This window comes from Conexibacter sp. CPCC 206217, from assembly GCF_030646165.1.
Classification (GTDB): Bacteria; Actinomycetota; Thermoleophilia; order Solirubrobacterales; family Solirubrobacteraceae; genus Conexibacter.
In genome coordinates, this window is the sequence record NZ_JAUTDO010000001.1 from 57672 (window position 1) to 169649 (window position 111978).

The 111978-nt window shown below is 71.9% G+C and carries 110 protein-coding genes (2 of these 110 running past the window's edge); 40 read left to right on the forward strand and 70 right to left on the reverse strand.

Annotated elements, in window-relative coordinates; genetic code table 11:
- The 10 genes from Q7L65_RS00250 to Q7L65_RS00295 all read right to left on the reverse strand — a co-directional run.
- A protein-coding gene (locus Q7L65_RS00250) for an ABC transporter substrate-binding protein (RefSeq protein ID WP_304718196.1) crosses the window boundary here: on the reverse strand, positions 1–645 show its 5' portion. The gene continues 432 nt to the left of window position 1, outside the view; only the first 645 of its 1077 coding nucleotides appear in the window; the start codon lies at positions 643–645; the stop codon falls past the left edge of the window.
- Positions 638–1462, reverse strand: coding sequence for a sulfurtransferase (locus tag Q7L65_RS00255; protein ID WP_304718197.1), 825 nt, complete (start codon positions 1460–1462; stop codon positions 638–640). The genes Q7L65_RS00250 and Q7L65_RS00255 overlap by 8 nt, the downstream gene beginning before the upstream one ends.
- The gene (locus Q7L65_RS00260) at positions 1459–2820 is read right to left on the reverse strand and encodes an NtaA/DmoA family FMN-dependent monooxygenase (RefSeq protein ID WP_304718198.1); all 1362 of its coding nucleotides are present in this window, start codon (positions 2818–2820) and stop codon (positions 1459–1461) included. Before Q7L65_RS00260 ends, Q7L65_RS00255 begins: the two co-directional genes overlap by 4 nt.
- Before the next feature lie 183 nt (positions 2821–3003).
- Complete coding sequence (locus Q7L65_RS00265; protein ID WP_304718199.1) at positions 3004–3651, reverse strand: GntR family transcriptional regulator; 648 nt, start codon at positions 3649–3651, stop codon at positions 3004–3006.
- Positions 3652–3726: 75 nt separating this feature from the next.
- Complete coding sequence (locus tag Q7L65_RS00270) at positions 3727–4776, reverse strand: Ldh family oxidoreductase (RefSeq protein WP_304718200.1); 1050 nt, start codon at positions 4774–4776, stop codon at positions 3727–3729.
- 100 nt (positions 4777–4876) lie between these two features.
- The gene (locus tag Q7L65_RS00275; protein WP_304718201.1) at positions 4877–5197 is read right to left on the reverse strand and encodes a YdhR family protein; all 321 of its coding nucleotides are present in this window, start codon (positions 5195–5197) and stop codon (positions 4877–4879) included.
- Between the two features lie 27 nt (positions 5198–5224).
- Positions 5225–7054 carry a copper resistance protein CopC gene (locus Q7L65_RS00280; RefSeq protein ID WP_304718202.1) on the reverse strand — a complete coding sequence of 610 codons (1830 nt, stop codon included), beginning with the start codon at positions 7052–7054 and terminating at the stop codon, positions 5225–5227.
- Complete coding sequence (locus tag Q7L65_RS00285; protein ID WP_370552497.1) at positions 7038–7823, reverse strand: ABC transporter ATP-binding protein; 786 nt, start codon at positions 7821–7823, stop codon at positions 7038–7040. Before Q7L65_RS00285 ends, Q7L65_RS00280 begins: the two co-directional genes overlap by 17 nt.
- A complete protein-coding gene (locus Q7L65_RS00290; protein WP_370552498.1) occupies positions 7796–8848 on the reverse strand; it encodes an ABC transporter permease in 1053 nt (350 codons plus the stop codon). Before Q7L65_RS00290 ends, Q7L65_RS00285 begins: the two co-directional genes overlap by 28 nt.
- A 4-nt stretch (positions 8849–8852) precedes the next feature.
- On the reverse strand, positions 8853–9947 hold the full coding sequence (locus Q7L65_RS00295; RefSeq protein WP_304718205.1) for an ABC transporter substrate-binding protein: 1095 nt from the start codon (positions 9945–9947) through the stop codon (positions 8853–8855).
- Positions 9948–10058: 111 nt separating this feature from the next.
- Between Q7L65_RS00295 and Q7L65_RS00300 the strand changes: the two genes are divergently transcribed.
- From Q7L65_RS00300 to Q7L65_RS00310, 3 genes are read left to right on the forward strand one after another with little or no spacing between them, the layout of a single operon-like run.
- Positions 10059–11336 (forward strand): hypothetical protein, encoded by a 1278-nt coding sequence (locus Q7L65_RS00300; protein ID WP_304718206.1) that lies wholly within the window; start codon positions 10059–10061, stop codon positions 11334–11336.
- Positions 11333–11872, forward strand: a complete 540-nt coding sequence (locus tag Q7L65_RS00305) for an OsmC family protein (RefSeq protein WP_304718207.1) — start codon at positions 11333–11335, stop codon at positions 11870–11872. Before Q7L65_RS00300 ends, Q7L65_RS00305 begins: the two co-directional genes overlap by 4 nt.
- Positions 11869–13035, forward strand: a complete 1167-nt coding sequence (locus Q7L65_RS00310) for an NAD(P)/FAD-dependent oxidoreductase (RefSeq protein ID WP_304718208.1) — start codon at positions 11869–11871, stop codon at positions 13033–13035. Before Q7L65_RS00305 ends, Q7L65_RS00310 begins: the two co-directional genes overlap by 4 nt.
- Here the strand turns inward: Q7L65_RS00310 and Q7L65_RS00315 are convergent.
- The 3 genes from Q7L65_RS00315 to Q7L65_RS00325 form a co-directional block, all read right to left on the reverse strand.
- Positions 12975–14357 (reverse strand): tetratricopeptide repeat protein, encoded by a 1383-nt coding sequence (locus Q7L65_RS00315; protein ID WP_304718209.1) that lies wholly within the window; start codon positions 14355–14357, stop codon positions 12975–12977. The two genes, Q7L65_RS00310 and Q7L65_RS00315, sit on opposite strands and share 61 nt — an antisense overlap.
- 65 nt (positions 14358–14422) lie before the next feature.
- Complete coding sequence (locus Q7L65_RS00320; protein WP_304718210.1) at positions 14423–15283, reverse strand: sulfite exporter TauE/SafE family protein; 861 nt, start codon at positions 15281–15283, stop codon at positions 14423–14425.
- Positions 15284–15292: 9 nt separating this feature from the next.
- Positions 15293–16318 carry an LLM class flavin-dependent oxidoreductase gene (locus Q7L65_RS00325; RefSeq protein ID WP_304718211.1) on the reverse strand — a complete coding sequence of 342 codons (1026 nt, stop codon included), beginning with the start codon at positions 16316–16318 and terminating at the stop codon, positions 15293–15295.
- A 70-nt stretch (positions 16319–16388) separates the two neighbouring features.
- Between Q7L65_RS00325 and Q7L65_RS00330 the strand changes: the two genes are divergently transcribed.
- Together Q7L65_RS00330 and Q7L65_RS00335 are read left to right on the forward strand one after the other, a co-directional pair.
- Complete coding sequence (locus Q7L65_RS00330) at positions 16389–17585, forward strand: LLM class flavin-dependent oxidoreductase (RefSeq protein WP_304718212.1); 1197 nt, start codon at positions 16389–16391, stop codon at positions 17583–17585.
- Positions 17582–18826, forward strand: a complete 1245-nt coding sequence (locus Q7L65_RS00335) for an LLM class flavin-dependent oxidoreductase (RefSeq protein ID WP_304718213.1) — start codon at positions 17582–17584, stop codon at positions 18824–18826. The genes Q7L65_RS00330 and Q7L65_RS00335 overlap by 4 nt, the downstream gene beginning before the upstream one ends.
- Positions 18827–19021: 195 nt before the next feature.
- Here the strand turns inward: Q7L65_RS00335 and Q7L65_RS00340 are convergent, their stop codons facing one another.
- The 16 genes from Q7L65_RS00340 to Q7L65_RS00415 all read right to left on the reverse strand — a co-directional run bounded on the left by Q7L65_RS00340 (position 19022) and on the right by Q7L65_RS00415 (position 38990).
- Complete coding sequence (locus Q7L65_RS00340) at positions 19022–19585, reverse strand: dihydrofolate reductase family protein (RefSeq protein ID WP_370552499.1); 564 nt, start codon at positions 19583–19585, stop codon at positions 19022–19024.
- Positions 19586–19797: 212 nt separating this feature from the next.
- Entirely contained in the window at positions 19798–20379 is a 582-nt protein-coding gene (locus Q7L65_RS00345; protein ID WP_304718215.1) for a dihydrofolate reductase family protein, read from the reverse strand.
- Between the two features lie 122 nt (positions 20380–20501).
- Positions 20502–25412 (reverse strand): LamG-like jellyroll fold domain-containing protein, encoded by a 4911-nt coding sequence (locus tag Q7L65_RS00350; protein WP_304719122.1) that lies wholly within the window; start codon positions 25410–25412, stop codon positions 20502–20504.
- A 307-nt stretch (positions 25413–25719) separates the two neighbouring features.
- Positions 25720–27207, reverse strand: coding sequence for an amidase (locus Q7L65_RS00355; protein ID WP_304718216.1), 1488 nt, complete (start codon positions 27205–27207; stop codon positions 25720–25722).
- 24 nt (positions 27208–27231) lie between these two features.
- A complete protein-coding gene (locus Q7L65_RS00360) occupies positions 27232–27816 on the reverse strand; it encodes an amino acid synthesis family protein (RefSeq protein ID WP_304718217.1) in 585 nt (194 codons plus the stop codon).
- A complete protein-coding gene (locus tag Q7L65_RS00365; protein ID WP_304718218.1) occupies positions 27813–28826 on the reverse strand; it encodes a ribokinase in 1014 nt (337 codons plus the stop codon). Before Q7L65_RS00365 ends, Q7L65_RS00360 begins: the two co-directional genes overlap by 4 nt.
- Positions 28819–29610, reverse strand: coding sequence for an ATP-binding cassette domain-containing protein (locus tag Q7L65_RS00370; protein WP_304718219.1), 792 nt, complete (start codon positions 29608–29610; stop codon positions 28819–28821). The genes Q7L65_RS00365 and Q7L65_RS00370 overlap by 8 nt, the downstream gene beginning before the upstream one ends.
- Complete coding sequence (locus Q7L65_RS00375) at positions 29607–30632, reverse strand: ABC transporter permease (protein WP_304718220.1); 1026 nt, start codon at positions 30630–30632, stop codon at positions 29607–29609. Before Q7L65_RS00375 ends, Q7L65_RS00370 begins: the two co-directional genes overlap by 4 nt.
- The gene (locus Q7L65_RS00380) at positions 30629–31717 is read right to left on the reverse strand and encodes a substrate-binding domain-containing protein (protein WP_304718221.1); all 1089 of its coding nucleotides are present in this window, start codon (positions 31715–31717) and stop codon (positions 30629–30631) included. Before Q7L65_RS00380 ends, Q7L65_RS00375 begins: the two co-directional genes overlap by 4 nt.
- A gap of 93 nt (positions 31718–31810) precedes the next feature.
- Positions 31811–33433, reverse strand: coding sequence for a hydantoinase B/oxoprolinase family protein (locus tag Q7L65_RS00385; RefSeq protein WP_304718222.1), 1623 nt, complete (start codon positions 33431–33433; stop codon positions 31811–31813).
- Positions 33430–35475 (reverse strand): hydantoinase/oxoprolinase family protein, encoded by a 2046-nt coding sequence (locus Q7L65_RS00390; RefSeq protein WP_304718223.1) that lies wholly within the window; start codon positions 35473–35475, stop codon positions 33430–33432. The genes Q7L65_RS00385 and Q7L65_RS00390 overlap by 4 nt, the downstream gene beginning before the upstream one ends.
- Positions 35475–36242 carry a glutamine amidotransferase gene (locus Q7L65_RS00395; RefSeq protein ID WP_304718224.1) on the reverse strand — a complete coding sequence of 256 codons (768 nt, stop codon included), beginning with the start codon at positions 36240–36242 and terminating at the stop codon, positions 35475–35477. Before Q7L65_RS00395 ends, Q7L65_RS00390 begins: the two co-directional genes overlap by 1 nt.
- A 28-nt stretch (positions 36243–36270) precedes the next feature.
- Positions 36271–37281 (reverse strand): LacI family DNA-binding transcriptional regulator, encoded by a 1011-nt coding sequence (locus Q7L65_RS00400; protein WP_304718225.1) that lies wholly within the window; start codon positions 37279–37281, stop codon positions 36271–36273.
- A 411-nt stretch (positions 37282–37692) separates the two neighbouring features.
- A complete protein-coding gene (locus Q7L65_RS00405; protein WP_304718226.1) occupies positions 37693–38025 on the reverse strand; it encodes an STAS domain-containing protein in 333 nt (110 codons plus the stop codon).
- Between the two features lie 29 nt (positions 38026–38054).
- On the reverse strand, positions 38055–38456 hold the full coding sequence (locus tag Q7L65_RS00410) for an alpha/beta fold hydrolase (RefSeq protein ID WP_304718227.1): 402 nt from the start codon (positions 38454–38456) through the stop codon (positions 38055–38057).
- A 108-nt stretch (positions 38457–38564) separates the two neighbouring features.
- Positions 38565–38990, reverse strand: a complete 426-nt coding sequence (locus Q7L65_RS00415; protein WP_304718228.1) for a Na-translocating system protein MpsC family protein — start codon at positions 38988–38990, stop codon at positions 38565–38567.
- A gap of 127 nt (positions 38991–39117) precedes the next feature.
- Here Q7L65_RS00415 and Q7L65_RS00420 point away from each other — a divergent pair, with 127 nt between their 5' ends.
- The 4 genes from Q7L65_RS00420 to Q7L65_RS00435 all read left to right on the forward strand — a co-directional run bounded on the left by Q7L65_RS00420 (position 39118) and on the right by Q7L65_RS00435 (position 41526).
- The gene (locus Q7L65_RS00420) at positions 39118–39495 is read left to right on the forward strand and encodes a Na-translocating system protein MpsC family protein (RefSeq protein WP_304718229.1); all 378 of its coding nucleotides are present in this window, start codon (positions 39118–39120) and stop codon (positions 39493–39495) included.
- A gap of 125 nt (positions 39496–39620) precedes the next feature.
- The gene (locus tag Q7L65_RS00425; RefSeq protein ID WP_304718230.1) at positions 39621–39965 is read left to right on the forward strand and encodes an STAS domain-containing protein; all 345 of its coding nucleotides are present in this window, start codon (positions 39621–39623) and stop codon (positions 39963–39965) included.
- Positions 39966–40151: 186 nt separating this feature from the next.
- Positions 40152–40967, forward strand: a complete 816-nt coding sequence (locus Q7L65_RS00430; RefSeq protein WP_304718231.1) for a SigB/SigF/SigG family RNA polymerase sigma factor — start codon at positions 40152–40154, stop codon at positions 40965–40967.
- On the forward strand, positions 40957–41526 hold the full coding sequence (locus Q7L65_RS00435) for a hypothetical protein (RefSeq protein WP_304718232.1): 570 nt from the start codon (positions 40957–40959) through the stop codon (positions 41524–41526). Before Q7L65_RS00430 ends, Q7L65_RS00435 begins: the two co-directional genes overlap by 11 nt.
- On the opposite strand, the gene Q7L65_RS00440 is transcribed toward Q7L65_RS00435, so the two are convergent.
- Together Q7L65_RS00440 and Q7L65_RS00445 are read right to left on the reverse strand one after the other, a co-directional pair.
- Entirely contained in the window at positions 41523–42140 is a 618-nt protein-coding gene (locus Q7L65_RS00440) for an arginase family protein (protein WP_304718233.1), read from the reverse strand. The two genes, Q7L65_RS00435 and Q7L65_RS00440, sit on opposite strands and share 4 nt — an antisense overlap.
- A 241-nt stretch (positions 42141–42381) precedes the next feature.
- A complete protein-coding gene (locus Q7L65_RS00445) occupies positions 42382–42894 on the reverse strand; it encodes a hypothetical protein (protein WP_304718234.1) in 513 nt (170 codons plus the stop codon).
- 110 nt (positions 42895–43004) lie between these two features.
- On the opposite strand from Q7L65_RS00445, the gene Q7L65_RS00450 reads away from it, so the two are divergent.
- Positions 43005–43982 (forward strand): FUSC family protein, encoded by a 978-nt coding sequence (locus tag Q7L65_RS00450; RefSeq protein WP_304718235.1) that lies wholly within the window; start codon positions 43005–43007, stop codon positions 43980–43982.
- A gap of 151 nt (positions 43983–44133) precedes the next feature.
- Here Q7L65_RS00450 and Q7L65_RS00455 read toward each other — a convergent pair whose 3' ends face one another.
- Entirely contained in the window at positions 44134–45732 is a 1599-nt protein-coding gene (locus Q7L65_RS00455; RefSeq protein ID WP_304718236.1) for an MFS transporter, read from the reverse strand.
- A 21-nt stretch (positions 45733–45753) separates the two neighbouring features.
- Positions 45754–45972 (reverse strand): amphi-Trp domain-containing protein, encoded by a 219-nt coding sequence (locus tag Q7L65_RS00460; RefSeq protein ID WP_304718237.1) that lies wholly within the window; start codon positions 45970–45972, stop codon positions 45754–45756.
- 215 nt (positions 45973–46187) lie between these two features.
- Between Q7L65_RS00460 and Q7L65_RS00465 the strand changes: the two genes are divergently transcribed.
- On the forward strand, positions 46188–46421 hold the full coding sequence (locus Q7L65_RS00465) for a hypothetical protein (protein WP_304718238.1): 234 nt from the start codon (positions 46188–46190) through the stop codon (positions 46419–46421).
- The gene (locus Q7L65_RS00470; RefSeq protein ID WP_304718239.1) at positions 46418–46573 is read left to right on the forward strand and encodes a hypothetical protein; all 156 of its coding nucleotides are present in this window, start codon (positions 46418–46420) and stop codon (positions 46571–46573) included. The genes Q7L65_RS00465 and Q7L65_RS00470 overlap by 4 nt, the downstream gene beginning before the upstream one ends.
- A 269-nt stretch (positions 46574–46842) precedes the next feature.
- Here the strand turns inward: Q7L65_RS00470 and Q7L65_RS00475 are convergent, their stop codons facing one another.
- Positions 46843–48927 carry an OmpA family protein gene (locus Q7L65_RS00475; protein ID WP_304718240.1) on the reverse strand — a complete coding sequence of 695 codons (2085 nt, stop codon included), beginning with the start codon at positions 48925–48927 and terminating at the stop codon, positions 46843–46845.
- 577 nt (positions 48928–49504) lie between these two features.
- On the opposite strand from Q7L65_RS00475, the gene Q7L65_RS00480 reads away from it, so the two are divergent.
- Together Q7L65_RS00480 and Q7L65_RS00485 are read left to right on the forward strand one after the other, a co-directional pair.
- Positions 49505–51997 carry a protease pro-enzyme activation domain-containing protein gene (locus Q7L65_RS00480; RefSeq protein WP_304718241.1) on the forward strand — a complete coding sequence of 831 codons (2493 nt, stop codon included), beginning with the start codon at positions 49505–49507 and terminating at the stop codon, positions 51995–51997.
- A gap of 216 nt (positions 51998–52213) precedes the next feature.
- Positions 52214–53524 carry a hypothetical protein gene (locus Q7L65_RS00485; RefSeq protein WP_304718242.1) on the forward strand — a complete coding sequence of 437 codons (1311 nt, stop codon included), beginning with the start codon at positions 52214–52216 and terminating at the stop codon, positions 53522–53524.
- A 95-nt stretch (positions 53525–53619) separates the two neighbouring features.
- On the opposite strand, the gene Q7L65_RS00490 is transcribed toward Q7L65_RS00485, so the two are convergent.
- Together Q7L65_RS00490 and Q7L65_RS00495 are read right to left on the reverse strand one after the other, a co-directional pair.
- The gene (locus tag Q7L65_RS00490; protein ID WP_304718243.1) at positions 53620–54237 is read right to left on the reverse strand and encodes a hypothetical protein; all 618 of its coding nucleotides are present in this window, start codon (positions 54235–54237) and stop codon (positions 53620–53622) included.
- A 67-nt stretch (positions 54238–54304) separates the two neighbouring features.
- The gene (locus Q7L65_RS00495; protein ID WP_304718244.1) at positions 54305–54742 is read right to left on the reverse strand and encodes a tautomerase family protein; all 438 of its coding nucleotides are present in this window, start codon (positions 54740–54742) and stop codon (positions 54305–54307) included.
- A gap of 153 nt (positions 54743–54895) precedes the next feature.
- Here Q7L65_RS00495 and Q7L65_RS00500 point away from each other — a divergent pair, with 153 nt between their 5' ends.
- The 4 genes from Q7L65_RS00500 to Q7L65_RS00515 all read left to right on the forward strand — a co-directional run bounded on the left by Q7L65_RS00500 (position 54896) and on the right by Q7L65_RS00515 (position 60172).
- Positions 54896–55852, forward strand: a complete 957-nt coding sequence (locus Q7L65_RS00500; protein WP_304718245.1) for an enoyl-CoA hydratase/isomerase family protein — start codon at positions 54896–54898, stop codon at positions 55850–55852.
- Positions 55849–56751: an alpha/beta hydrolase gene (locus tag Q7L65_RS00505; protein ID WP_304718246.1), complete on the forward strand. Its 903-nt coding sequence runs from the start codon at positions 55849–55851 to the stop codon at positions 56749–56751. The genes Q7L65_RS00500 and Q7L65_RS00505 overlap by 4 nt, the downstream gene beginning before the upstream one ends.
- 48 nt (positions 56752–56799) lie before the next feature.
- Positions 56800–57348: a TetR/AcrR family transcriptional regulator gene (locus tag Q7L65_RS00510; protein WP_304718247.1), complete on the forward strand. Its 549-nt coding sequence runs from the start codon at positions 56800–56802 to the stop codon at positions 57346–57348.
- A gap of 175 nt (positions 57349–57523) precedes the next feature.
- Positions 57524–60172 (forward strand): LuxR C-terminal-related transcriptional regulator, encoded by a 2649-nt coding sequence (locus Q7L65_RS00515; protein ID WP_304718248.1) that lies wholly within the window; start codon positions 57524–57526, stop codon positions 60170–60172.
- A 173-nt stretch (positions 60173–60345) separates the two neighbouring features.
- Here the strand turns inward: Q7L65_RS00515 and Q7L65_RS00520 are convergent, their stop codons facing one another.
- From Q7L65_RS00520 to Q7L65_RS00530, 3 genes are all read right to left on the reverse strand, one after another.
- Positions 60346–60864, reverse strand: coding sequence for a MarR family transcriptional regulator (locus tag Q7L65_RS00520; protein ID WP_304718249.1), 519 nt, complete (start codon positions 60862–60864; stop codon positions 60346–60348).
- 163 nt (positions 60865–61027) lie between these two features.
- The gene (locus tag Q7L65_RS00525; protein WP_304718250.1) at positions 61028–61273 is read right to left on the reverse strand and encodes a hypothetical protein; all 246 of its coding nucleotides are present in this window, start codon (positions 61271–61273) and stop codon (positions 61028–61030) included.
- Positions 61267–62658, reverse strand: a complete 1392-nt coding sequence (locus tag Q7L65_RS00530; RefSeq protein WP_304718251.1) for an FAD-dependent oxidoreductase — start codon at positions 62656–62658, stop codon at positions 61267–61269. Before Q7L65_RS00530 ends, Q7L65_RS00525 begins: the two co-directional genes overlap by 7 nt.
- Before the next feature lie 76 nt (positions 62659–62734).
- On the opposite strand from Q7L65_RS00530, the gene Q7L65_RS00535 reads away from it, so the two are divergent.
- The 8 genes from Q7L65_RS00535 to Q7L65_RS00570 all read left to right on the forward strand — a co-directional run bounded on the left by Q7L65_RS00535 (position 62735) and on the right by Q7L65_RS00570 (position 71268).
- Positions 62735–63835 carry a hypothetical protein gene (locus Q7L65_RS00535; RefSeq protein ID WP_304718252.1) on the forward strand — a complete coding sequence of 367 codons (1101 nt, stop codon included), beginning with the start codon at positions 62735–62737 and terminating at the stop codon, positions 63833–63835.
- Positions 63836–63840: 5 nt separating this feature from the next.
- Complete coding sequence (locus Q7L65_RS00540; RefSeq protein ID WP_304718253.1) at positions 63841–64404, forward strand: UGSC family (seleno)protein; 564 nt, start codon at positions 63841–63843, stop codon at positions 64402–64404.
- A 62-nt stretch (positions 64405–64466) separates the two neighbouring features.
- The gene (locus tag Q7L65_RS00545) at positions 64467–65033 is read left to right on the forward strand and encodes a hypothetical protein (protein WP_304718254.1); all 567 of its coding nucleotides are present in this window, start codon (positions 64467–64469) and stop codon (positions 65031–65033) included.
- Positions 65030–66085 (forward strand): hypothetical protein, encoded by a 1056-nt coding sequence (locus Q7L65_RS00550; protein WP_304718255.1) that lies wholly within the window; start codon positions 65030–65032, stop codon positions 66083–66085. The genes Q7L65_RS00545 and Q7L65_RS00550 overlap by 4 nt, the downstream gene beginning before the upstream one ends.
- Positions 66082–68190 carry an acetate--CoA ligase family protein gene (locus tag Q7L65_RS00555; RefSeq protein ID WP_304718256.1) on the forward strand — a complete coding sequence of 703 codons (2109 nt, stop codon included), beginning with the start codon at positions 66082–66084 and terminating at the stop codon, positions 68188–68190. Before Q7L65_RS00550 ends, Q7L65_RS00555 begins: the two co-directional genes overlap by 4 nt.
- Entirely contained in the window at positions 68187–69356 is a 1170-nt protein-coding gene (locus Q7L65_RS00560) for a hypothetical protein (protein WP_304718257.1), read from the forward strand. Before Q7L65_RS00555 ends, Q7L65_RS00560 begins: the two co-directional genes overlap by 4 nt.
- Positions 69353–69754, forward strand: a complete 402-nt coding sequence (locus Q7L65_RS00565) for a Zn-ribbon domain-containing OB-fold protein (RefSeq protein WP_304718258.1) — start codon at positions 69353–69355, stop codon at positions 69752–69754. Before Q7L65_RS00560 ends, Q7L65_RS00565 begins: the two co-directional genes overlap by 4 nt.
- A complete protein-coding gene (locus tag Q7L65_RS00570) occupies positions 69751–71268 on the forward strand; it encodes an AMP-binding protein (RefSeq protein ID WP_304718259.1) in 1518 nt (505 codons plus the stop codon). The genes Q7L65_RS00565 and Q7L65_RS00570 overlap by 4 nt, the downstream gene beginning before the upstream one ends.
- A 9-nt stretch (positions 71269–71277) precedes the next feature.
- Here Q7L65_RS00570 and Q7L65_RS00575 read toward each other — a convergent pair whose 3' ends face one another.
- Positions 71278–72069, reverse strand: coding sequence for an amidohydrolase family protein (locus Q7L65_RS00575; RefSeq protein ID WP_304718260.1), 792 nt, complete (start codon positions 72067–72069; stop codon positions 71278–71280).
- Positions 72070–72152: 83 nt separating this feature from the next.
- On the opposite strand from Q7L65_RS00575, the gene Q7L65_RS00580 reads away from it, so the two are divergent.
- On the forward strand, positions 72153–73787 hold the full coding sequence (locus Q7L65_RS00580) for an AMP-binding protein (protein WP_304718261.1): 1635 nt from the start codon (positions 72153–72155) through the stop codon (positions 73785–73787).
- On the forward strand, positions 73784–74521 hold the full coding sequence (locus Q7L65_RS00585) for an enoyl-CoA hydratase/isomerase family protein (protein ID WP_304718262.1): 738 nt from the start codon (positions 73784–73786) through the stop codon (positions 74519–74521). Before Q7L65_RS00580 ends, Q7L65_RS00585 begins: the two co-directional genes overlap by 4 nt.
- Here Q7L65_RS00585 and Q7L65_RS00590 read toward each other — a convergent pair.
- Entirely contained in the window at positions 74518–75570 is a 1053-nt protein-coding gene (locus Q7L65_RS00590; protein WP_304718263.1) for an alpha-hydroxy acid oxidase, read from the reverse strand. The two genes, Q7L65_RS00585 and Q7L65_RS00590, sit on opposite strands and share 4 nt — an antisense overlap.
- Before the next feature lie 59 nt (positions 75571–75629).
- Here Q7L65_RS00590 and Q7L65_RS00595 point away from each other — a divergent pair, with 59 nt between their 5' ends.
- The 3 genes from Q7L65_RS00595 to Q7L65_RS00605 all read left to right on the forward strand — a co-directional run bounded on the left by Q7L65_RS00595 (position 75630) and on the right by Q7L65_RS00605 (position 78387).
- Positions 75630–76928 (forward strand): acetyl-CoA C-acyltransferase, encoded by a 1299-nt coding sequence (locus Q7L65_RS00595; RefSeq protein WP_304718264.1) that lies wholly within the window; start codon positions 75630–75632, stop codon positions 76926–76928.
- A gap of 119 nt (positions 76929–77047) precedes the next feature.
- Positions 77048–77314, forward strand: a complete 267-nt coding sequence (locus Q7L65_RS00600; RefSeq protein ID WP_304718265.1) for a hypothetical protein — start codon at positions 77048–77050, stop codon at positions 77312–77314.
- Entirely contained in the window at positions 77314–78387 is a 1074-nt protein-coding gene (locus Q7L65_RS00605) for an ABC transporter substrate-binding protein (RefSeq protein ID WP_304718266.1), read from the forward strand. The genes Q7L65_RS00600 and Q7L65_RS00605 overlap by 1 nt, the downstream gene beginning before the upstream one ends.
- A gap of 138 nt (positions 78388–78525) precedes the next feature.
- Here Q7L65_RS00605 and Q7L65_RS00610 read toward each other — a convergent pair whose 3' ends face one another.
- From Q7L65_RS00610 to Q7L65_RS00645, 8 genes are read right to left on the reverse strand one after another with little or no spacing between them, the layout of a single operon-like run.
- The gene (locus tag Q7L65_RS00610; protein ID WP_304718267.1) at positions 78526–79554 is read right to left on the reverse strand and encodes a ketopantoate reductase family protein; all 1029 of its coding nucleotides are present in this window, start codon (positions 79552–79554) and stop codon (positions 78526–78528) included.
- A 29-nt stretch (positions 79555–79583) separates the two neighbouring features.
- A complete protein-coding gene (locus Q7L65_RS00615; protein WP_304718268.1) occupies positions 79584–80420 on the reverse strand; it encodes a CoA ester lyase in 837 nt (278 codons plus the stop codon).
- A 26-nt stretch (positions 80421–80446) separates the two neighbouring features.
- Positions 80447–81664 (reverse strand): CaiB/BaiF CoA-transferase family protein, encoded by a 1218-nt coding sequence (locus Q7L65_RS00620; protein WP_304718269.1) that lies wholly within the window; start codon positions 81662–81664, stop codon positions 80447–80449.
- Positions 81661–82044, reverse strand: coding sequence for a nitrite reductase (NAD(P)H) small subunit (locus Q7L65_RS00625; protein WP_304718270.1), 384 nt, complete (start codon positions 82042–82044; stop codon positions 81661–81663). The genes Q7L65_RS00620 and Q7L65_RS00625 overlap by 4 nt, the downstream gene beginning before the upstream one ends.
- The gene (locus tag Q7L65_RS00630) at positions 82041–83186 is read right to left on the reverse strand and encodes an amidohydrolase family protein (protein WP_304718271.1); all 1146 of its coding nucleotides are present in this window, start codon (positions 83184–83186) and stop codon (positions 82041–82043) included. The genes Q7L65_RS00625 and Q7L65_RS00630 overlap by 4 nt, the downstream gene beginning before the upstream one ends.
- The gene (locus tag Q7L65_RS00635) at positions 83186–84343 is read right to left on the reverse strand and encodes an amidohydrolase family protein (protein WP_304718272.1); all 1158 of its coding nucleotides are present in this window, start codon (positions 84341–84343) and stop codon (positions 83186–83188) included. Before Q7L65_RS00635 ends, Q7L65_RS00630 begins: the two co-directional genes overlap by 1 nt.
- Complete coding sequence (locus Q7L65_RS00640; RefSeq protein ID WP_304718273.1) at positions 84340–85164, reverse strand: ABC transporter ATP-binding protein; 825 nt, start codon at positions 85162–85164, stop codon at positions 84340–84342. The genes Q7L65_RS00635 and Q7L65_RS00640 overlap by 4 nt, the downstream gene beginning before the upstream one ends.
- Positions 85161–86060: an ABC transporter permease gene (locus Q7L65_RS00645; RefSeq protein ID WP_304718274.1), complete on the reverse strand. Its 900-nt coding sequence runs from the start codon at positions 86058–86060 to the stop codon at positions 85161–85163. The genes Q7L65_RS00640 and Q7L65_RS00645 overlap by 4 nt, the downstream gene beginning before the upstream one ends.
- Before the next feature lie 64 nt (positions 86061–86124).
- On the opposite strand from Q7L65_RS00645, the gene Q7L65_RS00650 reads away from it, so the two are divergent.
- Entirely contained in the window at positions 86125–87387 is a 1263-nt protein-coding gene (locus Q7L65_RS00650) for an MFS transporter (RefSeq protein WP_304718275.1), read from the forward strand.
- Here Q7L65_RS00650 and Q7L65_RS00655 read toward each other — a convergent pair.
- From Q7L65_RS00655 to Q7L65_RS00690, 9 genes are all read right to left on the reverse strand, one after another.
- Positions 87318–87734 (reverse strand): Rieske 2Fe-2S domain-containing protein, encoded by a 417-nt coding sequence (locus Q7L65_RS00655; protein ID WP_304718276.1) that lies wholly within the window; start codon positions 87732–87734, stop codon positions 87318–87320. The two genes, Q7L65_RS00650 and Q7L65_RS00655, sit on opposite strands and share 70 nt — an antisense overlap.
- The gene (locus Q7L65_RS00660) at positions 87731–88795 is read right to left on the reverse strand and encodes an amidohydrolase family protein (protein WP_304718277.1); all 1065 of its coding nucleotides are present in this window, start codon (positions 88793–88795) and stop codon (positions 87731–87733) included. The genes Q7L65_RS00655 and Q7L65_RS00660 overlap by 4 nt, the downstream gene beginning before the upstream one ends.
- A 142-nt stretch (positions 88796–88937) precedes the next feature.
- Positions 88938–89693: an SDR family NAD(P)-dependent oxidoreductase gene (locus Q7L65_RS00665; protein ID WP_304718278.1), complete on the reverse strand. Its 756-nt coding sequence runs from the start codon at positions 89691–89693 to the stop codon at positions 88938–88940.
- Between the two features lie 396 nt (positions 89694–90089).
- Positions 90090–90413: a hypothetical protein gene (locus tag Q7L65_RS00670; protein ID WP_304718279.1), complete on the reverse strand. Its 324-nt coding sequence runs from the start codon at positions 90411–90413 to the stop codon at positions 90090–90092.
- 222 nt (positions 90414–90635) lie between these two features.
- Positions 90636–91034 (reverse strand): type II toxin-antitoxin system VapC family toxin, encoded by a 399-nt coding sequence (locus Q7L65_RS00675; RefSeq protein ID WP_304718280.1) that lies wholly within the window; start codon positions 91032–91034, stop codon positions 90636–90638.
- Entirely contained in the window at positions 91031–91306 is a 276-nt protein-coding gene (locus Q7L65_RS00680) for a type II toxin-antitoxin system Phd/YefM family antitoxin (protein ID WP_304718281.1), read from the reverse strand. Before Q7L65_RS00680 ends, Q7L65_RS00675 begins: the two co-directional genes overlap by 4 nt.
- A gap of 113 nt (positions 91307–91419) precedes the next feature.
- A complete protein-coding gene (locus tag Q7L65_RS27630; protein WP_370552500.1) occupies positions 91420–91575 on the reverse strand; it encodes a helix-turn-helix domain-containing protein in 156 nt (51 codons plus the stop codon).
- A gap of 162 nt (positions 91576–91737) precedes the next feature.
- A complete protein-coding gene (locus Q7L65_RS00685; RefSeq protein WP_304718282.1) occupies positions 91738–92046 on the reverse strand; it encodes a hypothetical protein in 309 nt (102 codons plus the stop codon).
- Positions 92047–92278: 232 nt separating this feature from the next.
- Positions 92279–92482, reverse strand: a complete 204-nt coding sequence (locus Q7L65_RS00690; protein ID WP_304718283.1) for a hypothetical protein — start codon at positions 92480–92482, stop codon at positions 92279–92281.
- Between the two features lie 416 nt (positions 92483–92898).
- On the opposite strand from Q7L65_RS00690, the gene Q7L65_RS00695 reads away from it, so the two are divergent.
- The 3 genes from Q7L65_RS00695 to Q7L65_RS00705 all read left to right on the forward strand — a co-directional run bounded on the left by Q7L65_RS00695 (position 92899) and on the right by Q7L65_RS00705 (position 94347).
- The gene (locus Q7L65_RS00695) at positions 92899–93678 is read left to right on the forward strand and encodes a type IV toxin-antitoxin system AbiEi family antitoxin domain-containing protein (RefSeq protein WP_304718284.1); all 780 of its coding nucleotides are present in this window, start codon (positions 92899–92901) and stop codon (positions 93676–93678) included.
- A gap of 85 nt (positions 93679–93763) precedes the next feature.
- On the forward strand, positions 93764–93922 hold the full coding sequence (locus Q7L65_RS00700; RefSeq protein WP_304718285.1) for a hypothetical protein: 159 nt from the start codon (positions 93764–93766) through the stop codon (positions 93920–93922).
- The gene (locus Q7L65_RS00705; RefSeq protein ID WP_304718286.1) at positions 93919–94347 is read left to right on the forward strand and encodes a PIN domain-containing protein; all 429 of its coding nucleotides are present in this window, start codon (positions 93919–93921) and stop codon (positions 94345–94347) included. Before Q7L65_RS00700 ends, Q7L65_RS00705 begins: the two co-directional genes overlap by 4 nt.
- A 109-nt stretch (positions 94348–94456) precedes the next feature.
- On the opposite strand, the gene Q7L65_RS00710 is transcribed toward Q7L65_RS00705, so the two are convergent.
- Entirely contained in the window at positions 94457–95113 is a 657-nt protein-coding gene (locus Q7L65_RS00710; protein WP_304718287.1) for a DUF5677 domain-containing protein, read from the reverse strand.
- Positions 95035–95445, reverse strand: coding sequence for a hypothetical protein (locus Q7L65_RS00715; RefSeq protein ID WP_304718288.1), 411 nt, complete (start codon positions 95443–95445; stop codon positions 95035–95037). The genes Q7L65_RS00710 and Q7L65_RS00715 overlap by 79 nt, the downstream gene beginning before the upstream one ends.
- A gap of 523 nt (positions 95446–95968) precedes the next feature.
- Between Q7L65_RS00715 and Q7L65_RS00720 the strand changes: the two genes are divergently transcribed.
- Entirely contained in the window at positions 95969–96928 is a 960-nt protein-coding gene (locus Q7L65_RS00720) for a DUF4917 family protein (RefSeq protein ID WP_304718289.1), read from the forward strand.
- An 861-nt stretch (positions 96929–97789) separates the two neighbouring features.
- Here the strand turns inward: Q7L65_RS00720 and Q7L65_RS00725 are convergent.
- The gene (locus Q7L65_RS00725) at positions 97790–98191 is read right to left on the reverse strand and encodes a riboflavin kinase (RefSeq protein ID WP_304718290.1); all 402 of its coding nucleotides are present in this window, start codon (positions 98189–98191) and stop codon (positions 97790–97792) included.
- 119 nt (positions 98192–98310) lie between these two features.
- On the opposite strand from Q7L65_RS00725, the gene Q7L65_RS00730 reads away from it, so the two are divergent.
- On the forward strand, positions 98311–100320 hold the full coding sequence (locus tag Q7L65_RS00730) for a sigma-54-dependent Fis family transcriptional regulator (protein WP_304718291.1): 2010 nt from the start codon (positions 98311–98313) through the stop codon (positions 100318–100320).
- 29 nt (positions 100321–100349) lie between these two features.
- Here the strand turns inward: Q7L65_RS00730 and Q7L65_RS00735 are convergent, their stop codons facing one another.
- The 9 genes from Q7L65_RS00735 to Q7L65_RS00775 are packed head-to-tail and all read right to left on the reverse strand — an operon-like array spanning position 100350 to position 108741.
- Complete coding sequence (locus tag Q7L65_RS00735; RefSeq protein WP_304718292.1) at positions 100350–100700, reverse strand: Dabb family protein; 351 nt, start codon at positions 100698–100700, stop codon at positions 100350–100352.
- On the reverse strand, positions 100697–101572 hold the full coding sequence (locus tag Q7L65_RS00740; RefSeq protein WP_370552509.1) for a sugar phosphate isomerase/epimerase family protein: 876 nt from the start codon (positions 101570–101572) through the stop codon (positions 100697–100699). The genes Q7L65_RS00735 and Q7L65_RS00740 overlap by 4 nt, the downstream gene beginning before the upstream one ends.
- 2 nt (positions 101573–101574) lie before the next feature.
- Positions 101575–102687 (reverse strand): alcohol dehydrogenase catalytic domain-containing protein, encoded by a 1113-nt coding sequence (locus Q7L65_RS00745; protein WP_304718294.1) that lies wholly within the window; start codon positions 102685–102687, stop codon positions 101575–101577.
- 3 nt (positions 102688–102690) lie between these two features.
- Positions 102691–104055 carry an aldehyde dehydrogenase family protein gene (locus Q7L65_RS00750; protein ID WP_304718295.1) on the reverse strand — a complete coding sequence of 455 codons (1365 nt, stop codon included), beginning with the start codon at positions 104053–104055 and terminating at the stop codon, positions 102691–102693.
- Entirely contained in the window at positions 104052–105263 is a 1212-nt protein-coding gene (locus Q7L65_RS00755) for a glycoside hydrolase family 88 protein (protein WP_304718296.1), read from the reverse strand. The genes Q7L65_RS00750 and Q7L65_RS00755 overlap by 4 nt, the downstream gene beginning before the upstream one ends.
- Entirely contained in the window at positions 105260–106222 is a 963-nt protein-coding gene (locus Q7L65_RS00760; protein ID WP_304718297.1) for a fumarylacetoacetate hydrolase family protein, read from the reverse strand. The genes Q7L65_RS00755 and Q7L65_RS00760 overlap by 4 nt, the downstream gene beginning before the upstream one ends.
- Positions 106223–106232: 10 nt before the next feature.
- Positions 106233–107663 carry an aldehyde dehydrogenase family protein gene (locus tag Q7L65_RS00765; protein ID WP_304718298.1) on the reverse strand — a complete coding sequence of 477 codons (1431 nt, stop codon included), beginning with the start codon at positions 107661–107663 and terminating at the stop codon, positions 106233–106235.
- Positions 107660–108211 carry a thiamine pyrophosphate-dependent enzyme gene (locus Q7L65_RS00770; RefSeq protein ID WP_304718299.1) on the reverse strand — a complete coding sequence of 184 codons (552 nt, stop codon included), beginning with the start codon at positions 108209–108211 and terminating at the stop codon, positions 107660–107662. Before Q7L65_RS00770 ends, Q7L65_RS00765 begins: the two co-directional genes overlap by 4 nt.
- A 5-nt stretch (positions 108212–108216) precedes the next feature.
- Positions 108217–108741 (reverse strand): thiamine pyrophosphate-binding protein, encoded by a 525-nt coding sequence (locus Q7L65_RS00775; protein ID WP_304718300.1) that lies wholly within the window; start codon positions 108739–108741, stop codon positions 108217–108219.
- Between the two features lie 366 nt (positions 108742–109107).
- Here Q7L65_RS00775 and Q7L65_RS00780 point away from each other — a divergent pair, with 366 nt between their 5' ends.
- The 3 genes in view from Q7L65_RS00780 to Q7L65_RS00790 are tightly spaced (at most 37 nt apart) and all read left to right on the forward strand, a layout consistent with a single transcriptional unit that may run on beyond the window.
- On the forward strand, positions 109108–110076 hold the full coding sequence (locus tag Q7L65_RS00780; protein ID WP_304718301.1) for an SMP-30/gluconolactonase/LRE family protein: 969 nt from the start codon (positions 109108–109110) through the stop codon (positions 110074–110076).
- On the forward strand, positions 110073–110864 hold the full coding sequence (locus tag Q7L65_RS00785; RefSeq protein WP_304718302.1) for an NAD(P)-dependent oxidoreductase: 792 nt from the start codon (positions 110073–110075) through the stop codon (positions 110862–110864). The genes Q7L65_RS00780 and Q7L65_RS00785 overlap by 4 nt, the downstream gene beginning before the upstream one ends.
- Before the next feature lie 37 nt (positions 110865–110901).
- On the forward strand, positions 110902–111978 hold the 5' portion of the coding sequence (locus Q7L65_RS00790; protein WP_304718303.1) for a mandelate racemase/muconate lactonizing enzyme family protein. The gene runs 45 nt beyond the window's last position; 1077 of the gene's 1122 nt are visible here — the first part of the coding sequence; its start codon is at positions 110902–110904; its stop codon lies beyond the right edge, outside the window.

The window sequence follows — 111978 nt, forward strand, 5'->3', positions numbered from 1 at the left end:
CGCGGCCAGCGAGTTCGTCTTCAGCGCGCTGGACTGGTTGCCGTCCTGGACGGTGACGACTCTGACCGATCTCGGGTCGACGCCGTTCTGCTGCAGCCAGACGCCGATCGCGGCGCTCATCTGCGGCGTCGGGATCACGCCGATCGTCTTGCCCGACAGGTCGGCGACCGTTCTGACGCCGGAGTCCGGGCCGGCGATCAGGTGCATCGGGCTCGGCGATCTGCTGTCGGTGACGGTGCCGCCGAGCAGCACCTGGATGTTGTCGAAGCCGTTGCTCGTCGCCGCCGCCCACGCGAGCGTGTCGCCGAAGACGACGTCGACGGATCCCTTCGCGACGGCGGCCATCAGCGCCGGTCCCGCCGTCAGCGTCACCAGTTCGGCTCTGACGCCGTTTCTCTCGAACATGCCCTGCGCCTCGGCGACCTCCGGGCCGAGCAGCAGGCCGGGGAAGACACCGATCTTGACGGTCTGCGCGGAACTGGCGCCGGCGTCGGCCGTCGTGGTCGCGGAGCTGGCGCTGCTGCTGCCGCCGCTGTCGTCGCCGGACGAGTCGTCGGAGGAGCCGCAAGCGGCGAGCGCGAGTGTCGTGCCGAGGGCGAGGATCGCCACCAGCGCGCGAGCGGTCAGGGTTCGTCGGTCAGGCATCGTTGGCTCCGTCGTCGATCGGTCGGGACGGGTCGGTGATCCACTCGGACCACGACCCCGGGTACAGCGCGGCGTCGACGCCGATGTGGCGCAGCACCGCGATCTCGTGGGTCGCGACGACGCCGCCGCCGCAGTAGACGCCGAGCTCCTCGCCGTCGGTGGCGCCGACTGCGGCGAAGCGCTCGCGCAGTTGTCGGAGCGGCAGCAGCCGGCCGTCGCCGCCGACGTTGTCGACGGTCGAGACGACGCGGGCGCCGGGGATCCGGCCCTTGCCGCTGACGTCGTCAGCCGTGCGCGCGTCCAGCAATCGCGCCCGCGCGCCGAGCTGCGCGGCGCCGTCGGCGTCGATCTCGCGCACCAGCGGCGGGGCGGCAGCGAACGCGGCGGGTGCGGCGTGCTCGATCCCGCCGCGCGTCGGCAGGTCCGCGGCGACCCAGGCGGAGTAGTCGCCGTCGAGCAGCTCGACGTCGCGCAACCCGATCCACTTCAGCAGCCACCAGGCGCGCCCGGCCGACAGCCCGCGGCGGTCGTCATAGACGACGACGCGCGTGTCGTGGTCGATCCCCCAGCTGCCGACGGTCGCGGCGAACGTGTCGCGATCGGGCAAGGGACGACTGCCGGTGCCCGGACCCGTCGGGCTGGCCAAGTCGGTCGGCAGGTCGACATAGAGCGCTCCCGGGATATGGCCAGCCGCGTAGGCGGCCGGGCCGTCGTCGCGGCCGAGCACGAAGCGCACGTCGAGCACGCGCGGCGGCGTCTCGCTGGCGAGCGCCTCGGCGAGCGCCTCGATCGAGACGAACACGGCAGGCTCGCTCATGCCCGCTCCGGCACCGCGCTGTAGCGGCTCACCGGCCGCGGCAGGTCGAAGTGGTCGCGCAGGGTCGAGCCCTCGTACGCGGTGCGGTAGATGCCGCGCCGCTGCAGCTCGGGGACGACGAGGTCGACGAACCGCTCGATCGGCTCCGGCTCGTAGGGCGGGAAGATCATGAAGCCGTCGACCGCTCTCGCCTCCCACCACTCCTGGATGAAGTCGGCGATCTCGATCGGGCCGCCGGCGACGCTCGTGAAGAAGGCCTTGCGCAACCACACGTGGTACAGCTCGCGCAGCGGCACCGCACCGGGCCCGAAGTTCGCCCGCGACTCGGCGACGAAGCGCGCCGCCTCCGGGTCATCGAGCCGCTCCAGCTCCGGGATGCCGTTCGTGTCGGCGTCGAGGTCGTAGCCGGCGACGTCGACGCCGAGGAAGGCCGACAGCCGTCCGAGGTCGTAGTCGGTGTTCGTGAGCGCGTGGACCTCGCGGAAGATCGCGTGGCCCTCCGCCTTGTCGCGGCCGACGTAGGTGATCAGCCCCGGGATCACGTACTGGTCGTCGGGATCGCGACCGTGCTCGGCGAGGCGACCCTTGAGGTCGTCGTAGACCGCCCGCGCGCCTTCCAGTCCGAGGCACGTGTCGTTGGTGAACTTGATGTCGGAGAAGCGCGCGCCGAGCTGGGCGGAGCGCTCCGAGCGCCCGGCGTTGACGATCGGGATCTGCCCCTGCACGGGGCGCTCGACGTTCAGCGGCCCGAGCACCGAGAAGAAGTCGCCTCTGTGCTCGATGCGGTGGACCATGCGCTCGTCGACGAACTCGCCGGTCGCCTTGTTCGCTACGCGCGCGCCGTCCTCCCAGCTGTCCCACAGCTCGGTGACGGCGGCGGTGAAGTCCTCGGCCCAGTCGTAGCGGCGCGCGTTGTCCCACAGCGCACGGCGACCGAAGTTCGGCGCCGACTCGTCCGCCTCGCCGGTGACGACGTTCCAGCCGATCCGGCCCTGGCTGAGATGGTCGAGCGTGGCGAGCGCACGCGCCGTCGAGTAGGGCTCCGCGTAGGTGGTGTTGACGGTCACGACGATCCCCAGGTGGGTCGTCGCCGCGGCGATGAAGCCGGCGAGGCCGATCGCCTCGGGCCGCAGCACCTGGTTGGGGCGCGCGTACTGCCACTCGGGCAGCCCGATCAGCTGGTCGCCGATGAAGAAGAAGTCGAACAGCCCACGCTCCGCCGTCCGCGCGACGTCGCGCAGGAAGGTCGGGTTCGTGTTGCCGTCGTCGATCGCCCGCTCCAGCCGCCACCCAGCCGGGTGGAAGCCGGTGGGCCAGATGGTGAAGCCGAGATGGAGCTGACGCTTGCGGTCGGACACTGAGCCTCCAGGGCGGTTCGGATGCCAGTCGGTCATCGAACGTATACGCGTGGATTCGCTAAGCCAGCATACTAGATCGACTTAGTCGGGTTAGTGCTCCGCGAAGAGCTGGCGCGAACGACGCCGACGCATCGTCAGACGCCGACGCGCGCGAGCCGCGAGCGTGACCGGGCAGTCGGTGCGCTAGGCGTCCGGCGCGGCGTCCAGGAACGCCTGGATGCGCAGGTCGCGCCCGTGGCGCAGATGCTCGACCATCGCCAGCCGCGCCCCTTCGGCATCGCGCCGTCGGATCGCCTCGAGCACCTGCTCGTGCTCGACGGCCTCGCGGTCGGGATCGGCCTTGACGGTGTAGCCGGGCCGGTAGACGGCGAGCAGACCGTCGAGGCGGTCGAGCAACTCGTCGATCGTGCGATTGTGCGATGCGTCGCGCAATGCGGTGTGCCACGCCCGGTTGAGCCGCCCGGCCTCCGCGCCGTCGGTGGCCGCGCGGCGCTGTTCGAGCAGGTGCGTCAGCCGCGCGAGGTCGAATGCGGTGTGACGCTCAGCGGCCAGCGCGGCCGAGGTCGACTCCAGCGCGATCCGCGCGTCGTAGATCTCCAGGATCTCTTCAGGGCTGCGCCGGCGTACCGTGAAGCCGCGACTGGAACGCTCCAGCAGCCCATCCTGCGCGAGCCGGCCCAACGCCTCGCGAACGGGCGTGCGCGACACGCCGTAGCGCGCGCTCAAGACCGTTTCGAGCAGCACCGTCCCAGGCGGGAACTCCCCTTCGAGCAGCTCCTTGCGCAGCCGTTCGTACTGCAGTGACGTCACGTCGGCGACGACATCGCTCATCTCGCCGCTCGTGCTCGCATCGGCGCAGTGTACCTGTGCGGATACACGTGCGTGCAGCTTGTCGAGGGCCGCCCGTCAAGCGCCGCCGGCCGGCACGAGCGGATCGACGCCGAGCCGCCGCGCGAGCGCATCCAACTGCAGCGCCAGCTCGGCCGACAGGTCAACGCCGTCGGCACGTCGCTGTGCCGCGCTGCGGTCGCCCCGCTCGCCGGGCAGCAGCACCTCCGCCTCGGGGCCGTCGTGCAGCTTGATCCCGTCGGCGAACCGCTCGACGGCGTCGAGGAACGCCTCGCGCTCGACGAACAGCTGCGGCGACAACGCCAGCACGAGATGGCCGACGCCACCGGCACGCTGACCGTGCGTGCTCGCGTCAGCCCCGACGGGCGACCCGGTCAACGCGCCCGCCAACACGTCGAGCATCAACGCCAGGCCGAGGCCCTTGTGCCCGCCGACCGGCGCCAGCAACTGCGCTTCGAGCGCACGCCGCGCGTCGGTCGTCGGCTGACCGTCGGAGTCCAGCGCCCAGCCGAGCGGGATCTCGCGCCCCTCCGCCGCCGCGAGCCGGACCCGTCCGAAGGCCGTCTGGCTGAGCGCCATGTCGAGCACCAGCGGCGGCTGCGGCGCGCGGCGCGGCGCCGCGATCGCGAGCGGGTTGTTGCCGACCACCGGCACCCGCACGCCCGCCGGCGCCATCGCCGGCCCCGCGTTGGTGAGCACCATGCCGACGTTGCCGGCCGCCGCAATCCGCCGCGCATACGGCCCGCCCATCCCGAAGTGGTGGCTGTCGCGCACCCCGACGACTCCGACGCCGTGCTCGTCCGCCAGCGCTCCCGCGACGTCGCACGCGAGCGTCGTGGGAACGAAACCGTAGCCGCCGCCGGCATCCACCAGCGCGTGGGAGCCCGTGCGCGAGAGCACCCGCACCTCGGGGCTCCCCTCGACGTCACCAGCCGCGATCGAGTCGGCGTACTGGATCAGCCGTAACACACCGTGGCTGTCGACGCCGCGCAGGTTCGCCTCCACGAGCAGCCCTGCCGTCACCTCCGCATCCCCGTCCGGCATGCCCGCAGCACGCAGCACGCGGCAGGAGAAAGCGAGCAGCGCGGCAGCATCGATCGTCGGCATGCGCGGCAGGATAGGCGGACCGCCGGAGTCACCGACAGAAGCGCACGACGGTGTCGGCGACACAGACCGGCTGCCCGCCCGCCCTTTCGCGGCTGGCGCGTTACGCGCTGATCGAGACGTCGACCGGCCCGCTCGTGACGCGCGTCGGCTCCTCCTGGATGTCGAACGCGGTCGCGCGGTAGTCGCTGACCCCTTCTCTTCCGGCCAGCTGCTCGCCGAGCGCACGTCCCCACGCCTCGGCGTCGGGCCGCTCGCGGAAGAGGTAGACGCCGCCGCTGGTCTTCGTCTGCGGATCGCGGATCCAGATCTTCCAGACGACGTCTTCGCGATCGGCGAACGGCTGCGCGTCGGCCGCCGTGGCGCCGGTCGCGACGTCCTCCGGCACGTCCCATCTGAAGTTCACCTGCAGGATTGCTGCCATCGCACTGCTCCTTGTGGTTGGTGGTGGTCAAGGGGATGAGATCTCCAGTACCTGGCTGCGCTGGTAGGAGATGAAGCGATCGATCCGCAGCCGCACGCCGAGCCGCCAGCGGCCGCCGCGCGGGATCACGAGCGCGAGCCGGTAGCTGCCGTCACGGCGCATGCGCAGCGTGCGGCGGATCTCGCTCGCGTCGGCTGCGGCGGCCGCGCCCGCGCCGCCCGGTGGCCGCAGCGTCAGGTCGATCCGCTCCAGGTCGTCGAAGGCGCGTCCACGACGATCTGCGAGCGCGAACGCCAGCGTCGTGCGCCCGGCGCGCGCCGGCGTCAGCGCGCCCTCCAGCCGAGCGGCGTGGAAGTCGAGTGCGAGCGTGCCGGTCGCAGCCGCGCCGGCGGCGGTGTCCGGCGGCGGGTAGCCGGACAGCGCGGCCGTCGCGGCGAGGATCGCGGCGACCCCGGCCAGCTCGGCCGCGAGACGGCGGCGCGTCGAGCGCTCCGCACGACGCGCTCGCGCGCCCTCCTCGGCTTGGTGACCGGCAGCGACGCCGACGACGATCAGCAACAGACCCGCCTTCACGAGCAGCGCGCGACCGTAGGCGGTCTGCGTCAGGTCGGCCGGTGCGGAGAGGCGTTCGAGCGCCTGCAGCAGTCCGCTGACGGCAATCAGCGCGACCGCGCCGAGCGCCCAGGGCCCGAAGCGCCGCACGAGCGTCGCGGTCAGCTCGCGCCGCGCCGTCGGGCCGAGCGTCCGCACGGCGAACAGCGCGGCCGCCAGCGCCGCGACGCCGCCGGCCCAGACGCCCGCGCCGAGCACGTGGGCAGCCGCAAACGGCACCGCCTGGTCGGCGTCGCGCGCGGCCGCGTGACCCGTCAGCGCGGGAACGAGCGGCAGCAGCACGACCGCGATCGCCGCCGCCAGCACGAGCCCCGCGTCGGCGCGCGCCGGAACCGCGACCCCGGTCGCCCCCAGCTCCGCCAGCCGCAGATCCCCGCGCTCGGCCCGTGCCGGCGTCTGCGGCGCCGGCGTGACGCGCCGCGGCCGCCCGCTCGCCCACACGCCCGCGCCGAGCGCCGCCAGCAGTGCCGCGGCGCCGAGGCCGACCGCTCCGAAGCGCGTGCCGGCGACGGCGCCGAGGCCGCGGCCGGCGAATGCGTCGGCGAGGCCGCCGCCGCTCGCGACCGCGCCCTGCAGCGCGACGAGCGTGAGCGAACCGGCCGCGCCCGCCAGCGCGGCGCCGACGACGAGCCGCCGCAGCGCCCGGCCGCCCCGGCCGGCGGCGCGACGCCAGTCGTCGGATGGCCCGGCGAGGTCGGCCAGCGCCGGGCGCCAGACCATCAGCAGCGCGATCAGCGCGCCGAGCAGCACCACCAGGCCGCCGTCGCGCACGCCGCGCGCGACGTCCAGCTCGGTGCTCGTCCCGGGCGGCGGACCGACGCGCGCGATCAGCTCGTCGAGCCGTACCGGCGGCGGCGCGCCGACGTGGCCGACCGAGAGGCGGTAGCCGCCGGGGATCGTGTGACCATCGTCGACCGAGACGATCCGGTAGGCGACCGCGTAGGTGCCGTCGCGCAGCCCGCCGCGCAGCGCCACGCGGAGTCGCTTCGACGCGCCGGAGCGGGGCGCGACCGCCCCCACGTCCACGCGACGGCCGTCGGGCGCGACGACATGGACCGCCGCGAGCCCGGCGTCGACCGGCTCCGAGAACGTCAGCGTCAGTGCACGCGGCGCTGACGCGGCGACGCTCCCGGGTGCGGGCGTCGCCGCGACGAGCGACGTGTGCGCCGACGCCGCGGTCGGCGCCGCCCCCGCGAGGACGGTCACCGCCATGGCGAGCGCGAGCGCGCTACGCCGCCGCGCCATCCCGCGCCTCGGCCAGTCCGAGCAGGTCGAGCACCTTGTCGCGCAGCCGCTCGCGGCGCGGGTCGGCGTGGCGGCGCGGGCGCTCCAGGTCGACGCGCAGGTCGGCGAGGATCCGCGCGGGGCGGTCGCTCAGCACGATCACGCGGTCGGCCAGCAGCAGCGCCTCGTCGACGTCGTGCGTGACGAGCAGCGCAGTGAAGCTGCCGCCCTCCCACAGCCGCAGCAGCTCGCGCTGCAGCGACAGCCGCGTCAGCGCGTCGAGCTTGCCCAGCGGCTCGTCGAGCAGCAGCAGCGGCGGTCTGTTGACGAGTGCGCGAGCGAGCGCCACCCGTTGCGCCATCCCGCCCGAGAGCTGGTGCGGGAGCGCCTGCTCGAAACCCTGCAGCCCGACGAGCGCGAGCGCCTCGTCGATCCGACCGCGCTCCTGCTTCAGCCGCCCGCGCGCCTGCGGACCGACGGCGACGTTCGCCCACACCGATCGCCACGGGAACAGCGTCGGATCCTGGAACACGAGCGCGCGCGAGGGGTCCGGCCCGGACACGCCGACGCCGTCGACGCGGACCGCCCCATGCAGCGGCGCCTCCAACCCCGCGACCAGTCGCAGCAGCGTCGACTTGCCGCTGCCGGACGGTCCCAGCAGCGCGACCAGTTCGCCCGGCGCGACCTCCACCGAGATCTCGGACAGCACGGCCAGCGTCCCGTAGCCGTGGCCGACGCCGCTGATCTCCACCGCGACCGGTCTCACCAGCGCACCAGACCTCTCTGCCATGCAAGCACGCGGTCGCGCACGACGAACAGCAACGTCAGCAGCCCGGAGAACAGCACGACCATCAGCACGAGCGCGACGTACATCTTCGGGTAGGCCGACCAGTGCTGCTGCCACTGGACGTACCAGCCGAGCCCGTTTCTGGCGCCGAGCATCTCGGCGATCACGAGCGTCGGGAAGGTCATCCCGAGGCCCATGAACAGCCCGACGAAGATCGACGGCAGCGCCGCCGGAACGGCGACGCGCGTGACGAGGAAGCGCGATCTCGCGCCGAGCGTCAGCGCCACGTCGTAGTAGGCGCGGCTGACGCCGGAGACGCCGGAGAAGGTCAGCACCGTCACCGGGAACCAGGCGCTCAGCGCGATCAGCAGCAGGCTCGCGCTGCCCGACGACGGCAACAGCACGAACATGATCGGGATCAGCGCGACCGGCGGCAGCGGGCCGATCGTCCGCAGGATCGGGTGCAGCCAGTAGTTGACCCGCTGCGACCAGCCCATCGCCACGCCGACCAGCACACCCGTCAGCGCGCCGATCGCGTACCCCTCCAGCAGCAGCCGCAGCGACGACCAGAGGCTCTGCAGCAGCAGCACGTGGTCGGAGCGGAAGTCGGCCTGGATCCGCTGCGGCGACGCCCAGTACGGCGGCGTCAGCGTCCCCGTCTTCGCCGTCAGCAGCTCCCACGTCGTGAACAGCGCCGCCAGCACGACCAGCCACGGCACGGCGTGCGCCAGCCGCGCGCCGAGCGACCGCCGGCGCAGGCCGATCAGGCCGCCGGCGAGCGCCAGGCCGGCGAGCGCGAACGCGACCGCCGCGACGAGCCCTGTCCCCGTCACTCTCGCCTGCCCGAGACCCGACACCTGCTCGTCTGGCCAGATCAGCGTCAGCGCACCGGCCGCCGCCCACGCCGCGGCGGCGAGCAGCGCCGGCAGCGGCGTGGTGCGACGGGCGGGTGGGACGGCGGCGCCGGACGTGACGGCAGAGCCCGCGGCTCCCGCCCGCGCCGTCTCGTGGAGCGCGGTCACCGACATCGACCTAGGCCACCTGCGCCTTGATGTCGACGAACGCCGTTCTCGCCAGCTGGACGGGGTCGGTCGAGTCGTCGAGGTAGCCCGTCCCCTTGAAGTCCTTCGCGCCCTGTTCGAGCTGGTTGTAGAAGTCGTCGGTCCCGGGCGCCCAGACGTAGCTGCTGAGCAGCCCGGAGATGTCGTCTCTGGAGACCGGGACGTACTTGTTGTCGACCTCGATCTGCGCCGCGGCGGGAATGTTCTGGCCGACCCACTCCGCCCCGCGCTCCCACGCTCTGGTGATGCTGGCGGCGACCTCCGGGTACTCGTCGATCAGGTTCTTGTTGAGCGCGACGGTGCAGCAGAACTGTCTTCTGTGCTCGGCCGAGAGGTTGTTGCCGATCTCGACGCCCTTGCCCGCCTGCTGCACCGTCCACGCGAACGGATCGGAGCCGACGATCGCCGGCACCTCGCCCTTCTCGATCGCGGTGCCGAGCTGGTCGGGCGGATAGATCCGCCAGTCGATGTCCTTGCTCGGGTCGATCCCCGCCTTCGCGAGGTCGACGGAGAAGAAGGCCATCGCAGAGCCCCCGATCGCATCGGTGCCGACCGCCTTGCCCTTCAGCTGCGAGATGTCGGTGATGCCGCTGTCGTTGCCGGCCACGAAACGCAGGCAGCCGCGATGCAGGCCGGTCACGAGCCGGACGTTGAGGCCCTGTTCGATCGGCTTCAGCCACTCGAACAGAATCCCCGGTGCGCCATGGATCTTCGCGGTCGAGAGCGCGTCGTTGATCGTCGTGCCGCTGAACTTGACGAGCTTGACGTCGAGGCCCTCGTCTCTGAAGAAGCCCTCGTGATAGGCGGAGTAGAGCGGAGCTTCGCAGGCGGCGCCGCCCCAACCGAGCACGATCTGCTCGCCCAGGCCGCCATTGACACCCTTCTTCGCGGTGCTCTGGACACTGCCCGCCCCAGCAGTGGTTTCAGACCCGCCGTCGTCGCCACAGGCCGCCAGCACGCCGCCGCCGACGGCGAGCGCGCCGACGCCGATCGCGCCCCGCGCCAACAGTTGCCGGCGCGACAGCCGCTGCCGCTCCGGCACGCCGTCGTTGAGTCCCTCGTTCATCCCTTCGCCTCCAATTCGCGGGCCTGATTTAAAACTAGACATTACCGGTCGGGTTTGCCAGGATTGCAGCAACAGGCCCGTTCCGTCAAGTCAGCCCGGAGGTCGAACCGCATGGCAACCCAGACGACGTCGATCCCCGCCGAGGCGCTGCGCGCGCTGGAGGCGCAGCCGTTCCTGCAGACCCTGCTCGGGCGCCGCTCGCGCCGCTTCGCGAAGGGCGCCTCGCTGCCGAGCGGTCCGCTCGCGTACACCTCCTCCGCGGAGCCGCAGCCGCTGTCCCGGGCCGAAGAGCTGCTCGTGCTGCTGGCAACAGGCGGCGCGACCGGCTGGAACTACGGGATCGTCTACGACGACCGCCCGGCGATCGCCAACTACGGCGGCAGCGCCGTCGGGCGGCCGTCGATCTCCGGCGCCGGCTTCCAGGTCTCCGACCTCTTCTTCACCAACGACGACGGCCTCTTCTTCCTCTCCACCCGCGACAGCGCCTCGCTCGCGGCGCCGGGCGCGTCGATCGACGAGCTGCTGGAGGCCCACCGGCCGCTCGTTCGCAAGCTCTCCGACGAACGACTCCACATCCCCCGGCAGGCGCCGTGGCTGGAGCCGCACAACAACTTCGTCGTCAACAAGCCCGGCACGACGCTGATCCTGCCGGTCGCCGATCTCGCCCAGCACCTGCTCGCCGTGATCTGGTACTTCGTCCAGAACGGCTACGGCCTCTTCGACGACCTCTCCGGACAGCCGATCGCCGGGATCGAGCAGTACGCGGACCTGCTCGACCTCGACAGCCCGCGCCCGCTCAGCTTCGTCGAGAAGCACGCGCTCGCGCAGGTCTCCGTCGAGCTGGCGACCGGCGCCTACGCCGGCGCGCTGACGCTGAATGCGATCGGCCTCGGCGGCTGGTCGTTCGACGGCATCGACGTGTTCGGCCTGCTCGGCGCCAGCGGCCGTGACGACTATCCTGGCCTCGGCTTCCGCTACGACAGCGACCCGAGCTGGGCGACGCCGAATCCGACCGGGCTGGAAGGCGTCTTCGAGGGGTTCACCCCACCCCACGTCGTCGACCTCGAAGCGGCGACGCGGGCGCTCGTCGCGCGCAAGTTCGGCGCCGGCGGCCCGTTCAACCGCGACACCGCGGGTCCGTTTCGCGACAACGCCGCCGTCCGCGGCGGCGCCGTCCCCGCGAGCGAGCGCGCGATCGAGGCGACCGCGCTGATCGCCCAGCACATCTACGACGTGCACGGCCGCTTCCCGGCGACCGTCCCCGCCGTCTACGCGCGCAACTACCTGCAGGCGCACCACCTCGACCTCGGCTTCTACGACCAGCACTTCGGACCGGGCGCGTACCTCGACACGCACGCCAAGCACGACGCGCGCTGGCACGGCGCATGAGCAGCGGCCCCGGTCTCAACGGCGTCGACCTCGTCGGGTCGCGCGCGATCGCCGCGCGCTTCGCCGCCGCGCCGGACAGCGGGCGCGTGCCGTTCGGCGCGCGCGTGCACTGGCAGGGCGGCTATCGCACAGAGGTCCGGTTCGACGAACACGACGCGATCGCGGCCGACGAGCCGGTCGCGCTCGCCGGCGGCGGCAGCGGCCCGTCGCCGGAGGAGCTGCTGCTCGGCGCGATCGGCCACTGCATCGCGGTCGGGTGGGCCGGCAGTGCAGCGGCGCACGGGGTCGAGCTGACATCGCTGACCGTCGCCGCGCATGGACGTGTGAACCTGCCGGCGGCATACGGCGTCGCCGACGGCCACCCCGGCTTCGAGGCGATCGACGTCGAGGTCGCCGTCGAGGCGCCCGGCGCGCCGTCCGAGCTGCTCGACCGGATCCACGCGCGCGTCGTCGCGCAGGCGCCGATCCCGAACACCGTGGCCGCGCCGACGCCCGTGACGGTGCAGCGAACCGGCGGAATCGCCGCGATCCCTTGAGCGAGGCCTACGACACGATCGTCGTCGGCGCGCGTGCCGCCGGCAGCGCCCTCGCGATCAACCTCGCACGGTCCGGCCAGCGCGTCGCGGTCGTCGACCGCGCCTCGTTTCCCTCCGACACGCTCTCGACGCACGTCCTCTACCCCAACGCGCTCGCGGCGCTCGACCGCCTTGGCGCGCTCGACGAGATCCTCTGGCACGAGCCGCCGCCGCTGCACACCTCGTGGCACCACGAGAACGTCTCGTGGCGTGCCGCGCACACGCCGATCGCCGGGCGTGACTGGGCGCTGTGCGTGCGTCGCTTCACGCTCGACGCGATCCTCGTGCGCCGAGCCCGCGCGGCCGGCGCCACCGTCCACGAGAGATTCTTCGTCGAGCGGCTGCTCGGCGCCGGCACCGACACGGACCCGGTCCACGGGATCGCCGGCCGCTTCGACGGTGTTCAGGTCGAGCTACGCGCGCGCCAGGTCGTCGGCGCCGACGGCGCGCGCTCGACGGTCGCGAGGCTGCTCGGCGTCGGGCGCGAGGAGGTCGCCGCGAGCCCGACCGCGATGGCATACGCCTACTGGCGCGGCATCCCGCGCCGCGAGCTGCAGGAGTTCTACGTACAGCCGCCGTGGACTGCGATGCACTTCCCAGCCGACGACGGCTACCACGTGGTCGCCGTGCTCGGACCGCACGAGGGTTGGGACGGTCGACCGCGGGCGCAGACCTACCTCGCGCGCGTGCACGCCGTCCCGCAGTTGCGGCGCCGCCTCGAGCGCGCGCGGATGTCGAAGAAGGTGATCGCCGCGACCGCGCTCGACGGCTTCTGGCGGCGGCCGACCGGTCCCGGCTGGACGCTGGTGGGCGACGCGGGTCACTTCAAGCACCCGGCCGCCGTGCAAGGGATCGCCGACGCCCTCGCCGCGGCCGAGGCGCTCGCGCCGATGCTGCTGGCGGGCACGCAGCGCCGCGCCTTCGGCCCGTGGCGTGAGAGCGCCAACCGCGAGCTGTACGACTTCAGCCGCCGCGCCGCCCGAGCGCCGGAGCGCGACGAGACCGCCGCGCTGATGCGAGCGCTCGCGCGCGAACCCGCGCTCGCGCGCGACTTCGTCGACGTCTACTCGCGCACCCGGCGTCCGTCGGAGCTGTTGGACCGGCTCGCTGTCGCGGCGGCCTGATCGGCCTGGACGAGCTTCAGGCCGTTGTAGGGACTGCTGGGACGGACGAACAGGCGCTCGCTCGCGAGCGTCCGCGCGAGCGCCCCACGACCGGAGCGGATCGCCGCCTCCAGCAGCGTGCGCTGGACCGCGTCGCGCTGGGCGTGGCTGCCGCCGAACTCGTTGATGCGCCGGCGGATCGGCAGCAGCAGGTCGATCGTCCGCCCGTACTTGCCCTGGCCGAAGGCGAGCAGCGCCGCGCAGACCGGCAGACCGACGTCGGCGGTCATCGCGCGGTTGGTGACGGTCGGCGCGGTCGTCTCGACGTAGCGGCGGCGATCCGCGATCAGCCGCTCGGCGCGCGCGAAGTCACCGCAGCCGACGTACGCCATCACCGCGTGCATGTCGTTGAAGGCGTAGAAGGCCGGGTCGACCTTGCCGTCCCACGCCGCCGCCAGCTCACGCCAGCGCACAGTCTCGTCATGTCCTTCCAGATAGAGGCGCCACAGCAGCGCCGCCGCGTCGAGCAGCTGCATCGAGACCAGTTCGACGCCGGGATGGTGCAGCTCCGCGTCGTAGATCTCCAGCGCCCGCCCGACGTCGCCGGACTCCAGCGCGTAGAGGCAGTAGTGCCACCAGTTGTGCGCGGTGAAGAAGTTGCCCTCTGCCCACGCGCGCTCATGCGCATCCAGGTAGCGCACGCCGTCCGCGACGCGTCCCTGCATCTCATAGGTGTGCGCGACGGCGTGGATGCCCCAGACGTCGCGCTCGTCCAGCTCGACGGCCTGCAGCGCGGTCTCCTCAGAGCGGCCGTAGTCGCCGCTCTCCTCCAGCCCGAAGGCGAACATCCCGAGCACGGGCCCGAAGCGCGGGTCGTCTTCACGCCACGCCGACAGCGCACCGCCGATCCGGTCGCGCAGGATGGTCGCTTCGCCGGTGAAGAAGTCGATCTGATGGCCGACGGCGAGCGCGACGACGTCGCGTGGCTGGTCGCGCGTGAGCGCCAGCAGCTGCTCGCCGGCCCCGCGCATGTCGCCACGCAGCCACCGCTCGATCGCCGCGACGTGACCGCGCTCGCGGTCGCTCAGACGCCCCTGCGGCGCATCCTCCGACCACGTCGCCGCCGCGGCCGCCGCGTCTTGGGGCTCGGTCGTCAGCAGGTGCACGTAGGCATCCAGGATCCGGGCCATCGGGCAGGTCGGGTCACACTGCAGCGCCGCCGCGATCTCGTCCTCCAGGTCGCTGCTGAAGTGCAGCAGCGCGTCGGTCGCGCGCTCGACGTGCCGCAGCGCCTCGGGGCCACCGTTGTCACTCGCAGCGCTGTCCGCACGCGCGTGTCCCATGTCCGCCATTGTCTCAGATTGTCGATCGCTTTGGTCAAGTATCCGCGGGCCCGCGGAGCGGCCGCTCACGCAGGCGCGCGCGCGGGCGCGCCACGCACCGGCTGCACGAGCACGCTGGCGTCGGCGTGCCGATCCGAGGCGCGATCCTGCGTCGCTGTCTGCAGGTAGCGAGCGGCGACGAGGCAGGCGATCAGGCCGAGCAAGCGGCGCAGTGCGGTGTCGGGCAGGTGGCGTTGCAGGCGTGCGCCGAAATAACTGCCGGCGAAGCCGCCCGCGCCGAGGAACGCGCCGAGTGCCCAGTCCGGTCCGATCGCTCCGGTCCCGGTCTGCTGCAGCACGACGTAGGTCGCGATCCCGGCGATCGAGGTCAGGAAAGTCGCGGCCAACGTCGCCGGCGCGACCTCGTAGGCGGTGAAGCCGATCGCGAGCAGCAGCGGTGCCAGCAGCGACCCGCCACCGACGCCGTAGATCCCGCCGACCGTCCCGACCACCAACGATGCCGCCCACAGCGCCAGCCGTGTGCGAGGGGTCAGCTCGCGCCGCTGCGGCTGCATCCGCTGCGCCGCCAGCAGCAGCCACAACCCCAGCGGCAGCAGCACCCCCGCCGCGACGACCATGAACGCCCGCTCGCCAGCCAGCAACTCGACGCGGATCACCGCCCCGGCCACGACGCCCGGCAAGGCACCGGCCACCAGCAGTCGCAACAGCGGACTCACCAGGCGCGCCTCGCGCCAGAACCGCAGCAATCCTCCGGGCACCGCCGCGACGTTGAACAGCAAGTTCGTCGGCGTCACCGCCGGGCTCGCGACGCCGAGCACGCTCACCTGCACCGGCAGCAGCAGCACCGCGCCCGACACGCCAGCCGGCGTCGTCGCCAACGCCACGACGAACGCGCACACGGCACCGACCGGCCACTCCCAGGGCATCGCGCCACCCTAGACGAGCCGCGGACGCCTCAGCTCGAAGACCTCCGCCAGGCGCGTGAACGAGGCGCGCCGCTCGGCGGGATCGGAGGTGTTCGTGATCGCGATCAGCTCGTCGGCGCGCGCCGCGGCGGCCAGCCGCTCGATCCGCTCGCGCACGCGCTCAGGGCCGCCGACGACGTCCGCCTCGGGATGCAGGCCCGCGTGCGCCTCCCGCTCCGCCTCGCTCCAGTCGTGGGCGAGCGCCTGCTCGACCGGCAGCAGCCGCGACGGGCTGCCGGCGCGATGGCGCGCCATCGCCAGCCGCCAGGGCGCGTTCAGGGCCGCCGCGTGCTCGTCGTCCTCCCCCACCATCACCATCGCGGCGAGGATCGCATGCGGCCGGCGGCGCTGCGCGGAGGGCACGAACTCGGCGCGGTAGCGCAGCAGCGCCTCCACGGCGCGCTCCGGGTTGGTGTGCACCGCGAACCCGTAGCCGAGCCCCAGGCGCCCGGCGGTCGCCGCCGAGTCCGGGCTGGAGCCGAGCAGGAAGACGGGCGGCAGCGCGACGCCGTGGGGCGTCGCGCGGACCGACGCCAGCGGATCGTCCGCCGGCAGCGGCGCGACCTCCCCGAAGGCCAGCAGCTCGTCCAGCTGGCGGGCGAAGCCGCCGGCGTGCGCGTTGTCCTGCGGGCGCGCGAACGCGAGCACCGTCGCGTCGTCGGTCGCGCCTTCGGAGCGCCCGATGCCGAGGTCGATCCGCCCTGGATGCAGCGTCTCCAGCACGCGGAACTGCTCGGCGACGTGCAGCGGACGGTGGTTGGGCAGCAGCACGCCGCCGGAGCCGACGCGCAGATGCGCGGTCGCGGCCGCGAGCTGGCCGATCACGACCTCCGGCGCCGAGCTCTCAACCGCGCCGAGCGCATGGTGCTCGGCGACCCAGAAGCGCGTGAAGCCGAGTGCGTCGACATGCCGCGCAAGTGCGAACGCGCCGCCGATCGCTGCGCCAGGCGGGTCGCCGATACACGCCGGCGCCTGTTCGAGCACGGAGAGGAGCACGGCCTATTCCTAGCATGTCGAGCGGAATAGTCGACATCTGTCGAACTCTCCAGCTACCCTCGAACGACCGATGCCCTTCGCAACTGCCCCGCTCCACCTCGCGGTCGCGCTCGCCGACTCCGGTTGGCACCCTGCGGCGCGGCGTGAGCAGGCCGCCGATGCCGAGCAGCCGACGCGCGCCGGTTTCTGGCTGGCGCAGCTGCGCACCGCCGAGCGCGGGCTGCTCGACATCGTCACGTTCGAGGATCCGCTCGCGCCGCGGCCCGGCGGCGACCGTCTCGACCGCGTTCGGGTGCGGCTCGACCCGCTGCTGCTGGCGGCGCGGATGGCGCCGGCGACAGCGGGGATCGGGTTGCTCCCGACCGCGACGACGAGCTTCACGGAGCCGTTCCACGTCTCGACAGCCGTCGCCACGCTCGATGTCGTCTCCGGCGGACGTGCCGGCTGGCTCGCGCGGGTGTCGGCGCACGCCGACGAGGCGATCGAGGCCGGTCGGGGCGAGCTGTCGACCTGGTCGGAGCAGGAGCTGTTCGACGATGCCGCCGACCACGTCGAGGTGGTGCGGCGCCTGTGGGATTCGTGGGAGGACGGCGCCGAGATCCGCGACGTCGCGGGCGGCCGCTTCATCGACCGCGAGCGCATCCACCACATCGACTTCGTCCGCGGGCGCCTCAGCGTGCGCGGGCCCTCGATCACCCCACGGCCGCCGCAGGGTCAGCCGCCGATCGCCGCGCTGGCGCGCACGCCCGAGGCGCTGCGTTTCGCCGGTGCCGCCGCCGACGTCGTCCTCGCCGCGCCGCAGGATCCACAGCAGCTGCCCGCACTGCGCGCCGTGGTCGCCGACGCACAGGCGCAGGCGGGTCGGAGCGGCGCGACGCTGCACCTGTTCGTCGACCTCGCCGTCGTGCTCGACGCCGACGAGCGCCGAGCGCGGGAGCGACTCGCGCGCCTCGACGCGCGCGACGGCGCCACCTGGGCGCCCGGGGTGCCGCTCTTCGCCGGCACGCCCGCGCGCCTCGCCGACGAGCTGCTCGCGTGGCGCGCCGCCGGCGCGACGGGGGTGCGGCTGCTACCGGCGGCCTTGCCGCGGGACCTCGACGCGATCGCCGACGGCCTCGTGCCCGAGCTGCAGGCGCGCGAAGCGTTCCGCCGCATGTACGAAGCGACGACGCTGCGCGGCCTGCTCGGGCTGCCGCGCCCCGCCAACCGCTACTCCGCGCGTCTCTCCACCGCGTCCCAGGCAGCCGCGGGACCGCCGAGCCGATGAGCGGCGTCCGCCGGCAGATCCACCTCGCCGCGCACTTCCCGGGCGTCAACAACACGACGGTGTGGAGCGACCCGGCCTCCGGCAGCCACATCGAGTTCGACTCGTTCGTGCGACTCGCGCAGACCGCCGAGCGCGCGAAGTTCGACTTCTTCTTCCTCGCCGAGGGACTCAGCATGCGCGAGCACGCCGGTCGGCTGCACGACCTCGACGTCGCCGGGCGGCCGGAGAGCCTCACGCTGCTCGCCGCGCTCGCAGCCGTGACCGAGCGGATCGGCCTGATGGCGACGCTGACGACGACCTATCACGAGGCCTACGAGACGGCCCTGCAGCTGGCGACGCTCGACCACCTCTCCGACGGACGCGCGGGCTGGAACCTCGTCACCTCCTCCGACGCGCTGACCGGCGGCAACTTCCGCCGCGGCGCCTACCTCCCCTACGCCGACCGCTACGCCCGTGGCGGCGACGTCCTCGGCGCCGCGGACGCGATGTGGTCGTCGTGGCAGCCCCACTCGCCGCAGACCCGCCCCGTGATCCTGCAGGCCGGCGACTCGGACGCAGGACGCGAGTTCGCCGCCGCGCATGCCGACGGGATCTTCACGCGCCACGGCGAGCTGGCCGCGGGCCAGGCCTTCTTCGCCGACGTCAAGGGCCGTCTGGCTCGCTACGGCCGTGAGCCGGATGACCTGCTCGTGCTGCCGGGCGCGACCTTCGTGCTCGCCGACAGCGACGCCGAGGCGCAGGAGCTGGCCGCGATCGTGCGCCGCCAGCAGGTCAGCGGGCCGACCGCGATCGTCTTCCTCGAACAGCTGTGGAACCGCGACCTGTCCGCCTACGACCCCGACGGCCCGCTGCCGGACGTCGACCCGATCGAGGGAGAGAGCACGATCGCGCCCGGCAGCATCCAGGCACGCTCCTTCACCGGCCGCCGCCGGCAGGTCGCCGACGCGTGGCGCGAGCGCGCCGCCGCCGACGGGCTGTCGATCCGCGACCTGATGGTCGAGATGGCCAGCCGGCAGTCGTTCGTCGGCTCGCCGCAGACGGTCGCCGACGCGATCGACGCGCACGTCCAAGGCGACGCCTGCGAAGGCTTCATCCTGATCCCCCACGTCACCCCCGGCGGCCTCGACGCCTTCGCCGACCGCGTCGTGCCGCTGCTGCAGGAGCGCGGCAGCTTCCGCCGCGACTACGCCGGCACGACGCTGCGCGAGCACCTCGGCCTGCGCACCGGCGCGCCGGCGTAGACGGAACGCACGACCCTGCGTGCCGATCGCTTGGGCGAGCCCTCCGCCGTGTGGACGAGGACCACCTGATGGCGCGGGTCCTCCAGCGACACGGACGCGGGCGCGTCGATCTCCAGCGAGACGTTGGGATGGTCGCGCAGGTTGCGCCCGACGCCCTGCAGCGCCAGCACCTCGGGCCGGTCCGACGTCGGGCACTCAACGGTTGGTCTCGTACCGCGTCAGGAGCACGCCGTTGGGAAATGTCCGGGTCTCCACCAGGCTCAGCTTCACCCAGTCGTCCAGGGCCGTGAAGAACGGCGTGCCGCCGCCCACCAGGACCGGATGGGTGACGATCACGTACTCGTCGATCAGCCCGGCCCGCATGGCCGCCGCGGCAAGCGTGGCACCGCAGATGTCCATGGGGCCGCCATCCTCGGCCTTGAGCCGGGCGATCTCGGTGACCGCGTCGCCGGTGACCAGGCGGGCGTTCCAGTCGACCGCGCTGGTCGTCGAGGAGAACACCACCTTCGGCATTTCCTGCCAGCGGCGCGCGAACTCAATCTCCGCCGGTGTGGCGCCGGGCTGCTGGTCGGCGGTCGGCCAGTGGGAGCTCATCGTCTCCCACAGCTTGCGCCCATACAGCGCCAGGCCCGTCGCCCCCACCCGGTCAGACCACCACTGGAACAGCTCATCGCACGGCACGCTCCAGCCGAGGTCGTCCCCGGGCGCGGCGATGTAGCCGTCCAGGGTCAGGTTCATGGCAAAGGTCAGTCTCCGCATACGTCAGCCTCCCGTGAGTCGGTATCTGGCGTACAGACCAGCAGAGCGCGGAAGAATCATCGGTCACCGGCGCGACGTGCCATCGGGGAGGTTGTGGGGCGTCGCCTTCGACGGCTACGCCCTGATCGCACCGACCTCATCGGGGCGCCTCTGCATCGCCCGCGTCGGCGTCATCGTGTACGCCCGCTGAACCTGCGCCGTCATGGACGGACTCAGACATGCAGGGTGGGCCGGTAGACCAGCTCTTGGATGTCGCCGTCGAGCGTCCGGCTCTCGATCAGCTCGAGGTCGAAGTCGGCCGCGCCCTGCAAGATCCGTTCCGCTCCGGTCTGACCAGTGATCACAGGGAAGACCGTCACCTGGACACGATCGACCAGGCCGGCGGCCATCAGCGCCCGGTTCATCGACAGGCTGCCGTGCGAGCGCAGCGGCACCTCGGACTCCTCCTTGAGCCGGGCGACGACGTCGATCGCGTCACCGCTCACGACGGTCGCGTTCGGTCGGTCGAGGGGCTCTTCCACCGTCGTCGACACCACCGTTGCCGGCAGGCCCCACATCCGAGTGACCCACGGGTCGCGCACGTCGGACTCCTCGGTGCTCGAGGCCAGCATTCGCACGAACTGCCGATAGGTGTTGGCGCCGAAGACCATCCGCTGCTCCAACTCGTACAAGGCGAGGCGATGGTCGAGCAGCTCGGGGCCCTGCTTGCCCCAGTAGCCGCCCCAATCGCCACCGCTCTGGGAGCCGTAGCCGTCGAGACTGGCGAAGACGTCGAAGGTGTAGATAGCAGTCATCATGCTCTCCTCGAGCGCGGTTGACCGGGCATGTGAATAGACCGCAGACCACGGCGAAACTCATCGCCGCCCGGCCGTGACAGCACTCGCGTGAGCTGACCGCCGGGGAGCGTCAGCGCCGATCAGTGCCGGCGAGCCGACTTCATCGCCTTCTTCACCACGACGGTGATCGCCTTGCTGCGCGCCGCGGCGTGACGCGCATCGCCGTGGTAGCGCACCCGGATCACGTACCTGCCGGGATTCAGTCGCGGCAACCGCACGGTCACCAGACCGTTGCGGCCGACCCGGACCTTCTTGACGAGGACCCTCTTGCCGGACTCGACGCTGACCGTTCCGGTCGGCCGCGACGCGGTCGCGCCGGACACGCGGACCTTGAGCGTGGCGCGCGTGCCGACCGGGACGCTCTCGACCTTGCCCACCGTGATCCGTGACTTGGAGCGCTTCGCCGGCGCGATCCCCTCGCCGGTCGGCGCCATCGGCTGGGCGTCGGGCGTCGCCGGCGGGGTGCCGGGCGCCACCGGCGGGGATGCGCCGGGATCCGGGGTCATCTGGCCGGGATCGGGGGACGGCCGGGTCGGCTCATCGGACGGGGTCGGCTCATCGGGCGGGGTCGGCTCCGTCTCCTCGTCCGCGCGCACGATCACGGCGCGGGATGCGACGGAGCGGTTGCCGTTGGCGTCCTCGACCACGTACGCGATCGTGTAGACGCCGGGAACGGAGCTGTCGACGGTGCCGATCACCTGCGTCGTCGAACGCAGGTCGCCGTCGACGTCGTCGCGCACGTCGACCCCGTCGAGCGGGTCGAACGCGCCGCCGACCGGCAGCACCGTCGGCAGTGCCGGAACCGTGATCACCGGGGGGGTCAGGTCGGTGCCGGCCGGGGTTGCGAAGAAGACCCCGCCGAAGGCGCGCACGCCGGTGCCGGCGGCGTCTCTCTTCGTGTCGCGGCTGGTGAAGTACCAGGCGTACGCCTCGCCGTCGGTCAACCCCGGCCACTCGACGGAGGCCATGGCGCCGGAGGGGGCGACCTGCTCGCCGATCACGGTCTCGGAGGGCGCGATCAGGCCGACCAGGCTCGTCGAGAAGCTCGTTCTGCGCGTCTCGAGCTGGATCGGCAGCTTGAAATCGTCCTCGTGCCCGTTGAAGCGGCGGCCGGGGTCGTGCTCGGTGTTGCCGAAGTCGTCGAGCATCGGGGAGTAGGTGTCGACGCTCATCTCCGAGCGGGCGACGTCGAACTGCAGCAGGCGGAGGTAGCTCGAGCCCATCCGCAGCTTGACGTGGTCGCCGAGCACGTCTGCGAGGCCGACCTCGTTGGACTCGATGTTGTAGCCCTGGTAGTCGGCGAGCAACTCGACCACGTCGTGCCGCGGCGTGCCGGCGTTCTTGCGCACGTTGATGCTGACGCCGTGCTCGTGGCCGGAGAGGACGAGGAAGACGTTCCGGTGCGGCGACACGACTCTGTTGTAGACGCGGCTGCCGTCGTGGGAGAAGTTCCCTCTCCGTCCGTCGATCCGGGTGCTGGGCCCGTTGTAGGAGTGGGTCAGCACGATCGCGTTGCGATCCGCGTACTGGTCGAGCACGCCGCTCGCCCAGTCGGCCTCCTCCTGGGTGACGTCGTATCCGAGCATGACCGCCACGAAGTCGAGGCCGCCCGTCGTGAAGAGGACGTAGCTGTTGTCGTTCTCGCCCTCGCGCCACGGGTCGTAGCTGGCGTTCTCCTGCTTCCATGACGGCAGCTCGGAGAGCGCCTCGTAGCGATCGGGGCCGAAGAAGTCGTTGTAGACGCTGCCGGCGCCGTTGTCCTTGCCGGCTCTGTTGTCGTGGTTGCCGGGCAGGACGTTGTTGGGGACGCCGGCGTCGTCGAGCCGCTTCTGGGCCTCCGAGGCGAAGGTGAACTCCTTGCGGGCAAGGGTCTCGTTCGTCGCCCCGGCCGCCCAGTCGTTGATGATGTCGCCGGTGTTGAACGCGAACGCGATCTTGCGCTCTCTGGCGTTCTCCCCGATCCAGTCCGTCACGCTCGTGTAGGCGTTGCGCCACGCGTCCTGCACCGCCGCGTTCTCCGACTGCACGACGCCTCTCGGCACGAACTGCGGGTCCGAGAAGTGGGCGATCGAGAAGTCGTAGTCGTCGGGATCCTCGAAGGCGTCCCGCACCGGTGCGTTGAGGTCGTCCGCGAACGGGTCCTCCCCGACGACCAGGACCTGGATCGCCCCGCCGACGACCTCGTCGGCCGAGGCGGGCGCCGACAGCGTCACCGGCGCGTCGGAGGCGCCGCGGGTATCGGCCAGTCTCTCCCACGCGCCGCTCGCGTCGTTCCACGCGTACAGGGTGACGAGACGAGCCGGGTCGGCGTAGCCGGTCCAGACGATCTGGGTGCCGCTCACCCGCTCGGCATCGGCGGCGATCGCGAAGCGCTGGAACGGGAGCGCCGAGCCGGTCGCCGGGCTGGCGAGGGCGTTGTCCCGTCCGGGCCCGAACGCGCTCGACAGGTCCGAGCCCTCGGCGTAGTCGAACGACAGCGTCGCCGGGATCGCGTCGACCACGCCCTGCACGACGCCCTCACCGGGGGCGACGTCGGCCCCGGTGAAGGTCGTGAAGACCTGGTTGCCCGAGGGGTTGTCGGCCGAGGCGAGGAGCCTGGTGAGGCCGCGCGCCTGCTCCACCCTCCCGATGCCCAGCAGCGGGATGTTGCCAGTCGTGAATCTGACGTCTTGGCTGAAGGGGACGCCGAAGACGGTCTCGGTCTGGACGGTCAGCGTGTGCCGTCCGAACTGCATGCCGGGGCCGATGGCGGCGCCGGGCTCGACCGGCTCGCCGTCGAGCAGGAAGCGCGGCTGGCCCAGCAGCAGCTCGGGGTTCGAGAACACGGCACGCAGCTCCACCGAGGAGGTGACGTTCTCATCCGCCGCGGGCCGGGTGGAGAGGAGCGCCGGCTGCTCGTCCTTGCGCGAGTCTCTCATCGCGTCCGCGTAGAGGGCGCGGATCTGCCCGGCGTCGAGCGCGGAGCTGAAGATGCGTGCCAGCGACACACGGGAGTGGGCGTAGAACTGCACGCTGCCGTTCGAGCCGCTGTCGGCGCCGAGCCGGAAGACCCGTGCGTTGGCGGAGGGCGGCGCGATCGCACCGGTGGTGTCGGACTGGGAGACCAGCTCGCCGTCGACGTACAGCTGGACCTGCGTGCCGGTCCACACGCCGACGGCGTCATACCAGCGGTTGCGCTCGGCGGGAACGGTGGCCCGTGCGGCACCGCCGGCCGTGTTGAAGTTGAAGCTGAGGTCCGCGCCGCGGATGTTGATCGAGAAGCCGCCGCTCTCCACGTTCGAGCAGAGGTTCTGGTTGGTGTCTCCCAGCGGCAGGACGCCGTCGAAGCTCACGAGGCACTCGACCGTCATGCCGGCGGCGAGCCTGTCGTACTGGCCCTCCAGCGAGTAGCCGTAGGAGTCGGCGATCCCGTTGAAGTGCGCCACCGGACGTCCCAGCAGGGCGTCGGTGTCGATCGCCGGCGCGCCGCTGACCTGCGCCGGCACGTCGCGCGCGTGGTCGGCGGCCGTGCCGTCGGCGAAGTCGACGTCGAGCACGTCGGCCCTGGGGGCCTCCACCGCGACGGGCGCGTTCTTGCGCGCGTCGTCGTAGAGCGCCTTGGTCTGCTCGGCCGTGACGGGGAACGAGTAGACGCGGGCCAGCGTCACGCTGGCTCTGGCGTAGAACTGGGCGGTTCTGTTGGTGCCGCTGTCGGCGCCGAGCTGGAAGTAGCGCGAGTTCTCCTTGGGGGGAGAGAGGTCGCCGGTGGCCTCGGCTTCGCCGGCGAGCTGTCCGTCGACGTACAGCTGGATCTTCTCGCCGTCCCAGACGGCGACGACGTGATACCAGGTGTCCTTCTGGGCGGTGATCGCCGCACGGGCTGTGGCAGTCGTCGTGTTGAAGTTGAAGGTGAGCTGATCGCCACGGAGGTTGATCGCGAAGCCGCCGCTCTCGACGTTGGAGCAGACGTTGCGGTTGTCGCTGCCGCTCGGCAGATCGCCGTCGTAGCGGAAGTAACACTCGACCGTCAGACCTCTGGTCAGCGACGTGTAATCGAGCGGATATCCGTAGGAGTCTCTTCTACCATCGAAGCTGGCGTAGTTGCGGCCGAGACTCTCCTCAGAAAGGATCGCGGGGGCGCCGAACACAAGACTCGGCGCCGCGTTCGCGACGTGATCAACCGCCGTGCCGTCAGCGAAGTCGACATCCAGCACGTCGGCTCTGGGGGTTCCCACGTCGCCGGGATCGCCGGGATCGTCAGGGTCGCCGGGAGTGCCGGGGTCGTCAGGATCGGCGGGCGCGTTCTTGCGCGCGTCGTCGTAGAGCGCCTTGGTCTGCTCGGCCGTGACCGGGAACGAGTAGACGCGGGCCAGCGTCACGCTGGCTCTGGCGTACGACTGAGCGGTTCTGTTGGTGCCGCTGTCGGCGCCGAGCTGGAAGTAGCGCGAGTTCTCCTTGGGCGGGGCGAGCTCGCCGGCCGCGGTCTCGCCGGCGAGCTGTCCGTCGACGTACAGCTGGATCTTCTCGCCGTCCCAGACGGCGACGACGTGATACCAGGTGTCCTTCTGGGCGGTGATCGCCGCACGGGCTGTGGCAGTCGTCGTGTTGAAGTTGAAGGTGAGCTGATCGCCACGGAGGTTGATCGCGAAGCCGCCGCTCTCGACGTTGGAGCAGACGTTGCGGTTGTCGCTGCCGCTCGGCAGATCGCCGTCGTAGCGGAAGTAACACTCGACCGTCAGACCTCTGGTCAGCGACGTGTAATCGAGCGGATATCCGTAGGAGTCTCTTCTACCATCGAAGCTGGCGTAGTTGCGGCCGAGACTCTCCTCAGAAAGGATCGCGGGGGCGCCGAACACAAGACTCGGCGCCGCGTTCGCGACGTGATCAACCGCCGTGCCGTCAGCAAAGTCGACATCCAGCACGTCGGCCACCGGGAGCGGTACGTCCTCCGCGTGGGAGGGAGCGGCGCCGAAGGCGAGCAGGCCGACGAACAGGGTGCAGGCGAGCAGCATGCTGGCCAAGAGCCTGCGCAGCGAATGTCGATTCGAAGGGATCGAAGGGTTCACGAGGGTCTTTCATGCGGGAGTACGATCGGAGAGCGCGGACCGCGAGAGGTGAAATACGTACGCACAGCGCGGTTTCGCGGTGTGCAGTGACGCTATTACCGAATCCTCAGGGTGGGGTTGCCGCCGTGTGAACTGGGATCGGTGGCGGCCGGGACTTACGTGTCGACGCGTCCTGCTGAAATCAGTGAGCCGAACCGTGAGCTTCCCGTCGCTCGGCCACGCGGGCCGGACCGATCGCCATCTCGTGTGTGCGTCACCAGGTCGCAGGCTCCAGCGCGTGGTAGGGATGGGCGCGCTGATAGACGGCCGCGATCCGCAGCGCGAGCGAGTCGGTCAGAGGGCGGGTCGCGATCTGCATGCCGACCGGCAGCCCGGTGGCGGGCGAACGACCGGCGGGAACGGCCGCCACGGGCGTTCCCGCGACGCTCAGCGGTGAGCGCAGCGACGCACCGACGGCAGGCATCTCAGCGGCCTGCGGCGAGGGGCGCGGCGGCGGCTCGCAGGAGAGCGTCGGCAATGCGAGCGCGTCGAGGCGGTGTCGGTCGAACAGGACGCGATAGGCCGCGCGCAGCATGCGCGCCTCGCGCCGTGTCCGCCGCGTTTGCTGGGACCCGATCCGCAGGCCCGCCGCGCTCTCGAGCAGCGCGCGCGTGCTCGGCAGGTAGTCCTGCGCACGCGAGGGCCACCAGCGCCGGTGGTGTTCGAGCAGCTCGGCGAGCACGAGCAGCTCGCCGATCGGCCGTGGACCGGTGCCGCGTTGTGACGGCGGCGTGACGCTGACGAGACGCGCGCCGAGCGCGGCCAGCTCACCCGTGAAGCGCGTCCACACGACGCCGATCCCGGGTGCGACGGCTCCGAGCCAGGTGTCCGTCGGCAGCCCGATCCGGATCCCCGCAAGAGGGCGCCCGGACGCGCGCGGGCCTGGGCCGGCCCCGAGCGCGTCCAGCGGACGATCGCGCACGGCCGCGTCCGAGCAGGCGCGGAGCGGGTCGGCGGCGAGCGCCCATCCGTCGGCTGCGACCGCCGCGAAGAGCGTCGCGACGTCCTCGATCGAGCGCGCCATCGGCCCGACCTGGTCGAGTGCCCGCGCGAGCGGGAGCACGCCGCGGCGGCTGATCCGCGCGAACGACGGTCGCAGCGCCGAGACCCCGTTCATCGCGGCCGGATTGCGGACGCTGCCGCCGGTGTCGGTGCCCAGCGCTGCGCTCACCAGCCGCGCGGCGAGTGCGACGGCGCCGCCGCCGCTGGATCCACCGGCGGCGACCCGCGGATTCCACGGGTTCGCCGTCTGCGGAGTGATGCTGCCGACGGCGAGCTCATGCGTCTGCGTGTGCCCGACCAGGACGGCTCCCTGCCCGGCGAGCTGCGCCCAGACCGCGCTGTCGCGCCGGGCGACGTTGCCGCTCAGCACGCGACTGCTCCCGGTCAAGGGCAGACCACTTGCTGCGATCACGTCCTTCAGCGCGACCGGGATGCCGCACAGCGCGGGCGCATCGGCGCGCTCCCGCGCCAGCCGGCGATCGGCCACGGCGGCAGCTCGCATCGCAACCTCCTCGTGGATCGCCGTGAAGGCGTTGAGATGCGGGTCCTCGCGCCCGATCCGCGCGAGCGTCGCCGCGGTCAGCTCGGCGCTGGAGAGCGCACGCCCGTGCAGCAGCAGGGCCAGCTCGCGCAGGCCGGCCCGCGCCAGCTCGTCGGGCGGCTGGCGCGGCTGCACCGGCCGGGGCTCGCGATCCGGCATCCGGCGCGCGTCCGGCACCTGACGCTACGCGTGCTCGGGACCGCCGACCTCGGCGGCGAATGCCGCCAGCCGCGCATGCGGTCGCCCGCCGGTCGCCGCGGCGACGGCGATCAGCAGCTCGTCGGCGCGCGGCGCGTCACCGACACGCACCTCGAAGGTGCTGTGGTGCGAGCGAACGGTGTGGTCGTGGACGTGCTTGAGCGGGATGTCGACAGTCGCCCCCGCGGCGGCGCGCTTCTCGGTCGACGGCAGCAGCGAGGTCGCCCCGGCCGCGGCGCGGATCGGGTTGCCGAAGGTGAGGTTGTGCAGGATCGCGGAGACGTGCTCGACCTCGCCGTCGAGCCCGGCGATCCCCGCCTTGCCGAACGCTTCGGCGGGGTCACCGGCGAGCAGCTCGCGCAATCGCCCACCAAGCTGTTCGCCCAGCAGCGCGCAGTAGGCGTCGATCAGCGGCTCGAGCCGCTCGACGTAGACGCCGGCGTACGGGTTGGCGACGACGGCGATCGCCGCGACGACGCGCAACGGCGGTGTCACCGCGCGGCCTGCCTCGAAGCGGATCTCTTCGGTCGCGGTCGTCAACTTGCGGATCTGCGGCACGGGGGTCGTCATCGTCCTCCTCGCTGCTGCGGCGCGGCGACGCCGTCGCGCCCCAGCGCGGCGGCCCCGCCGTCGGGATGGGGCGCCGGGGCTCCGGCGTCGGGATGCGGCGCGACCTCCGTCGCACCGGGGAAACTCGGGCTGGCGCCGCGGCGCAGGGTCGAGCGCGCTGCGCACGCCGCCGCCCAGCGGACGGCCTCCAGCAGCTCGGCGCCGCGCGCGAGCGCATCCGCCAAAGCGCCGGCGAACGCGTCGCCTGCGCCGGTCGTGTCGAGCGGCTCGACGGCGACCGGCGCGACGTGCTCGATCGCGCCACGCCGCACGACGAGCGCGCCGTCGCCACCGAGCGTCACGACGACATCGGCGTCGAGCCCCAGCGCCGCGACCTGCGCGGCGACCTGCGCCCGTGTCGCCGCCGGCTGCGCGCCGGCCAGCGCGGCCAGCTCGACGCGGTTGGGCACGAGCACGTCGACGCCGGCCAGCAGCTCGCGCGGCAGCGGCGCGGCCGGCGCCGGGTTCAGCACGACGGTCCCGGCGGCCAGCTCGACCGCCCGCGCGACGGCGCCGAGGGGAATCTCCAGCTGCACCAGCGCGACGGCGGCCCCGCGCAGCAGCGGCGCGGCGTCGTCGACGTCGGCGGCGTCGAGCGCGCCGTTGGCGCCGGCCGCGACGACGATCTGGTTCTCGCCGCCGCGCGCCACGACGACGGTCGCGGCACCGGTCGGCAGCGGTGCGGTGGTGACGGCCGCGGTGTCGACCCGCTCGGCCGCCAGCTCGCCGAGCGCCGCGACGCCCGCGTCGTCGGCGCCGACGCGCGCGACGAGCGCGACCGGCCGCCCGAGCCGCGCCGCGGCGACCGCCTGGTTGGCGCCCTTGCCGCCGAGGTGCTGCTCGACGCTCTCGCTGAGGACCGTCTCTCCGGGCACCGGCAGATGGTCGACCGCGTACGAGGTGTCGCGGTTGACGCTGCCGACGACGACGACCGCGCCGGCGGCCGCGCCCGAGCCTGCCGCGTCAGCCACGGCTGATCGCCTCGCGCGCACGCCGGTACTCCTCCACGACGACCTCGTTGAGCTCCGCGACCGACGTCTCGTGCGCGCGTCTGTCGAGTGTGATGGAACCGTTCTGCAACAGTTTGACCTCGTCGCAGATCTCGAGCACCTGCGCGTAGTTGTGGGCGATCATCACGATCGCGACCTCGCGCCGGTCGCGGATGCGACGGATCAGGTCGAGGATCATCGCGCCCTCCTTCGCGCCCATCGCCGCCAGCGGCTCGTCGAGCAGCAGGATCCGCGACTCGGCGCCGACCGCGCGGGCCACCGCGATCGCCTGTCGCTGGCCGCCGGACAGCTGACCCGTGGGCGTATGGACGGAGGGGATCGAGACGCCGATCTCGTCGAGCCGCCGCTCGGCCTCGCGCGCCATGCGGCGGTCGTCCAGCCATGGCAGGGGGCGGCGCCGCAGCTCGCGGTTGAGGAAGAGGTTGCGATAGACCGGCAGCGAGTCGATCAGCGCAAGGTCCTGGTAGACGGTGTTGATGCCGAGCGACTGCGCGTGCACGACCGACTGCAGCGCGACCTGCTCGCCGTCGATCACGATCCTGCCGGCGTCCGGCTTGAGGAAGCCCGAGATGATCTTGACGAGCGTCGACTTGCCGGCTCCGTTGTCGCCGAGCAGCCCGACGACCTCCCCGCGACGAACGGACAGCGAGACGTCCCCGAGCGCGCGCACCGGGCCGTAGCGCTTGGCGATGTGCTCGACGCGCAGCGCGTCGACGACCCGTCCGTCGTGCTCCACGGCGCTCATCGGAACCCTCTCCGCAGCCGCCCGATCCCGACCGTCAGGATCATCGCGACGATGATCGCGACACCGACGATCAGGTCGAAGGCGAAGGCGTTGACGCCTGCGAGCGTGAAGCCGTCGCGCAGGACGCCGAGGAAGACCGCGCCGACGAACGACCCGATCACGGTGCCGGAGCCGCCGGTCAGCAGCGTGCCGCCGATCACGATCGCGGAGATCGCCTGGAAGGTCAGCGTCGGACCGCCCGCGAGCGGGTCGATCGAGGTCACGCGAACCGCCTCCAGAATGCCCGCGAAGCCGGCGAACGCCGAGGCGAGCATGAAGGCGCGGATCTTGACCCAGCGCACCTTGATGCCCGCCTCGGAGGCGCCGAGCATGTTGCCGCCGGTCGCGATCGTGTGGCTGCCGGCGCGCGTCTTCGTCAGCACGAGCTGCAGCACGACCATGAAGCCGACCGCCCACAGCAGCGCCGCGTAGGTGCCCCCGCCCATCACTCTCGCGAACGTCCCCTCGCCCGGCGTCGTCTTCGGCGTGCCGTCGGAGATGACGAGGTTGAGGCCGTTGAGCAGGAAGAAGGTGCCCAGCGTGACGATGAACGAGGAGATCCCGATCACGGTCGTGACGAGGCCGTTGAGCAGCCCGACGAGGCAGCAGGCGAGCACGCCCACGACGACGGCGAGCACGAGTGGCAGCCCGGCGTCGTGGGCGTAGTAGAAGATCAGCGGCGAGAACGCGAACGTCTGGCCGAGCGAGAGGTCCATCTCGCCGGAGACCATCAGCAGCGTGGCGCCGACGGCGATGATCGCGGTCGCGGCCACGAACGACGCGAGCGTGCCGAAGTTGCCGCTCGTGCCGAAGTCGACGGCGGTGTTGAGGAAGTAGACGCCCAGCAGGATCGTGACCGCGACGATCGGCATCTCCGGCCGGCGGCCGAGCAGCTCGACCGCCCTGCGCTTGAGCGTCGCGCCGCCCGCGGCACCGGTGGACCCGGTGCCGCGCTCGGCGGCGATCGGCGCGTTCGCGTTCATGACGGGGAGATCACCTTCTGCTGTCTGGTCGTCGCGAGGAAGCGCGACGGGTTGTCGATGTAGGCGGCGACGTCGGCTCTGGTCACCACCTTGTTGGCGAGGTTCATGTCGGCCGGGCCCGTCTGGCCGCCGGAGATCTTCGTCAGGAACAGCGAGACGATCGGATAGAAGCCCTGCAGGTACTGCTGCTCGTCGATCGTGAAGTCGAGCGAGCCGTCGGCGACGTACTTGAGCGTCTGTTCCAGCGCGTCGTAGCCGCCGCCGGTCATGCCGCTGCTGCGCAGGTCGTTCTTCTTGATCACCTGTCCGATCGCCTGCGTCGCGTAGGCGTCGAGGCCGTAGAGCCCCTTGACGCTCTTGTGGCCCTGCCAGTAGGCCTCCACGCGGGAGACCGACTCGTTGATCGTGAAGCCGCTGGCGGAGAGGGCGACGCCGATGCCGGCCTCTTCGAGCACCTCTCTCGTGCCTCTGATGCGCGGCGTGGCGTACTCGGCGCCGGGCTGCGCGGCGAACAGGACGACGTCGCCGGAGCCGCCGACGAGGTCGACGATCCGTCTGCCCATTTCGATGCCGGCTGCGTAGTTGTCGGAGCCGACGTAGGCGAGCCGGTCGCTGTCGGGCGCGTCGGAGCTGAACGCGATCACCGGGATGCCGGCCTTGATGGCCTTCTCGACGGCGCCGTCGAACGCTCTCGGGTCGACCATCGAGAGGGCGATGCCGTCGGCCTTGGCGGTGATCGCCGCGTTCATCGCGTTGAGCATCTCGCTGACGTCGCCGTTGGCCGAGCCGGTCCACTGATAGTCGGAATCGACCATCGCGGCGGCGTCTTGCACGCCGTACTGCGTCGCGGTGAAGAACGAGTTGGTGGTCGCGTGGCAGACGACGACGAATCTCCAGCGCGGCGTTCTGGGGAAGTTGCCGACGCCGCCGTTGCCGCCGGCGGCGGAGTCGGTGCTGGAGTCCGAGGTCTTGCCGCAGGCGGCGAGCAGCGCCATTGCGCTGCCGCCCACGCCGGCCGCGGCGGCGCCGCGCACGAGCTGTCGGCGGTTGAGCCGTCTGCTGTCGTCAGGTGTAGGCAGGGACATGCGATGAACCTCTCTCTGAAGCGATGTGCGCGTGACGGAGGCGACGCACGATGGTCGGACGGACAGTGCTCGCCGGCGCGCGGCCGGCGCGGGTCAGCTTGTGCGAGCCCCGGCACCTCCCCGCTCGAGTGCCCCATGGCCGCCGCCCCCTCCGGTCGCCAGCACGAGGCGATCGCCCGGAGCCAGCACGACGCGCGAGCGGCCGGCGATCCGCTCCTCCTGCTCGCCGTCGGCGCGGATCACCGTGACGTGCCCGGCACGTCCCGTCTCACCGCCCTCCAGCCCCCAGGCGCCGAAGCGCGGATCGGTCTGCTCCATGCCGCACTGGAAGACGATCGGCTGATCGCCGAGCACGCGGAAGACCGCTCGCATCCCCCGCCCGCCGGCGCGCGCGCCCGCCCCGCCGGTCCCGTCGAGCAGCGCGTACTGCTCGACGCGCAGCGGGTACTCCGTCTCGACCACCTCGGCGGGGATCAGCGCCGAGCTCGACAGGTGCGTGTCGACCGCGTCGAGCCCGTCGCGCTGCGGACCGGCGCCGGCGCCGCCGACGACGTTGAGCAGCAGGATCATCTCGTCGCCGGTCTTGCGGCCGGGCGCGGCGCAGGACATCCACGCCGAGCCGACGAAGCAGCCGGCGATCGTCTCCTGCGGGCGCAGCTGCGCGAGGCAGCGCACGAGCACGTCAGCCAGTCGCTGGGACGTGAGGTGGCGGTCGCTGACGGGCGCCGGCCGCGACGGGTTCACGAGCGAGCGCTCGGGCAGCCGGATCGAGATCGGCGCCAGACAGCCCTCGGTCGTTGGGACGCTGTCGTCGAGGATGGTGCGCACGGCGTAGAGGACGGCCGACTGCGTCGTCGCCAGCGGCACGTTGATGCCGGTCGGCTGCTGCGCGACGGTGCCGGCGAAGTCGACCTCGAGCGCTTCGCCCGCGATCGTCAGCGCGACCGCGATCCGCAGCGGCCCGCTGACGTGGACGCCGTCGCCGTCGAGGAAGCCCTCAGCCTCGTAGCGGCCGTCGGGCAACGCCGCGATCGCGCGGCGCGTGGCGCGCGCGGAGCGGTCGATCAGGCCGCTCATCGCGTGGACGACCGCGTCAGCGCCGTGACGTTCCAGCAGCGCGTCGAAGCGCCGCACCGCGGTGCGCGCGGCCGCGATCTGCGCCCGCAGGTCGCCGAGCCCCAGCGGCGCTTGGCGGATGTTGGAGGCGATCACCTCGTAGAGCGCCTCGTTGGGCACGCCGGCGGCCTCCAGCTTGAGGTGGGAGTAGACGACGCCCTCCTCGAAGACCGATTCGTTCGCGGCCGAGATCGAGCCCGGCACGCGCCCGCCCCAGTCGGCGTGGTGGGCGATGCTGCCGGCGAACCCGATCCGCCGCCCGGCGGCGAAGATCGGCATGAAGATGTGGATGTCGGGCACGTGCGTGCCGCCGTCGAACGGGTCGTTGGTGACGAACACGTCGTCCGGGTGGACGTCCTCCCCCCACTTCGCGACGATCCGCTTCAGCGCGTACCCCATCGAGCCGAGGTGCGACGGGATGTGGCCGGCCTGCGCGACGAGCGCGCCGCTGGCGTCGAACAGCGCGCAGGAGTAGTCGAGCAGGTCCTTGATGACGACGGTGTAGGAGCTTCGCAGCAGCGTCGCGCCCATCTCCTCCGCGATCCCCTCGAACGCGTGCCGGAAGACCTCCAGCGCCGGAACGTGGCGCACCGCGGTCATCGTCCGACCTCGATCGCGAGCGAGTGCGCCGCGTCGACGCGCGCGACTGCGCCCGGCGGCAGCACGGTCGTCGTCTCGCGCTCCTGCACGACAGCCGGCCCCTCGACGACGTCGCCGACCGCGAGCGTCGCGCGGTCGAGGACCGCGCACTCGACCCAGCCGTCGTGCGCGAAGTGCACCGCGCGCGTGCCGCCGGCACCGCCTGCGGCGGGCGCGCTGCGCCGCTGCAGGCGCGCCGGATCGACGCCGCGTTCGTGCCACGGGCTCGCCGCCACGAGCCGCAGCGTGACGACCTCGACGGGATCGTCGGGGCTCGCGTGGCCGTACGCGCGCTCGTGCTCGGCATGGAACCGCTGCACCAGCTGCGCGAGGTCGCGGCCGTCGGAGGCGACCGTCAGCGCGTCGCGCTGACCGACGTAGCGCAGCTCGACCAACCGGGTGAACGACGGCGCGCGCTGCTGTCCGTGCTGCTCGGCGTAGGCGCGCAGCGCCTCGCGCTCCAGCGCCGAGAAGCGCTCCGCCAAGCGCCGGTCGTCGAGCTCGGACGCGCGCTGCTCGACGACGGCCGGCCAGGTCTCGCTGAGCTCGGCGCAGACGAGCCCGAGCGCGGAGAAGGTCGACGGCGCGATCGGCACGAGCGCGCGACGCATCCCGGCGGCGCGTGCGAGGTCGCAGGCGTGCAGCGGCCCGCCACCGCCGAAGGCGACGAGCGAGAAGGCCGCCGGATCGTGGCCGGCGTTGACCGAGACGACGCGCAGGCCGCGCTCCATCACGGCGACTGCGACCTCAACGATCGCGACCGCGGCCGCTTCCAGCGGCAGGCCGAGCGGCTGCGCGATCCGCCGCTCGATCGCGGCGGCGGCGGCATCGCGGTCGAGCGCCATCTCGCCGCCGAGCAGTCCGTCCGGGGCGATCCGCCCGAGCACGAGCTGGGCGTCGGTGACGGTCGGCTCGGTGCCGCCGCGGCCGTAGCAGACCGGTCCCGGGAAGGCGCCCGCGCTGCGGGGGCCGACCTGCAGCACGCCCTCGGGGTCGACAGCCGCGATGCTGCCGCCGCCGGCGCCGACGGCGTTGATCGCCAGCGACGCGGCACGGATCGGCATGCGGTCGTGCCCGGACGTCGAGGAGGCGATCGCTGCGCGGCCGTTCGCGACGAGACAGAGGTCGGAGCTGGTGCCGCCCATGTCGAAGGTGATCAGGTCCGCGTGCGCTTCGCCGAGCAGCCGCTGCGCGGCGACGATCCCGCCGGCCGGCCCGGAGAGCACCATCCGGTGCGCGTTGCGCGGCACCGCGGCGGGCGCGATCAGCCCGCCGTTGGACTGCATCACGTACAGCCGCTGCGCTCCCGGCAGAGCCGTCAGCATCGCCTCGAAGCGCTCGACGTAGGTCGCCACGAGCGGGTTGAGGCTGGCGTTGAGCGCCGTCGTGTTGGCGCGCGCGTACTCGCGGATCTCTGGGTCGACCTCGCTGCTGAGCGAGACCCGCACCTGCGGGTGCGCGGCGCGGATCGCCTGCGCGAGGCGCCGCTCGTGGACGCCGTCGCGGTAGGCGAAGAGGAGGCAGATCGCGACCGCCTGCGGCTGCGTCTCGCCAACCCAGGCGACCGCGCGCGCGATCTCCTCCTCGGTGAGCTGCTCGACGACCTCGCCGTCGGCGTCGAGCCGCTCGCGCACCTCGTGCACGAGCTCGCGCGACACCAGCCGCTGCGCCTTCGGCGCAAGCAGGTCGTAGGCCTTGGGCCGCAGCATCGTGCCGATCTCGAGGATGTCGCCGAACCCCGCCGTCGCCAGCAGCGCGGTGCGCGGCAGGCGCTGCTCGATCAGCGCGTTGGTCGCGACCGTCGTGCCGTGCACCACGACCTCGACGGCGCCGACGTCGACGCCATGGCGAGCGGCGAGCGCGGCGAGTCCCTGCTCGGCGCCGTCGTGCAGCCGCTCCGCCACACTCGGCACCTTGTCGACCGACAGCACGCCGCTGTCGAGGTCCACGTGCACCACGTCGGTGAACGTCCCGCCGATGTCGATGCCGACGACGGCCGGCATCAGTCCTGCGCTCCTGCCAGCCAACCGATCGCCTGCGCCCAGAAGCGGTCGTAGCTGGCGTCGGTGACGAACGCCTGCGGTGCCCAGTGCGGTCCGCAGTCGGTCGCGTACGCGAGCGTGCGCCCGGAGCCGTGCGTGCCGACGACCAGGAACGGGTCCTCGCCGACGGTCGCCAGCACCGTGGCGCCGTCGCGCGCCGCGAAGCGGTTGTAGCCGAGGATCTCCGGCAGGGTCTGCGGCAGGCCCGCCGTGACCGCATGGCCGTCGTCGACGATCCGCGGCGTCAGCCCCTGCGGCGCCTCGACGCGGTCGTCGCCCTGCGGCAGCACCGCCGGCAGCACCTCGTGCAGCACGGTGTTGCGGAAGTTCGCCTTCCCGTCGATGCCCTGGAAGGAGAGGTAGCCGCCGACCATCCCGAGGCCGCCGCCGCCGGCGACGTAGTCGCGCAGCAGCTCGAGCTTGTTGGGCGCGCGCTCGCTGCGCTCGAACGTCGCGGGCCCGAGCAGCAGCGTGTTGGCGCCGACGTCGCTGAGCAGGATCGCGTCGATCCGCGCGAGTTCGTCGGGGTCGGTCGGGAAAGCGGTGGCGACGAGGTGGTTGGGCACGAACCGCAGCTCGTAGCCGGCCGCCTCGATCGCCGGGGCGAGCCAGCCGATGCCTTCCTCGTACGTCGTCGTCGTGAAGCTGTCGAAGCCCTTCTGGTGGACGCTGTGCGTCACCCAGGACTCGCCGACCACCATCACGGTCGGGCGTGCGGCGACGCTCATCGCGCGCCCCTCCGCGTCGGGATGCGGATCATGGAGCCTCCATCAGCGATTCGCGGGTCACCAGCGTCGTCGGCAGCTCGCTGACGGCGTCGGGCTGCTCGTCGCGCAGCAGTTGCAGCAGCAGGCGCCCGGCCGCGGCGCCGATCTCCTGCGCCGGCTGGCGGACGGTCGTCAGCGCAGGCACGAAGTGACGCGCAAGCGGGATGTCGTCGAAGCCGACGACGCTCACGTCGTGCGGGACCGAGATCCCGGCCGAGAAGCACCAGCGCAGGCAACCGATCGCCATCAGGTCGTTGGACACCAGCAGCGCGGTCGGCCGGCTCTCGCGCGGGCCCGACAACAGCGCCTCGGCCGCGGCGATGCCGCTCTCGACGCGGTAGTCGCCGGTGAAGCTCGGCACTCCGTCGGGGTCCACCCCAGCCCTGGCGAGACCCTCCCGATAGCCGGCCAGCCGCTGCTCCGCCGTCCACAGCGCAGTCGGTCCCGTGACGATCCCGACGCGGCGATGACCGAACGCGAGCGCCGCCTCGGCGGCCAAGCGCGCGCCGCGGCGGTTCTCGGCGCCGACGAAGGGGACGTTCAGTCCAGACGTGCGTTCGTCGACGACGACGACCGGAGCGGAGCGGGCGAGCTCGTTGAGCGCGCCGGTCGCGGTCGAGGTCCCGGCGATGTAGACGATGCCGTCGAGGCGCCGACTGCGTGCGAGTCGGACGAGGTCCTGCTCACGGCTGTCCTCATAGCGCGCGGTGTGGAGCAGGACGCTGAACCCGTCGTCGCCGACGGCAGCGTCGAGGCCGCCCGCGAGCACGGCGAAGAACGCGTTCTCGGTGTCCGGGATCACGAGCCCGATCGCCTGCGCGCGCTGCCGCGCGAGGTTGCGCGCGTTGTGGTCCGGCTCGTACCCGAGTGTCCGAACCGCTTCGAGCACTCGCCGCCGAACGTCGCCCGAGGTCGGAACGGATTGGTTCAGCACGGCACTGACCGTGCTCGGCGCCACACCAGCGCTCGCGGCCACGTCGCGGATCGTGACACGCCGCATCGCGACACCATCACCATCGTTCTCCGCAGCGCTTCGATCCGCAGTCGACCCAGATGTCACAGGCAAATCACTCCGTAGCAAGGTTCGGAATGCACATTCTCCGAACCGGTTCGGAGCAACCTAGCTCGCTCTGGCGCCGTTGGCAAACGCGGCAGGGAAGCTGGCACGTCCACGCTGGACGCGCGGGCCTTGCAACGGGCGCTCCGCTTCGGAGCCACCGGATCTCCGCCTGCCGGTCTCGGCACCCGCCGTACGGCTGCGCATCGTGCGCGGTTCGACCTGCATGGGCTCTGCGAGGGATTGCGACAGCGTCGAAACCGATCAGCTCGGCGGTCGTGCGCCCACCGCTTGGCGCCGTTGGTCAGCCCGTCGAACTCGTTCTTGCCTGAGGAGGTGACGTCTTCCTGCTCGTCAGATGGTGCCGACCGTCCGCTGCGGCGGTTCAGGGTCTGCTGACAGTTCGCGACGCAAGGCGTCGGTGAGCCCGAGCAGTACCAATCGGCCTCCTCGGCGCTGCGCTGCCGCTATTGCCTCCACGATGACGGCGGCGCATTCTTCACCAAGCCGATCCACGCCGCGGAGGTCAAGGCTGACCGTCGCGAACTCTCTGCCGAATCGCTCCAGCTCGCGACCAAGGCTCTCCGCGATCCCGAAATGCGGTGCGACCAGTGGGCGAAGCACCACCGGCGCGTCCGGCTGATCGAAGCCGAACGAGCAGTCCATCTTGCGCAGCGCCTGAGGCATGAGCCGACCGCTACCCGCTCTCTGGAGGGTCACGTTGCCACGAACTCGATCAGGACGCGGAAGAATCTCGTGACGAAGTCGTCGTAGACGGAGTCCTGGTCGGTCGTCAGAGAGGCGGTCATGGCGGCGGCCTGATTCTTGGTCAGCGGACCCTCGGGGTTGTCGCTGGCCTGCTCCATGTACGGCGGGACCGCCGCGGCGACGACGGCGCTGCGCACGCGCTCGGCGCCGTACTCGGTGAAGTAGCGGGCGACCTCGCCGGCGACGACGCGGTGGCCGGCCGCCTGCAGCGCCGGGATCCGGTCGTTCCACGATTCGCCCGTCAGCGGCCAGCCGTGAATCAGCACGACGGGGCGGCCGCCGTCACCGGTGTCGTCGACGTGCAGCTTGGTGTCCTTGAAGATGCCGTGATGGGCGGTGATCTCGGTCAACGTGGGCTCCGGACTCGGTTGCGGCTGAGCTACCCACACGACCCGAGCCCAACCAGCGGCCGCGCTCGTCGGCCTGCTGCCAAACGACGCCCGCGGAGGCGCGCCGCTCTACGGCATCGCTCTTTCGCGGTCGTCGCGGCTCTTCGCCGGGGAGAACACCGACTCCGTGTCGTGCTCGACTGGCGGCAGGATGAACACCTCGCACATGAGGTCGGGGTCCTGCTGGTTGCCGCTCATGAAACCGATCGGCTTACGGCCGGTGGCGTGTTCGATGACGGCCATGAAACGGTCGCGCATCAGATCCTGAAACGCCATCCGCTGCTCGATCACGGCCGCGCCGCGGCCGCCCTCCAGCAGCGTCTGCTCCACCCGCGAGAAACCGCCACGCAGGACGCAGACGACGAGATCGTCCTGATAGTACGACTTGACCTGCGTCGGGCCACGGCCGTAGTAGTCCTTCAACAGCGCGACAAGACCATCGGATATGGCCGTGAGCACGTCACCGTGCGCACGCTGAACATCGGAAGGGGTCATGTCTGAACCTCGGTCGAGATGCGGCGACCTTACCCGCCGCGCGCTATGGTCATTGGTGATTCGCTCGTTGGGTGTCTGCCCTCTGCCTCGCGCGCTCACTACTCGAGGTCAAGAGAGAAGGGTCCGCATGCCGGTCCCACCGGCACCACTGCACGGCGACGAACTGCTCGACGCCGTCACCCGCGAGATGGTCGCGCTGCACAAGCGCTACTACCACCGCGAACCCGTCACAGCAAGAACGACGCTGCTCGGCGACGACCTGATCGCATGCGTCTTCGGCGGCATCTACACCGACGTCGAGAAGACGTTGATCGAGCTGCAACGCACGACGACCGTGCAGGAGACGCGCAGCGACTTCCAGACCGCGATGCGCGACAGATTCATCGAACACGTCGAACGACTCTCCGGCCGCAACGTGCTCGCATTCATCTCCAACACCCACGTCGGACCCGACATCGAGATCGAACTGTTCATGCTCGGGTCAGCACAGCGGCCCCCAACCTGACGGCTGTCTTGGCGACGGGAGTAGAGTCAACGGCGAAGGGCATCGCCGCGCGGTCGGCACAACGGTCCGGCAGAGCGACGTGACTTTCGGAGCGTTCGCACGTCCACCGCGATCCCGAGAGCCCCATGCCTGACACGTCTCCCGCCACGCACCCGTCGCCGCTGTTCACCGTTGCCAGCGCGCCGGACGGCGCACGCTGGCGCCTCCGGCTCAGAGGAGAGTTCGACGTCGCCGGCCTCGAAGCCGCACAACGAGCGCTGCACGGGGCGCTCGGCGAGCGCTGCACCGGCCTCGTGGTCGATCTGTCAGACCTGACGTTCATGGACTCGACCGGCCTGCGCTTCGTGCTCTGCGCCCAACGACTCTGCTCCGCCGCGGATCGGCCGTTCGCGGTCAGGCAGGGCGGACCGGCGATCCGACGGCTGTTCGAGCTGACGCGCCTTGACACGGTCGTGCCGTTCGAGGATTGACGCGTCTTGCGGCGCGGGGCCGGACTGGTTCGTCCCCGCGGCGGGTACCCCTTGTGCTAAGCGGACGGGACGGCGCGAGCCAGCCCTCGCCGCCTCCTGAGTGCCAGGCAGGACGGATGCGCTCCCCAAACAGGGTCGGCGTCCAGCTCGCCCCGGACGACGTCACCGACGACTGGGGTTCTCGCCATGCCGAGCACGCTGCACCAACCGCGCCACGAACGCCGCGGCCGGACCGCTGAGCACCTGATCACCAGATACTGCCGCACCGGAGACCGGCTCTGCCGCGCGGACGCGATCGAGGCGTACATGCCGCTCGCCCGCCGGCTCGCGCGCCACTACTACCCAGGCCCGGAACCGTTCGACGACCTTCTCCAGGTCGCCTACATGGGGCTCGTGAAGGCTGTCGACCGGTTCGACCCGGACGCCGGTACGCGCTTCAGCTCGTTCGCGATCCCCACGATCACCGGCGAGCTGCGCCGCCACTTCCGCGACACGACATGGTCGCTGCACCTGCCGCGCGGCCTGCAGGAGGACGTCCTGAGAACCAGAGCAGCGACGACCGACCTGACCGAACGTCTCGCCCGCGCCCCGACCGTCTCCGAACTGAGCGCGGCGACCGGACTCAGCACAGAGCAGATCGCGGAAGCGCTGCAGGCGCAGAGCGCCAAACAGGCAGCTTCACTCGACCAACCCGTCGCAACCGACGGCGAGGACGGCGACGCCACCCTCGCTGACCTGCTCGGCGACGAAGACGACGGCTTCGACCTCGCCGAGCACCGCACGACGATCGCGCCGCTGCTGCGCGCGCTGCCGCGACGCGACCGCGAGATGCTCTACATGCGCTTCGCGCAGGACATGACCCAAAGCGAGATCGCCGCCCACCTCGACTGCTCGCAGATGCACATCTCACGCATGCTGCGCAGGACACTCGACCAGCTCGCCACGGCGCGGACCGCCCTGCCAACGATCACCTCCGACGCCGGGAGCGACCATGTCCGCTGAGACGACCCACACCGAAAAAGGCATCAGCCTCGCCCGAGGACCAGCGCTGATCCTCGGCACGATCCTCTTGGCGGCCGGTCTGTACCTCATCTACAAGCAGAACGACTTCACCAGACTGTCGAACTTTCCCGACGGCGACGCCAAGCCCGACGGCGACGTCTTCTTCGGCATCTTCGGCGCCAACGGCTGGACCGGCATGTTCACCGCCATCGCCGGCGGCCTGCTGCTGTTCGGCGCCGCACAGCACCTGCTCGCCAAGACCATGAGCCTGATCGTCGGAATCGCACTCGCCGCCTGCGCGATCATCGCCCTCATCAGCGGCAACGGCGTCCTCGGCCTCGCCGCCGCCAACCACGCCACCGAACTCGCATGGGCAGTCGCAGCAGCCATCCTCCTCTTCAACACCCTCATCCCACGCCGCAAGAAGACCATCGTGGACAGCACGACCGACCAGCGCGGTCGCGGCCTCAGCCGCCGTCAACCACGCGAGCCTCTCGCGTCCCCGACAGCGGACGATCCCCCAGGCGTCGCCGACGGCCCAACCCGCAATCCACGCTAGACGGCGGCCAGGCCCCCGCTGATCGCGGCGATCCGCTCGGCCGCAATCGCGGCGAGCAGGGCCTTCAGCTGCTGCGGCGGCAAACCGTTCGGCACGGCGTAGGCGGCGGGGACGAAGCCCGGTTCGAGCACGTCCCAGTCAACGTGGATCCACACCTCGGAGATGCCGATCATCGGGAGCAACGCCTCGGGCACGGCATCGACCGGCGAGACGATCCGGACACCGTGCTCTGCGAGCAGCCGGCCCTCGGCGTCGTCGATGTCCCGTGCGCCGACCAGGATCACCTGACGGGGGTCGAGGCCCGCGCCGTGCCCGCTGTCCCACAACCCGCATGCGGCGGCGAGCACCATGCCGCCGAGATAGCCCGAAGCGGTCGTGCCGGGCGTGTTGAAGTCGCCGTGCGCGTCGACCCACAGCAGCGTCGCTCCAGGTCGCGCGGTCGCGGCGACCGGCAGGGTCGCCAGGCTGGCCGCACACGTGTTGGCGACGATCAGCGGAGTGCGCTCCTCGCGGAGGCTCCCCGTCACCGCCGCGGCAAGTCGGTTCAGCGTGTCGTTCGCCGCCGACAGGCTCTCGCGCCAGTCGTCCTGCCTCGGTCCGCTCGGGTCACCCACGGTGACCGACGTGATCCCGAGCCGAGCCGCCAGCGCCGCGGACGTCAGCGCCGCCCCCCGCGATCGCGCCAGGGGTGCGATCCGCGACCCGTCTCCGCGAAACGATCAGATCGAAGCTCATGAGACATCCGCTCGCATCATCCGCGCGATTCGTAGACCGTCGCTCCTCGGCACGCCGCGTGGAGAACGTCCCGCTGGCGTCCGCCTCGCGTCGTGCGCGCGTCCTGACAGGGGTGTTGGTTCAGTCGCGGGTGTGGGCGATGCCGCTGAGCCAGGCGCGGGGGCGGTTGGGCGGCAGCAGCATGACGAGCAGCATCACGATCGCGACGACGCCGAAGTAGGTGAAGAGCGAGGCGGTGCCCTCGTTGTTGCCGGTCGAGGTCTGCCCGAACGAGAGGCACGCGAACGTGAACAGCCCCAGCGCGAGACCGGTCAGCAGAAGCGACTTGCGGCGATGCGGCAGGAACTCGCCCCGGACCAGGCTGACGAGCAGGATCACGAAGACGGCGAACTCGAGCACCGAGAGGATCGCCCACAGCGCGTCGACGCCTGGGAACGTCGCGACGAACGTGCCGTCGAACTGTCTCGCGATCCCGGGCGGCGCCTTGGCGTCACCGTCGAACAGCTTCTCCTTGCCGGAGTAGAAGAAGAGCACCCCGACGAGGAAGTACACCGAGACGACCGTCAGCCAGTACGCGACGTCGTCGAAGACGGTCCGTTCGCTCCCCGCCGTCGGTTGCGTGCCGCTCGTCATGACAATCTCCCCTCGCAAGACCGATGGATCCGCCACAAGACTCAGATCCCAAGTTCGCCGCGCCGGGGACCAGGCCTCCTCCGCGGCCAGACCCGGCGCGCAGCCGCGGCGTGACCTGGTCGTGGCCGGCGGCGCTGCTGGGCGGTGTTTGCGCGCTGCCCGCTGGCGTGATCGCGCTGAACGATCCGCAGCACGGGTTGGCGTTCGCGATCGGCGTGCTGCCGGCCGCGCTCGTCGGCGTGCTGCCGAGACGACGCGCGCGGGTCGCGCTGGTGGCGCTGGGCGCGATGATCGGCGCCGCGGTGCTGCTCGGCGGCGTGCTGGCGGGTGCTCCGGTGATCGCAGTGGCGGCACTCGTGGTACTGGGCGTGGCGGCGGCGTGGCTGGGGCGCCGCTCGCGACTGGGCCAGATCGCGATGACGCTGGCGCTGCCGATGGTGGCGATCGGCTTCAGCTTCGACGACGTCAGCGAGGCCGCCGGGCTGGCGGCGCTGATGGTCGCGGGCTCTGCGGTTGCCTGGCTGGTCTCGCTGCCGTGGCCGCAGCGACCGTTGCCCCCGGTATCGGCGCCGGGGGCGCCGGGTGGGGAACCGCGTCAAGCGATGCCGACGCTCGGCTACGGCGTCCGTCTCGGTGCTGCCGGTGCGACGGCCGCCGCGATCGGCTTCCTGCTCGACTTCGACCACGTCGGTTGGGCGTGCGCCGCGGCGCTGCTGGTGATGCGACCCGCGGCAGAGATGCAACGGCTGCGCAGCGTCGGCCGGATCCTCGCCGTCCTCGTCGGCGCGCTGCTCGCGATCGGCTTCGTGCGGCTTGACCCGGCCGACGGCTGGTACGCGCTCGCCGCGATCGCGGCCGTCGCGGGAGCGGCCGGCACGCATCGCAGCCGGTGGTACCTGACGCCGGCGTTCACGACGTTCATCGTCTTCCTGCTGCTGCTCTACGCCGAGCCCCAAGATGCCGGTGCACGTCTCGGCGAACGCGTCGGCGAGACGCTGCTCGGCGTCGGCCTCGCCTACCTCTTCGGTCTCGCGCTGCCCGCGCTCGCACTACGAACGCGACAGCGGAGACCCAGCCGCGAGCATTGACCTACGCGGACCGGGCGCTGCCCGCAGGAATGGGATCAACCGGTGACCCGTCGTTTGGCGTCTTCGAGTCTGCCGAGTTCGACGATCAAGACCTCACCTGGTGTCAGCCAGGCGAACAGCCGAGTGGTTCTGGCGACCCACCCCACGTCAGTCACGAGCGCGAAACGCCTCCGTCCACGGGTCTCGCACGGCTCGGGTCGGTGAGGCGGACCATGCGAAAGCCGTTGAACAGCCCGATCAGGCTGGCGAGCAGCGGGACGAGCAGTGCGACCTGGAGGGCGATCGGCCGTGCGTCGGTGTTGATGCGGAGGATCTCGGCGCGGATCGCTGGCGGCTCGTCGGCCAGTTGCGTCCGCAGCTGGGTGTTGCTCATCACCTCGGCGTCGTCCTCCAGCACCTGCGCGACCTGCTGCTTGGCGCCCTGAGGGAGGACCGTGCTGTCGTTCGTCATGTCGGTGAAGGCGATCGAGAGCGCCGCGAGCATGATCGCGCCGCCGAACGCGAGGCCGAAGGAGAGGCCGAAGGACCCCGCTGCGGAGTTGACACCGGCCGCTTCGCTCACGTGCTCCTCGTGGATCGGCCCCAGCGTGTAGTTGTTGAGCTGCGATACGACGAGGCCGAGGCCGCACCCGGCGAGCGCGAGTGGCGCGGCCAGCGCCCAGCCGGAGTCGGCGCGGGGCACGAGCACGACCACGACCGTGATCCCGATTGCCAGCAGCGCGAAGCCCACGCGCACGATCGCGCTCGGGCGCCGGTTGCCCGCCTTCTTGCCAGCGAGCAGTGCGATGGCGAACATGCTGAGCGACAACGGCGCCAGTGACAGCCCGGCCTGCATCGCGTCGTATTCGAGTACGAGCTGCAGGTAGATCGGCAGTGCGATCACCATGCCGCCGAGCGCGATCTGTTGCAGCAGTTCCTGCGAGACGCCGAGGCGGAAGCGGCGCGAGTGGAACAGGCCCGGGTCCAGCAATGCGGGCCTCCCCTGCCGCGTCCGCCGGCGCAGCCAGCCGATGAGCGCGGCCATCGCTACGACCCCGAGCAGGAGCAGCGCGGCGACCGACTCGCCGCCCTCCTGCCAGACGAGGATGCCGAGCACGAGCCCGCCCATCCCGAGCACGGAGAGCGCGGCGCCGACGAAGTCGGCCTCCCGCGGCCCGTCGTAGGGCACGTCGTGGACGAGTCTGATCCCGCTGAGGACGACGGCGATCACGACGACCTCCAGCAGGAAGCCGACGCGCCAGGAGAGGTAGGTCGTGATGAAGCCGCCGAGCAGCGGCCCGACCGCGGCGGCGACCGACGCCGCCGCGGCGACGAGCGCGTAGGCCTTCGTGCGCGCGGTGCCTGAGAAGTTGCCGTGCACGAGCGACTGCATCGCCGGCAGCAGGAGCGATGCGCCCAAGCCGCCGACGATCGCCCAGAAGACGATGACCGCGGTCAGTCCCTGGGCGAGCGTCATCGCGAGCGCTCCGACGGCGTAGGCGAGCAGGCCGACGACGAATGCGCGCTTGCGGCCGAACAGGTCGCCGAGCTTGCCGCCGATCAGGATGAACGCGGCCGAGACGAGCGCCTCCAACGCGATCGCTCCCTGTACGCCGCTGACCGTCGTGTCGAGGTCGTGCACGACGGCGGAGATCGAGACGTTCATCAACGACGTGTCGACGACGAGCACGAACATCGCCATCGCGAGCAGGATCGCGAGCCGCGGCGTGCCGACCGAGACATCTGAATCAGGTCTGGTGTCTGGCTCCACGAGCCGCTCCTGAGGCACGCGTCACCAGGTCAGCTCCATCTCCAGCTCACTCTCGTCGGTCTCCAGCTCCAATTCGATCTTGAGGCTGACCTCGTCGGAGACGTGCGCGCCGAAGCGCAGGCCGCCGCGCTCGAACTCGACGTCGTCGTGACCAGCGAGCATGTCGGCGAGTCTGTGCAGCCGCGCCGCGGCCTCCTCGCGTCCGACGCGCTCCATCTGCTCCACCGAGAAGATGTCCATCACGATTCCTCCGTTCGCGAAATAAGACATCGAACCGCGGCCCTGCCTCCGTGTCATCGCCCATATGGGATGAGCGACTGAAAGGTGGTGTGGACACGCTGCCGCGGTGACGCCCGCACCATTGCCGCGCCTGGTCACGACTGCGACAGTCGAGGACACCGCGATCAAGGAGCCGTGATGCGGCGACACGAGCCAACGATCATTATCTTGGTGTGATGAGCAACGGAGGGGCACCGAAACCTCAGTTCCATGTCCTTGGCTGCCGCGGCGCGCTCGAAGGCACGCCCGAGCACCACGCCTGGATCACACTCGCCGTGGCCGCAGACATCCTGCGCTCGCGCGTCTTGGAAGACATCAGCCAGGCCGATGTCGCCTCGCTCCCCTTGCACCAGACCGCCGAGTGGCCCGGCCGCAACGGCACGAGCTGGCTCGTTACGCGCGTCACGTGACCCAGTCCCACCGCCCAACCACAAGGAGGGACCTGCTGTTCGGCCTGATCTTCCTCATCCCGCTGTTCCTGCTCACCTCCGGCGCTGTCGTCGATCGCGTCCACGACGTCTTCCAAGGCACCCACGCGCAGCAACCTCTCCGAGCACCCTGAGCTGTGACTGAAGTCCGCGCGAAGCGGGCCCGCGCAGACGAATCCTCGATCAATCCTGCACCGAAGGCTCGACCTTCGGGACAGGCCCCGGGGCGGTAGGACGTCGCCGGAAAACCCCCGCGTTAGCAGGGGCTTTCATGAGGGGTGAGCGAGAGGACTCGAAGCCCCGACCGCCGCAAGCGTTCCGTTCATCGCGACGTCCGGCTCCTCGCCGCAGGAGAGTGAATCCGCACCCCTCCACGGGGTGCGGATTCACTCAGGTCGGGTCGCTACCGCCGCACTCGACGCTCGGTGACGATCCGGATCGTCACGCGGCGGTTCTTCGCGCGGCCGGCGAGCGTGTCGTTGGAGGCGATCGGGTTCGCCTCTCCGTGGCCGGCGACGCGCACCTGATCCGGGCGGTGCTTCAGCCCGCCGAGCAGCGCCGCGGCGACGTTGCGCGCGCGGCGCCGGGAGAGCAGCAGGTTGCCGGAGCGCGTGCCGCTCGCGTCGCTGTAGCCGTCGATCTGGACGAGCACCGCGCCGTTCGCCGCCGCACGCAGCTTGCGGACGATCGCCGAGTCGCGATCGGTCAGGTGCAGACAGCTCGCGCAGAACGTCAGCGGCGGCGAGACCGTCACGACGCGGCGCTTGGGCGCGAGGGCATGTCTTCTCGCGCTCGCTCTTCTGTGCTCCGGTCTTCTCGCGACCGGTCTTCTCTGCGCCGGCGGGGTCGCGACCGGCGGCGTGCCGGCCGGCAGCTGCTCGCCGCCGCTCGGCGGCGGGGTGGTCTGGTCGTCCCCGCCGGGCGGCGGCGTCTGCTCTCTTCTGCCGTCGCCGGTTCTGTCTCTATCGCCGTCGTCCGGCGGCGGGGCGTCTGAGGTCGTGAAGGTCGCGTCGTCGCCCTCGGTCGTACCGGCGTCGTTGGTCGCCACGAGTCGGAAGTGGTAAGTCGTCGACGGCTGCAGGCCGTCGATCTCGGCTCTGACCGGGACGGCGTCGGTGCCGGCGGCGACGGTCGCGTCGTCCGTTCTGCCGCCGTCGTAGGCGCCGGCGGCGGCACCCCACTCGAAGTGGTACGTCGTCTCCGCGCCGCCGGGACCGACCTCGCCGCTGAGCGTCGCGGAGGTCGTCGTCAGATCAGCCGCGGCGGCGTTCGCGAGCGACGGCGCGGTCGGGGCGATTCTGAGGTGGGCGACCTGCACGGCGTCGGGCGTCAGCCCGTTGGAGGCCGCGAAGGTGACGTCGAAGGTGCCGGCCTCTCTCGGCGTGCCGCTGAGCACACCGCCGGCGGAGAGCGTCAGCCCGTCGGGCAGGGTGCCGTCGGTGACGCTCCAGGTCGGCCCCGGGAGCTGCGCGGTCGTTCTCAACGTGAACGTGTACGCAGTGCCGAGTCTGCCGTCGGCCGGCGCGGCGCTCGTGATCTCCGGGACGCCCTGGCCGAACGCCAGGAAGCCCCAGCACGCGATCGTCCCGTCGAGCTCGACGCCGCAGCCGTAGCTCCAGCCGGAGCTGATCGACTGGAATCCGACGCCGGTGGGAAGCCCGCTGACCTGGTGTCTGTCGTCGTTGCCCCAGCAGTGCGGCGTGCCGTTCGGCTCGACCCCGCAGGTATGGTCCTTGCCGGCGGAGACCGATGCGAACTTGACGCCTGCGGGGACACCGCTCGCGCCCTGGCCGTGGTTGTCCAGGCCCCAGCATTCGACGGTGTCGTCGCGCGCGGTGTCGGAGGGCTCGTCGAGGATGCCGCAGACGGTGCTGTCGCCGGTGCTGATCGTCGAGAAGTGGTCGGTCGCCGGCGGCATGTCCGACAGGACGTCGCCAGGCAGGCCCCAGCACTGCGGGATCCCGTCGACCCCCAGCGCGCAGCTGTAGCTGTGGCTGGCGCCGACCTCGAGGAAGGGGCCGGTGTGAGTCTCGACCTGGCGTCCGCCCGGGACGTCCGGGCCGACGGCGCCGTTGTCGTTGTCGCCCCAGCAGACCACGTCGCGGTCGGTCGCCAGCGCGCACACGTGGCTGTTGCCGACCGAGATCTGGCTGAAGCTGCCGGTCGGAGCCAGCCCCTTCATTCTGTACATGTCGTCGGCGGCGAGCCAGCAGGCGACCGACTGGTCGGCGTCGATCCCGCAGGGAACGCTCATCACGCCGTAGCCGTCGACGGCGTCCGTCGGGAGCGTCCAGATGCTCGACGAAGCGTTCTGGCCGAAGCAGACGATCGTGCCGTCGGCTCGCTGCCCGCAGGTGTTGTACTCGCCGGCCTTGACGGTCAGGGAGTCGGCCTGGGCAGCCTGGGCGCAGGCGAGCGCGAGCAGTGCCGCCGCCGCGCACGCCGCCAGCAGGCGCAGCGGGGATCGACATGGTCGAGATGATGACAAGGGGGCCTCCTGGACGCGACCGAGAACAACGCTGATCCGGTGATCGGCGCACGGACGCTATCGCTTGAGTCAGCGAGAGCATCGCCGGCGACGGTGGCGAGGCTCAGCTCGCGAACGTCTGACCCTCCCTCGCGAGCGCGCGTCGGAGGCGACGCGGGCGTCACACATCATCATGGTTTGGGAGCAACGATGATGGCCATCCCGGGCTGTCTCTGACACAGCAGGCGCCCGGTCCGTCGACATGCTGCCCGATTTACGGCTCTCCACGCATGGCGCGCGATTGTGACGCTAATCAGCTACGTGGTGGACAGGACAGCCGATCATTAATGATCGAGCGTCAGCTGCAGCGTCTTGTCGTCGCATCGACGGTCGTGAAGTCAGTCCGCTGACCGTACCGGCCGATATCGGGAACCGCGCGTAAAGGTACGTGCGCAGCTGTCGATACTCCCGAAGTCAGGGGGGCTGTCCAGTAACCGATGGAGGCACCATCCGCTCTCCCCTGCTCATCGCAGCGATCGTCCTTGCGCTGCCGCTTGCCGCTCCCGTCGCCCAAGCTGCATCCGGTCCCCAGTCGGTCTTGACCGCCGCGGTCGGCCATGCCCCCTCGCCGGTCCCCGGGAGCAGACGCCTCGGATCGGCACCGAGCGACCAGGCGATCAGCCTCGACATCGTGCTCGCGCCGCGCGATCCCGACGCGCTTGCGGCATTCGTCCGCGACGTCTCCACCCCTGGCTCTCCGTCCTTCGGCGACTTCATCGCGCCGGGCGAGTTCGCGGGTCGGTTCGGGCCCGCGCCGTCGACGATCGACGCGGTCAGCGCCGCGCTGCGAGCCGCAGGCCTGAGTCCCGGCAGACCGTCCCGCAGCGGTCTGGTGATCCCGGTCACGACGACGGTCGCCGAGGCCGAGGCGGCGTTCCAGATCTCGATCGAGAGCTACCGCCTGCCCTCCGGCGAGGAGGCCGTGGCGAACGTCGGGCGCCCGCAGCTCGCGGCGTCGGTCGCCCCGGCGGTGGATGCGATCGTGGGACTCGACACCCGCGCGCGCGTACAGCCCGAAGGGCTGCGAAGGAGCGTCCGACCGCCTGGCGGGCCACGCGCCGCCGCGACCCCGAGCGCCGCTCCCGCGCTCACCCCGGCCCTCCTCGTCGGGTCCAGCGGCCCGCGGCCGTGCGCGCAGTTCGCCTCGCTGGCGCAGAGCAACGGCCTCTACACGATGGACCAGATCGCGTCGGCATACGACATGTCCGGCTTCTACGCCGCCGGCAACGGCGGTGCGGGCGCGTCGATCGCGCTCGCGGAGTTCGAGCCCTACCGCGCTTCTGACATCCAGGCGTTCCAGAGCTGCTACGGGACGAGCGCGACGGTCACCAATCAGAACGTCGGGAGAGGTCCCGGCACCGGCGCCGGCTCCGGCGAGGCGGCGCTCGACATCCAGGTGGCGATCGGGATCGCGCCAGAGGCGAGAATCCTCGTCTATCAGGGTCCCAACGACGGCAGCACAGACGTCTACGCGAGAATCGCCGACGACGACCTCGCGCAGGTCGTCAGCACGAGCTGGGGCGTCTGCGAGACCAGCGCCAACGCGAACATGGTCGCCGCGGAGGCGACGATCTTCCAGCAGATGGCGGCTCAAGGGCAGACGGTCGTCGCCGCCTCGGGCGATCAGGGCTCGAGCGACTGCTACTCGTCCAGAGCGACGAGCGCGACGCAGCTGGCCGTCGACGACCCGGCCAGCCAGCCGGCCGTCACGGGCGTCGGCGGCACCACGATGACGCAGCCGAGCGACCCGCCCGTCGAGCAGGTCTGGAACCGGTCGGCCACGCGCGAGGGCAGCGGAGGAGGCGGGATCTCGACACGCTGGACGATGCCTGCCTGGCAGACCGGGCCCGGCGTGATCGGCACCGGCTCGAGCGCGAGACCGTGCCAGGCGAGATCGGGCTACTGCCGGCAGGTGCCCGACGTCGCCGCCCTCGCCGACCCGCGCACCGGCTACGTGATCCGGTACAACGGCAACACGATCGGCATCGGCGGGACCTCCGCCGCTGCTCCCCTGTGGGGTGCCCTGACCGCGCTCGTGCTCCGCTCGCCCGGGTGCGTCACAAGCGGCCGGCTGGGGCTCCTGAGCCCCGCCCTGTACAGACTCGCCGCCGGCACGCTCATCGGACTCAACGACATCACGATCGGCGACAACGACTACCTCGGCACGCACGGCGGGCTGTACCCGGCCGGCGCCGGCTACGACATGGCGAGCGGACTGGGCACGCCGATCGGCGGCGCGCTGCAGGCCGGCCTCTGCGGCACGGCGACCGCACCGACGTTCACGAGCACGGCCGACGCGACGTTCACGGTCGCGAGCGCGGCGGCCGTCACCGTGACCGCCTCCGGCACGCCGGCTCCGCGCCTGCGTCTGCTCAGCGGCACGCTTGCGGCCGGTCTCGCGTTCAGCGACGAAGGCGGCGGCAGGGCGACGATCTCCGGCACTCCCGCCGCCGGCTCGGCGGGCAGATACACCGTGGTGATCGAAGCCGCCAACGGCGTCGCACCGGCGGCTTCGCAGACATCGGTCCTGACCGTGACCGACGCGGTGACGTCCGCACCCCCCGTCGACCCACCCCCGCCAGCGGCTGCGCCCGCCATCCCGACTCCCACCTCGGCGCTCCCACCGCCGGCGACCGCCCCGCCGACCATCACGCCGGCACGCGGCGGCGCGGCCGTCAGACTCGCGGCGATCGCAACGCGGACGCTGAGGGTTGAGCCCGGCGGGCGGATGACGGTCCGGCTCGCCTGTCCGAGGGGCACCGGCGGATGCACGATGGCGGCGACGCTGACCCCCGCGGGCGGCGGCAAAGGCACGCTGACGACGATCTCGACGCTCGCCCGCTCTCGCACGGTCGCGGTCGCCTCCGGGCGCAGTCGTGCCGTCACGTTGAGGCTGGGACAGCGCGACCGCCGCCGGCTGGCGCGGGCGCGACACGGCCGCCTGCGCGCGCAGCTGACGATCCGGGCGCGCTTCGGAGACCGCGTCGGCCGCGTGAGCGCACCGCTCCTGCTGCAATCGCGTCGTCCATGAATTTCACCACGCGAGATTCACGTAGCCGTTTGGTCGCAATGTCGTCACTCGTAACCGTGACAGAGTCACGATCCACCGCGCCAGAATGCTGAGCTTCGATCATATGTCCACTTAGCGAGAAGTCGCCCGGAACCTCGCTTTGCAAATGACGAGAACCGGGAATTCGTTCACTCAATCATTCCTGCCCACCCGTGGCAGGACCACTGGAGGTACCAGATGCAACGCTTTCCTCGCTCGGTCGCGGGCGTATCCGTCGCCGTGCTCGCAGCTGCGACGTTCGCGCCGCCGGCCGTCGCCGCAGTCACGACCCCGGCACCGCCGGAGTACCAGACCCGCGGCGTGCTCGACGACCTGCTCGGCCTCGACCTGGGAGGCACGCTCGACGGCTTGGTCGGCAGAGCCCAACAGACTCAGCTGAGGCAGCTGCTCGGCCTGCTGCAGAGCGGCAGAACTCCGACCGGCACCGACCTCGCTCCGCTCACCGGCATCCTCGACCAGCTCGCCGGCACGGCAGGTCTGCCGGCGGGCGTGCAGTCTCTGCTGCAGCAGATCGTAGATCTGCTCGACGCCGGCGGCACCACTCCGCTGGCCCCCGGCGTGCTGACTCCGGTGGGCAGGCTCCTGCAGCAGCTGGCGACCACCGACGGGGTGCCGACACCGGTCGCGCAACTCCTCGACGGCCTCGGCGACACGCTGGACGGCGACGGGACGGCGGGCCTTCCGATCAGCGGCGCGCTGTCGCTGCCGGCGAGCGCGGTCGATGCGCTCAACGGCGTCCTCAGCGCGCTCCAGAACGGCGGTCAGCCGACCGCCGAGCTGCTGCGGCCGCTGATCCCGCTGCTGCAGCAGGTGGCCGCCACTCCAGGGCTGCCGGCGTCGCTCTCCAGCCTCATCGGCGGGCTGGTCGGCACGCTGCAGGGAACGAACGGCATGCTCGACCCGCTCGTGACGGGACAGCTCTCCAGCGTCCTGGGCCTCGTCGGCAACACGGCGGGCGTCGACACCGCGACCAGAGACACGATCCAGCGGACGACGACGATCCTCAACGGAGCCGCCGGCACCCCCGGCGCCCCGGGCGCCCCCGGCGCGGGTGGCAGCGCGGGCGGGACGACCGGAGCGGGGGGAGGTGGGTCCGCCGCGCCGCTCTCGCGCAGAGCGACGGCCAGAGACAAGGCCGTCGTCAAGAAGGTCGTTCTGAACAGACAGCGCACGATCGCCTCGGTCACCATCGCCTGCCCGAAGAGCGCTCCGGCGACCTGCGTCGTCAAGCTCGGCGCACGCTCCAGAGGCAAGCTCGCCGTCAGACGGACGATCGGCACCCGGATCGCGCCGAACAAGTCGAAGGTCGCCAGATTGCGCCTGACCGCGACGGCGACGAGAGCGCTGCGCAGAAGAGGAGGCAGCCTGAGAGTCAACCTCGCCACCACGTTCGGAACGCAGAAGTTCTCGGCCAGCAAGGCCGTGAAGCTCGCGAGACCGAAGGCGAAGGTGAAGATGAAGGCGAAGAGCAGGCTCGACCGCCGCTGAGCCGCAGCGCAAGCAGGGGCGAATCGCCGTGCACGTGCGATTCGCCCCGCAGGCGGCTCACCCGTTGACGCGGTCCTGCGCGTTCGCCGGGACCCTCACCCGTGCGGCTTCGCTCTCGCCGATCGTCGCTCTCTCTCGTGGTGTGCGCGGAGCAGCCGCGCGATCTCCGCGAGCCGCGCCTCCAGCTGATCGAACTGTCTTCTCAACGCGGCCGGCAGCGCCGGATCGAGCCGCGCGCGGTCGGTCTCCCGCAATGCGTCGGCGAGGTCGTCGACCGCCGCGACGGAGCGAAGACCCGCGCTGGCGAAGCGCTGCCCCGCCGCCGCCAAGCGCCGCTGGGCCGTGTCGGACAACGCTCGGACGCGCTCCAGGCCGGCCCGCTCCCGCTCCAGCGCCCGCTCGAGCCGGCCAGCGTAGGCGTCGGCGGCGTCCAAGCGGGTCTGCTGTGACGCCGCCAGCTGACGTCGCACCGCTGCGAGCTGCGCGTCAGCGGCGCGGTTGGCCCGCGTCAGCGCCTGCTCGCGCTGCTGCTGACCGTCGACCAGGACCGCCGTCAGCTCGTCGACGGTCCCGCCGCTGCGCGAGAGCAGGATCGATGCCAGCACGAGCGCCCACGCAAGCGCGACCGTCAGCAGCGCGAGCGCGAGATAGGCGACGCGACCCCAGTTGGTCGACCGCTGCCCGCTCTCAGCCGTGGGCGTCGTAGTGCGCATCTCGTCGTACTTGTCCGTGCCGGTGTCGCCGCGGCGCCCGGTCCGGGGCGCCGCGGCCGGGTGTGGGTCAGGCGACGCGGGACTCGGCGATCGAACCCGCATCCTCGAGACGCGCGAACCACGCCGCCTCCTCCTCCGGGATGGGCTGGGGCATCACCAGCCCGGCCTCCATCAGCCACTGCGACGGGAGGTCCATGGTCGAGACGACGATCTGCCCGGCCGGCACGCCGACGACGTCGAGCACGAGTTCGTGGATGCGGCGCATGATCGCGTGGCGGGTCGCGTCGGAGCGCCCGGCGCGGATGCCGCCGTTGACGATCACCGAGGGGGCGACGCCCCCGGCGGTGTAGCCGAACCCCTCCGGGATCGGAAGGAAGACGACGCGGATGAACGGCTCCGGGGCGTTGGTCTCCTCGGAGTGGATGCGGGTGATGCCCTCGGCGAGGCGGTCGCGCTGGTCCTCGTCGAGCGGGACGCCGATGGCGCCGAACTGATAGACGGGCATGGCATGTCCTTTCGGGACGGTGTTGGTTGACGCGTCCCAGCATCGATCGACGCGACCCGCGGCGCAGCAGTAAGCGGCTACTGCACCTTCCCCGCCGGTACTGCAGCAGCTCCGTGCTTGATGTATGTAGGCATACATATTATGCTGGGCGGCATGTCTGTCCCACGAGACCATCCCCATGTCACCGTCGACGACGTCGCGTCCGGCGTCCTGCTGGCGTCGCTCGACTCCGGCGAGCTGGGGCTGCTCGAGCCGCCGTTGGCCGAGGGCCTGCGTGCCGTCGTGCGCCGCGCCGAGGACGACCCCGACGTGCGCGCGGTCGTCATCACGGGCACGCATCCGCACCGCTTCGTGAGCCACGCGAGCATCCGCTGGCTGCAGGAGGGCGGCCGCGACAGCCCCTCGGTCGGCCCGCGCGCCGCCGCCGCGTTCGGCAGGCTCGGCACCGCGGTCAACCGCACCCGGGTGCTGGAGCCGCTGGCCCGCCGGACGCCGCTGGCCGGGATCCTCGAGCTCGACCGGTTCCACGACACGCTCCTGCGCATGAACGCCAGCGGCGCGATCTTCGTCGCCGCCCTGAACGGCTCGGCCCTGGGCGCGGGCGCCGAGCTGTCGTGGGCCTGCGACCTGCGGCTGATGGCCGAAGGCGAGCACTTCATCGGCCAGCCCGAGATCCTGCTGGGCTTCAACCCGGGCGGCGGCGGCACCCAGCGCCTGACCCGCCTCGTCGGTACGCATCGCGCGCTGCTGGCGATCCTCGAGGGCCGGCCGTTCCCCGCCCGGGAAGCGCTCGACGTCGGCCTGATCGACGAGCTGGTGCCGCCCGACCGGCTCCTCTCACGAGCGGTCGAGGCGGCCGAGGGCTTCGCCCGGCGGTCAAAGGACGGCATCGCCGCCGTGAAGCGCTCGGTATACCTGGGCGGATCGGAGCCGCTCGCCGACGGGCTGCGCCGCGAGCGCGCGGAGTTCGTCTCGATCCTGGGCGGCGCCGACGCCCAGGAGCGCATGCTGGAGTACATGGCTCGCACCGACGCCGACGGCGAGCTGCCCCTCTACGATCCGCAGCTGTACGCGGAGGCGCTGCGAAGCGGCCGGGTGCCGGGACCGTGACCGGCCAGGCGGCCGCCGTCGAGCGGCTCGACGTGGCGTTCCCCTCCGGTGACGCGTCCTGCTCGGCCTGGCTCCATCGTCCCGTCGGCGACCGGCTCGCGCCCGTCGTCGTCCTCGGCCACGGACTCGGCGCCACGCGGGAGATGCGCCTGGACGCCTACGCCCGGCGCTTCGCCGCGCACGGGCTCGCCGCGCTGGCCTTCACCTACCGGCACTTCGGCGACAGCGAGGGCACGCCCCGCCAGCTGCTGTCGGTCGCGCGCCAGCTGGAGGACTGGGAGAGCGCCATCGCCCACGTGCGCACGCGCAAGGACGTCGACGGCCGCCGCGTGGCGATCTGGGGCAGCTCGTTCGGCGGCGGCCACGCGATCACGATCGCCGCACGCCATCCCGAGCTCGCCGCGGCCGTCGCACAATGCCCCTTCACCGACGGCCTCGCCTCGGCCCGTGCGCTGGGCCTCGCCACTTCCGTCAAGGCCATTCCGCTGCTGCTGCGCGACACGCTGGCCGCGATCGCAGGGCGGCCGCCCGTCACGATTCCCGTCGCCGCGCCGCCCGGCGATGTCGCACTGATGAACGCCCCCGACGCCGCCTCCGGGTACCACGCGCTGATCCCTGACGGGCTGCCGTTCCGCAACGAGGTCGCCGCCCGGATCATCCCGTCTCTGAGCGCCTACCGTCCCGGTCGAGCGGCCAAGGACGTGCGCATCCCGATCCTCTTCTGCGTCAGCGACACCGACACCGTCGCGCCGCCGGGCCCGACGCTCCGCTACGCGCGGACGGCACCGCACGGCGACGTGCGTCGCTACGACGCGGGCCACTTCGCGTTCTACGTCGGCGAGACATTCGAGCAGATCGTCGCCGACCAGGTCGAGTTCCTCACCAGCCGGCTTCTATGATCGACGCCGGAACACGCGATGCCCCGGCACTCGGACGCCAAGATTAAGATGATCAAGAGCGCGGTGCGCCTGCAGCGCACGCGCGGCGTGGCCGGGACCGCGTTCTCCGACGTCCTGGCCGACAGCGGCGCGCCGCGCGGCTCGGTCTACCACCACTTCCCCCAGGGGCGCGGCCAGCTGGCCGAGGCGGCCACCGAGCACGGCGCCGAGTGGATCGCCGAGCAGCTCGAGGAGATGCTCGCCGGCGGCGATCCCCTCGCGGCGCTCGAAGCATTCGTCGACCTGTGGTCTGGCGTCGTGCTCGAGGAGGCGTACCAGGCCGGCTGCGCCGTCGCGGCGGGCGCGCTGGATCCGGACCACGACTCCGGCGCGCGGCGCGCGGCGGCTGCGGGCTTTCGCCGCTGGGAGACGCTCCTGGCCGATGCGTTCGCACCGCACGTGGGCGCAGATCAGGCGCAGGCGCTGGCCGTGACGTGCATCGCCGCGATCGAAGGCGCGCTGATCCTCGTGCGCGCGGAGGCGAGCCTGCGGCCGTTGGAGCTGGTCGCCGAGCAGCTGAGCAGGGTGCTGTTCCAGTCGATCGCGGCCCAGAAGTAGAAGCAGACGTACCGCCCGGCCAGCTCGTCGAGGATCCGCTCGTAGACCTCGCGCCAGGCGAGGGTGGTCCCCAAGCATCATCGGTATGTATGTATGTATACCTACTTAGTCAACGGTGTATCATCGCTCGGCAGCTTGCGCCCGCTTGCGGGGCACGTCCCTTGAGGCTTTCGTTGTGCGGTACACCTCTCCCACGACCTGGCCGCTCATCGGCCGCAGCGCGGACCTCGCGCTCATCGGCGAGCTGCGCCGCGGCCGACGCGCCTGCGGCGTCGTCATCCAGGGTACGGCCGGAGTCGGCAAGTCGCGCCTCGCGCGCGAAGCGCTCGGTGCCGCCGCGCAGGACGGGGACCTCACCGAATGGGTCCAGGCGACGAGCAGCGCAGCCACCGTGCCGCTTGCGGCGTTCGCCAGCCTGCTGAGCCACGAGGTCGACTCCGACGATCCGCTGACGATCATGCGTCGGTCCGCCGACGCCTTACGGGCGCGTGCCGGCCGCCGCCGGCTCGTGCTCGGCGTGGACGACGTCCAGCTGCTGGACCCAACCTCCGCCGCGCTGGTGCAGCACCTGGCGGCCTCCGGTGCCGCCTTCGTCGTCGTGACCGCCCGCACCGGTCAGCCGTGCCCCGACGCGATCACCTCGCTGTGGAAGGACTCCGGGGTCGAGCGCCTCGCGCTCGACGTGCTCGGCGAGGACGACACGATCCGGCTGGTCGAGTCGGCGCTCGGAGGACCGGCCTCCCAGGCGGCGCTCGACTGGCTGGTCACGACGAGCGCCGGCAACGCGCTGTTCCTGAGCGAGCTGCTCCGCGGCGCCCTCGAGAACGGCGCGATCGAGCGACGCGACGGGCTCTGGCGCCTCGTGGCGCCGGACGCGGCCGTCAGCGCCTCGCTCAAGCACCTCATCCTCGAGCGGACTCGGTCCCTGTCCGAGCGGCAGCGCGAGGTGCTCGAGATCCTGGCGCTGGCCGAGCCGCTGCCGCTGGACGAGCTGCTGACGCTCAGCGCGCCGGACGTCGTGGGCTCGTTGGAGGAGCAGGCGATGATCGAGCTGCGCTCCTCGCGCGGACAGGTCACCGCCGGCTCGGGCCACCCGTTGTACAGCGAGGTGGTCCGCGCGTCGATGCCCGTCATCCGCGGCCGGATCCTCCGCGTCCGCGTGGCGCAGGCGTTCAGGAGCCGCAAGGCGCTGACGCCCGGCGAGGCGCTGCGCGTCGTCACCTGGCTGTTGGAGGCGGACGAGGCACCCCCCGCCGAGCTGGTGCTCGACGCCGCGCGCGCCGCGCTCGCCGCCGGAGATCCGGAGGCGGGGGAGCGGCTGGCCGCCGTGGCGATCGAGCACGGCGCCGGAGCCGAGGCGACGATCGAGCTCGCGCGATCCCATGTCGCGCGCCGGCGCTTCGACGCCGCCGAGGCCCTGCTCGCTCCGCTCGAGGGCGAGCTGCCCGACGCCGGCACGAGCCTGACCTACCTGGAGCTGCGCGCCTCGTATCTGTTCTGGGAGCGCAAGGATCCGGACGCCGTGACGGCGCTGCTCCTCCGCGCCTGCGCGTGGCACGACGAGCCGGCCTGGAGGCGGCGGCTGCAGTCCCTCGAGCTGCGCTTCGCCGCGATCGGCGGGCGACGCCTCGACGTCGCCGGTGCCACCGAGACGCTCCTGACCCATCCGGCGACGGACGCGGACCTCCAACGACGCGTGGCGCCCGCGCACGCGCTTCACCTGTTCCTCGAGGGGCATGCGCTCGAGGCCCGATCGCTGGCGCGCAGCGCGTGGCCGTCCGTTCCGCTGAGCGACCAGGCCGAGCGCGTCGGCTTCGCCACGTACGTCCTCGTCGCCATCGAGACGGGCGGCGGGCACGAGCAGCTCGACGGCGAGATCTCCCGCGCCCTGGTCGCGAGCGTCCGCGCCGAGGACCACGTCGCGGCCGGGCTGGCCGCGCTCGGCCTCGCCTTCCTGGGGCAGCTGGCGGGACGGCTCGGCGACGCCCGGCGATGGCTCGCCGAAGCCGAGCTGCACTTCGAGCTCGGCGACACGTTCGGCGCGGCCGTCATCGCCCGGGCCGTCGCCACCTGGGTCGCCTGCGCGGACGGCCGGTCCGACGACGCCGCGCTCGCCCTCCGCCGCTGCGAAGCGGCGCTCGGCGGCGCCGACCCCCTGCCGATCCAGCAGCCGTACGTCGCGCGAGCGCGCGCCTGGGCGCGCGCCGCCGCGGGCCGCCCCGACGAGGCTCGGGAGCTCCTGCTCGCGGCCGCCTCCGACGCTGACGACCGGCCTGTCTACGCGACCGTCCTCGCCTATGAGGCGGTTCGGGCCGGCACGCGGCCGCGTGACGTGGAGGAGCGGATCCGACGGGCCGCGACGCGCCTCGACGGACCGCTCTCCCGCGCCTGTGCCGCCGACGTCCAGGCCCGGGCGGCCGGGGACGCCGCCGGCACCCTGGTCGCCGCCGAGCGGCTCGAGGCGGCGGGCGCCCTGGCGTACGCCGGCGAAGCCGCGCTCGCGGCGGCGGCGCTCTTCCGCGATCAGGGTCGTCACGACTCCGCGCGGCGCGCGCTCGCGCGCGCCCGGGCGCTGCACGCCCGTGGGCAGGGCGGCGCCGAGCCCCGCCTCGACGGCCTCGACGGCCCCGCGATCGGCCTCACGACCCGGCAGGAGCAGCTCGTCACGCTCGCAGCAGAAGGACTCAGCAACGCCGAGATCGCCGAGCGCCTCGTACTGTCGATCCGGACCGTCGAGTCGCACATCTACCGGGCCATGCAGAAGCTGGGCGTCGACGACCGCCGCCAGCTGTCATCACATCTGCCGCGGCGTCCCGCCCGCTGAGCAACGGCCGCGCGAGCGCCGCGGCGGCCAACCGGAGGTCGTGCGCCGCGCCGCCGCCCAGCGACTCGGCCGCGAAGTCGTCCACGCCCTTCACCGACGGGCCTGAGGCGTCCGCCGCTGCTTCGCCCGAGAGCCGAACGGCCGGTACGCCAGCAGCGCCGTACGGGCGCCGCCTACTCGGCGTAGTCGCCGATGCGCGTGCGGAAGGCGCTGATCGCCTGGGCGACCGCGGTGGCCTCATCGAGCGTCATCTCAGCGATCCCGAACTTCATCTCGGTCAGCGCCTCGGTCGCGCCGATGACCACCTTATGACCGCGCGGCGTCAGCTTCGCGAAGACGAGGCGGCGGTCCTCCTCGCTGCGCACCCGCTCGACGAGGCCCTTCGACTGCAGTTGGTCGATCGTGTTGGTGACCGTCGCCGGGTGGACCATCAGGCGGCGACCCATCCGCCCCAGCGGCACTGCGCCGTTGGGGCTGAAATACAGGAGCAACAACGCTTCGAATTGAGGGTTGTTGATTCTGAACGGACGCAGCTCGCGGTCGATCGACGTCGTCATCAGCTGCTGCATCCGCATCATCGCCGTCGCCGCCTCGAGATGCTCGATCGCGAGCATGCCGTGGGATCTCCACAGGCGGACGACCTCGGCGACCGGATCAAGGGCCGGGGCGTTCTGTTTGTCGGCGGTTGCCACGCTGAGACCGTATCAGGGCGAGCAGCCCGATCCGCTGCTTCCGTTGGGGCTCGGATAGTTCGATGGTCGTAGGAGGTGCACGGTCATCTCCCCATCTCGTCTCTATGTTGGCTGTTGCTGTCGCCAGTTTTGTTTGATGAGCGACGATAAGACATCCACATGATCACCATTGGTCAGCGAGGCAACCACGCCGCCCGCCCGCGTGCCGAGCAGACACGACGACGACAGCGCGACCGCGCGACAACGCCGCGACCCGCTGCGGCGTCGGCGCGAGCAGCGGGAGGCCGTCGCCGAGCCCGTCGGCCGCCGTCGACGCCGTGAACGCGCCGTCGGGATCTCCGGGATCGAGCGCCACCATGCCGGAGCAGTCCGCGTCCGAGGTCGCGACGACGCCGATCGCCATCAGCACGAGCGGGAAGGCTCCAACGAGTTTGGCGCGCTGACCCCGTTTGCGGCCTCATGCAGCTCATCGGCGCTGACGAGCTTCACGCGCGGGCGGCCGTGCGGCTCGCCGCGCGCGGTCTCGTGCGCGTCGATCGCGCGCCAGCCCTCCCAGCCGACGACGCGGCCGCCGCGCCGCGCGAGCCAGTCGTCGCCCGGCCGCGGCAACGCGGGCGCGCCGAGCGCGCCGGCGTCGCGGTCGGCGAGCAGGTGCGCGACGGTGCCGGCGGCGTCCTTCTTGTTGGCGCCGATCACGCCGCTGGGCCCGCGCTTGATCCAGCCGACGACGTACTCGCCGAGCTGCGGACGGCCGCCGGCGTCGACGACGCGCCCGCCGTCGTTGCGGATCAGGCCGCGCCGCTCGTCGAACGGGATCCCGGCGACCGGCACGCCGCGGTAGCCGATCGAGCGGATCGCGAGCCCGCACGGGATCTCCTCGGTGACGCCCGTGGGGACGGCGCGCAACGCGCCGTCCGCGCCGGCCTCGATCCGGTTGACCGAGACGCGCACCGCCTCGACGCGGCCGTCGCCGAGCAGCGCCAGCGGCGAGCGCAGGAAGCGCAGCACGACACGGTGCTCGTGACCCCTCGGCGGGCGGCCGGCGTAGTCGGCCAGCAGCGCGACGTTGCGGCGGCTGGTCGCGTCGCCCGCCTGCTCCAACCAGCCGTGCGACAGGGGATCGAGCGCCGCCTCCTCGGCCGCCACGACGACGTCGGCGCGCATCAGCTCCCCCAGCTCGCGCAGCTCCGGGTTGGTGAAGGCGGCCTGCGCCGGCCCGCGGCGGCCGAGCAACACGACCTCGCGCACGTTCGACGAGCCCAGCGCCTCGATCGCGTAGTCGGCGGCGTCGGTGACGCGCAGCTCGTCCGGGTGCAGCACGAGCATGCGGGCGACGTCGATCGCGACGTTGCCGTTGCCGATCACGACCGCGCGCTCGGCGCTCAGGTCGAAGTCGCGGTGGGCGTGGTGCGGATGGCCGTTGTACCAGGCGACGAACTCGGTCGCGGGCAGCGAGCCCAGCAGCTCCTCGCCCGGGATCCCGAGGCGGTTGTCGGTCGCCGCGCCGATCGCGTAGACGACCACGTGATAGCGCTCCAGCAGCTCCGCGCGGCTGACGTCGGCGCCCAGCTCGACGCCGCCGAAGAAGCGGAACGACGCATGGCGCGCGGTTCTCTCGAACACGCGCGTGACGGCCTTGATGTTCGGATGGTCGGGCGCGACGCCCGCGCGGACGAGCCCGAACGGCGTCGGGAGCACGTCGTAGAGGTCGACCGCGAAGCCCTCCGCCAGCAGCATCGCGGTCGCGTAGAAGCCGGACGGACCGGCGCCGACGACTGCACAGTTCAACGTCATGCGGCGAGACCGTAGCCGATCTGTTTGTCGTGTGATAGTTGTTGTTCAAAATATCGCCAACCAAATGGAGTGAGTGGTGGAAGCCAGCCTGCTGTTGGAGGAGGCGGCCGTGCAGGAGGAGTTCTTCGAGCGCGGCTGGACCGACGGGCTCCCGGTCGTCCCGCCGACGCCGCAGCGCGTCCAGGCGCTGCTCGACGTCGTCAGCGCCGAGGACCCGGACGTGCTGGTCGGCTACCTCGCCTCGCGCCAGCGCGGCGTGACGATCGGCAAGGCGGCGACGAACGCCGTGATGGCCGGCTGCCGGCCGGAGTACTTCCCTGTCGTCGTCGCGGCCGTCGAGGCGATGTTCGACCCCGCCTTCAACCTGCACGGGGTGCTGACGAGCACCGGCGGCGCCGCGCTGTGCGCGATCGTCAGCGGGCCGATCGCGACCGAGATCGGGATGAACGCGCGCCACAACGCGCTCGGCGAGGGCAACCGCGCCAACGCGACGATCGGGCGATCGCTGCGGCTGATCGCCTCCAACGTGCTCGGCGCGCGCGCCGGCGAGTCCGACGGCACCTCGATCGGCCATCCCGGCCGCTACTCGTTCTGCTTCGCCGAGGATCCGCCGCCGGCGCCGTGGCAGCCGATCCGCGCGCAGGCCGGCTACGCGCACGCCGACACGACGGTCAGCCTCGTGCCCGTCGAGGGCCCGCACCAGCTCGCGCAGCAGCTGACCGACGACGCGACCGACGTCCTGCGCTCGTTCGCACGCTCGATCAGCCATCCGACCTGGATGGGCACCGGCAAGGGCAGCCAGGGCGTGCTGCTGCTCGGCCCCGAGCACACCGGCTTCTGCATCGCCGCCGGCATGTCCCAGGACGACGTGCGCGCGTTCGTCTGCGAAGCGAGCCGCATCGCGCCCACCGAGCTGACCGCGGCCGGCGTCCACCTCGAGCAGAACTCCCAGCACGACATGACGCCCGGACCCGACGGCAAGCTCGGATCGCTGCGCTCGCCCGAGGACCTGCTGCTGGTGACGGCCGGCGGCGAGGGCGCGGGCTGGTCGGCGTGGCTGCCGAACTGGGCGCCGAAGGTCCATGCGCAGCGCGTCACCAGACGCGTGCGCCCGGCCGGCGAGGCGCTGCCGGAGTGCGGCCCCGACGGCTGCATCGTCCCCGCGATGAGGAGTTGAGCCGGATGAGCCTGATCACCGTCCTGACCCCCGACGAGCACGGCCCCGCCGCGGCCGAGACGATCGCGCTGGCAGAGCGCTCGGCGCTGCCGCGGCGGCCCGTGATCGGTCTCGTCGTCAACGGCAAGCCGCTCGCCGACGAGCTGATGCACGCGCTCGCCGACGAGCTGGGCCAGCGGCTCGGGCGGCCGCTGGAGGTCGTGCTCGTGCGCAAGCCGAGCGCCGGCCACCAGCTCGCCGACGACGTCGCCGACGCGCTCGCGCAGCGCGCCGACTGGGCGATCGCCGGCCTCGGCGACTGCGGCGCCTGCTCGACCTGCAGCCTCTACGACGCGGTCATGCTGGAGCGCCGCGGCGTGCCGGCGACCGTCCTGATCACGGAGCCGTTCCAGACCCTGATCGCATCGATCGCGGCCAAGCTCGGCGCGCCTGGGTATCACTCGATCGCGGTCCCGCACCCGGTCTGGGGCAAGGACGAGGCGCAGCTGCGCTCGCTCGCCCGCCCGGTCGCCGCGACTGCGGTGACGCAGCTGCTGGCGCCGCTGCGCGGCGGTGTGGCGGCAGCCTGACCCGGGAATTACTATGATGTCCAAGCATCTGTAGTCCAACAGATCACGAGGAGGAGATACCGATGGCTGCGACGACCGTCGATGCCCGGACACGCGAGGTGCTCGACCCGGTGGGCCCCGTGCGAACGATCCGCCACGAGCGCGCACCGCGCCTGCGGACGCTCGCCGGCGCGCGCATCGGGATCCTCGAGAACAGCAAGCCGAACGCCGACGTGCTGATCGGCGGCGCCGTCGACCACCTCGTCGAGCAGGGGGCGCAGCTGGTCCGCCACAGCACCAAGCCCGGCCCCGCCTCGCCCGCCCCGTACGACTGGTACGAGGCGTTCGCGGCGGAGTGCGACGCGGTCCTGACCGGTTCGGGTGACTGCGGCTCGTGCACGTCGTGGAGCGTCTACGACTCGATCGAGCTGGAGCGGCGCGGCGTGCCGGTCGTGCTGATGGCGACCGACGAGTTCCGCCCGCTGGCTGAGAGTGAGCGCGAGACGCTCGGCCTCCCGCAGCTCGGGATCGCGCTCGTGCCCTATCCGACCGGGGGCGTCGACCCCGAGCAGACGCGCGCGAAGGGCCGCGCTGCCGGGCCGCGCGTCGCCGCGCTGCTGCTCGGGCAGGCGACCGGTACCGCTGCGTGACGACCGTCGGGGCGCCCGCCGAGCGGATCGCGCTCGGCGGCGCGGCGTTCTTCGACCACGCGGAAGCCGCCGGCTGGACCGACGGCCTGCCGGTGCTGGAACCGACGCCCGAGGCGGTCGCGGCGCTGCTGGCGACGGTCGCGCGCGACCCCGCCGAGCTGCTCGGCCACGTCCCGCCGCGGTGGGGCGAGCTGACCGTCGAGCGGGCCGCGATCAACGCCGTCATGGCCGGCTGCCGGGCCGAGGTCTTCCCGGTCGTAGTGGCCGCCTGCGAGGCGATGCTCGACCCGGCGTTCAACCTCTTCGCGGTGCAGGCGACGACCAACCCGGTCGGCCCGACGGTGATCGTCAACGGCCCGATCCTCAACGCGCTCGGGATCAGCAGCGGCGCCGGCTGCCTGGGCCCCGGCAGCCGCGCCAACATGACGATCGGCCGCGCGCTGCGGCTGATCATGCTCAACCCCGGCGGCGCCGAGGTGGGCCCGATCGACCGCGCCACGCACGGCTACCCCGGCAAGCTCAGCCTCTGCTTCGGCGAGGCGCCCGGCTCGCCGTGGCCGCAGCTGCACGAGCGCCGCGGCTTTGCGCCCGGCGACTCGACCGTCACGCTGTTCCAAGGCACCGGCACGTTCAACCTGCTCGACCTCGTCAGCACGACGCCGCTGGAGCTGCTGACGACGATCGCTCACTCGCTGAAGGGGATCGGATCCAACAACATGCAGCTGCAGCGCGGCGAGGCGCTCGTCGTGATCTGCCCCGACCACGCGCGGATCCTCGCCGGCGGCGGCCTCACGATCGCCGACGTGCAGCGCTTCCTGTGGAGCGGCAGCACCGTGCGCGGACACGAGTTCCCACCCGCGATGCGCAACCTGCTGACGCGCTGGCGCCCCGACGAGTTCGCGCTCGTGGGCGAGCAGACGGCGGTGCCGCTCGTGCGCACGCCGGAGGAGATCGCGCTCGTCGTCGCCGGCGGCAGCGGCGGCCACTCCTGCTACGTCCCGGGCTTCGCCGACGGAGCCCTCGTCACCCGATCGATCGAGACGAAGGCATGACCTCACTCCACGACCAGGCACTCGACGCCGGCGCCGCGGCCGCGCTGATCCGCCCGCGATCGGTCGCGATCGTCGGGATCTCCGGCGCCGCCGCCGGCACCTTCCGCCCCGGCGGCCGCGCGGTCTTCGACCACCTGCGCCGCTTCGGCTACGACGGCCGCCTCTACCCCGTCAATCCCAGATACGACCAGATCGACGGCGTGCAGGCCTTTCCCGCGCTCGCCGAGCTGCCGGAGGCGCCCGACTGCGCCGTCGTCGCGGTGCCCGCGGCGGCCGTCCCGCAGACGATCCGCGACTGCGGCGAGGCGGGCGTGCGCAACGTGCTGCTGCTCAGCTCCGGGTTCGGCGAGCTGGGGCCGGAGGGCGCGGCGCTCGACGCCGAGCTGCGCGCCGCGATGGCCGCCTCCGGCGTGCGCGTGCTCGGCCCCAACACGACCGGGATCGCGAACGTCGCCGACGGGTGCTACCTGACGATGACGTCGGTGCTGGCAGCCGGCGGGCTGCTGCGGTCGGGGCCGATCGCGCTGCTGCTGCAGAGCGGCGCGCTCGGCAGCTGCGTGATCGACCGGGCGCGCAGCGCGGGCGTCGGCGCCGGCTGCGTTGTCTCGCTCGGCAACCAGGTCGACCTCGACGCCGCCGACTTCCTCGCCCACTTCGCGACCGACGAGCGGATCGAGGCGATCTCGCTGTACGCCGAGGGCGTCCCCGACGGGCCGCGCTACCGCCGCGCCGTCGAGCAGGTGCTGGACACCGGCAAGCGGCTGTTCGTGCTGCTGGGCGGCGCGAGCGAGCTGGGCGAGCGCGCCGCGACGAGCCACACCGGCCGCATCGCCGGCCGCGCCGCGCTCGAGCGCGCGCTGCTGCGCGAGACCGGCGCGACGCTCGTCGACGACCCCGACGACCTGTGGCGCACGCCGACGCTGCACGCGCGTCACCCGGCCCGCTTCGCGACGCCGACGATGGGCGTCGGCATCTTCACGATCTCCGGCGGGCTCGCGGTGCTCGCGGCCGACCAGCTCGGCCATCGCGACGGCTTCGACCTGCCGGAGCCGAGCGAGGCGACGCGGCAGGCGCTGACGCCGTGGCTGCCCGGCTACGTCGGCGCGCGCAACCCGCTCGACCTCGGCCCCGGCACGATGCCCGACGGCTTCCAGCCGGCGCTCGCGGCGTTCGCCGCCGACGCGGCGCTCGACGCCGTCGCGGTCGTGCTGCCGGTCGTCGCGACGGCCTGGCAGCCCGCGGTCGTCGACGGCGTCCTCGCCGTCGCCGAGACGCTCGACAAGCCGCTGCTCGTCTGCTGGTACGCCGGCGATTCGGCCGCCGCCAGCGTCGAGCGGCTGCGTGGCGCGGGCGTGGTCGTCGTCGAGTCGCCGCGCGAGCTGGCGTCGGTGCTGGACTCGGTGCACGGGCCGGCTGAAGCGGAGCCGGACGCGGAGCGGGCTCCGGAGCCCGCCTCAGAGGCCACGATGTCCGACTGGGAGGTCCTCTCCGCGATCGCGCACGCGGGTGGCGAGGTCGCGCCGATGCGCCTCGCGCGCACGCGCGCAGAAGTCGTCGAGGCCGCTGCCGAGCTCGGCTTCCCCGTCGTCGTGAAGGCGCTCGTGCCCGGCGTCGCGCACAAGTCCGAGCACGGGCTGGTCGCGGTCGCGATCGCCGACGCGGCGGCGCTGGAGCAGAGGCTCGACGGGCTCGCGGCGGCCGCCGCGAGTGCCGGTGCCCCGGACGTCGCCTACCTCGTGCAGGCGATGGCCGGCTCCGGCGTCGAGGTCGTGCTGTCGGTGCGCCGCGACGCGGCGCTCGGCACGTTCGTCGGGGTCGGGCTCGGCGGGATCCTGATCGAGCTGCTGCACGACGTCCGCTACGCGCCCCACCCGCTCCCCGACGGCGCCTTCGAGCGGCTGCTCGAAGAGCTGGCCGGCAGCGCGCTGCTGCGCGGCTACCGCGGCCGCCCCGGCGCCGACCGCGCCTGGATCGAGCGGACCCTCGACGCGCTCGTGGAGGCGGCCGAGCAGCTCGGCGCCGCCGAGCTGGAGGTCAATCCGGCGATCGTCGGACCGCACGGCGGCGTGATCGTGGACGCGCTGGCAGTGGGCCGTGCCGCATGACCGCCCTGCGCGGCACGGCGTCCGTGGCCGGCGTCGGCGAGAGCGCGATCGGGCGGGTGCCCGGGCGCAGCGCGGTGCGGCTGACGGCCGACGCGATCGTCGCCGCCGTCGCCGACGCCGGCCTCACGCTCGCCGACGTCGACGGCCTGCTCGTCACCCCGGTCTTCGTCAAGCCGTACCCGCGGCAGGCGAACGTCGTCGCCGAGTACCTCGGGCTGCACCCGCGCTGGGAGGCGACCTACCAGGCGTCGGGCGCGAGCGCCTGCGCGATGGTCGGCGCCGCCAGCGCCGCGATCCTCGCCGGCCTCGCCGACGTCGTCGTGATCGCCTCCGGCGACAACGAGCTGTCGGGCCTCGGCACCGGCGGCGTCGTGACCGAGCTGGCGCGCCAGCGCGAGCCCGACGTCGAGGTCCCCTACGGCCTGATCGTGCCGGCCGGCTTCGCGCTCGCGGCGCAGCGCCACGCGTACGACTACGGCACCACGCCGCAGCAGCGCGCGACCGTCGCGACGACCTTCCGCGAGCACTCGCGCCTGACCGGCCGCGGCCACAAGACCGAGCCGCTGACCGTCGGCGACGTGCTCGACTCGCCGATGATCGCCGACCCGTTCCACCGGCTCGACTGCTCGCTCGTCTCCGACGGCGCCGCGGCGCTCGTCCTGACCTCGACCGAGCGCGCACGCACGCTTGCGAAGGCGCCGATTCCGGTCCTGGGCGTCGGCGAGGCGTACACGCACGAGCGGATCTCCAACGCCCCGTCGCTCAGCTCGTTCGGCGGCCGCGAGTCGTCGCGGCGGGCGTACGCGATGGCCGGGCTGGGGCCGCAGGACGTCGACGTCGCCGGCATCTACGACTGCTTCAGCGGCGTGCTGCTGATCGAACTGGAGGACCTCGGCTTCGTCAGCCCCGGCGAGTCGGGGCCGTTCGTCGAGGACGGCGGCATCGGCCTCGACGGCCGGCTGCCGACCAACACGCACGGCGGCCTGCTGTCGTACTGCCATCCGGGGTATCCGGGCGGCATGTTCCATCTCGTCGAGCTGGCGCGCCAGCTGCGCGGTGAGGCGCAGGGGCGCCAAGTGCGCTGCGACGTCGGCCTCGGCCACTCGATGGGCGGCATCTTCTCGACGAACGCGACCGCGATCTTCGGAACGGAGGCGACCCTGTGAGCGAGATACAGACCGGCGATCCCGACGCCGACGCGTTCTGGCGGGCGGCCGCGCAGGAGCGGCTGACCTACGGCCGCTGCAGCGTCTGCGGGACGGCCAACTTCCCGCCGCGCGACCACTGCCCGGCGTGCGGCGGCGACTGCGAGATCCGCGACTCGGCCGGTCGCGGCGAGATCGTGACGTGGTCGCGCGTGCACCGCTCCGCCGACACCGACTTCAAGGACATGCTGCCGTACGTCGTCGCGATCGTCGCGCTCGAAGAGGGCTTCCGCATGGTCGCCAACGTCGAGCCGCAGGCCGCGGTCGCGATCGGCGCCCGCTGCACGCTCGCCTTCCGCCCCTCCCCCGCGACCGGCCTGCTCGCACCGCTGTTCGAGCTGGAAGGGGCGAAAGCGTGAGCGCCGAGACGCTCGGCACCCTGCTGGCCGGCCTCGCCGAGCGGCGCGGCGACAAGGAGCTGGTCCGCTTCGATGGCGGTGCGCCGCTGACGCACGACGAGGTCGTCGGCCGCGCCGCGTCGCTGGCCGCCGCGCTGCGGGACGCCGGCCTCGGCCCCGGCGACCGCGTCCTGATGATGCTCGACAACGGCCCCGCGTTCCTCGACGCCTGGTTCGCGTGCGCGCTCGGCGGGCTCGTGATGGTCCCGCTCAACACGCGCCTGCAGGGCCGGCTGCTGGAGGACGTCGCGACCCGCTCCGGCGCGCGCGCCGTGATCGCCGACCCCGACTACGTGCCACTGCTGGATCCGCTGCTCGACGCGGGGATCCCGCGCGCCGTGACCGGCACCGCACCGGCAGACGCCTCCGGCGGCTGGCTGCGCCACGACGCGCTCGTCGAGGACCGCGACGCGCCGCTCGCGCCGCCGTCGCGCCCCGCGGACCCGGTCTCGATCATCTTCACCTCCGGCACGACCGGCCCCGCGAAGGGCGTGATCCTGTCGCACGGCCACTGCATCGCCCGCTCTGGCTCCTACGTTCGCGGGCTCGGACTCGACCGCGACGACGTGATGTTCAGCTGCCTGCCGTTGTTTCACAACAACGCGCAGATGGCGACCGTGCTGCCGGCGCTGCTGGCCGGCGGGCGCGTCGCGCTGCACGGCCGCTTCAGCGTCTCGCGCTTCTGGTCGCAGATCAGCGCCGCCGGCGCGACGCGCTTCACGCTGATCGGCCGGATGGCGAACCTGCTGCTGGCCGCCGACCCGCGCCCGGACGAGCGCACGCACGCGGTCCGCAGCGCCTGCATCGTGCCGCCGCCGCGCGGCGGGAGCGCGTTCACCGACCGCTTCGGCATCCGCGTCGTCTCGCAGTACTACGGCGCGACGGAGATGATCCCGATGCCGCCGGACCTCGACCAGCCGGCGCGGCCGGGCAGCTGCGGCCGCCCGGGCCCGGGCTACGAGTGCGCCGTCGTCGACCCCGACGGCATGCCGCTGCCCGACGGCGAGGTCGGCGAGCTGGTCGCGCGCCCGCTGCTGCCCAGCGGCGTGATGTCGGGTTACCTCGACATGCCGCAGCAGACGCTCGAGGCGTTCCGCGGCCTGTGGTTCCACACCGGCGACGCGGTCCGCCGCGACGCCGACGGCTTCTACTTCCTCGTCGGCCGGCTGAAGGAGGTGATCCGCCACAAGGGCGAGAACATCTCCGCGACCGAGGTCGAGCGGGTCGTCTGCGAGCTGCCGGGCGTCCACGACGCCGCCGTCGTCGGCGAACCGGACGAGTGGGGCGAGGAGCGCGTGGTGCTGTACGCCGAGGCGGGGCAGCTCGACGCCGAGCAGCTGCGGCGTGAGTGCGCCGACCGCCTGCCAGACTTCATGGTCCCCGCCGTCGTGCACATCGTCGAGGCGCTGCCGCGCAACGCGCTCGGGCGGGTCGAGAAGTTCAAGCTGCGGCCGCCCGAGCGGGAGATCGCCTGAGCCGTGGGCTCAGACGATCGACAGTCCGAGCAGCCGCGCCGCGTTGCCACCGAGAATCGCCGAGACGTGCTCGTCCGGCAGGCCGAGCGCCTCGACGGCGGCGATCGCCGCGACCGGATCGCCCATCGGCCAGTCGGAGCCGAACAGGATCCGGTCAGGGCCGTGGCGCTCGATCAGCCGGCGGATCCGCCCGCGGTCGAGCTCCGCCATGCTCGGCGGCCACGACGTGTCGAGATAGACGGGCGCGCCGACGAGGTCGCGCTCGGCGTCGTCGAGCTTGTGGTAGCCGCCGAAGTGCGCGGCGACGATGTCGAGCCGCGGGAAGTCGCGCGCGAGCTGGCGCACCATCGCGGGGGTGCAGGTCGCCTCCGACCCGGTCGCACCGCCGACGCCGGTGTGCGTGAGGAGCACGAACTCGCCCTGCAGCGCGTCGAGCGTCTCGCGCAGGCGCGGGTCGTCGAGCGCGAAGCCCTGGAACGGCGGATTGAGCTTGACGCCGCGCAGCCCGTTCGCGCGCAGGCTGGCGACGTTCTCTTCCGCGCTCAGCTCGGCGTGGATCGAGCCGAACGCCAGCAGCGGGCTCTCCAGCGAGCCGGCGAACGCGTTGTTGGAGGCGACGTGGCGGGCCTCGTTGGCGATCGTCACGACGACGGCGTGCGCGATCCCCGCCTTGTCGAGCGCATCGAGCAGACCTCTGACCTTGCCGTCACCGAGCGCGTGGAGAGACTCGTCCGGCGCGCCGATCGCCTTCTCGGCGATCGCGTCGGGCCAGGCGTGTACGTGAGAGTCGATGATATGCACGCCCAAAAAGCTATCAGATTCAATTATTGTGGTTCCAATATTCTCCCATGCAAGAGCTACGATTCCTGGAGCGATTTCCGACGATGCGTGTCTATGACGAGTTCACCCCGACGTTCCCCGACCGCGACACGTGGTCGCTGGCGCACGTCCTGCGCGAGCGCGCACAGACGCACGGCGACCGCGTCGCGCTCGACTTCCCGCTGACGGGCGAGCGCTGGACCTACGCCGAGCTGCTCGGCACCAGCGAGCGGATCGCCCGGCACCTGCTCGCCAACGAGATCGAGGCCGGCGACCGGCTCGTGATCATGTGCGCCAATCGGCCGGAGGTCGTCTTCGCGTGGGTCGCGGCTGCCGTCGGCGGGCTCGTCGAGGTCCCGATCAACACCGCCTACCGCGGCAGCTTCCTCGAGCACCAGCTCGGCACGGTCGACGCGACCGCGTACGTGATCGACCCCGAGTTCGCCGAGCGGCTGATCGAGAGCCGCTCCGCCTGCGGCGCCCTGCGGCGCATCTACGTGACCGCCGCCGAGGGCGCCGACGCGGCCATCGCGCTGCTGCGCGACGCGGGCTGGCAGGCCGACCTGTTCACCGCGGCCCACGCCGGCGGCGACTCCGAGCTGCCCACGATCGACGTGCGCAAGCCATGCGCGATCTTCTTCACCTCCGGCACGACCGGCCCCTCCAAGGGTGTCGTCATGTCGCACATGCAGATGGCCTTCTTCGCCGACGAGCTGCGCGCGCTGACGCGCCTCACCGACGCGGACGCCTACATGGCGGTCGGCCCGATGTTCCACGGCAACTCGCAGTTCCTCGCCGCATATCCGATCCTGATCGCGGGCGGCCGCTTCGTGCTGCGCGAGCGCTTCAGCGCCAGCCGCTGGTCGGCGTGGCTGCGCGAGAGCCAGGTCACCGTCACGAACCTGATCGGCGTGATGATGGACTTCGTCTGGAAGGCGGCGCCGACGGCGCAGGACGCCGACAACCCGCTGCGCTGCGTCTTCGCGATCCCGACTGCGACGCAGATCGTCGATCAGTTCAAGCAGCGCTTCGGGATCGACGTGTTCGTCGAGTCCTACGGCATGACCGAGGTCTCGATGCCGATGCTGACGCCGTACGGCCAGCCCTACCCGGCGGGATCGTGCGGGCTGCTCGTGGAGGACTGGTACGAGGTCCGGATCGTCGACCCGCAGACCGACGAGGAGCTGCCGCCCGGCGAGGTCGGCGAGCTGCTGGTGCGCTCCAAGCAGCCGTGGCTGATGAATTCGGGCTACTACCGCATGCCGGAGCGCACCGTCGACGCCTACCGCAACTTCTGGTTCCACACCGGCGACGGCGTCAGACGCGACGCCGACGGCTGGTTCTACTTCGTCGACCGCCTCAACGACACGATCCGCCGCCGCGGCGAGAACATCAGCTCCTACGAGCTCGAGCAGACCGTGCTCGAGCACGTCGCGGTGATCGAGTGCGCGGCCGTCGCGGCGCCGGCCGACGAGGGCGGCGAGGACGAGATCGCGGTCTTCGTCGTCGCGACCGCCGAGGGCGCCGTGGAGATCGCCGAGCTGCGCGACTGGTGCGAGCATCGGCTGCCGAGATTCGCGATCCCGCGCGACGTCCACCTCGTGCGCGAGCTGCCGAAGACGCCGTCGGGCAAGATCAGAAAGGCCGAGCTGCGCGCGCTGGCGCGCGAGCTGCTGACGACCGCCGCGAGCGAGCGATGAGCAGCGCGGCGGGCGCGATCCGGATCGCGCGCGACGGGGCGGTCGCGACGCTGACGATCGACCGCCCCCGCAGCGGCAACGCGCTCGACCGCGCGGCCGTCGCGGAGCTGCGGGCGGCGCTTGCGGCGCTGCCGGGCGAGGTCGAGCTGATCGTCGTGCGAGGCGCCGGCGGGCGCTCGTTCTGCGGCGGCGCCGACTCGCGCGAGATGGTTGCCCTGGCGCCGGCCGAGCGCCAGCAGGCGATGGCCGCGTTCGGCGACTGCTGCGTCGAGCTGTGGAATCACCCGGCGCTCAGCGTCGCGGTCGTCGACGGCTACGCGACCGGCGGCGGCGCCCACCTCGCGTGCGCCTGCGACCTGCGCGTGCTGGCGCCGTCGGCGTGGCTGCAGTTCCCCTCCTCGCGCTACGGGCTCAACATCACCGCGGTCTGGCTGACGGCGCTCGTCGGCGCCGCCAACGCGACGATGCTGCTCGGCTCCGCGCAGCGCGTCGACGCGGCGACGGCCGAGCGGCTGGGGATCGCCCAGGCGGTCGGGGAGTGCGACGACGCGCTCGCGCTGCTCGGGCTCGAGCGACCGGCCGGGCTGCGCGAGGCGAAGGCGGCGATCCGCGGCGCCAGCAGCCCCCACCTCGGCTCCTCCCTGCTGGCCGAGCGCAACCGCGCCGTCGAGCTGATCGCCCGTGACCGCTTCGTCGACTCGCTCAGCCAGGAGGCGAGCGTACGGGGAGCCTAGATGCGGTGCAGATGCTCGCGCCCCAGCTCCCCCACCGCGCCGACCCCCACCAGCGCGGCGACGCTCTCCAACTGCGCGGCGACCAGCTCCAGCACCGCCGTCACGCCGTCGCCTCCGGCCGCAGCGAGGCCCCAGATCGCGGGGCGGCCGAGCGCGACCGCGTCGGCACCGAGCGCGAGCGCCTTCGCGACGTCGGCGCCGGAGCGGACCTCGCCGTCGAACACGACCGGCAGCGCGCCGTCCAGCTCGGCGGCGATCGCCGGCAGCGCGTCGAGCGGCGCGATCGCGTGATCGAGCTGGCGGCCGCCGTGCGCCGAGACCCAGACGGCGACCGCGCCGGCCTCGTGCGCCAGCCGCGCGTCGGTCGGATGCAGCAGGCCCTTGACGATCAGCGGCACCGGCAGCTCCTGCGCCAGCGCCGCGACGTCGTCCCAGCGGTATTCGGCCGACCAGCCCTCCCAGAAGCTCGCCAGCCCGCGCCGCGACAGCTCCTGCTGCAGGTACGGCCGCGCGTCGACGCCGGAGCGGAAGCCGCGCCGCCGGTCGCGCACGCGCCGGCCCAGCACCGGCACGTCGGCCGTCAGCACCGCCCCGCGCGCGCCGGCCGCGATCGCCTCGTGCGCGATCTCGCGCACGAGCCCGCGGTCCTCGAACGGGTACAGCTGGATCAGCCACGGCGCCCCGCCGGCCCCGGCGGTCGCGAACGCGACGCTCGACATCGTGCTGATCACGGGCAGCGCGCCCGCGGCGGCGGCGCCCGCGACCGTCGCCGGCTCCGCGTCGGGATGGAACAGCGCGTGCGTGCCGACCGGCGCGACCAGCAGCGGCAGCGCCAGCTCGACGCCCGCCAGCCGCGTCGCCAGCGCCGGTCTCGGCACGCTCCGCAGCACACGCGGCAGGAAGCTCCAGCGCTCGAAGGCGGCGCGCGCGATGCGGTTGGACGCCTCCTCCTCCGCACCGGTCATGAGGTGGTCCCAGTCGGCCGCGGAGAGCGCGGCGCGGGCGGCCTCGCCGGCGTCGGCGAGCGTGTGCCAGACAGGGCGTTCCATGACAGCTCCTCAAAAGATCATTGGAGATACAAACATTTGATGGGCGATATAATGCCGATATGAACACAAGCGTTGGGAATGGAGCTGCAACCACGTCCGGCAGCGGCGTGAACGGGCGTGTCGCGATTGTCGACGGCTGCCGCACGCCGTTTCAGAAGATCGGCACGCAGTTCGCCGGGCTCACCCACCTGGAGCTGGCCGAGCAGGCCGTCCGCGGCGTCGTCGAGCGCAACGAGCTGGCCGCCGGCGAGGCGACCTCTGTCGTGCTCGGCTCCGTCTACGTCCCGCTCGCGGTGCCCTACCTCGGCCGCCAGACCGCGATGGCGCTCGGCTGGGACGGCGTCGACGGCCACTCGGCCGAGTGCGCCTGCGCGACCGGCGCGCGCACGACCGTCGACGCCGCCTACCAGCTGCTGACGGGAGAGCACCAGGTCGCGATCACGGGCGGCGCCGAGTCGCTCTCGCAGCGCCCGCTGGAGCTGGGCGACTCCGCCCGCGAGGCGCTCGTCGGCGCGCGCGGCGACGTCGGGGCGCTGCTCGACGTGACGCTGAGAGACCTGCTGCCGGCGCCGCCGTCAGTGACCGAGCCCTACAGCGGCCGCACGCTGCTCGACCACGCCGAGGAGATGATGGTCGAGTGGGGCGTCTCGCGTCAGGACGCCGACGCGTTCGCGACGCGCAGCCACAAGCGCGCCGCGGCCGCCTGGGCGGACGGGCGCATCGAGCAGGAGATCGTCCCCGTCACGCTGGCCGACGGCGAGGTCGTGCGCGAGGACAACCTCGTGCGGCCCGACAGCTCGCCGGAGCTGCTCGCGAGACTGCGCGCGGTCCGCCCCGACGGCCTGCTGACGGCCGGCAGCGCTTCGCCGCTGACCGACGGCGCCTCCGCCGTGCTGCTGATGAGCGAGCGGGCGCTGGAGCGCTCCGGCCGCACGCCGCTGGCGTTTCTGCGCGCCTGGTCGTTCACCGGTCAGGACCCGGCGCTCGGGGCGCTGATCGGGCCCGTCTTCGCGCTCAACGAGGCGCTCGGGCGCGCCGGCCTGACTGTCGCGCAGCTCGACCTGCTCGATCTCCACGAGGCGTTCTCCGGCCAGGTCCTGAGCAACCTGCGGGCGATGGCCTCCGAGGAGTTCGCGCAGCGCCACCTGCCCGGCGAGCGCCGGCTCGGCGAGGTGCCCGACGCGATCCTCAACGTCAACGGCGGCTCGGTCGCGCTCGGCCACCCGTTCGGAGCGACCGGCGGCCGGCTGATCACGCAGAGCGCCAACGAGCTGCGGCGGCGCGGCGGACGCTACGCGGCGATCGGGATCTGCGCCGGCGGCTCACGTGGCGCGGCATTGGTACTGGAAGCCGCCTGAGTCACTTGACGTGCACATTCCCTTCGGGGTATAAATAGTCGGACATCAGAGGATCTCTGTTCAAGGGCCTCTGATGCGGGGAGAACGAGGAGAGAAAGGAGGCTTGTGTGGTGCAAGTCGTGTCGCGTACCGCGGTCGAGGCCGCCATCGGCGACGTCTGTCGCACGCTCACGCTCGACGGCTACGTCGCGCGCTACGAGGTGCAGGCCGAGACGCTGCGCTTCGACGTCGAAGCCGGCAGCGGGGCGTGCGAGGACTGCCTCAGCCCGAAGCCCGTCCTCCATCGCATGCTCGACCAGGCACTGCAGCGCGCCGGAATCGGCCTGCAGGTGCAGATCAGCTACCCGGGCGAGGGTGCCCGGCCGCGCAACCGAGGAACTGCTTGATGCCCATGACGCTCCGAACGTTGTTGAACTCCCGACGCGGTGTCGCGGCCCTCGTCGCGCTCGCCTGCGCGGCGGCGCTGGCCGTTGCCGGCTGCGGGTCCTCGTCCTCCTCCGACGGCGGCACGACCGCCTCGGCCGACCTCTCCAGAGCGGCGAGAAAGCCCGACTCGGCGACGCCGGTGAGACTCGGCGTGACCGGCCTCGGCATCAACCTCTACTGGGACCTGATCGCCGCCGACAGAGCGGGGATCTTCAGAGACAACAACCTGACGCCGACGTTCGTCGCGGTCTCGACCCCGGGCGACCTCGTCTCGGCCGCCTCCGGCGGCAGCACCGACTTCGTCTCGGTCGCGACCGACACGCTGATCAACGCCGAGGACAGAGGCGCGCCGCTGAAGATCGTCGCCAGCGAGGCGTACGGATCCTACGACCTCGTCGCGAAGAACTCGATCGGCGACTGGGAGCAGCTGAAGGGCAAGAAGGTCGGGATCGCCGACCCCGGCTCCGGCAGCACGGTCCTGCTCAACGCGCTGCTGGCCAAGCACGGGCTGACGCCCAAGGACGTCACCTACGTGCCGGCCGCCGCGACGCCGCAGCGGCTCGCCGCGCTGCAGTCGGGCGCGGTCGACGCCGCGCTGCTGGCGGACCCGGCGAACTACACCGCGATCGAGACCGGCGACTTCCACTCGCTCGGCAACACGGTCGACGCCGTCTACCCGTACCAGATCACCACGCACGCGGTGAACGAGGACTTCGCGAAGAAGAACCCGTCGGCGGTGATCGCGTTCGTCACCTCGATCCAGCAGGCGCATGACTGGCTGTATGACCCGGCCAACAAGGACGCCGCGATCGACGCCTTCGCGGACGTCGCGAGAGTGCCGAGAGCGATCGCCGAGAGATCGTACGACGCGATGTTCAACAGATTCAGAACGATGTCGCCGTCGGCCCAGATAGACCCGAGAGCGATGGCCGCCGTCTACGACGCGATGAACACGACGACGGGCCAGAGAACCGAGCGCAGCGACGACAGATACATCGACCCGGCCTACCTGAGAGCGGCCGGCGTCAACTGAGTCGCCCGCGGCGCGCGCACAACCTCGTCCACCACCCACGACCACGAGGGGCAGGCCGAAAGGCCCGCCCCTCGTGCGTTCGGGAGGGATTCGCGCCGCCACCGGGCAGCCGCACGACGCGCCGCCCCACCGACACGTTCACCCGCTGCGCGCGACGCGCTGCGCCCCGGACTGCTCGACCGCTCGCATCAGCGCCAGCACGCCGCGCTGCGCCGGCACCGGCACGCCATGCTCGTCGGCGAGCGCAACGAGCGCGCCGTTGTGGCCCTCGACCTCGGTCGGGCGGCCGGCGAGCACGTCCTGCAGCATCGACGGGACCGTGTCGCCCATCTGCGCGCACAGCCGCGCCTGACGTTCCAGCAGCGCGTCCAGGTCGAGCGCCACGCTGGCCGCCGCCGCGACCGCGACCGCCTCCGCGATCAGCTCGCGCGCAAGCGCGCTCGCCGACGGCGACGCCGAGATCCCGCCGAGCCGCACCCGCAGCAAGGCGGTCAAGGGGTTGAGCGAGCACGCGATCGCCGTCTTCTCCCAGATCGCGAGCCCCGGATCGGCGACGACGCGCGGCTGCAGCCCGGCCCGCTCCAGCACCGCGACGACACCCGCAAACGCCGCCGGCGGGGTGTCCGCCGCAGACGCCGCCGGCGGCGCATCCGCCGAAACCGCCCGCGACCGCGCATCCGCCTCGAAGGCGCCGAACAGCAGCGGCCCGTCCTCGACCGGCCGGATCTCACCGCGCGCGACGCGCACCGAGCCGGCGTAGGTGATCCCGCGCAGCGTCCGATGCGGCCCGACCGCGGCGGCGACCGTCTCGGCGTGGCCGAGCCCGTTCTGCAGCGGCAGCGCCCAGCCGTCGGGCGCCAGCAGCCGCGCGGTCGCGGCCGCCGCGGCCGGCAGCGCCGGCGACTTGACGAGCAGCAGCGCCAGCCCACTCGGCGGCACCGCGCCGGGATCGGCGCTCGCCTGCACCGCGACCGTGCGGCGCCGTTCGCGCTCGTGCAGCACGATCCCGCGCCGTCGCAGCGCCGCGACCGTCTCGGCACGATGGTCCAGCAGCCACGTCTCGACGCCGGCCTCGCTCAGCCGCGCCGCGTAGAGGCAGCCCAGCGCCCCCGCGCCGACGACGGTCACCCGCCGCGGCGCAGGCGCGCCGGCTGCCGTGCCGGACATCCCTGCCGGCACCGTCTGCGCCCCGCTCTCTAGCGCTCGGCGAGCGCGAGCACGCGCTCGGCCATGCGCACGGTGGCGTAGTCGATCATGTCGCTGCCCATGCGGATCGCGCCCTGGCCCTGCTGCTCGGCGCGGCGCATCGTCTCGATCGCCTCGCGCGCATAGGCGATCTCCTCCTCGCTCGGGCGCAGCGTCTCGTGGATCGGCTCGACCTGACCGGGGTGGATCGCGACGTAGCCGGTGTAGCCGAGCACGCGGTAGCTCTCGACGTGCTTGCACAGGCCGTCCTTGTCATCGAGGTCGACCCAGGCGCCGCCGATGATGTGCTCGAAGCCGTTGGCGCGCGCGTCGAGCAGCAGCTTGGAGCGCAGGAACAGCGTCTCCTGGCCCTCGACCGACCAGTCGAAGCCGAGGAAGCGATGGGGATCGCCGTTTCTCGCCCCGCTGCCGGCCCAGAAGCCGATGTTGCGGCGGCTGGCGCGGCCCAGCTCGTAGGCGGTGACCATCGCCTCCGGCGTCTCGATGATCGGCAGCAGCGGCAGCTCGCAGCCGAGCTCGTCGAGCGTGCGATCGACCACCTTGATCACGTCGACGGTCGACTTCGGGACCATCAGCAGGTCGACGGCCGGCGCCGCGGCCGCCGCGGCGACGTCGAGCAGCCCACCGCGCTGGACCTCGTTGGGCCGCAGCACGATGATCGACTGCCCCGCGTCGCGCAGCGCCTGCGCGTTCTCCGCGAGCGCCTCGCGCGCGGCCGGCACCTCCTCGTCGGGGACCGAGTCCTCGAAGTCGATCACGACCGCGTCGGCGCCGTACTTGGCGGCCTTGCGGACCCACTCGGAGCGGTTGCCGGGCACGTACAGCATGCTCCGCATCGGACGGTCGAGAACCACTAGATCACTCCTTGCGCTCGCCAGCCGGCGAGATCGTCTTCGCTGGCGTCAGCCAGCGCCTTCAACACGCTGTCGGTGTCGCGGCCGAGCGGCGGCGCCGAGCGCAGCGGCGGCAGCATCGCGCCGCCGACCTTGACCGGGTTGCCGATGTACGGCGCCGGGCCGAAGCCCTCGTGCTCGACCTGGACGTACATCCCGCGCGCGGTCAGGTTGTCGTCGGCGAGCACGTCGGCGATCCCGCGCACCGGCGCGACCGGCACGCCGGCCTCGGTGAGCATCGCGAGCACCTCGGCGGTCGACTTGTCGCGCGCCCACTCGCGCACGACCGGCAGGAACACGTCCGGCAGGTTCGCCTCCCGCTGCGCGGTGTCGGCCAGCCGCGGGTCGGTCGGCAGCTCGGGTCTGCCGACGATCCCCGCGATCAGATGGAAGAAGCGCTCCGAGATCGCGGCGTACATGACGTGGCCGTCGGTCGTCGTCAGCACGCCCGTCGGCAGCCACGCGCGCTCGTTGCCCGGCGGTACCTCGACGCCCTGCACGTCGAGGTACAGCAGCAGCCGCTCCAGCTGCGAGACGAGGCAGTCGAACTGCGCGACGTCGACGTGCGACCCCCTCCCCGTCGCGCGCGCGTGCATCACGGCGGCGAGCGCGCCGAAGGCGGCGTACGTGCCGGTGATGATGTCGCTGAGGCCGAGCCCGGTGAAGACCGGCGGCGAGTCGGCGCCGGCGGTGCGGCTGGAGAAGCCGCTGAGCGCCTCCGCGATCTGCCCGTAGGACGGCTGGCGCCAGTACGGCGAGGTGCCGGGCTGGCCGTAGCCGCTGATCGACGCGAGCACGATCGACGGGTTGGCGGCGGCGAGCACGTCGTAGCCGAGCCCGAGCTTGTCCATCGTCCCGGCCGACATGTTCTCGACGACGAGGTCGAACTCCGGCAGCAGCCGGGCGATGATCTGCTTCGCCTCCGGCTGCTTGAGGTCGAGCGTCAGACTGCGCTTGTTGCGGTTGGGGCCGAGGAAGCCGGTCGGCACCGAGGTGCCGTCCGCGCCGACGGCGGCCGGCCCGCGCGTGCGCGCCGACTCGCCGGTCCCGGGCCGCTCGACCTTGACGACGTCGGCGCCGAGGTCGGCGAGCATCATCGTGCAGTACGGGCCGGCGAGCACGTGCGTCAGGTCGAGCACGCGCATGCCCGCCAGCAGCGGCGGCAGCGTCGCGCTCATGCGGCGACCCTCGCGCGCTTGGGCCGCAGGTCGACGAGCACGCGCCCGTTCTCGACGCCGACCGGGTAGGTTGCCACGCGCAGCTGCGGGTCGGTCGTGCAGCGGCCGTCCTGCAGGCGGAACTCCCACGTGTGCCACGGGCACGCGAGCACCGGGTCGGCGGCGTCGGCGATCAGGCCGCCGGGCGCCGAGCTGCCGCGCAGTCTCGGGTGCACGTTGCCGCACATGAACGACTGCGACTGGTGCGGGCAGACGTTGCGCAGCGCGAACACCTCGCCGCGCCAGCGCGCCAGCACGAGCTCGCGGTTGCCGGCGCGCTTGACGGCGGGAACGCCCTCCTCCAGCTCGTCCAGCGCGCAGACGTCGACCAGCCCGCTCATCCGCCCACCGCCGCCGTCGCGGCCGGCCCGGGCGGCGCCGGCTTCGGCGGGTCCCAGCCGTAGGCGGCGCAGGCGTTGTCGCAGAAGACCTTGCGCTCCCAGCCGTGCGGCAGCTGGCGCGCGACGTAGTCCGGGTCGTCGAACGTGATGTGCGGGTAGTCGGTCGAGAAGCAGAGGATGTCGTCCATCCCGTCGACCGTCTGCAGCAGCGTCGCGAGGCCGTCGGAGGCGTCGTGGCTCTTCTCGATCGGCTGCGTCGCCAGCTTGACGTAGTCGTGGATGTACTCGCTCGGCCAGCGTCTGACCCACGGCGATTCGAGTCTGAGGTAGTGGGCGTGCTGGTCCAGCCGCCAGATCGCGCCCGGCAGCCAGGCGATCCCGTACTCCTTCACGACGAGGTGGATGTCGGGGAACTTCTCGAACACCCCGTGGACGATGAAGCTGGAGATGTGGTGCGCCGCCTGCTGGCTCTGCAGCGAGGTGAACTCGACGACCGTCATGAACGGCCCGGGCACGGCGCGCATCGAGACGTTCGGGCGGTCCGAGCCGGCCGGGTGGATCGACAGCGCCAGCCCCATCTCGGCGGCGGCGGCATAGATCGGGTGGTAGATCGGATCGCCGAACGGGCGTCCCAGCGGCGAGCCGGCGAGCAGCACCCCGACCATCTGCGAGTGGTCGCCGACGCGGCGGATCTCCTGCGCGGCCAGCTCCGGCATCCCGAACGGCGCGACGACGAGGCCGGCGAGGCGGTCGTCGCGTGTCAGCCACTGCTCGATGTTCCAGTCGTTCATCGCGCGGCAGACGGCCGCCGACAGGTACGGATTGAGGTGCGTCGCGAAGTCGCCGACGTCGTGCGTGAGGACCGCGCGGAAGTAGTTGTGGCGGTCCAGCAGCTGCTCGCGCATCATCTCGAAGCTGGAGCCGGGCAGCCCGCCCTCGGGCGGGAACGCGTCGGCACGGCGCGCAGAGTTGCTGAGCATCGCCGCGCCGGTCGTAGACGGCGGCTCCATCGGCTGCAGGGAGTGGGGATCCGCGGTCGCGTACTCGCGCCACGGCGCGGGCAGGTAGTCGAGGATCTCCTTGTCGCTCTTGGGGCGGTGGTGGACGTCGAGGTCCACGATCGGTCCGTCGTAGCGAGCCATCAGGCTCCCTTCTCGCTCGTGGTCTGGGCGGCGGCGGTCGCGGTCGCTGCGCCGGCGTCGGGTCCGGCGCCGGCGCGGCGCGCGCGTCCCGGCCAGCGGAAGAACTCGTCGGCGTTGGCGCCGAAGACCCGCTCGTGCCACCCCTCGGGCAGCCGCGCGCGGATCGCCGCGGGCGGCTCCGCGATCGAGCTGGGATAGCCGCTCGTGTACATCAGCAGCTCGTCGAAGCCCGCGACCGTGCCGAGCGCCGTCGCCAGCCGCTCCGGCTGTCTGGGCGACTCCAGCGACAGCGTCCCGAGCCGCACGCGCTCGAGGAAGACCTCCGACGGCGGCCGCAGCAGCCAGGGCACCTCCTTCGAGTTCGTCTTGAACCAGAAGTCGAGCCGCCAGAGGTACGCCGCCACCCACGTGGCGCCGCCGCCCGCGACCATCACGCGCAGGTTCGGGAAGCGGTCGAACAGCCCCTGCGTGATCATGCTGCCGATGTGGCCGGTGAGCGCCTGCACGCCCCATGCCGCGTACTCGCCGTAGGTCGCCGGCAGCCCGCCCGCGACCGGGGTGCTGTCGAGCGCGGAGACCCCGTCGCTGCCGATCTGCAGCACGATCGGCAGGTCCAGCTCGGCCGCCGCCTCGTAGATCGGCAGGTAGGCGGCATGGCCGAACGGGCGTCCGAGCCCGTTGACGCCCATCGCGACGCCGACCATCCGCTCGTGTCTGCCGTACTCGCGCACGTCGGCGGCGGCGTCCTCGGGGACGGCGCTGCAGATCAGCACGAGGCCGTGCAGGCGCTCGTCGCGCTCCAGCCACTCCGCGATCGTCCACTGGTTGGCGGCGCGCCCGACCGCGCGCGCGAGGTGGTAGTGGCTGACGCCCATCGCCAGCAGCCCCTCCTCGTAGCCGAGCACGACGCGCTCGGCGCCCTCGTGGTCGAGCAGCTGCGCGCGCAGCGTCGCGAGGTCGCTGCCGGGCACGCCCTCCGCCGGCCACGCGTCGGCCTGCTTGGCGCCGAGCGGGTTGCGGTAGAGCCACTGCGAGCGGACCTGGATCGGGCCGCCGCGGTCGCCCGGGCGCATCACGATCTCGCGCCAGCCGGAGTCGAGGTAGTCGGCGAGCGTCGCCGTCGACGGCCACTCGTGGAACGCAAGCGCGTCGATCATGCGACAGCCTCCTGGGCCTGCGCCTGCGTCTCGGCGCGGAACGTCTCCAGCACCTCGTCGCGCAGCCGCTCCCAGATGACATGGACCTGGGCGGTGAACTCGTCGGTGTGGCGGATCTCCAGCTGCCGCGGGCGCGGCAGGTCGATCACGTACTCGGCGGCGATGCGGCCCGGCCGGGCCGACATCAGCAGCACGCGATCGGACAGGTAGACCGCCTCCTCGATCTGGTGCGTCACGAACAGGACGGTCTTCTTGCGCAGCTCCCAGATGCGCAGCAGCTCGGCCTGCATCAGCTCGCGCGTCTGCGCGTCGAGCGCGCCGAACGGCTCGTCCATCAGCAGGATCTCAGGGTCGACGAGCAGCGCCCGCGCGAGGTTCGCGCGCTGGCGCATGCCGCCGGAGAGCTGGTGCGGGTAGCGGTCGGCGAACTGCTGCAGCCCCGTCAGCCGCAGCAGCTCGTCGGCCTCCTGCCGGGCCGCTCTCATGTCGCTGCCGGTGAACTCGGCGCCCATCAGGATGTTGCTGCGGACGGTCCGCCACGGCAGCAGCGAGTCGTTCTGGAAGACGAAGCCGACGTCGGTGCGCGGCCCCGTCACCTCCTTGTCGTTGACGAGCACGCGGCCGGCGCTGGCGCGGTCGAGCCCGTCGATGATCTTCAGCAGGCTCGACTTGCCGCAGCCGCTGGGGCCCAGCAGCGAGACGAACTCGCCGGGCGCGGCGGAGAGGCTGACGTCGTCGATCGCGAGGACCGCCTCCTCCTCGTAGCCGAACTGGCGCGAGACGTGGTCGACGACGACGCGCTGGATGGTCGTGCTGCTCATTGTCCCTTCCCCTTGTCGCGTTGGACGCGCCACGGCGCGACGGTCTGCTCCAGCTTGGTGAGCGCGATCGAGGCGATCACGCCGAGGCCGGACAGCAGCACGATGCCGGCGAAGACGCGCGGCGTGTCGAAGACGGTCGCGGCGTTGGAGATCGCGAAGCCGATCCCGTCGAGCGAGCCGAACAGCTCGACGACGAAGATGCCGACGAGCGCTCTCGCGACGGCCATCCGCAGGCCCGCGATGATGAACGACAGCGCCGAGGGCAGCCGCACCTTCGTGATCAGCTGCCACTGGCTGGCGCCGAAGGAGCGGGCGGCGTCGAGGTGCGCCTGCTCGACCTCGCGCGTGCCCGCGGCCGTGTTGATGATGATCGGGAACGACGCGATGAACATGATCATCAGCGCCTTCGAGGTGATCCCGATCCCGAACCAGATGATGAAGAGCGGGGTCAGCGCCAGCAGCGGCGTCGCGTTGAGCGCGGAGACGAGCGGGTTCAGCAGGCCCCAGACGGTGCGCGAGAGGCCCATCGCGAAGCCGAGCGCGAGCCCGATCACGCACGCGAGGCCGAAGCCGATCGCGAACTCCTGCGCGCTCGTCGAGAGCGCCGACAGGATGTCGCCGCTGGTGATCCACTCCCACAGGTCGCTGGCGACGTCGGAGACCGGCACGAAGAACGCCGCGTTGGTGACGAAGAACTGCCCGACGATCTCCCAGGCGGCCAGCACGAAGAGGATCGAGATGACGCCGAGCAGCCGCTGCGACTGCCACCACTGCTGCCTCCGTCGCGGTGCTGAGAGCGGCACGTGTTGGGCTGAGGCCTCGGCTGGCGGCGTCGACGTGCCGTGATCGACGCGACCGGGATCGATGCGACCTGCGGCCTGGGTATGGCTAGGCATGACGTTCTCTCCTCATGGCGCAAACCATAGTAGGTTGCAATCATCGGCGCTACAATAGTTGGGGGTGAAAGTAATTTTGGCCGGGGAGAGAGCCAGAGGCCGGCGCGCCGCGCTCATGCACACGCGCACGCGCGAGGAGCTGCTGCTGGCGACCGCCGGCATGGGCGCCGTCAACATGGCGAGCCTCGGCGTGACTGCGCTCAGCCCGCAGATCCAGGAGACGTTCGACCTCTCGACGACCGCGATCGGCCTGCTCGTCTCGACCGTCTTCGCGGCCGCCGCGCTCGTGTCGGTCCCGTCGGGGAGGCTGACCGACCGCATCGGCGCGCGCCGAACGCTGACGATCGCGCAGCTGGCCGGCGCCGCTGCCGTCGTGCTCGTCGCGCTCGCGCCGCACGTCGCCGTCGTCTACGCCGGCGTCGCGGCGGTCGGCCTCGCCTACGGGCTGCTGAACCCGGCCACCAACGCGCTCGCGAGCGCCGGCCTGCCGAAGCGGCGCCGCGGCTTCGGGATGAGCATCAAGCAGACCGGCGTGACGCTCGGCGGCTCCGCCGCGGCGCTCGTGCTGCCGCCGCTGGCGAGCCTCACCTCGTGGCGACCGGCGCTCGCGGTGCCGGCCGTCGCGTGCGTGCTGGTCGCCGCCTGGGGGTTGCGCCCGAGCGTCCCGGACCATCCCACGGCCGCCGCCGCGCCGCCGCCGCCGGTCGTGCGCCCGCCCGGCTACATGCTCGCGACGATGCGCGTCTACGGCTTCGCGATGGCCGGGATCCAGCTGGCGCTGTTCGCCTACCTGCCGGTCTACCTGTCCGACGAGAAGGGGCTCTCGCACGCGCTCGCGGGCCTCGGCTACTTCGTCGCGCTCTCGTTCGGCACCTGCGGGCGGCTGCTGTGGGGCCTCACCTCCGACCGGCTCGGCAGACGCGCGCTGCCGCTCAGCGGGATCGGCCTCGGCTCGGCGGCGTGCCTGCTGCTGCTGCTCGCCTCCAGCGGCGCGACCGTGTGGATCGCGCTGGCGCTGGTCGGCGTCTGCGCAGTCGGCTGGAACGGCGTCTTCCACGCGTTCGTGACCGAGACGACGCCGATCCAGACGATCGGCCACGCCTCCTCGATCGCGTTCTTCTTCATCTACGGCGGCTCGATCTGCGTGCCGCCGCTGATCGGCGTGATCTCCGACGACGGCGCCGCCTGGACGACGGCGTGGCTGGCGGCGGCCGGGGTGACCGCGGCGCTCGCGCTGCTGCTGGGCAGCCTCGCGCTCTACGCCTCGCGCACGCGCGTACCGCCGACGACGAGGAAGACGCCGTCCTCGCCAGTCTCGACCGGGTAGGCGATCACGCGCTTGCTCGTGATCCCGCCGACGGCGCGGCCGGTGGCGAGGTGGAACTCCCATGCGTGCCACGGGCAGCGCACGACCTCGTCCTCGAGGCCGTAGACGAGCTCGTCGGGATCCGACGGCAGCATCGTGCCGCCGACCTTGCCGAAGCACAGCGGCGCGCCCATGTGCGGACAGCCGTTGCGGATCGCGAAGAAGCCTCTGGCGGTGCGGATCACGGCGACCTCGCGGCCCTCGACCTCGTGCAGCCTGAATTCGCCGAGCGGGAAGTCGGCGACGGCGCCGAGGCGATGGCGTCTCGGCTGTCTGGGCCCCTTGCGGGGCGCGTGCAGCGCGCTCATCGCAGCCGCCCCCCGAACAGCGCCGCGGCGTTGTCGTCGAACGCCGCCTTGACCGCGTCCGGGATGTGCTTGCCGACCGTGATGGGGTCGTCGTTGTCGTAGTGCGGGTAGTCGGAGCTGAAGACGAGCATCGAGGCGGCCTCGTTGAGGCCCATCAGCTTCCACAGGTCGTCGCGCTTGGCCGGCTCGTCCATCGGCTGCGTCGCGAAGCGAACCGACTCCAGCACGTACTCGCTCGGCGGGCGCTTGATCCACGGCACCTCGTAGCGGAAGTTCTGCCACTCCTTGTCCATCCGCCACATCGTCGTGACGACCCAGCTGAAGCCGAACTCGGTGAACAGCACTCTCAGTCTCGGGAAGCGCTCGAAGACACCGTCGAAGGCGAGGCTGACGAGGTGCGACTGGCCGATCTGCGGCAGCAGCGCGTGCCAGGCGGGGTAGGTGCGCGGGATCCCGCCCGCGAGCGCCGGCACGCCGGTGAAGGTCCCCTCGGCGCCGGTCGGGTGCAGCACGATCGGCATGCCGCACTCCTGCGCGGCCTCGTAGATCGGGTGGTGGTGTCGGTCGCCCATCGGCTTGTCGAGCAGCGGCAGCAGCGCCCCGATCACGCCGGGGTTTCCCGCCAGGCGGCGGATCTCGGCGGCGCCGGCGTGGGCGTCGTGGGTACTGATCACCGCCGACAGCTTGAAGCGGTCGTCGAGCCCGACCCAGTGCTCCAGCATGTAGTCGTTGACGGCCGAGGCGAGCACGGCGCAGGCGTCGGGATCGGTCCAGCCGGTCATCGCGCACCCCTCCATCGGGATCAGGTTCGCGACCTCGACGTCGAAGCGGTCGAGCAGGTCCCGCGCCGCGTAGGCGGCGTCGGAGCCGGGGATGCCGCCGGAGGGCGGGACGGCGTCGGCGCGCAGGCCGCCGCTGGGGTTCTGGTAGCGGTTGGTCGGCCGCCCGGACCGCGACAGCGCGACCTCCCCCAGCTGCCGCGCCCATGCGGTCGGCATGTACGGCAGCAATGCGCTCATCTCGCCTGCGTAGGGATGCACGTCGCAGTCGAACTTCGCCATCTGATCCTCCTCGCTCGCTCGCCTGACGGCGGACCTTGCCGGGGTTGCTTTCACACCCTCCGGCGGCCAAATTCCTTTGGGCCAAGATAGTATGATACCCAAGGATATTGGGAGGAGCGCTACTCGACGGCCGCTTCGAAGCTCAGCGCGGTCCCATCCGGAAGGCCGCGTCGAGCCGGATCACCTCGCCGTTGAGCATCGGGTTCTCGACGATGTGGCGCGCGAGCGCTGCGAACTCGTGCGGGACCCCGAGCCGGCTCGGATGCGGGACCGATGCCGCCAGCGCCTCGCGCGTGGGCTGCGGCAGGTCCCCGAACAGCGGCGTCTCGAACAGGCCGGGCGCGATCGTGACGACGCGGATGCCGGCGGAGGCGAGGTCGCGCGCGGCGGTCAACGTGAGCGCGACGACACCGCCCTTGGAGGCGGCGTAGGCGGCCTGGCCGATCTGCCCGTCGTAGGCGGCGATCGACGCCGTGTTGACGATCACGCCGTTCTCGCCGTCTCTCAGCCGCTCGCTGCGCTGCATCGCCACGACCGCGAGGCGCATCACGTTGAACGTGCCGACGAGGTTGACGTCGACGGTGCGCTGGAAGTCGGCGAGCGCGTGCGGCGTGCCTCTGCGCACGATCCGCGCGGTGAGCCCGACGCCGGCGCAGTTGACGACGACGCGCAGCGGGCCGCGCGCGGCGGCGGCGTCGACAGCGGCCTGCACCGCGCGTTCGTCGCGCACGTCGGCGGCGACGAACGCAAAGCGCCCCTCGCGCTCGACCCGCTCGCGCGCGGCGGGCAACCCGAGCACGACGACGTCGGCGCCGCGCCCGGCCAGCTCGATCGCCGTCGCGCGCCCGAGCCCCGACGCGCCGCCGGTGACCAATGCGACCACTCCGTCAAGCTGCATCTCGCCGCGCTCCTCCTCTGTCGCCGCGTCCGGCGACCGTCGTGTCCTCGCCACGAAGTGTGAGGGGCGAGCGCGCGGCGCGCAGTCTGGCCCGGCCCGCGGCCGCCGCCGGACCACGCCGACGATGCACCGATCGCGCGGCACTTCTCGACGAAGCGCCGGACCGGGTCGGACCCGTCGCATCGACAGCGGCGTCGGAGACCACTTCGACCAGCGCTGACTCGGGTCGCTCGGAGATGACCGCTCCGATCGTGCCGGCAGGCCAGCACTGGCCGATCGTCGCGGATCTCTCAGGCGGTGACGACCTTCAACACGCGCTCGAACTGCTCGCCCAGCAAAGCAGCGCCAGACGGTTGCACCGCAGCGCGCTGCGGCGTACTGCGCGCGCCAATCGGCTCAGGCGCTCGCTCTGCCGAGCTGGCGCAGGGCGCTGACGATCAGCGCGTGGGCGCGTCTCGGCCGGTTCGATCTGAAGGCGGCGAGCGCGGCGTCCGCCGCTCTCACGACGTACGGGAACCTGGCGGCGGCACGCAGCCGGCGCTCGACGCCCTTGCCGTCGCCCGCGCTGAGATCCTGGTCTGCGTAGGCGAGCAGCTCGGCCGTCGCCGCACGCCCGACCGGGTCGCCGGCGGCGTCGCCGCGGCGGGCGACGATCAATCTGATGCCCGCACGCGCGAAGGGACGCGCCTGGCGGGGCTCGCCTATTGACAGGGCGGCCACCTCGACTCCGCTGGCGGGCATCAGCGACCGCGAATCGGGGCGAATCCACGCCGATCCAGGCCAATCCGCCGGAATACAGCCACTGGTGGCTGTCGGCAGCGCCGAAGACGATCGGATAGGGCCCGATTCGGCCCGTTTCAGCCACTCGCAGGGTCCGAGTGGCTGAACGGCGTCAGCCGCCGCCGGGCCGGGCGGTGTGGTGCGGCTGACGGACGCGCATGGTCACCGAACGCCTGGCGTCGCGAGCGTGAGGCCGGCGGCTGCGGCCGCGTCGCTGAGGCGGTGGTCGTAGGCGATGAAGGTGGTCAGGTCGGCGCGGATCGAGAGCGCGCTCGCGAGGTGGATCGCATCGAGGCTGCGCAGCAGCGTTCCGCCGACGTCTGCGGCCTCGTCGATCACGGCGCCGCTGAGCGGGATCACGTCCAGCCCGGCGAGCAGCGTCTTGGCGGCCGGCAGCGCTTCGGGGTTGATGCGCTGGCAGGCGCGCGTCACCTCGACCTTCGCCAGCGCGCTGCTGACGACAGGGGTCCTCGCGCGTGCCGCGAGCCAGTCGGCCAGGGCGGCGCTCTCAGCCTCTCGGTGCAGCAGCGTCAACAGCGCCGAGGAATCGAGGCAGATCACGCGCCGTCGGCCCGCAGCTCGTCCAGCACAGCGCCCGTCTCGCACGCGCCGGGCGGCGACGCGAGCGGCTCCGGAAGCTGAAAGGGACGGGACGCGGGCACGATCTGACCCGCGGCGATCAGCCGCTCCCGCGCCGTCGTCTCAGGATCCGGCGGCACCAACAGCGCGATCAATCTGCCGCGCTCCGTGACCTCAACTGTCTCCCCGGCCTTGACACGGGCGAGGTGGCGCGTGGCGTGCTGACGCAGCTCGCGAACACCGATGCGCTCCATGGCCGCAGTGTAGTACTGGAGGTGCTACATACCTGTGGGATTGTCACAATTTCGGGCCGGACGATGTCCGGCGCCGCAGACGGCACCGAGATCATGTCGTCCGGCACGTCGATCTAGCGACCAGCGCGTGACCGATGCAGCGCAGCAACCCAATTCGGCGCCCGTCTGCCGTCGACCTGCCGAGCGGGCAGACGACCCTCACGAACCCACCGGCGAACAGTGTCGGGGCTCCGGCCGATCCGAGCGGCTGTCTCAGCGATCGTCAGCATGCAGTGATCGTGCGCCGTGAAGCGGCGGCGACGGGCCAGCGCTCGTGCTGTAGCGACCTTGGAGTGCTGCTTGACGAGGCGGGTGGGCCTCGGGAAGATGGGCTACGGCGTCGACCGGTCGCCGAGCTCCTCTGTCGTCAGCGGCTGCGGAGAGCCCCGGCCTCATATGCGGACGCTCCACACCCGCTGGGATCTGCGCCCAGACCAGCGGCGGGCGAGCGCCCGGCCATCAGCCTCTTTCGTCGAGCGATTACGAGCAGGCGGATGTCGGCGAGGTCTTGGGCGGCCGGCGGCGCGCTTGAGGGTGATGAGATCGTCGCGGTGGGCGATCGGGACGATCACGTCGCCGAGCGGGATCTCATGGGCGCGCTCGCGCATCGCGGCGAACGACCCGAGGTGAGCGGGAAGCGTGAGGACGTCGAGCGGACTGTGGGCGGTGATGAGGTGCCATTGGTCGCTGCTGGCCAGCATCGCGGCGCTCGGACTGATCTGGAGCGTTGGCCCTGCGGGCCGAGTATGCGAGCGCCGAGATCGATGAGCGCTTGGGCGAGGCGCGTGTAGTTCTCCTTCGACGACGCGATCGTCACGTCGAGGTCTTGGGTCAGCCGCTGGGCGCCGTACACCTGGATCGCCACGCCGCCGATCGTCACGTAGGCGACGTCGTGGCGGGCAAGCGCACGGAACAGCTCGCTGGCGTCGAACGTCATCGTCTGGAGGCGGCTTGCTGGCCCGCGCGGATCATGCCGGCGCGCAATTCTGAGGCCACCTTGTTCCAGCTGATCGCCAGTTCGAGGCGCTCCGCCATCGAACGCTCACGGGCCGCGAGGATCGCCCCAGGATTGGCCAGCGGATCGCGAACGAACGCGTCAGGCGGCACGATCTGGTTGTCGAAATCCGGCTGGCTCACGCTTCCCAGAGTACCGACAGCCGGTACCGGATCCCAAGCGCAGTTGCCGGCATCCCCCCTGGACGTCATACAGGCGGCAACGGCGACCGCCGACCTCCTGGAAACCACACAGGAGATCATTGCCCCGCTCTGCCTGGGACATCGGTCAACATGCGATTCCTATCGCCAGATCGAGCTGGCATCAATCCCGAATGACCGCTTGGAACCGGCGACAACCCCGCCGTTCAGCCACTCAAACGCCACGAGTGGCTGAAAGCCACGGCCGCAGCCGGCGCCCCGCCGCCCGCCCAAGAAACGAAAAAGCCCCGCAAATGCGGGGCTTTCATGAGGGGTGAGCGAGGGGACCCGAACCCCCGACCGCCTGGACCACAATACACCACTCATTCGCCGCAAAAGGTGCCGATTTGCAGGTCTTTATGCGGGAATTCAGCGGCTCGGAAAGCAATCGGATTGGGCCGGATTCGGCGCGATTCGGCCCGTTTCAGCCACTCGCGGGGTCCGAGTGGCTGAACGGGCAGGACGGCACCGCCGTCGTTGACCAGTACATGCCCCAACCGGCCGCCGGGACTGCTAATGTCACGAATATGTCCGGTATTCCCGTCGACTCTCGTGACAGTTCTGTGTTGGATCGGCTCTACGAGATCGCCGAGCCGCAAGGCGGGTTTGTCGCGGCTCGTCAAGCCGTCGAGGCCGGGATCCCCCGCTCGACGCTGTCCTACCACGCGACTGAGAGCGATGCTCTGGAACGCGTCGCGCATGGCGTCTACCGCCTGCGTCGCTTTCCGACGCCGCCGCACGCGCACGTCATCGCGGGCTGGCTCGCGCTCGCCAGAGCCGACGCCGTCGTCTCGCACGAGAGCGCCGCTGAACTGCTGGAGATCACCGACCTGATCCCCGACGTCGTCCACGTCACGCTGCCACGAGCCAAGCGCGGCGTACGCACTCCGTCCGGCGTGCGTATCCACTTCAGCGACCGGCCGATCGAGCGCCGCCGCGAGGTGCTCGGAGTCCCGGTAACGGGCGCGGAGCGCACGATCGCCGACATGCTGCGCAGCGACGGCTGGACCGAGCAGAGCGACCTCGCCGTCCGCGAATCGATCCACCACGGCCTCACGACACCCCGCCGCCTGCGCGCCGAACTGCCCGGGAAGTGGCAGCCTCGCCTGAACGCCGCGCTCGACCATGGCGCGACATGAAATACGGCAGTGACACCATCGACGGCCGTGCCGGAACCCGAGCCTTCGCTAGCTCGGAACGGCCGAAGGGCGTAAGCTGACTTGCATGTCGACGCGTCCTGCTGACACCAGCGAGCCGAACCTCGAGCTTCCTGTCGAGGAGCTGCTGCGCCGTGCGCGGCCGCTGCCGCGGCACGAGGAGATGGTCATCGGAGACCTCAGCGAGGACGAGGGCGCCGCCTTCTTGACTGCCGTCAAGTCGTGAGCAGCACTCGGCCACGCGGGCCGATCGTCATCGACACCGACGTCTTCAGCGCTGACATCGTTCCAGGGTCTCGCCTCGCCGAACGGTACGCACCGATCATCACCGGCCGCCCGGCGTTCATCTCCTTTCAGACCGCGGCCGAGTTGCGCTACGGCGCGCTCCTTCGCGGATGGGGCCAGCCACGGCTGCTCAAGCTCGAAGCGCTCATCGGACGCGTCGAGGTCGTCCATTCAGGACCGGACCTCGTGATGGTCTACGCCCGGTTGCGGGCAACCTGTCAGGCGCACGGCCACGCTCTTGCCCAGCGCGAGCACAACGCCGACCGCTGGATCGCCGCAACCGCCATCCGCCTCGGCATCCCACTCGTCTCCAACGACAAGATCTACCGCAACGCTCCGGGCCTCGACCTGGAGACCTGCGACTAGCAACCTCGCTGGGGCACTCTCCCACCATCGTGGCCAACTAGTTCTTCCTGAACGACGGTCTGCGAGTGAATGTCGAGGCGGGAGCATCCCATCGGCCGGTCCCAACGGCTCACTCTCGCGCGAACTTCTCGATCGCATCGCCGCAAATGGCCATCAGGCCGCTACCCACCAGGCTGATCGTCTCACAGAAATCGTTCAGTTCCGGTTCGAACCCGAGGTGAGTGGCCCCCGCGAGGTGAATCAGCGTTTCAAAGGTGGGCCGCGCGACCGCCTCAACGAATCGCTCCGTCGGCCCACCCAGCCACTGACCGTCCTCCAGGAGGACGGTGCCGCCGATACCGCCGGAGTCTCCGTGAACCATGCCGTGCGCACTCGCGACGAGAAGACGTCGGTGATCCAGGCCGGCAAGCTTCTCCAGCGCGTTCATGCTCGGGCGCGCCCGGCGCCCCTTCGCATTGGTCGCCATCAGGGGGATGGCCCAGCCGTAAGGCTCACGGAACCTCGAGCTCGCGTCGGACACATCGTGGGTCTGCTCGAGCGCGGCAGCCTTCTTCGAGCGCGACGCCAGCTCTGCGGACGCGACCGGACCAACGCCGTGCTCGTCGAAGTAGGCAGCGAGCCGTCGCGTCTGGACCACGAACCCGTGATCCAGATACCGCTGCGCGAGCGCCGCGTCACGTTCGGCGATTACTCGGGCTGTGACCGCGGCCTCGTGGAGTGCGCGCCAGCGGGCAGCGCCACCGGACCAGAATCCTGCCTGAAGCAAGACCGAATCTCCTGCAACACGATGAGAGCGTTGAACTGCTGCAGCGCGAGCACGACGCGCACGGTCTGATGCGAATCATTGAGATCGGCCGCGTCGACCTCGTCGAGCCGCTTCAGCATCATGAGCCCGTTCTGACCCATGGCAAAGATCACGGCGTCGAGGGCGGCCAGGCCTTCGCTCCATCGCACGCTGATTGCCTGGCTCACATCGGCCGCATCGATACGCCGCTTCTCGCGAGAGTCGGCCGCCAAGCTCAGGGTGTCGTGCGCCATCCCCGTGGCGTTGCTCTCCAAGAACTCGCGGAGCTCAGCAAGCGTGTCGAACCTGGGCATGCAACCCATCTTCCTGGACGAGTGCTGGATTCGGGCCGCTCGTCCTCAGTACAGGGGCCTGACGATGACGGACCGCGAAGCTGGAAGCTTGATGAGGCCCTTGACGTCAAACGGCTTATGCAGGGATCTAACGCTCGATCTGAATCATCAGGTGCAGAGTTGCTTGAGCGTTCGGTCGGCCGATCCGCGGCCGATGCCGGGCGCCTCTGAGATCTCCCTGGAAGTCCTCGGCCCTTAACCGATCACGGCGAGGACCTTGTCGCGCTTGTGGCGGCGCATCGTGCGAGTGCCGTTAGTGGCGCCGGCGCCGTTCCGCCCCCGCCATGGCCGTTTGGAGCCGACACCCTCTCGGCCAGGCGACACAAGAGCCTGCGAGCTGCGCTCGTGACGATGGGCACGGTTAAGCTTCTCCGGATGCCCGAGATCCTGTCTTTTGCCAACGCGATCGCCGCTGCATCGAAGGAGCCGCGTCTGCTCCTCGGCAACGGTTTCAGCATTGCGTGGGACTACGAGGCCTTCAGCTATGGCAGCCTGCGGCAGAAGGCGGACTTCGGCAGGCTCCACTGCGACGCTGACGCTGTTCGCGCAGTTGGAGACGTCGGACTTCGAGGTCGTGATCGAGCGTCTTCGGGCGACCGACGCGATCGTGCGCCTCTATGTTCCAGACTCACCGGTCGCGGAGCAGGCTGCCAAGGACGCAGAGGTGCTGCGAGACGTGCTCGCCGACGCTTTGGCATCTAACCACCCCGACACGATCGGCAGTATCACCGACAGCCAGTACCGGAGCGTGCGCACCTTTCTTTCGAACTTCGAGAGCGTCTACGCGCTGAACTACGACCTTCTTCTCTATTGGGCGACGATGAAGGACGAGGACGATTTTGACGTTCCGAAGGGCGACGGGTTCCGGGCGGACCCGGATGATCCGGACGCGACGTGGGTCACGTGGGACATGGCACAGTCGTGGTCGCAGGAGATCCACTACATCCACGGTGCATTGCATCTTTTCGACGCAGGCTCTCGGCTCAAGAAGCTCACCTGGGTTCGCACTGGAATCGCGCTCGTTGACCAGATTCGGGATCAGCTCGCCGAGCGCAGCTATCCGTTGGTCGTGACCGAAGGAACGAGCACCGACAAGAAGGACAAGATCCTCCACAGCGCCTACCTCAGCAAGGCGTTCCGCAGCTTCTCGGCCCTCGGTGGCAATCAGGATCTCTTCATCTACGGTCACAGTCTTGCCGAGAGCGACGAGCACATCCTCGATGCGATCGTTCGCGGCAAGATCAGACGGATCTTTGTCAGCGTCTACGGAGATCCCGACACAGCCGAGAACAAGACCCTGATCGAACGTGCCTTCTTGCTTGCGGAACGTCGGGCGAACGTCGTGGCCGAGACCAACCGACGAACCGCGAAGGAACTCTACGTCGCCTTCTACGACGCTGGTTCTGCCGAAGTGTGGGATCTCGCTCCTGGGACTGCGCCTTAGCCGGCTAGGACCGGGTCTGGATGGCGTCGAGCGTCGCGTCGATCTCGCTGGTGAGGAGGTAGAGGCCGGTTTCGGTTGGGTCGTCTGGGTGGACGCACTGAAAACCGCGGCGCTCCCACCATCGACGGGCGCGGTCATGCACGGCGGTCACGACGACGGCGCGGAGCTGCCTTGGTGTTAATCTCAGCCGCCGTAGCGAACGTATGCGCGACGAGCGCGGTGCCGACGCCGAGACCAGCATGGGTCCTGTCGACGGCGAGGCGGCCGCGCACCAGCGCGGGTACGGGGATCGGGAGCGTGATTGGCGCTGAGTGGCGATATCGATCGCGGCTGCCCGCCGATGGGCCCTCGGGGTTCCTGACATGCCATCCGGCTCGCACCTTGCCCCCGACGGCCGCACGCGCACGACAGCGCACCAGGACGGGATCTCGGCCCTGAGCGGCGGATCAGCGAGCAGGGACTCAGCAGCGGCAGGGGGCACGGTGCGTCCTGCGGCAGCGGCGGTGCGAATCGGGCCGAATCCACCCGATCCAGCCCAATCCACGAAAATACAGCCACTAGTGGCTGTAGATGGTCCGGATCAGGCCCGATTCTGCGGCCTTCCTGAAACAAGAAAACCCCCGCGTTTGCAGGGCTTTCTTGAGGGTGAGCGAGGGGACTCGAACCCCCGACCGCCTGGACCACAACCATGCTGTGACGACTGCGGATGCCTGTGATCCATAGCGCCGAATCGCCCGCCACGACTGACGGAATCCGGCCGTCGCTCTCGCCCTCCGGGTGGAGGGTTTGGGGCCCGGAACCGCGGAAATCGCTCGCAGGGCCCCAAACTCTCGGCAACTCACCATGATTCGAGCTTAGCGATCACCGTCGCGCGCAGAGGGCTCGGACAGCGGCGACGTCGCGAGCGATCTGGGCAGTCAGCTGCTCGACTGAGTCGAAGCGCTGCTCGGGGCGCAGAAGCTGGATCAGCTCGATCACGATCCGGCGACCGTAGAGGTCGCCTTCGAAGTCGAGCAGGTACGCCTCGGCGAGCGGTTCGAGTCTGTCCCCGATCGTGGGGCGGACGCCGATGTTGATCGCGGCGGCGTGATCCAGCACGCAGCCGGCGTAGACGCCGTGAGCAGGTCCATCTTCGGCCAGGCGGACGTTCGCGGTCGGGAACCCGAGCTGGCGGCCCAGTCTGAGGCCCTCGACGACGACGCCCTCGACGGTCGTGATGGCTCCGTGCGGCCGCATGGCGCCGGGCGGCGCGGAACGTGTCATCGCTTCGCACTCCACGGCGGCCGACGCTTGCCGCGGCGACCGGTGACACGCCAAGCGGGCGCAGCCGGCGTCTCGTCGCTCGTTTTCTCGGCAACAGCTCGTCTACAGTCTGGAGAGACGTGGCCGCCAGGTTGGACACGAGAGCGCTCACGCTCGCCCGCGATCGCTTCCTCGGAACCGGTGCGTGGCCGCGTGACGTGGCGATCCGGCCCGAGATCGTCGCCTCCTGGAGCCGCTGCGCGTTGAGCGGCATCGACCCCGAGCGGGCGCGCGGCGCGCCGATCTCCGACGTCGATGCAGAGGGCCGCATGTGGCACGCCGCGGAGCCGGTCCTGAAGGACCTGCGCGATCAGCTGACCGACACGCCGACCGGGATACTGCTGTCCGACCGCGGCGGCCGTGTGCTCTACCGTCACAGCTCCGACGACGCGACCGCGCGCGCCTGGGACGCATCGGACGTCGCGCTCGGCTGCCATCTCGGCGAAACCGTCGCCGGCACCAACGGCGTCGGCACCGTGCTGGAGATCGAGGCGCCGCTGCTGATCAGCGGCGCCGAGCACTTTCTCACCAAGCTGCAGCCATTCACGTGCGCCGGCGGACCGATCCGCCATCCGATCACCCACCAGCTGCTGGGAGCGATCTGCGTGTCGGCGCGGGCTCAGCGGTCGAGTCCTCTGATGCGACCGTTCGTGCTCGCGGCGGTGCGCGAGGTCGAGCGGCGCCTCTATCTCGACAGCTCGCGCGCCGAGCGGCTCCTGCTCGAGCACTTCCTCGCCGCCGACAAGCGTGCCGGCCGCGCGCTGATCGTCGTCAACGAGCGGATGGTGATCAGCAGTCCGCCCGCAGCGCGCCTGCTCGGCGACGTCGAGCAGGGGCTGCTGTGGGAGCACGCCTCCGAGACGATCCATCGCCGCACCGCGCGCGAGAGCGACTTCACGCTGCCGGACGGCCGCATCCTGCACACGCGCTGCACCACGATCGTGGACGGCGGCGAGGTCGTCGGCGCGCTGATCGAGCTCGACGTGCCGCAGGACCGCGAGCGCGACCGCGCGCGGAGGCTGCCCACAGACCCGGCCCGCGGCGAAGCGCGCGGCGGCGCCCGCGCCCGCACGCACGGGCGTGGGCGCGTGAAGCGAGAGGATCCCGCGCCCTGTCCGCAGCTCGCGGAGCTTGCCGGCAGCAGCCGGGCATGGCGGACCGTTCTGCGCCAGGCCGCGTCGTTCAGCGCCGACACGCTGCCGCTGTTGCTGCGGGGCGAGCGCGGCGTCGGCAAGCACTCGCTGCTGAAGGCGCTGTTCGCCGGCCAGCGCGCGGCTGGCACGTTGCGGGTCTTCGACGCCGCGCTGCAGCCGATCGAGGGGGCGGCCTGGCTGCGCGAGGTGCGCGCCGCGACGACGGCCGGCAGCGACTGCGAGCTGCTTGCGCTGCGCAACGTCGAGACGCTGCACGCCGACGTCGCGCAGACGCTCGGTGCGCTGCTCGACGCGATCGGCGACGACGGGCCGCGCGTCGTCGCAACGCTGACAGATGCCCCACCCGCGGGCTCCGAGCGCACCGAGCGGCGCGGCGGCACCAGCGGCACCGGTGGCACCGGCAGCACCCGCGGCACCGACGGCACCAGCGGCACGGGCGGCACCAGCGGACGCCCGGAGCAAGACGGCGACGCTCAGCCAGCCGCGCAGCTGATCGAGCGGCTCGGCGTCGCGACCGTCACGCTGCCGCCGCTGCGCGACCGGCTCGAGGACCTGCCCGAGCTGGTCGCGACCCTGACCCGTCGTCACACCGCCGGCGCGATCGAGCCGCGCTGGCGGCCCGACGCGCTGCAGACGCTCAGCCGTCTCGACTGGCCGGCGAACGTGCGCGAGCTGGAGAACGTCGTGCGGCGTGTGCTCGCGACGCGGCGCAGTGCCGACATCCGCGCAGAAGATCTGCCCGACGACGTGCGCGGACGCGCGCCCCGGCGCAAGCTGCTGTATCTCGAGCGCGTCGAGCTGGAGGCGATCATGACCGCGCTGCAGCGCACCGGGGGCAACAAGGCGCAGGCGGCGCAGCTGCTCGGCATCTCGCGCGCGACGCTGTATCGCAAGCTGCGCTCGCTCGGGCTCGACCTCGACAAGACGGTCTTCTGAGCGGCCGCGACGATCTGCCGAGAGCACCGTCAGACCGCCTCGTGTTGCGCCGCCCGGGCGAGCGCGCACAGCTCCTCGGCCGAGTCGCAGCAGCGCACGGTCTGCACCTGGCGGTCCTCGATCCGCTCGCGCAGGAGGTCGCGGAAGGCGAGGTGGAGCGGGTGGTCGGTGTAGCGCTGCAGCGCCGCCTCGTCCTCGAACTCCATCGACATGCAGAAGCGCCAGCGCGGCTCCGTCACGGCGGCGAACGCCGCGCCGATCTGGAAGTTGCGCGGCTCTTCGATCCCCTGCGGCAGGTGCCGCGCGGCCAGCAGCAGCTCGGCGAGGCTCTCCTGCGACAGCTGCGGGGGAGCGTTGAAGAGCAGGAAGTGCTTGATCATCGATCTCTCCGGTCTTGGTCCGTCTCGCGCTCGATCCGCGCCCAGATGTCGCGCACGAGCTGCTGCATGCTCAGCGCCTCGGCCCAGCGATCGGACAGCTCCTGGCCGTCGGCGCCGGTGATCGCGTACCACTGCGGCGGTCCGAGCTCGGTCGTGAACGTCAGCACGGCGTCGTCGGCGGCACGTGCGCGGAAGTCGCGAAAGCCCCACTCCCACCAGCCCGCGAACAGCTCGACCCACTGACGGTGATGCTCGAACGACGTCTGGATCTGCACCTGCTCGCGCGACGCCACGCGGCCGTGGTAGGCACGGGCGTGGCGCAGCACCTGGCGGATCATGCCGTGGTCGACCGCGTCGATCGGCCACGCGAACTCGCGTCCGACGAGGAAGTGCGAGAGGTCGGCCGTCAGCTCCAGCGACGGGACCGCGTCGAGCAGGTCGAGCGTGAACATCAGGTCGGTCGTCATGCGGTCGCGGTGCGTCTCGACGTACGCCGGGATGCCGGCCTGCCGCGCGAGCCGCTGCCAGCCGAGCAGGTAGGGGACGCATTCGGCGACCGTGCGCGGCCGCACGTTCGGCTGCAGGTTGACGTGGTCGACGTGCTCGCGGCCGACGTCCGCGATCGTCTCGAAGACGGTCGCGAAGCCCTCGACGGTCGTCGGGAAGTACGACGCCTGGATTCGCAGGCCGTGCGCGACCGCCAGCGCGCAGACGCGGCGCGCCAGCTCGGCGTCGGTGAACGAGACCGAGACGCCGTCGAAGCCGGCCTCGGCGATCCGCTCGAACTGCTGCTCGAGCGTCCACGGCAGCCGCGCCCGCCATGGCAGCCCGTTCATGCCCCAGATCGACTGGTAGACGTGCAGTTGCATCACGTTCACCCGCGCAGGTCGATGACCGTGCGGATCCCGTCCTGCGCCTCCATCAGCTCGAACGCGCGGTTGACCTCGTCCAGTCGCACGCGATGCGAGATGAACGGCGCGACGTCCAGCTCGCCCTCCATCCAGCGATCGATCAGCCTCGGCACCTGCTCGCGGCCCTTCAGCCCGCCGAACGAGGCGCCCGCGATGCGGCGGCCCTGGATCAGCCAGCGCGGGATCACGTCGAGCGTCTCGCCTCTGCCGGCGACGCCGGTGATCGTGCACAGCCCCCACCCCATCCGCGCCGCCTCGACCGCCTGTCTCATCACGCGCACGTTGCCGGTCGCCTCGAACGTGTAGTCGGCACCGAAGCCGTCGGTCAGCTCGAGCAGCTCGGCGACCGCGTCGGGACCGCCGATCAGCGTGTCGGTCGCGCCCTGGCCGCGCGCCAGCTCCAGCCGCTGCGGCGAGAGGTCGACCGCGACGATCCGCTCAGCGCCCTGCAGCCGCGCGCCGGCGACCGCCCCAAGCCCGACCATCCCCGCGCCGAAGACGACGCAGGTCGAGCCAGCGCGCACCTGGGCGGTCTGCATCGCCGCGCCGAGACCCGTCGACAACCCGCAGGCGAACAGGCAGGCGCCGTCCAGCGGCGCGTCCGAACGGATCTTCGCCAGCGCGATCTGCGGGATGACGGCGTACTCGGAGAAGGTCGAGGTCCCCATGAAGTGGCGCACGCGTTCGTCGCCGCGATGCAGCCGCGTGGTGCCGTCGGGCAGGTACCCCTTGTTCTGCTCTTCGCGGATCGCGAGGCAGATGTTCGTGCGGCCGCTGCGACAGTGGACGCAGTCGTCGCACTGCGGCGAGAACAACGTGACGACATGGTCGCCGGGCGCCACCAGCGTGACGCCGTCGCCGACCTGCTCGACGATTCCCGCGCCCTCGTGACCGAGCACGCACGGCGCGTAGCCGGACGGGTCGACGCCGGAGGCGGTGTAGAGGTCGGTGTGGCAGACGCCGCACGCATGCAGCCGCACGAGCGCCTCCCCCGGCCCCGGACCGTCCAGCTCCAGCTGCTGGACCGCGAGCGGCTCGCCGAAGCGCTCCAGCACGGCTGCGGTGGTCGTGACCATCGCTCAGGCCTCCACGAGCAGGGTGCGGGTCTCGGTGTAGAAGTCGCGCGCCGCGAGCCCCTGCTCCTTCGGCCCCAGGCCCGACGCCTTGCTGCCGCCGAACGGCACGTGGTAGTCGAGCCCGGAGGTCGGCGCGTTGACGCGCACGAGCCCGTAGCGCAGCGCCGGAAGCGCCTCCAGCGCCGACCCCAGCTCGCGCGTGAAGACCGACGCGACGAGCCCGAACGGGCTGTCGTTGGCGAGCTCGATCGCGTGCTCGGCCGAGCGTGCGCGCAGCAGTCCGGCAACCGGCGCGAAGACCTCGTCGCGGCCGAGCGGCCCCGACTGCTGCGGGAGCTCGACGAGCGCCGGGGCGAGGTAGAAGCCGTCGTCGTCGAGCGCGCCGCCGCCCGTCAGGACGGACCCGCCGGATGCCTCGACGGCCGCGCTGGCCGAGCTGCGCGCGGCGGCGTCGATCAGCGGGCCGACGAGACAGCGCTCGTCGGAGGGATCGACCACGGTCAGCGCCTCGACGGCGGCGACCAGGCGGTCGCGCAGCTCGTCGTAGACGTCGTCGTGGACGATGATGCGGCTCGTCGCCGTGCACTTCTGCCCGGCGTAGCCCATCGCCGCGTAGGCGATCTTCTGCGCGGCCGCGGCGAGGTCGGCGGACGGCAGCACGATCGACGGGTTGTGTCCGCTCATCTCGCACTGCGCGGGGATCCCGCGCGCCGCCGCCTGCTGTGCGACGGCCCGCCCGCCCGCCAGCGACCCGGTGAAGGTGACCGCGTCGACACGCTCCTCGGCGACGAGCGCCGCGCCGACGTCGGCTCCGCCCTCCAGCAGCTCCAGCAGCCCGTCGGGCAGCTGCGCGGCGACGATCTCGCTCAGCAGACGAGCGGTCGCGGTCGCCTCGACGGCCGGCTTGAACAGCACCGCGTTGCCGTACGCGAGCGCCGGCGCGATCTTCCAGCTGGGCGTCGCGACCGGGAAGTTCCAGGGCGCGATCACCGCGCACACGCCGACCGGGTAACGACGCGCGGCGAGGATCGCCGACGGCGAGGCGCCGGGGTAGGTCTCACCGTCGGGCGCGAGCACCGCGGTGGCGTAGTAGCGGTAGATCGCGACCGCGCGCGCGATCTCGCCGCGCGCTTCGACGATCGGCTTGCCGACCTCGCGCGTGACGAGCGCGGCCAGCTCGCCGGCGCGCTGTTCGAGCGCGTCGGCGACGACGCTCAGCGCGGCTCCGCGCGCCGCCGCGGGGGTCGCCGCCCACGCGCGCGCGGCCTGCGCGGCGCGCGCCGCGGCGGGTGCGACGGCGGCGGTCGGCCCGTCGAACTCGAGCACCACGTCCGACGGGCGCGCGGGGTTCAGGCTCAGGTGGCTCATGGCTTCGTGACGGCCTCTCGGTTCGTGCCGGCGCGCGTGCCCTGCAGCAGCTGCTCGACCGACAGTCGTCGGGTCGCGAGCGCGAGCGCGAGCGCGTAGTAGTAGTCGCCCCACGGCGTCGCGCCGCTGAGGCCCAGTCGGTGCGGGATCGAGTAGGACGAGCGCTGCAGGATCCCGTCCTCCGGTCCGCTCGTCAGCGCCGCGTCCGCGAGTCCGCTCAGCAGGGACGTGCCCGCCGCTCGCAGCCGGTCTCTCGCGGCAGTCGCGGGATGGCGGTCGGACAGGATCAACAGGCCCAGCGCGACGATCGCGGAGGCGCTCGCGTCCTCCGGCGCGTCGGGAGCTCCGTCGTCGAAGTCCCACGGCACGACGCAGTCCGCCGGCACACGCGCCGCGAAGTACGCCCACGCGCGCTCGGCCGCGTCCAGCAGCCGCTCGTCGCCGGTCGCGGCATACGCCCACGCGAAGCCGGCGATCGCCCACGCCTGCCCGCGCGACCAGCACGAGCGCTGCGACGAGCCCTGGAACGTGCCCTGCTCCAGCAGCCGGCCGTCGACGGGGTCGAAGCGGTTGAGGTGGTAGGTCGACCCGTCCTCGCGCAGGAACGCCTGAGCCGAGGTGAGCGCATGGCGGTGCGCGCGGTCGATCAGCTCGCTGCCCTCGGGGCCTTGGACGACGCGCCCGGCCCACCACAGCAGCGGCAGGTTCATCATCGTGTCGATCGTGCTGGTGCCGGCCGAGCGCGGGTCGTCGGCGGCGCCGAACGCCTGGATGAAGCCGCCCGACTCGCGGTAGCGGCCCGCGAGCGTGAGGGCGGCGGTGAGCGCCGGCGCCAGCTCGTCGTCACGCAGCTCGCCGGTGATCGCGCCGGTCACGAACGAGGGATAGAAGAGGAAGCCGAGGTCGTGCGTGGTGCCGTCGTGCTGGCGCTGCTCGAGGTCGCGCAGCAGCGGTCGCAGCGGCAGGCCGCCGTCCGCCGGCTCGCCGTCGAGCCGGCGCAGCCAACCGCTGCCGGCGCCGAAGCCCGCCGTCCAGTTGCCGTGGTCGTAGAAGACGTCGTCGACCCAGCCGCTGCGCTGGTCCAGCGGGAAGCGCACCCACTGACCGTCGTCGCAGTAGTGGGGGTAGCGGCCCGGGTGCTGCCCGTTGCGCCGCTCCTCGCGCTCGACCAGCGCGCGCACGCGCTGCCATGCCTGTTCGAGCGTCATGCGCGCGCCTCGGCGGCTGAGACGGACACGGCCTCTGCGGTCGGGTGTCTGAAGACCTCGTTCGTCAGCGTCCCGATCCGCGGGCACGAGATCGCGACGATGTGGCCGGGCTGCAACGCGACGTCGTCCGGCGGCACGATCCCGGTGCCGGTCAGCAGCACGGTGCCGTCCCCGACCGTGTTGGAGCGCCGCAGCCAGCGGCTCAGCTGCTCGAACCCGCGCACCATCGACGCGGTCGTGGCCGTGCCCGTGTAGACGAGCTCGCCGGCCGCGTCGCGCACGGTCAGCTCCAGCTCGAACTCACCCAGCTCGCCGCCCGCGGGCGCGATCAGCGCGCACGGGCCGAGCGAGCAGGCGCTGTCGTAGATCTTCGCCTGCGGCAGGTAGAGCGGGTTGCGCGCCTCGATGTCGCGCGCGGTCACGTCGTCACCGAGCGTGACCGCGACGATCGCGCCGTCGGCGTCGAGGATCAGCGCCAGCTCCGGCTCAGGCACGGTCCACGCGCTGTCGCCGCGGATCGCGACCGGCGCGTGCGGGCCGACGCTGCGGCGTCCGCCGACGTCCTTGAGGAAGATCTCCGGCCGCTCGGCGTCGTAGATCTGCGCGTAGACGTCGGCCGCGTGCTCGCTCTCCGCCTCGCGCGCCTCGCGTGAACGGCGATAGGTGACGCCCGCGGCCCAGGTCTCCGGCGCGACGACCGGAGCGCTCACCGGCAGGCCGCCGACCCAGCCGCGCGCGGCGTCGACGTCGACCCCCTCGCCCGAGCGCTCGGCCATCCCCGCGAGCAGGTCGCACAACGGGACGTGCTCGGTGCGCGCCAGGCGGATCGCGGCGGCCAGGCCGGCCGGCTCGGCGGCGCCGGTCGGCAGCTGCGCGGTCACGTCCGTCGCCGCTTCAGCATGCTCCGGTATCACGGCGAGGCGCAGCTCTCCGTCGCGCCGGAACTCGACAGTTCTCATCGTCTTCTCCTCACTCCGCGAGCGCGGCCGCGGACGGCATGGACGGCGCCATGTCGACCGCCACCGTGCGCGTGTTGACGAACTCCAGCAGTCCCTCGTGTGACAGTTCGCGGCCGTAGCCGCTGCGCCCGATGCCGCCGAACGGCAGCCGCGGATCCGATGCGACGATGCGGTTGACGAACACCATCCCGCAGGCGATCCGGCGGCCGAGCCGCTGCGCGCGCTCGGCGTCCGCGCTCCAGATGCTCGCGCCCAGCCCGTACGGCGTGTCGTTGGCGGCCGCCACGGCGGCGTCGGCGTCGGGCACCCGCACGAGCGCCGCGACCGGACCGAACGTCTCCTCGGCGAGGACCGGCATGCCGCGCGTCACGTCGGCCAGCAGCGTCGGCGCGTAGAAGTTGCCGGGGCGCTGCAGCCGGCGCCCGCCGATCACCACGCGCGCGCCCCGCTCGACCGAGCCCGCGACCTGCGCCTCCAGCGCATCGAGCAGGTCGGCGCGTGCCAGCGGACCGACCTGCGTGCGCGGGTCGAGCGGATCGCCGACCGGCATCGCCTCCACCGCCCGCGCGAAGGCCGCCTCGAACGCGTCGGCCACGGGCGCCTCGACGATGAAGCGCTTGGCGGCGATGCAGCTCTGCCCGCAGTTGCCGAAGCGGGCGCGCGCGGCCAGCACGGCGGCCGCCTCGACGTCGGCGTCGGCCAGCACGACGAACGGGTCGGACCCGCCCAGCTCCAGCACGCTCTTCTTCAGCGCCCGACCGGCGGCGGCGGCGACTGCGGCGCCGGCGCGCGCGCTGCCGGTCAGCGTCACGGCCGCGATGCGCGCGTCGCCGAGCAGCCACTCGGTCGTCTGCGCCACGTCCTCGTCGGCGACGAGGATCGTGCGCACGAGGCCCCACGGGAAACCGGCCTGCACGAACAGGTCCTCGATCGCGAGCGCGCACTGCGAGACGTTGGACGCGTGCTTCAGCAGGACGCCGTTGCCCGCCGCCAGCGCCGGCGCAGCGAACCGCAGCACCTGCCAGAAGGGGTAGTTCCACGGCATCACCGCGAGCACGACGCCGAGCGGTTCGTACGCGACGTAGCTGAGGTCGGCGTCGGCCGCGACCGGGCGCGGCGCCAGCAGCTCCTGCGCCTGCTCGGCGTAGTGCTCGCAGGCCCAGGCGCATTTCTCGACCTCCGCCAGCGACTCCGCGAGCGGCTTGCCCATCTCGGCGGTCGCGAGCGCCGCCAGCTCCTCGCGCGCGCTGCGCAGCGCTGCGGCGGCCGCGACCAGCAGGCGGCTGCGCTCCTGCGGGCCGAACGCTCGCCACTGCGCCTGCGCGCCGTGGACCTGGGCCAGCGCGGCGTGGATCTGCCCGGTCGTGAACGGCTCGAAGGTCGCGATCCGTTCGCCGGTGGCGGGGTTGGTGCTGGTGATCGTGGCCGTGACCGCCGTCATCGCGGCTGCTCCAGGAAGTTCGTGAACGCGGTGCGGATCGCGACGGGGTCGTCGAGCAGGAACGGGACGCCGGGGCTGTTGCCGCCCTCGATCGCGACGTGCACGACGGTCTGGCGCGCGTCCTCGCGGGCGGTTCGCAGCGCGGCGCCGAGCGCGTCGGCGTCGTTGGCCCGGACCGTCGGCAGCCCCGCGGCCGCGCACACGGCGCCGAGGTCGATCCGCTCGGCCTGCGTCTCGATGCTCGCGGCGGAGGCGTGCTGGTGGTTGTCGAGCAGGATCAACGTGAAGCGCGGCGGCCGGTGATACGCGAGCGTCGCGATCACCGACAGTCCCATCAACAGCGAGCCGTCGCCCTCGACGACGGCGACCGGGCGGTCGAGGCCGAACGCGAGGCCTGCGCCGACGGCCGGCGCCAGGCCCATCGAGTCGAGCAGGTAGAGGTGCGAGGGGCGGCGCGAGAACGACGCCAGCTCGCGCGAGGTCGCGCCGACCGTCGTCACCAGCGGACAGCCGGCGAACGCCTCGTCGATCACGTGCAGGGCTTCCATCCGCTTCATCGGTCGGCGCTCCCGGGGTGCATGACGTCGAGCAGCAGCGCGACCGGCCGGCGCGTCATCGCCGCGTGCTCGGCGACCGCGCAGGTCGTGGTGCGCCACAGCTGCGCCGGCTCGGCCGCGCCGAGCCGTTCGCAGCGGATCCCCGCGGCGGCGAGCATGCCGGGCACGCCCTCGGAGAAGCTGTGAATCATCGAGTTGTATTCACCGAGTCCGCCGCGCGTGTTGGCGATGATCGGCAGCGGCACGTGATAGGCCTTCGTGAACGTCGTCAGGGCGGTCAGCGCGTTGCCGAAGCCGTTGTCCTGCATCACGAGCGCGACGCGGCGGCCGGCGAGCGCGAGGCCGCCGGCGATCCCGACCGCCTCCTCCTCGCGATTGGCCATCAGGTCACGTACGCCGTGGTCGCGCAGCCCGCTGATGATCGCGGCGACATGCGACGAGGGGACGTGCACGAACGTCTCGACCTGCCAGTCCAGCAGGCCCGAGACGACGGCATCCGAACGGGCCGAGGCGCCGCTCACGCGGGACTCCTGCGGGGACCGCGGCCGGCCGAGCACGACTCGGCGGCCGCGTGGACGACGCGGTGCGAATTCAACGGTGCCTCCTTCGTTGCAGGCCGCTGTCACTGAAAACGTGACGCAACCCCTCGGACGCAGATTCTCACCGCCGCAGCCGGCGCCGAACTGTCGCTTATTGAGACGCGCGTGCGTCAACTCGTAACGACCGCCGCGGACGTTTGCGCACGGCTTCGCGCACGGTTATCGTGGCTCACGGGTCGGCCCCGCCACGCAGCGAGAAGCGCGACGGCGAGCAGCTGCCACCCGCGGTCGACGCGCACGGTCAGCGCTGCGCCGCCGCGCATCGCATCGAGATCGGACGGAGACGACGTGAACGCTTCACCCTCCGCTGCCCCGGCAGGGCTGCTGCTCGGCGGCCCGCTGCCGAGCACGGCCACGAGCGTGCTCGCTCGCGTCGCTCCCGCGCCGCAGGCGGCCGGCGGCACCTCCGCCTGGGCGCAGCTGCAGCAGCGCCCGCACTGCGACAGCTTCCTCGAAGGGCTCACGGTCGCCCCCGACGGCCGCGTCTTCGCGCTCGACCTCGCGTGGGGCCGCGTGCTGGAGCTGCTGTTGGAGAGCGGTGAGACACGAACGCTGGCGCACTACGACGGCCAGCCGAACGGGCTCGCGTTGACGCCTGACGGCGGCGCCGTCATCGCCGACTTCGAGCACGGCCTGATGCGGCTCGACCGGCTGGCGGCCGGCGCGAGCGTGACGCCGCTGCTCGCGCGCTACGCGATGAACCGCTTCGACGGGCTCAACGACGTGCTCGTCGCCGGCGACGGGACGCTCTACTTCGGCGACCAGGGCGGCAGCGGCCTGCACGCGCCCAGCGGCCGCATCTACCGCCGCACACCCGCGGGCGATCTGCAGCTCGTCGTCGACGGCATCCCGAGCCCCAACGCGCTCGCGCTCGACGAACGGCGCGGCCTGCTGTTCGCCGCCGTCACCCGCGACAACGCGATCTGGCGGATCCCGCTGCGCCCCGACGGCACCGTCGCGAAGGTCAGCCGCTTCATCCAGCTGTCGGGCGGCATGGGACCGGACGGGATCGCGCTGACGCCCGACGGCGGGCTGCTCGTGACGCACCTCGGGCTCGGCGTCGTGTGGCTGTTCGACGCGCTCGGCCTGCCCGTGCTCGCCTACCGCTGCCCCGGCCCGGACCCGACCAGCGTCGCGCTGGACCGCAGCGGCACCCGCGTGCTGATCGCCGAGGCCGCCACGGGAACGATCCTCGCCGGCGCGCTGCCGGCCTCCACCAGCGGGAGCTCCCGCTCACAGACGAAGGGAACGCCATGAGCCTGCGCTTGCTCGTGACCGGCGCCGGGGGCCGCATGGCCCAGGTGCTGCTGCCGCAGCTGCGAAGACGCTACGGACCAATGACGCTGCTCGCGCGCAGCGCGGTCGAGGACGCCGACGCGGACGACCGCGTCCAGCTCGCCGACGTCGCCGACCTCGACGCCGTCATCGCCGCGGCCGCCGGTGCCGACGCGATCCTGCACCTCGCCGGGATCGCCGACGAGGCGCCGTACGAGAAGATCCTCGCCAGCAACATCGTCGGCGCCTACAACGTCTTCGAGGCCGCGCGCCGCACGGGCGTCAGACGCGTCGTCTTCGCCAGCAGCAATCACGTCACGGGCTTCTACCGCTGCGGCGAGCGGATCGGCGTCGAGGACGCCGTGCGCCCCGACACCCACTACGGCGCCAGCAAGGTCTACGGCGAGGCGCTCGGACAGCTGTACCACGACAAGTTCGGGCTCGAGGTCGTCTCGCTGCGGATCGGCAGCTTCCGCGCCGTGCCCGACGACCACCGCCAGCTCAGCACCTGGCTCAGCCATCGCGACGGACTCGACCTGATCGTCCGCTCGCTCGAGACGCCGGGCGTCGGCCACCTGGTCGTCTACGGCGTCTCCGCCAACACGCGCGCGTGGTGGCGGCTGGGGCCCGAGGCCGAGGCGCTCGGCTACGCCCCGCGCGACGACGCCGAGCGCTTCGCCGCCCAACTCGACGGCCCCCACCCCGACGACAGCGACCTGCGCCAGGGCGGCATCTACGTCGAGCCCGGCTACGGCGGCGGCTACTGGTGACCGACTTCCCACCCGCACCCAACGAGAAGGAGAACCGATGACGAAGATCGATGCCCTGGAGGCACGGACCGTGGCGGTCCCGCTGCCCGCGCCGACGAGCTTCGCGCGCCGCACCGTCACCCACCGCCACTACACGCTCGTGCGCGCCCACGGCGGCGGTCACGAGGGGATCGGCTTCTGTTACGCCGGCAGCAGCGGCGGACCGATCGTGACGGAGTCCGTCCGCCAGCTCGTCGCGCCGGCCGTCGTCGGCGAGGACTCCCACCGCGCGAAGGGCATCTGGGAGGAGCTGTACCAGGAACTGATCCTGCACTCGCGCGCGGGCTCGGTGATGCGCGCGGTCAGCGCCGTCGACGTCGCGCTGTGGGACCTCAACGCGCGGATCGCCGGCCTGCCGCTGTGGCAGTACCTCGGCGCGGTCGCGACCGACAGCGTCCCGGCGTACGCCAGCGGCGGCTACTACCTCGACGGCAAGCGGCCGGAGGACCTCGCCGACGAGATGCGCTCCTACGTCGCGCTCGGCTTCAGAGCGGTGAAGATGAAGATCGGCCGCCTCAGCCCGGCCGGCGACGCCGAGCGGCTCGCCGCCGTGCGCGCCGCGGTCGGCCCCGACGTGCTCGTGATGTGCGACGCCAACAACGCCTGGCGCGACCTGCCGACGGCGCTGGCGGCGGTGCGCGCGCTGGAGCCGTACGACCCGTACTGGATCGAGGAGCCGTTCGGCCCCGACGACGTCGCCAACCACGCGCGCCTGGCGCGCGCGACGCCGGTGACGGTCGCGACCGGCGAGATCGAGGTCGGCAAGTGGCAGCACCTGCGGTTGCTGCAGGAGGGCGCCGCGCAGATCCTGCAGACCGACGCCGCCGTCTGCGGCGGCATCAGCGAGTACCAGCGGATCGCGGCGACCGCCGACAGCTTCGGCGTGACGATGGCACCGCACTGGTTCCACGACCTCCACGTCCACCTCGTCGCATCGACGCCGAACGCCCGCTTCGTCGAGTTCTTCGCCGACGACAGGGTGTTCAACTTCCGCGAGCTGATCGACACGCAGCTGGAGATCGGCGAGGGCGGCACGCTGCGGCTGCCGCGCGGCCCGGGCCTCGGCTTCGAATTC

Coding starts and splice junctions, on each gene's coding strand:
- Q7L65_RS00255 (WP_304718197.1), bottom strand. CDS start 1,462: ATGAGCGAGCCTGCCGTGTTCGTCTCGATCGAGGCGCTCGCCGAGGCG.
- Q7L65_RS00265 (WP_304718199.1), bottom strand. CDS start 3,651: ATGAGCGATGTCGTCGCCGACGTGACGTCACTGCAGTACGAACGGCTG.
- Q7L65_RS00270 (WP_304718200.1), bottom strand. CDS start 4,776: ATGCCGACGATCGATGCTGCCGCGCTGCTCGCTTTCTCCTGCCGCGTG.
- Q7L65_RS00275 (WP_304718201.1), bottom strand. CDS start 5,197: ATGGCAGCAATCCTGCAGGTGAACTTCAGATGGGACGTGCCGGAGGAC.
- Q7L65_RS00280 (WP_304718202.1), bottom strand. CDS start 7,054: ATGGCGCGGCGGCGTAGCGCGCTCGCGCTCGCCATGGCGGTGACCGTC.
- Q7L65_RS00285 (WP_370552497.1), bottom strand. CDS start 7,823: ATGGCAGAGAGGTCTGGTGCGCTGGTGAGACCGGTCGCGGTGGAGATC.
- Q7L65_RS00290 (WP_370552498.1), bottom strand. CDS start 8,848: ATGTCGGTGACCGCGCTCCACGAGACGGCGCGGGCGGGAGCCGCGGGC.
- Q7L65_RS00295 (WP_304718205.1), bottom strand. CDS start 9,947: ATGAACGAGGGACTCAACGACGGCGTGCCGGAGCGGCAGCGGCTGTCG.
- Q7L65_RS00300 (WP_304718206.1), top strand. CDS start 10,059: ATGGCAACCCAGACGACGTCGATCCCCGCCGAGGCGCTGCGCGCGCTG.
- Q7L65_RS00305 (WP_304718207.1), top strand. CDS start 11,333: ATGAGCAGCGGCCCCGGTCTCAACGGCGTCGACCTCGTCGGGTCGCGC.
- Q7L65_RS00315 (WP_304718209.1), bottom strand. CDS start 14,357: ATGGGACACGCGCGTGCGGACAGCGCTGCGAGTGACAACGGTGGCCCC.
- Q7L65_RS00320 (WP_304718210.1), bottom strand. CDS start 15,283: ATGCCCTGGGAGTGGCCGGTCGGTGCCGTGTGCGCGTTCGTCGTGGCG.
- Q7L65_RS00330 (WP_304718212.1), top strand. CDS start 16,389: ATGCCCTTCGCAACTGCCCCGCTCCACCTCGCGGTCGCGCTCGCCGAC.
- Q7L65_RS00335 (WP_304718213.1), top strand. CDS start 17,582: ATGAGCGGCGTCCGCCGGCAGATCCACCTCGCCGCGCACTTCCCGGGC.
- Q7L65_RS00340 (WP_370552499.1), bottom strand. CDS start 19,585: ATGCGGAGACTGACCTTTGCCATGAACCTGACCCTGGACGGCTACATC.
- Q7L65_RS00345 (WP_304718215.1), bottom strand. CDS start 20,379: ATGACTGCTATCTACACCTTCGACGTCTTCGCCAGTCTCGACGGCTAC.
- Q7L65_RS00350 (WP_304719122.1), bottom strand. CDS start 25,412: ATGCTGCTCGCCTGCACCCTGTTCGTCGGCCTGCTCGCCTTCGGCGCC.
- Q7L65_RS00355 (WP_304718216.1), bottom strand. CDS start 27,207: ATGCCGGATCGCGAGCCCCGGCCGGTGCAGCCGCGCCAGCCGCCCGAC.
- Q7L65_RS00360 (WP_304718217.1), bottom strand. CDS start 27,816: ATGACGACCCCCGTGCCGCAGATCCGCAAGTTGACGACCGCGACCGAA.
- Q7L65_RS00370 (WP_304718219.1), bottom strand. CDS start 29,610: ATGAGCGCCGTGGAGCACGACGGACGGGTCGTCGACGCGCTGCGCGTC.
- Q7L65_RS00375 (WP_304718220.1), bottom strand. CDS start 30,632: ATGAACGCGAACGCGCCGATCGCCGCCGAGCGCGGCACCGGGTCCACC.
- Q7L65_RS00380 (WP_304718221.1), bottom strand. CDS start 31,717: ATGTCCCTGCCTACACCTGACGACAGCAGACGGCTCAACCGCCGACAG.
- Q7L65_RS00385 (WP_304718222.1), bottom strand. CDS start 33,433: ATGACCGCGGTGCGCCACGTTCCGGCGCTGGAGGTCTTCCGGCACGCG.
- Q7L65_RS00390 (WP_304718223.1), bottom strand. CDS start 35,475: ATGCCGGCCGTCGTCGGCATCGACATCGGCGGGACGTTCACCGACGTG.
- Q7L65_RS00395 (WP_304718224.1), bottom strand. CDS start 36,242: ATGAGCGTCGCCGCACGCCCGACCGTGATGGTGGTCGGCGAGTCCTGG.
- Q7L65_RS00400 (WP_304718225.1), bottom strand. CDS start 37,281: ATGCGGCGTGTCACGATCCGCGACGTGGCCGCGAGCGCTGGTGTGGCG.
- Q7L65_RS00405 (WP_304718226.1), bottom strand. CDS start 38,025: ATGCCTCAGGCGCTGCGCAAGATGGACTGCTCGTTCGGCTTCGATCAG.
- Q7L65_RS00415 (WP_304718228.1), bottom strand. CDS start 38,990: ATGACCCCTTCCGATGTTCAGCGTGCGCACGGTGACGTGCTCACGGCC.
- Q7L65_RS00420 (WP_304718229.1), top strand. CDS start 39,118: ATGCCGGTCCCACCGGCACCACTGCACGGCGACGAACTGCTCGACGCC.
- Q7L65_RS00425 (WP_304718230.1), top strand. CDS start 39,621: ATGCCTGACACGTCTCCCGCCACGCACCCGTCGCCGCTGTTCACCGTT.
- Q7L65_RS00430 (WP_304718231.1), top strand. CDS start 40,152: ATGCCGAGCACGCTGCACCAACCGCGCCACGAACGCCGCGGCCGGACC.
- Q7L65_RS00435 (WP_304718232.1), top strand. CDS start 40,957: ATGTCCGCTGAGACGACCCACACCGAAAAAGGCATCAGCCTCGCCCGA.
- Q7L65_RS00445 (WP_304718234.1), bottom strand. CDS start 42,894: ATGACGAGCGGCACGCAACCGACGGCGGGGAGCGAACGGACCGTCTTC.
- Q7L65_RS00460 (WP_304718237.1), bottom strand. CDS start 45,972: ATGGACATCTTCTCGGTGGAGCAGATGGAGCGCGTCGGACGCGAGGAG.
- Q7L65_RS00465 (WP_304718238.1), top strand. CDS start 46,188: ATGAGCAACGGAGGGGCACCGAAACCTCAGTTCCATGTCCTTGGCTGC.
- Q7L65_RS00485 (WP_304718242.1), top strand. CDS start 52,214: ATGCAACGCTTTCCTCGCTCGGTCGCGGGCGTATCCGTCGCCGTGCTC.
- Q7L65_RS00490 (WP_304718243.1), bottom strand. CDS start 54,237: ATGCGCACTACGACGCCCACGGCTGAGAGCGGGCAGCGGTCGACCAAC.
- Q7L65_RS00495 (WP_304718244.1), bottom strand. CDS start 54,742: ATGCCCGTCTATCAGTTCGGCGCCATCGGCGTCCCGCTCGACGAGGAC.
- Q7L65_RS00500 (WP_304718245.1), top strand. CDS start 54,896: ATGTCTGTCCCACGAGACCATCCCCATGTCACCGTCGACGACGTCGCG.
- Q7L65_RS00510 (WP_304718247.1), top strand. CDS start 56,800: ATGATCAAGAGCGCGGTGCGCCTGCAGCGCACGCGCGGCGTGGCCGGG.
- Q7L65_RS00530 (WP_304718251.1), bottom strand. CDS start 62,658: ATGACGTTGAACTGTGCAGTCGTCGGCGCCGGTCCGTCCGGCTTCTAC.
- Q7L65_RS00540 (WP_304718253.1), top strand. CDS start 63,841: ATGAGCCTGATCACCGTCCTGACCCCCGACGAGCACGGCCCCGCCGCG.
- Q7L65_RS00545 (WP_304718254.1), top strand. CDS start 64,467: ATGGCTGCGACGACCGTCGATGCCCGGACACGCGAGGTGCTCGACCCG.
- Q7L65_RS00555 (WP_304718256.1), top strand. CDS start 66,082: ATGACCTCACTCCACGACCAGGCACTCGACGCCGGCGCCGCGGCCGCG.
- Q7L65_RS00560 (WP_304718257.1), top strand. CDS start 68,187: ATGACCGCCCTGCGCGGCACGGCGTCCGTGGCCGGCGTCGGCGAGAGC.
- Q7L65_RS00580 (WP_304718261.1), top strand. CDS start 72,153: ATGCGTGTCTATGACGAGTTCACCCCGACGTTCCCCGACCGCGACACG.
- Q7L65_RS00585 (WP_304718262.1), top strand. CDS start 73,784: ATGAGCAGCGCGGCGGGCGCGATCCGGATCGCGCGCGACGGGGCGGTC.
- Q7L65_RS00590 (WP_304718263.1), bottom strand. CDS start 75,570: ATGGAACGCCCTGTCTGGCACACGCTCGCCGACGCCGGCGAGGCCGCC.
- Q7L65_RS00595 (WP_304718264.1), top strand. CDS start 75,630: ATGAACACAAGCGTTGGGAATGGAGCTGCAACCACGTCCGGCAGCGGC.
- Q7L65_RS00605 (WP_304718266.1), top strand. CDS start 77,314: ATGCCCATGACGCTCCGAACGTTGTTGAACTCCCGACGCGGTGTCGCG.
- Q7L65_RS00610 (WP_304718267.1), bottom strand. CDS start 79,554: ATGTCCGGCACGGCAGCCGGCGCGCCTGCGCCGCGGCGGGTGACCGTC.
- Q7L65_RS00615 (WP_304718268.1), bottom strand. CDS start 80,420: ATGCTGTACGTGCCCGGCAACCGCTCCGAGTGGGTCCGCAAGGCCGCC.
- Q7L65_RS00620 (WP_304718269.1), bottom strand. CDS start 81,664: ATGAGCGCGACGCTGCCGCCGCTGCTGGCGGGCATGCGCGTGCTCGAC.
- Q7L65_RS00625 (WP_304718270.1), bottom strand. CDS start 82,044: ATGAGCGGGCTGGTCGACGTCTGCGCGCTGGACGAGCTGGAGGAGGGC.
- Q7L65_RS00630 (WP_304718271.1), bottom strand. CDS start 83,186: ATGGCTCGCTACGACGGACCGATCGTGGACCTCGACGTCCACCACCGC.
- Q7L65_RS00635 (WP_304718272.1), bottom strand. CDS start 84,343: ATGATCGACGCGCTTGCGTTCCACGAGTGGCCGTCGACGGCGACGCTC.
- Q7L65_RS00640 (WP_304718273.1), bottom strand. CDS start 85,164: ATGAGCAGCACGACCATCCAGCGCGTCGTCGTCGACCACGTCTCGCGC.
- Q7L65_RS00645 (WP_304718274.1), bottom strand. CDS start 86,060: ATGCCTAGCCATACCCAGGCCGCAGGTCGCATCGATCCCGGTCGCGTC.
- Q7L65_RS00655 (WP_304718276.1), bottom strand. CDS start 87,734: ATGAGCGCGCTGCACGCGCCCCGCAAGGGGCCCAGACAGCCGAGACGC.
- Q7L65_RS00660 (WP_304718277.1), bottom strand. CDS start 88,795: ATGGCGAAGTTCGACTGCGACGTGCATCCCTACGCAGGCGAGATGAGC.
- Q7L65_RS00665 (WP_304718278.1), bottom strand. CDS start 89,693: ATGCAGCTTGACGGAGTGGTCGCATTGGTCACCGGCGGCGCGTCGGGG.
- Q7L65_RS00680 (WP_304718281.1), bottom strand. CDS start 91,306: ATGGAGCGCATCGGTGTTCGCGAGCTGCGTCAGCACGCCACGCGCCAC.
- Q7L65_RS27630 (WP_370552500.1), bottom strand. CDS start 91,575: ATGCTGACGATCGCTGAGACAGCCGCTCGGATCGGCCGGAGCCCCGAC.
- Q7L65_RS00685 (WP_304718282.1), bottom strand. CDS start 92,046: ATGCTGGCCAGCAGCGACCAATGGCACCTCATCACCGCCCACAGTCCG.
- Q7L65_RS00695 (WP_304718284.1), top strand. CDS start 92,899: ATGCGGGAATTCAGCGGCTCGGAAAGCAATCGGATTGGGCCGGATTCG.
- Q7L65_RS00700 (WP_304718285.1), top strand. CDS start 93,764: ATGTCGACGCGTCCTGCTGACACCAGCGAGCCGAACCTCGAGCTTCCT.
- Q7L65_RS00715 (WP_304718288.1), bottom strand. CDS start 95,445: ATGCCCAGGTTCGACACGCTTGCTGAGCTCCGCGAGTTCTTGGAGAGC.
- Q7L65_RS00720 (WP_304718289.1), top strand. CDS start 95,969: ATGGCAGCCTGCGGCAGAAGGCGGACTTCGGCAGGCTCCACTGCGACG.
- Q7L65_RS00725 (WP_304718290.1), bottom strand. CDS start 98,191: ATGACACGTTCCGCGCCGCCCGGCGCCATGCGGCCGCACGGAGCCATC.
- Q7L65_RS00735 (WP_304718292.1), bottom strand. CDS start 100,700: ATGATCAAGCACTTCCTGCTCTTCAACGCTCCCCCGCAGCTGTCGCAG.
- Q7L65_RS00745 (WP_304718294.1), bottom strand. CDS start 102,687: ATGGTCACGACCACCGCAGCCGTGCTGGAGCGCTTCGGCGAGCCGCTC.
- Q7L65_RS00750 (WP_304718295.1), bottom strand. CDS start 104,055: ATGAGCCACCTGAGCCTGAACCCCGCGCGCCCGTCGGACGTGGTGCTC.
- Q7L65_RS00755 (WP_304718296.1), bottom strand. CDS start 105,263: ATGACGCTCGAACAGGCATGGCAGCGCGTGCGCGCGCTGGTCGAGCGC.
- Q7L65_RS00760 (WP_304718297.1), bottom strand. CDS start 106,222: ATGAGAACTGTCGAGTTCCGGCGCGACGGAGAGCTGCGCCTCGCCGTG.
- Q7L65_RS00765 (WP_304718298.1), bottom strand. CDS start 107,663: ATGACGGCGGTCACGGCCACGATCACCAGCACCAACCCCGCCACCGGC.
- Q7L65_RS00770 (WP_304718299.1), bottom strand. CDS start 108,211: ATGGAAGCCCTGCACGTGATCGACGAGGCGTTCGCCGGCTGTCCGCTG.
- Q7L65_RS00785 (WP_304718302.1), top strand. CDS start 110,073: ATGAGCCTGCGCTTGCTCGTGACCGGCGCCGGGGGCCGCATGGCCCAG.